Raw genomic sequence first — 115,343 nt, 5'->3', positions numbered from 1 at the left:
TGGGAGGGAATAATAAATTAATGCAAATTGTATTGGATGGGATTAAGTTACAACCTTGCAGTCCTTCTTTTATAGATGCAAGAGATGCGATTATAGCAGCGGATCAGGCAATTACCGGCGGCAAGGATTATTGCATGATTTGGGAAGTGTTTGCTTCCAGAGGTTTAGGTGTCAATGCATCAGCGGGAGATCGAAATAAAGGAAATGATCAAGTTGAAGATTATACTAGGCCGGCTTTTGGGGCTAATTGTTCTTTAGCTGTTACTGATTTTGATAATGCCAATGTAATGAGAGTTTTTCCAAATCCATCTATGGGAGATATTACGGTGCGAATTAATAACTTTATAGGAAATGTAGATGTTAAAGTGGTGGATAGTAATGGAAGACTCGTTTATAAAGCTTTTAAACAGGAGTTTAATAATGAAAAGACTTTTAATTTAAATCAACTTACTCCGGGGATTTATATTCTAGAAATTGAAGGAGAAGAACTGAGTTATAAAGAAAAAATTATTATCAATTAATAAAGTATATCCTAAAAAAATCCTGAAAAATTATTTCAGGATTTTTTTTAGAAAACATATTCGAGTCCAACACCAATTGCTTGTCTTATTTGTGTTTTTGGGCCTTCAGTTACTTGTATTCCGGCAATTTCTCTTTTTGATTTGATGTCGTCATCATAAATAACATGTGCTCCAATATTAGCTTTAACGTATTGATTCACCACAAGCTCCACTTGGAAGTCGCAATCTACATCTACATTCCCAAAACGATTTATATAATCAGAATATAAACTTAGACGATTTTCTAAATTGACATTTTTGAAAATTTCTTTTTTGTATTTATTGGTTATTAAAAAGCCAAGCTCCATTTTTGATTTTTCTCCTTCGGTGAGTAGATTTCCATCCAAGTCGTAGGTAGCTTTAGCAACACCAAAAGCACCTTGATTCGCCAGCCTTTGGTCTAAAACCAGAGTTGTTTTTAATGTAAATGGAGAAATGTAAAGTGTTCGTTTCTTTTCTTTATCGATATTTTCAGCGCCTACACCCATAAAAATATAAGCGGGAGCAAAAGGTTTGGAAATTGCTTTTTCAGTATTTGGATACGCATAACCATTAGCAAATTGCGTATTAAAATTAAATTTAGCGGAATGAAACCAGTTAGAAAGAGGGTTTATTCTATAGCCAAATGTAGAGTTAAATTGTATGGCATCTTCTGTTTTTCGTATATCAATGCCATCTTGTTTGTTTAAACCGTATTTAACGATCAACTCATTTGACCAGTTGTAATTACTTCCGGTATAATTTCTATGAAATTTTCCTTTAAATAATCCTGAAATCGAACTTGTTCCTCCTGCACTCCAGTTAACAAAGGCAACTTCAGAGATGTCAAAGCCTAAACTGTTTTTTTTACTCCAATAGGATAATGGAAGGTAGTGCGTTTTAGTTTGTATTTTTAATGCTACTGCCACCGGTTTATTTGTTATTGATAGCGTTGTTACAGGTTTAATTGTATCAGATAGCGGTGTGATTCTTACTTCTTGAGAAAAACAATTGAAAGATATTGTAAATGTAAGTAAAAGGAATGTGTAGGTTAATAATTTCATTTTTGACTAGTTGTATTTAAGGTTGCAAAATAATTCTTTTAATAACTCGAAAAAAGTATTTCAAGACTTTTAACGTCAATTTTGCAATATTGTTGTAATTCGGCTACAGTTCCATGTTCAATAAACTCATCCGGAATGCCTAGAGTCGTTATTTTTGAAGTATAATTGTTCTCAGAAGCAAACTCGAGAATTGCACTTCCAAAACCGCCTTTTACAGTGCTGTCTTCTATGGTAATTATAGTTGTAAATTTAGTAAAAATGGTTTGTAACGAATTTTTATCTAATGGTTTAACAAAAGAAAAATCGTAATGCGCAATAGTTTCTGGTGCGTTTATTTTGGCTATAGCCAAAGTGACATTATTGCCAATAGTTCCATTGGATAAAACGGCTACTTTCGAACCTTCTTTAATACAAATACTTTTTCCAATTTCAATTTTTTGATAGTTTCCAAGATGTTGCGTTTGCCAATCTGCAATAACACCGCGACCTCTCGGATAACGAATGGCGATAGGATGATTTAATCCCAATTGTGCTGTGTATAAAATGTTTTGCAATGCGATTTCATTCATTGGAGCATATACGATCATGTTGGGAATGCAACGCAGATATGCCAAATCAAAAACACCGTGATGAGTTGCGCCGTCTTCTCCCACTAAACCGGCTCTGTCTAAACAAAAAATCACAGGTAAGTTTTGTAAAGCGACATCATGAATTACCTGATCGTACCCTCTTTGTAAAAAAGTAGAGTAAATGTTACAAAAAACCACCATTCCTTGAGTTGCCATTCCTGCCGCTAAAGTCACCGCATGTTGTTCGGCGATTCCTACATCAAAAGCACGTTTTGGGAAAGCCTCCATCATGAATTTCAAGGAGCTTCCAGATGGCATTGCAGGTGTAATTCCAATAATTTTTTCATTCTTTCTGGCTAAATCCAATACGGTCAAGCCAAAAACATCCTGGTATTTTGGAGGTAAATTTTCTTCGGATTTGATGTGGATTTCTCCTGTTGTGGCGTCAAATTTTCCGGGAGCATGGTATTTTACCTGATCGTCTTCGGCTTGTTGTAATCCTTTGCCTTTGGTGGTAATGATATGAAGGAATTTAGGTCCTTTGATTTTTTGCAAACGTTTCAGTTCTTTGATAACGGCAAAAATATCATGACCATCTATTGGACCTGAATAATTAAAATTCAAGGATTTGATCATGTTATTTTGTTTCGGATTTTTTCCTTCTTTTACGGCAGTGAGGTATTGTTTTAAAGCGCCTACACTTGGATCAATCCCGATGGCGTTATCGTTGAGAATTACCAATAAATTAGCATTCGTAACTCCGGCGTGATTTAATCCTTCAAAAGCCATTCCCGAAGCGATGGAAGCGTCTCCAATCACCGCAATGTGTTGTTTGTTGAAATCGCCTTTCAAATTAGAAGCAATTGCCATTCCTAAAGCGGCTGAAATGGAAGTAGAGGAGTGGCCTACGCCAAAAGCATCGTAAATACTCTCACTTCTTTTTGGAAAACCGGAAATACCGCCAATTTGACGATTGGTATGAAAATTTTCTCTTCGGCCTGTCAGTATTTTATGTCCGTAGGCTTGATGGCCTACGTCCCAAATCAATAGGTCTTCAGGAGTATTGAATACATAATGCAAAGCTATTGTGAGTTCTACAACGCCCAAACTGGCGCCGAGATGCCCTTCTTTTACAGCTACAATATCGATAATAAAATCACGTAACTCTTGGGCGACTTGAGTAAGTTGCGCTTCGTCAAGCAGGCGTAAATCGGTTGGGTTATTTATGTTTGAAAGTAAATTATCTGACATGAAGCAAATGTACGAATTGAATTCTTATTTTTGTAACTATGATAAATCCTTTCACCGACGAATATTTTATGAAAAAGGCTTTGCATGAAGCCGAAATGGCTTTCGAAAAAGGCGAAATTCCTGTTGGCGCACTAATTGTCATCGATAATAAAGTGATTGCCCGAGGTCATAATCTTACTGAAATGCTCGTTGATGTGACTGCTCATGCCGAAATGCAGGCTATTACTGCCGCCGCAAATTTTCTTGGCGGAAAATATTTAATTGGTTGCACGCTTTATGTCACACTGGAACCTTGCCAGATGTGTGCCGGTGCTTTGTACTGGAGTCAGATTTCTAAAATTGTGTATGGTGCCAGCGATGAAAATCGTGGATTTGTGAAAATGGGAACACAATTGCATCCTAAAACAACTGTTGTGAAAGGAGTTTTGGCTAATGAAGCTTCGGAGTTGATGAAGCGGTTTTTTATCGAAAGAAGGAAGTAGTATAATTCTCGAATGCCCTAGCCCGGATAGCAACGACATCCTTTTTCTGGCTTCTTTAGTCAGGAAAAGATATAGTGGAGAGCTGGAAATAGCTCCTGAGAAAAAGGCATAAAAAAACCGCCAATCTTACGAAAGGCGGTTTTAATTTATTCTATAATAACATTTTCTTTTTTATCATAGAAATGATATTCTAAATACGTGTAAGCGTCACGAGGTATGATTTTCACCCACTTTTTATGTTCAAGAAACCATTTTGAACGTAATGATGGAAAACCTTTACTGAGGTATGCAGCCACAAACGGATGTACATTAAGCACAACGTCTTTGTGGGTTTTTAAAATTCTTTCTAAATCGGAAGCAATTTTATCAATGATTAGTATAGGAGCTTCAATCTCCGCATTTTCATTGTTTGGATCTTCCTCTCTAGTTTTAATATTTACTTCTGGTCTTACTCTTTGTCTTGTAATTTGAACTAATCCAAATTTGCTCGGAGGTAAGATCTTATGTTTCGCTTTATCGTCGCTCATTTCTTCTTTCAAGAAATCGAACAAAACTTTACGATTTTCAGGATTTGACATATCGATAAAATCAACTACGATGATTCCGCCCATATCACGAAGACGTAATTGTCTTGCGATTTCGGCAGCTGCAATCATATTCACTTCCATGGCGGTATCTTCCTGGTTGGTGGCCTTATTAGAACGGTTTCCGCTGTTTACGTCTATAACGTGCAAGGCTTCAGTGTGTTCGATAATAAGATAAGCCCCTTTACTCATGGATACTGTTTTTCCAAAAGAAGTTTTGATTTGTCTCTCTATGTTGTATTTCTCAAAAATAGGTGTGTCTTTTGATTGATAAAACTTAACAATTGATTGTTTGGATGGTGCAATTTCTTGCAAATAATCCTTTGTTTGGTTGTACAACTCTTCATCATCAATTTGAATACCGCTGAAGGTATCATTAAATACATCTCTTAATATCGAAGAGGCTCTGTTGAGTTCTCCTAATACTTTGGACGGATGATGAGCAGTTGGTAATTTTTTACACATTGCAGTCCATCTGCTGAGCAGGTTCTGCAAATCTTTTTCTAATTCGGCTGTATTTTTGCCTTCGGCTACTGTGCGAACAATAACACCAAATCCTTTTGGTTTGACGGATTGTACTAATCGTTTCAAGCGTTCCTTTTCTTTTTTGTCTTCTATTTTTTGTGAAATAGAAACGCGATCAGAAAACGGAACCAAAACTATAAATCTTCCGGCAAGAGAAAGCTCAGCGCTGATTCTTGGTCCTTTTGTAGATATAGGTTCTTTGACGACTTGTACTAAAACAGATTGATTGGCACTTAATACATCAGTAATAGTACCATCTTTATCTATTTCTTTTTCAAACTGAAAGGTTTTTAGGGAGAAATCTTTTAATTTACCTGCGCTTACAAGTTTTATGAATTTCAGTTGGGAAGATAAATTAGGACCTAAATCGTGATAATGTAAAAAAGCATCTTTTTCGAAGCCCACATTTACAAAAGCAGCATTCAATCCGGCAACTGGTTTCCTGATTTTGGCAATAAAAATATCACCTACCTGGAAGTTGCTTTTTTCTTCTTCTTTGTGTAATTCAATTAGTTTTCCATCTTTTAATAAGGCAAAATCTACGGCTTCAGAACTAGATCTAATGATTAATTCTTTATTCACACTGTAAATTTTTTATCTATTCGCCAAGGCGAACAAATGGATTAAACAATATTTTAACAGGTATTGAACCCGGGGAGATTTTAGATTTCTGAGTTTTGATTCTTGATTTTAGATTTTTAAAATCTGCAATCTTAAATCGGCATTCGACAATCTTAAATCTCAATTTCAATGAACGTTTAAAAAGAAAAAAGTAGTTTAAAACTACTTTTTCTTTTTGTGACGGTTAGCTCTCGCTCTTTTCTTGCGTTTGTGCGTTGCTACCTTATGTCTCTTTCTTTTTTTACCACTTGGCATATCTTGTAGATTTTATGATTAATTAATATTGTTATTTTGCTTCGTTATTTGTTTTCACTCCTTCTACAAAAACTTTTGCAGGTTTGAATGCAGGAATGTTGTGTGCAGGAATTTTTATTGTTGTATTCTTGGAAATATTTCTTCCTGTTTTCTCCGCTCTAGTTTTCACTATAAAACTTCCAAAACCTCTTAAATAAACATTGTCTCCAGTTTCTAATGAATTTTTTACTTCATTCATAAAAGTCTCTACAGTTGCCTGTACATCTCCTTTTTCAAGACCTAATTTTTCTGAAATTTTTGCTACGATATCTGCTTTCGTCATTTTCTTTCCTATTTATAATGTTGTACTATTTTTTTGAGTTTGCAAATATAGGAATTTAAAAAACAATTATTCAAGCTAATTGATTAAATTTTAATCACATAAACTTTTACTTTTGCTAACAAATAATTAAAACATGATTTTTTCTAACTCGCTAATACAATGGTATTTACAAAATAAACGCGATTTGCCTTGGCGAAATACTACTAATCCATACCCTATTTGGCTCTCTGAAATCATGTTACAACAGACGCGTGTTGCACAAGGAATGCCTTATTTTTTATCTTTTACAACCGCTTTTCCTACTGTTTTTGATTTGGCGAAAGCCAATGAAGAACAAGTTTTGAAACTTTGGCAGGGATTAGGATATTATTCCAGAGCTCGAAACTTACATAAAACAGCGCAGCATATCGCTTTTGATTTATCAGGAATCTTTCCGGGGAATTATAATGACTTATTGAAATTAAAAGGAGTGGGAGAATATACCGCAGCGGCAATTGCTTCTTTCTCTTATAATGAAGCCGTTCCCGTTGTTGATGGAAATGTGTTCCGGGTTTTATCGCGTTATTTTGATATGGATACGGATATTGCTCAGGCTTCCGCCAAAAAAGAATTCGCTGCTTTGGCTTTCGAACTCATGCCAAAAGACAATCCGGCAACTTTCAATCAAGCCATTATGGAGTTTGGCGCGTTGCAATGCGTTCCTAAAAGCCCGAATTGCGGCATTTGTGTTTTCAACGAAAGTTGTGCTGCTTTACAAAAAAACAAAGTCGATCAATTACCCGTAAAGTCCAAAAAACTAAAAGTCAGGAGCCGATACTTTAATTATTTGGTTCTTGAAGATGAAACTGGGAATACAATTATCCAAAAGAGAACAGATAAAGGAATTTGGCACAACTTATATGAATTCCCTTTGATAGAAACAGAAAAAGAAGAAGATTTTGATACTGTTGATGCTCTTATACAAAAGGATTTTAGCGACCGATATGAAATTTTGAGTATGTTAGAATACAACGAGAAAAGTATCATTCATAAATTGTCACACCAGCATTTGCATATCAAGTTTTGGAAAGTATCTGTAAAAGGAACAATTGAGAATGGAATTGATACTGAAACTTTGAGAACTTATCCTTTCCCAATTGTGATTCATAATTTTATAGAAAAGGATTTATAGAGTTTCTAAAAAAATGTATCTTTGATATAAATACCAAATCCTAACAATGAACGGAACATTAAATAAAGTTATGCTTATCGGTTTTCTTGGCGATGATATCAAAATGCATTATTTCGACGGAGGCAATTGTATCGGAAGATTTCAGTTGGCAACAAACGAAGTGTATATCAATAAAACCACTAATGAAAAAATCACTTCTACAGAGTGGCATAATCTGGTAGTACGCAATAAAGCGGCTGAACTTTGTGAAAAATACCTTTCTAAAGGAGATAAAATATATGTGGAAGGACGCATTAAGTCCCGTCAATGGCAGTCAGAGGATGGCAGTACAAAACACACCACCGAAATTCAGGTAACCGAATTTACTTTTCTTACAACAAAAAAAGACAGTGAAAACAACAAACAAATTCCTGCAGCTGATGTTGCGAAAAACACTAATTTTGACCCAGAAAATAATGTCTTGCCTATTAATGACTTGCCATTTTGATTGTTTAATTAATCTTAACTAATTTGGACCCAGAGCCCAGTTTATCTTTTGCTTACGCTAATGATGCTAATGTAGTATTTGGCTTTACAGGAATAGTCATTTTGTTGTTTTGTTCCGCTTTAATTTCAGGTGCTGAAGTAGCCTTGTTTTCGTTGTCACAAAAAGACATTGACGAAACGGTACAAGAAAATAACTCCAAAGGGAAAATTATTGCTGAACTTTTAGAAAAACCGAAAAAACTGGTAGCGACACTTCTTGTTGCTAATAATTTCATCAATATTTCCATAGTATTATTATTTTCGTTTGTTGGGGAAACTATTTTTTCGGCAGTAACAGCACCACTTTTAAAATTTATTCTGGAAGTACTGACGGCGACTTTTTTAATTTTATTATTCGGTCAGGTCTTGCCTAAAGTATATGCCAGTAGAAACAACACAAAATTTGCGAAGCTGATTGTTTATCCAATTGCTTTTCTGGATAAATTGCTTTCGCCAATAAGTTTACCCATGCGCGCTGCCACTATTTATTTGCATAACAAATTAGGTAAACAAAAAACAAATTTCTCTGTCGATCAATTGTCACAAGCCTTAGAACTAACCGCTTCGGATGAAACTTCTACAGAAGAGCAAAAAATTTTAGAAGGAATTGTAAGCTTTGGAAATACCGATACGAGACAAGTTATGAGTCCTCGAATCGATATTTTTGCTTTAGAAATAGACGAATCCTTTTCCGTTATTTGTCCCAAAATAATAGAAAAAGGATATTCCAGAATTCCGGTTTACCGAGACAATATAGACCAGATAGAAGGCGTTTTGTATGTCAAAGATTTGCTTCCGCATATTAATACAAACGAATTTGATTGGAAATCATTGTTGCGAGAGCCTTTCTTTGTTCCTGAAAATAAAAAATTGGACAATTTACTTAAAGATTTTCAGAGTATGAAAAGCCATTTGGCGATTGTAGTCGATGAATATGGAGGAACTTCCGGACTGGTTTCTTTGGAAGATGTTATTGAAGAAATTGTAGGAGATATCAGCGATGAATTTGACGACGAGAATATTAATTTTTCCCAAATTGACGATAGAAATTACCTTTTTGAAGGAAAAATAAACCTCAAGGATTTTTATAGGATAATTGATGTTGACGAAGAATTATTTGAAATCAAAAAAGGAGAAGCCGAAACGCTGGCCGGGTTTATTCTTGAAATTTTAGGAAATTTTCCAAAAAAAGATCAGAAAATTTCATTCGAAAACTGTCTGTTTACAGTAGAAGCAGTAGATATAAAACGGGTTAAACAAATAAAAGTAACGATTGAATAAGTAAAAATGTTTAAAAAAATAATCACTTTTTCGGCAATAATCACAATCTCATTTTTGAGTTTTAGTTGCAAAGATGATGTCCTGCCAAAACCATCAAGCTATCTGCGATTGGATTATCCGGAAGCCAAATATGTAAATTTCGAAAATGAATGTCCTTTTGCTTTCGAAATGAATTCGGATGCCATTATCAAAAAAGAGACTGATTGTGGATTCACGATTACGTATCCAAAAATGAAAGCAACCATTTATCTCACCTATAAACCAGTGACGAAAAATATTAATGTACTGTTGCGTGATGCGCAAAAATTGACTTATGAACACGTGATAAAAGCGGATGATATTCTGGAGCAACCGTATTTGAATTCAGACAAAAAAGTCTATGGGATGTTTTATCAGGTAGAAGGAAATGCGGCAACGAATTCACAGTTTTATGCTACAGACAGCACCAAACATTTTGTAACAGGCTCTGTTTATTTCTATGCAAAACCCAATTATGACTCCATTATGCCAGCGGCAAGTTATATCAAAAATGACATGCAGCGACTGATGGAAACCTTGAAGTGGAAATAATATTTTTATAAAAAAAGCATTCGCCAGTAACGAATGCTTTTTTTATAAAATGTAAAAGTCTGAATTACGACTTCATATTTGAAACTTTGTATGTTTTACCGTCAGCAGCGGCTTCGACAACTTTAGTCAATTTTTCTGGAGTTTGAACTGTTTTGTCAAAAGTTACGGTGGCTAATTTTGTGTCAAAATCTACCGTTGCTTTTTGAACGCCATCCAATCCGGTCAAATCTTCTTGAATCGTTTTGGCACATCCTACTGCGCATGTCATTCCTTCTACGGAGAAACTCGCTGTTTGAAGATTGGCAGCTACAATTTCTTTTTTAACTTTTGGAGCTTCTGTTGCTGCAGTTTCTTTTGAAACGATATCTACTGATTTTTCTTTACAGCCTAAAAATAAAACACTTGTAAGTACTAGCGTTACGATTGATTTTTTGAAATTCATTATGATGTAAATTTTAAAGATTAAAAGCGTGTTTCTGAACTGCAAAATTAATTAAAAAAAGGAGGACTAATTCATAAAATAATTACAATTTTGGGGTAAAATTATTTTTATGGAATCGAAGCAGTTAAGATGGGTGTACTTGATGGTTCTTGCCTTGGTTTGGGGAAGTTCATTTATATTAATAAAAAAAGGACTAATTGGTTTGACAGCTTTACAATTGGGATCGTTGCGAATCATTTTTGCAGCTGTTTTTTTATTGCTGATAGGATTTAAAAGTTTATCCAAAATTCCAGTGCACAAATGGAAGTTCATTGCCTTAACTTCTCTTTTTGGGACATTTATGCCAGCTTACCTGTTTGCGATAGCCCAGACCGAAATTGATAGTTCTGTGAGTTCTATTTTGAATTCTCTTACTCCTTTGAATACATTGATTTTAGGCGCTTTGGTTTTTGGATTGCAATTCAAAAGAAATCAAATTTTTGGAATTCTAATTGGTCTAATAGGAAGCGCCTTGTTGATTTTGAACGGGGCTATCCATCATCCGGAACAAAACTATTATTATGCTATTTTAGTTTTAATAGCTTCAATATGTTATGCAGTCAATGTGAATTTAATCAAAAAACACCTGCATGATTTGAGTCCGTTGAGTATTACTACCGGTAACTTTATGGTGTTGTTTTTTCCGGCCTTCATCATCTTGTTTTTCTCCGGTTTCTTCGAAGTGGTACACGATGTGAATGTGCAGGAATCGGTTTTGTTTATAGTGGTTCTTGGGGTTGTAGGAACGGGAATTGCGAATATCCTGTTCTTTAAACTCATCCAAATGTCCTCACCAGTTTTCGCTACCTCGGTAACGTATTTGATTCCTGTTGTTGCTTTTTGCTGGGGATTATTAGACAATGAAATGCTTACACCGGTTCAGTTTTTTGGTGCATTTATTGTTTTAATCGGCGTGTATTTGTCGGCTAAGAAGTAGTGTTCAGTGATCAGTATTCAGTGATCAGTGATCAGTTTGAAAAGGATAGATTTCAGTAGAGCAACAAATTTATTCAAAAACTTTATAATACCATGTAAACATAGAATTTACTGGATTCTGTTGTTGTGATTTCTCCTTCGTCGAAATGACTAACAGACACTGTTTTATTCCAGTAAAAAGAAAGTTTAAATAGCATAAAACAACAAAGGCTGCCTAAAAAGACAGCCTTTGTTTGTTAATTCAAGTTTTGATTATTGAAAATCAGCATCTGAAACACCTTCGTTGATTTTTACATCAGACATTTTTATATCCAATTCAAATCCTACATTTTGGATGATGTTAAAAGGAATTTTAACCCCTTTTACTTCTTTGTAATCCCCGTAATTGGTAGTTTGAGTGATGGTTTGACCACCTTGTACCATTGTTTTTGATTCGGATACTTTCAGTCCGGAAGTTACATCGTAATAGAATGTTGTTTTTCCATTTTTTACAGCATACGCATCTTTTCCACTGATTGTTTCGATACCGCTCAATACCAATCCTTCTTTTTTAGAAAGCAATAGCTCTTCGAAAGTTGTTGCGCTTGCTTTCATTTCAGTAAGATCATTCCCTTCAATGTTTTTACGTTGCCCTTGTTGCATGATGTAAGCTCCTTTTTCATTGATAACTTGTTTCATCAAACTCATGGTTCCCATCGCTAATTCAACCATTAATTTTCCTTTAGCATCTATCTTAGAAGTAAAACTTAAAGGAGAAGGTGCTTGAGGAATAGTTGTAGTTCCATTCATTACAATCGTTTTAACGGCAGAAGCTGCTTTTTCTCCACCAATAGCTTTGATGTAATTGTCAATAACGCTTTTGGCAGTTACGCCTGCAGGAATGTCTTTTTTGAAAACGGGTTTTTCCAATGGATTACCGTATTTGTCAAAATAAAACATTGGAATTTTTAGTTTTTCCAAAGCAGGAATCACTTCCGACCCTTTTCCGGCAATAATGATTCGTTTGTTGTCTAAAAGGAAATATTTGTTGGCTGCACGAAGTACATCATCTGCAGTCACTGCATTGATAGTTTTGATATAATTTTCATAAAAATCTTTTGGAAGATCTTCTGTCTCTATATTCAGGGCATATCGGGCAATTGATTGCGGTTTTTCTACCTGCATAACAAATCGTCCGATGTAACCGGCTTTAGTGTTGCTCAGCAATTCCTCGCTTACTTTCTCAGTACGTATTTTTTTAATTTCTTTGATGAATTCAACTACTGCGCTATCTGTAACTACGTTTCTTACCGCCGAAGTCGATCTTAATTTAGTCACGTATTTTCCGCTTCCTATTATGGAACTGGCACCGTAAGTCCATGCGTGTTTTTCTCTTAAATTCATATTAAGGTAACTATTGAAGTCACCGCCAAGAATGTACGTTGCGATTACAGCAGGGAAGAAATCAGGATCACTCATCTTTAAATTCAATGTATTCACTAATGAAATCTCCGATTGTACTGCATTAGGAACATCAACAAAATTGATTTGAGTAAACGGGACATTTTCCGGTCTTGCGTAGGTCAGTTTTGGTGTGCTTCTTTTTTGCCAAGATCCAAATAGTTGCTCTACAATTGGTTTTGCTTCTTTGTATTTGATGTCTCCAATGATCACCAGATAAGCGTTTTCGGGAACAAAATAATTAGCATAATTGGCTTGAATATCCGCAAGAGTTACGTTTTTAATCGTTTCTTCGGTCATGTATTCTCCTGAAGGGTGGTTTTTTCCAAAAGCAAGTGCATCGACAACTCTGTTTGCAATTGCAGGAACACTTTTTTCCTGAGATTTAAGTCCTTCCAGTAATTTCGCTTTCTCTTTCTCGAATTCTTCCTGAGTAAAGTTTGGGTGTAAAGCTCCGTAAGACATCAATTCCAATATTCGTTTAGAATATTTAGAAAGTGCGCTTGCATAAGCTCCTTGTGAATTAAAATTAAGATCAGCCCCTAGAAAATCAATCTCTTCGTTGAAAGCATCTTTTGCTAATTTTTTACTCCCGTTTCCTATCATGCTGCTCGTCAATTCATCAACTCCTTTTTTATTGCCTTCAGCATAAGGAGCGTTGTCCAGCGAAAGACTGAAGCTGACTTTAGGGAGTTTATGATTTTCAACAATCATTACCTTCAAACCATTTGACATAACAAAAGTTTGTGGTTTTTTGATGTTTACTACTGGTGAAGCTCCAGGTTTAGGTTGTGTACGATCTTGTGCCTGCATAATTCCTGTTACCAACAAAATGAATACTAATATATTTGTTTTTTTCATGATTTAGAATGTCTTAGTTTTTAGCCTGTTCTGTGGAAGGAATGTAATCCAAAAGTAATCTTTGGTTTGGATTCAAATATTTTTTTGCAACGTCTCTAATTTCTTCACGAGTGATAGAGTGTAAAAGTTCTATCTCGGTGTTAATTAAATTGATATCACCGTAAAGCATATAATAGGTTGCTAAATTTTCGGCAATTCCCTCTACATTTGAATTGGCATTCACAAAATTATTGTCAAACTTATTTTGTAATTTTTGAAAGTCTTTTTCAGAAATTAATTCGGTTTGAATTTTTACAATTTCTTCGTCAATTTCTTTCAGGACATCAGCAGCGGTATTTGTTCCCATTGGTAAGCCATACAAAATATACATTCCATAATCTTCCTGACTAAAACCAACAGCACCTATTTGTAAAGCCATTTTTTTCTCATCAACTATTTTTTTGTACAATTTAGAACTTTTACCATCACTTAAATAAGAAGAGATGAAATCCAAAACTCTGGCATCTCTTGTTTTCATTGAGGGTGTTCTGTACGAAGCAACTAACATTGGAATCTGGATGTTAGCATCCTGATACGTAGCTTTTAAAGTTTGAGTGATTGGTTCTTCAACAAAAATTTGTTTCGTTACAGCAGTTCCTTTTTTTATTGGTCCAAAATATTTCTGAATCCATTCTTTGGCTTGATTTTTTTCAAAATCACCGGCAACGACTAAAACAGCGTTGTTTGGAATGTAGAATTTTTTATTGAATGCTTGAAATTCTTCTAAGGTTGCGGCATCCAAATCCTTCATTGAACCAATGGTAGTCCAGCGATACGGATGATTTTTGAACATGTTTTCTTTTACAACCGTAAGAATGTTTCCATAAGGACGATTGTCAAAACTAGTTCTTTTCTCTTCTTTTACTACTTCATTTTGAGTATCAACACCAATTTGATTGATTACAGGATGCATTAATCTTTCGGATTCCATCCAAAGGGCTAATTCTAAATTATTAGAAGGAAATACTTCGTAATAGTACGTTCTGTCATCTGAAGTGTTAGCATTGTTTGTTCCTCCGTTTGAACTTACAATTTTCATCCATTCACCACGTTTGATGTTTTCAGTTCCTTCAAATAATAAATGTTCAAAGAAATGGGCAAAACCAGTTCGATCCGGTTTCTCATCTTTGGAACCCACATGATACATCACAGAAGTAACAACTACAGGCGCAGAAGGATCGTTGTGCAAAATGACATGCATGCCATTATCTAAATTGTATTCTTCGAAAACTACTTTTTGAGCCGAAGCTACTCCACCAAGCATGAGCGCTGTACTTAAGGCCATTATTGATTTTTTCATATGGATTAATAATTTTTTATTTTCTATAAGTAACGAAAAAGAGGGTATTGTTACATCAAAAATACTACAGAATGAAACTTTAACAACTGTTCATTTGTGTTTTTTCTCAATTGGCTTCAAAAGTATGATAAATCAGGGAGTTAGTGTTGGGGAATATTTTTTGTTTTACTAATTGCAGGTTAAATATTTAATTGTATATTTGCAACCTTAAAAATTATTAAAACAATTCAGTATGTATGCAATCGTAGAGATAGCAGGGCAACAGTTCAAAGTAAGCAAAGACTTAAAGGTTTATGTTCACCGTTTGACTAATGAAGAAGGTTCAAAAGTTTCTTTTGACAAAGTTCTTTTATTAGATGATAACGGAACTATCACTTTAGGCGCCCCAGCTATAGAAGGTGCTTCAGTAGAAGCTAAAGTGTTACAACACTTAAAAGGAGATAAAGTTATCGTTTTCAAAAAGAAAAGAAGAAAAGGATACAAAAAGAGAAATGGTCACAGACAATATCTTACTCAAATTGTAATTGAAGGTATTACTGGTGTTGGTGCTAAAAAAGCGGCTCCTAAAAAAGCAGCAGTTGAAGCAACTACAGAAGAAGTAGAAGCTCCTAAGAAAAAGGTAGCTAAAGCTAAAAAAGAAGATACACAAGAATAATAACAAAATATAAAACTAATACGTCATGGCTCACAAGAAAGGTGTCGGTAGTTCTAAGAATGGTAGAGAATCAGAATCAAAACGTTTAGGTGTTAAGATTTTTGGTGGTCAAGCTGCTATTGCTGGGAACATCATCGTAAGACAAAGAGGTTCAAAACATAATCCAGGTGCAAACGTTTACATCAGTAAAGATCATACACTACACGCAAGAGTAGATGGAGTTGTTTTCTTCCAAAAGAAAAGAGATAATAAATCATACGTTTCTATCCTTCCATTTGAAGTTGAAGCATAATTGATTTTCTCAATTATTCAAAACCCGTTTCGAAAGAAGCGGGTTTTTTGTTTTTCCTCACCCCAGCCCGAAGCTTCGGGACTCTCCAGGCGAAAAGGGAAATGAATTGGTTGAATGATTTTTAAAACCGTATGGTAGTTCGTTTGAGAGTCAATTATTGATTGTTCGTCACCGTAGGACACATCGTAGAGACGCACTGCAGTGCGTCTCTACCCGAAAAAACGTAAAATCTCTGCCAAACTGGGGATATTTCGTAAGCTCGGAATGATTATTTCCTTTTTTTATCCAATTCTATTTTTTTGTTTTTCGCTGTTTCTAACATAGTGTTTAAGTTTTCTCTGTTAAAGTATTGGCCTTTTGTAAAAACACTATAAATTCGGTTTACAGCTCTAATGTCAATCAAAGGATTTTCATCCAGAATTACCAAATCGGCTATTTTTCCTTTGTTTACAGAACCCATTGTATCTGACTTCTTTAAGAATTTTGCTCCGTTAATGGTGGCGGTTTTCAAAATGTCTTTGGGTTGCATACCGGCATTTTGAAACAATTCAAGTTCTTCTGTTAACGCTGCTGCCGGATAAACAAATGTGTTTAATGCCGCAGAATCACTTCCTGCCAATATAGTGACACCTGCTCTTTGCATCAATGGAACTTGTTGTGCGATACGTTTGTATTTGTCTTTTTTCTGTTGCTTTTGCTCAGCCGTTTCACCTGCCATTCGACCAATTCGCCATTGATAATTACCCGTAAAACGCTTGGTTAAATATTGAAGATATGCATCGTTTTGATGATTGTTTTCGTCTAAATAAGCCAATTGTTTGCCTCCTATTAATGTAGGGGTTACTGTCATTCCTTTTTTAGCCAGTTTTTTATAATTCGAAATGGCTTTCTCTTGATTGAAATTTTTATTGTACAGTTGTTCAGCCTGACCTCTTGTGATTTCTTTGGAATTGAGTTTTGAAATTATTTCCTTTTCATCACTTCCTAATCGTAAAACGTAGCTCGCATGTTCGATGCTGGAAAAGCCATTGTCAATTAAGGTTTCAATACTGACATTTATCGGAATATGACCGGAAACGAGGTAGCCTCTATTGTGGGCGGCAAGTACGCTTTTTGTAAACAAAGGAGCTTCAAGTGTGCTTTCGGTAATTTTAACAAAATCTACCTTGTAGCTGTCTAATTTATCAAGCATTGAATGGAGTTCAGCTTCATTGCTGATTTCTAAATCACCTTTCCATATTGAGTTTATTCCTTCTAGTTTTCTTCCGGCTGTAAAAATGGTTGGGCCAAGTAAACTGCCATTGTTTATTTGATCTCGCCAAGACAATACCTGTTCTCCCAAATCACTTGCGCAATCTCGAACAGTGGTAATGCCATACGCTAAATATACCGGAAATAAAGCCAGGTTATCTTCCACAAGATTTTCGCCTTCAATGTGGACATGATTGTCCCATAGACCGGGAATTACGTATTTATTACCAGCGTCTATTTGATTAGAAGCGGGTACGTTGTCATAATTTTTATTTTTTTTACTTATGGCAATTATTTTGTTGTTCTCTATTAAAATGTTTCTGTTTTTTAATATTTTACCGGAAAGGACATCAACAACGTTCGTGTTTTTTATCAGCCATTGGCTGTCTGTTTTTTGTTGGTTGTTTTGGCTGTGTAGTGTTATAGTAAAAATAAATACTAAACATAGGGCAAGAAGTTTCTTTGGCATTTTTAATTTTTTTTCAAAAGTAAAAAAAAACTGCAACTATTGTAGTCGTTTTTGTTTTATGGGTAAAGATTGCAAATTTGCACTATCGAACTGGAGACATAGCTGGGCAGTCGGGTCAAAGTCGGAGGCTTTGCACAACTGGAGAGATTTATAATGAAAAAGTGGTTTTTAAATTCTTTTATTTTGTGGTGGTTACCCGCCAAATGGTGTTGGTTTTGTCGTCCGTAAGTAGTAAATCACCATTGGGTATGACAATTACACCAACTGGTCTCCCGCGAACGATATCCTTTTCCGGATCTACAATGAAGCCAGTAAGGAAGTCTTCTGATTTGCCCGATGGTTTCCCGTCTTTAAAAGGGACGAAAATCATTTGATAACCTGATATTATTTTTCGATTCCAAGAGCCATGCTGTGCTATAAAGGCACCATTTCGGTACTTTTCAGGAAAAGAAGTTCCAGTATAAAAAGCCAGTCCAAGGGATGCTGTATGTGCACCTAAAGGAAAATCGGGGACCAAAGTTCTTTTTACTAATTCGGGTTTCATTTCTTTTACTCTTACATCTACATGTTGTCCAAAATAGGCGTAAGGCCAGCCATAAAAGCCATTTTCTTTAACGGAAGTCAGGTAGTCGGGAACGAGGTTGTCTCCCAATCCATCGCGTTCGTTTACTACTGTCCAAAGTGTTTTGGTTCCTGGCGCCCAACCCATTCCTACTGGATTACGGAGTCCTGCTGCAAAGACTCGCAATTCAGAACCGTCGGGATTTACTTCTAATATATTGGCGCGAAGTAACTCGTTTGCCATTCCTTTTTCGGCTATGTTTGACCCGGAACCCACCGCAATATAAATTTTTGAGTTGTCACTATTGGCAATAATATTTCTGGACCAGTGTCCGTTGTGCTTTCCTGCTGGAAGGTCGACTATCTTTTCTCCCTTGCCCGTTAATCTTGTTTGCCCTGCCTTATACGGATAGCGCAATATTGCATTGGTATTAGCTACATAAAACCAATTGTCTATCACTAACATACCGAAAGGTTGATTGAGTCCCTCGGTAAGAAAAGTTTCCCTCAAATCGGGAATGCCATCTTTATTGCTGTCTCGAAGTAAGGTAATAATATTAGCGCTGTGTTTTAAATTATTAGATCTCCATACGCCTTTCAGTGTGGCTCCAATTTGTTTGAGTAGGCTGTAATTGGAATTACTTTGAGCAACCAGCACATCCCCGTTTGGGGTTACATACATCCAACGCGGGTTTTTAAAACCATCCGCATATTTTGTTACCGTAAATCCCGGAGGTGCTATCGGTGTTTCACCGTCTTTCCATCCAATTACTTTAGAAAAATTGCCGTATGATTTGGTAGGAGCACCAAGTGAATCGGTTTTAATCGTGCTTTGTGCGATACAAAAAAATGGCAATATGAGTAAAAATATAAATAGATAATTTTTCATAATTATTTAATTTTTAAATACTTACGAAGTTACGAAAGAGTTTTGGTAATCTGGCATCGTTATTTAGACATAAAGTTATATAATTATTGTTTAATATAATTTAGATTATGCTTTAACTAATTTGAAACAATAAGCTGTGATGAAATTGATATCATATATTGCTTAAGAAGTCAGGAGACTTCGAAGAGCGGGAGTAATGGAGTTGTTTTCTTCCAAAAGAAAAGAGATAACAAATCATACGTTTCTATCCTTCCATTTGAAGTTGAAGCATAATTGATTTTCTCAATTATTTAAAAACCCGTTTCGAAAGAAACGGGTTTTTTTGTTTTTTGATAGGTTTTAAAAATTGTTTTCTTTGGGTTATGTTTTGTTTGTAATTACTCGTAAAACGGTTTATCTAGCGGAAGCAAGAGAGTCTTTATGCTTTTTAGATTTGGTTATTGTATTTTAATTTTTAATTTTATAAAATGGAAAATAAAAATATTGATATTCTAAATAGGCTTGAGGTTGCATTTTTAGAAAGGCTAAAGTCCGAAGCTGAATTTGTTTTGGAGGAAATGAACTTAACAGAAAGTATTACAACAAATAAAGCCTTTTCATTGTTTCAAATTTTGATTGTAATGTTAGTTTCCGTTATAGGATTTTTAACAAGTCAATTGACTTATATAGACTTTTATTCTTTTATAATTCAGGCCTGTTTAATATTTGGTATGTCTTTATGTATTTCAATAGGATTGTTATTAAAGATAATTTATCCCACTAAGACTAGACTAAAAGGTAGTATTCCTAGAAATATATTGCAATCCGATATTTTTGATGGTTCTAAATACGAAACAGAGAATTTTTTAAGTAACAAAATTATTTCTTTAGACAATGCAATTTTAAAAAATCAATCAAACCAAGAAAAACGAATCTTTTTTTTTAAAACTTCTATATGGAGTTTTTTAATTGGTTTAATTGTGATAATCTGTTTTGGAGTTTATACTATTTCCTAAGAATTTCGCCCTGATTTTCTGATCTTTCTTGAATTGTAGAAGTGTCTCTTTGTGGAGTAGATGGTCTTGAGCTTCCTGGCGATGTCTGTTCGGAGTTTTGACTGGAAGAATTATTATCGTCGTCTTGCATTAGATAGTCTTTTAATGAAAAAATGTTTTCCCAGCCGGTAGGATATCGTAATTGATTAATTCAAATATATAAAAAATACTGTAAATCATTAAGATAAGTTTGATTAGATTATTGACAATGTTTTCTTTCTTTTTGAGTAATAAAAAAACCCTCGCATCTCTGCAAGGGTTTCTATCGTAATTCGTAATTTTTAATTCGTAATTAAAAAAGACTAATATCTGTAATACTCTGGTTTGAATGGGCCTTCAACAGGAACACCGATGTAATCAGCCTGATCAACACGTAAAGTCTCCAATTCAACACCTAATTTAGCCAAGTGTAACATAGCCACTTTCTCATCCAAATGTTTTGGTAACATGTACACGTCATTGTTGTATGCCGCGCTGTTTTTCCACAATTCGATTTGAGCCAAAGTTTGGTTTGTAAATGAGTTACTCATTACAAAACTTGGGTGACCTGTAGCACAACCAAGGTTTACCAAACGACCTTCAGCCAAGATAAGAATGTCTTTTCCAGCAATAGTATATTTATCAACTTGTGGTTTGATCTCCACTTTTGATGCACCGTGGTTCGTGTTCAACCAAGCCATATCAATTTCGTTATCAAAATGCCCGATGTTACAAACAACAGTTTTGTCTTTCATTTTTTCGAAATGAGAACCCAAAACAATATCTTTATTTCCAGTTGTCGTGATGATAATATCAGCATTACCAACAACAGTATCTAATTTCTTTACTTCAAAACCGTCCATTGCAGCTTGTAAAGCACAAATTGGGTCAATTTCAGTAACGGTAACAATAGAACCAGCACCTCTAAAAGAAGCAGCAGTTCCTTTTCCTACGTCACCGTATCCACAAACGATTACTCTTTTTCCGGCTAGCATCAAGTCAGTTGCACGACGAACAGCATCAACAGCACTTTCTTTACAACCGTATTTGTTGTCAAATTTCGATTTAGTAACCGAGTCATTAACGTTTATTGCAGGCATTGGTAATGTTCCAGCTTTTACTCTTTCGTATAATCTGTGAACTCCAGTTGTAGTTTCTTCAGATAATCCTTTGATTCCAGCAACCAATTCCGGGTAACGATCAATAACCATATTAGTCAAATCTCCACCGTCATCAAGAATCATGTTCAATGGTTTTCTGTCTTCACCAAAGAATAATGTTTGCTCAATACACCAGTCAAAATCTACTTCGTTCAAACCTTTCCAAGCATAAACTTGAATTCCTGCAGCAGCAATTGCAGCAGCAGCTTGATCTTGAGTAGAGAAAATGTTACAAGAACTCCAAGTCACTTCAGCACCAAGAGCGATCAACGTTTCAATCAAAACCGCAGTCTGGATTGTCATGTGCAAACATCCTGCAATACGAGAACCAGCAAGTGGTTGTTCGTTTTTGTATTCAGCACGAAGCGCCATTAAACCTGGCATTTCAGCTTCTGCTAGTTCAATTTCTTTTCTTCCCCAAGCCGCTAGAGAAATGTCTTTTACTTTGAAAGCCACAAAAGGCATAGTTGTAGTACTCATTTATAGTATATTTGTAAGTGTAAAATTTTTTGCAAATTTACGTAATAACTTTAGAATTTTACTATTTTCTAAAAGATTTATGAATTGTTTAATTCGCTAATCTTTTGAACATTAACTAAATAATTTTTTTCAGGAGCTATTTCCCGTTATTCGCTATATCTTTTTACACGCAAAAAAGCGTGAAAAAAGGATGCCGCTGCTACCGGGGCTAAAAATCAAGATAACACGATGCCACTTTACAAAACGATACATGTCAATTCCACTACCCAAATCCTCGTTTGGAAAGTAACCGAATCTTTTCAAGAATTATTAGAACAAGTGGTTTTAAACGATACCAATCGTATCCGACTTGACGGAATGAAATCCGAAATGCACCAACGCGCCTTCCTGAGTGTTCGCAAATTATTACAGGAAACTGGTCACACGGATTTGGATTTATATTATGATGAAGTCGGGAAACCGCATCTCAACGGAGAGAGGCATATTTCTATAACCCATTCTCATAATTTTTCGGCAATTATCATTAGTGACGAAACCGTAGGAATCGATATCGAATTGCAAAGAGATAAAATCATCCGAATCGCAGATAAATTCTGTGACTCGGAGTTTCAATTTTTATCACCAAGCTTCGCGACTGAAAAAACACAAGAATACATTCGAAAATTGACCGTAATTTGGGGCGCCAAAGAAGCGATTTTTAAAATTAGAAACGAAAAAGGAATCAGTTTCAAAGATCATATTAAAGTCGATACTTTCGAATTAGAAAGTAAACAAACTATTGCTGAACTGCATTTTGATAATCTGGTAAAAGATTTTGATATTTATTTTGAAGAGATAGAAGAATTTACTTTAGTTTATGCCCTTGAAAAATAGTGGTCAGTGCTCAGTTTTTAGTGTTCAGCTACAATAATCAGTTAAATAATTCGTGTAAATCTGTAAAATCCGTGCCATCCGCGTGCCAAAAATGACAAACATTTATAACAACATTTTAAAAGCCAAAACCAATAACCAAAAATTACTGGCAATTCTCCTCGATCCCGACAAAATCGTCTGGGAAAATCTTGGGGATTTAATCTCGAAAATCAATCAATCGCCGGCAACTCATATTTTCATTGGCGGAAGCTTGGTAGAAAATAACATCTTAGACAGATTAATTATAGAAATAAAAAAAAACAGCACATTATCTATCGTTTTATTCCCGGGAAATCCATCCCAAATATCAAACAAAGCCGATGCGATTTTGTTTCTATCTTTAATCTCAGGAAGAAATCCCGATTATTTAATCGAACACCAAGTAAAAGCGGCACCCATTTTAAAGAAAACCCAACTCGAAATTATCTCCACTGGATATATTTTGATAGAAAGTAGCAATGAAACTGCGGTAGAACGCATTAGCAAAACCAAGCCTTTGGATAGGAATAATCTGGATTTGGCATTGGCAACAGCTCAAGCCGGCGAAATGTTAGGCAATAAGTTGATTTATCTCGAAGCGGGAAGTGGCGCAAAACAAGCTGTTCCGTTAGAAATGATTGAATTAGTTTCTCAGAATATTGAAATTCCATTACTTGTTGGCGGCGGAATTATAGATTTGCAAGGAATTCAAAACGCTTACCATGCCGGAGCCGATTTAGTAATTATAGGAACTGCTTTTGAAAACGATAATGATTTTTTTGACAAATAATTTAATTTTTTCTAATGATAGAATACTTTTTTTCTCAATATGCAGATTACCCAACATTAGATATCGTTCTGGAAATTGTGGCGGTCGTTTTTGGATTGGCAAGTGTTTGGTATGCTAAAAAAGATAACATTTTAGTGTTTCCCACAGGGATTGTAAGTACTTTAATATTTGTTTATTTGCTTTGGAAGTGGACTTTATGGGGCGATATGATGATTAATGGGTATTATTTTGTGATGAGTATTTATGGTTGGTACCATTGGACCAGAAAAAAAGATGACACGGTTGAGTTTCCAATTTCAAAAATTTCAAGTTCAGAAAAACGAATTGCGATAATTCTTTTTATATTTACGGTCGCTTTTGTGGTTTCGGTGTATCATTATTTCGGAAAATTCACCACATGGTATGCTTATGTTGATACATTTATCACAGGAATTTTCTTTGTAGGAATGTGGCTCATGGCCAAAAGGAAAGTAGAAAATTGGATACTTTGGATTATAGGAGATGTAATTTCAATTCCATTATATTTTTCAAAAGGATTTACTTTTACAAGTTTTCAATACGTAGTATTTACAATAGTTGCCATTTTTGGCTATTTAGAATGGAAGAAAATCTCAGACAGCTCTCAAACGGAGCTACAAAAATAATTAAAATAGCTTTATTTGGTCCCGAAAGTACCGGAAAAACCACATTAGCAAAACAACTTGCGGAATATTATAAAACCGAATGGGTTCCTGAATATGCACGCGATTATCTGCAAGAAAAATGGGATGCAAGCCAGCAAATTTGCGATGTTGACGACATGCTTCCTATTGCTTTAGGGCAAACCAAATTAGAAAATGAAAGCGCTTTAATTGCCAATAAATATCTTTTTTGTGATACTAATTTATTGGTAACCAAAGTTTTTTCGGAAATGTATTATGATTATTGTGATCCATTATTAGATCAAGCGGCTCGCAAACATGAATACGATTTGTTTTTTCTTACGGATATTGACGTTCCATGGGAAAAAGATGATTTAAGAGATCGTCCAGAAGAAAGAGAATCGGTATTTGCAATTTTCAAGCAATCCTTAATTGATAATAAAAAACCATTTGTAATTCTTTCAGGAGATAAAAAATTACGACTCAAGAAAGCAGTTGCTATTATCAATGATTTGTCAAAAGCTAAAGAAATGGGACTTTCTTCTCTTGATTTTGTTCAGATTTATGAAAAAGGTGTTCCGTTAAAAAACATTCAGGAACAGCTTAGCTTTTTTAGAAACGGAATAACAAGGAGTAATCTGGTTGGTCCGGCAACTTTATTTAATGGTATTTTAAAATTATCAGAAAATGATTTTCGTCAAAAAGCAGATTATTTTGATGAAAATAAATCCAGTTTTAAACTAGAGAAATTTGTTCCTGCATCTGGAGCGGCAAGTAGAATGTTCAAGTTTTTAATTGCTTTTTTGAAGGATTTTGATATTGAAAACGAAAGCATCAACGCCTACATAAACAGAAAAAAAGATACAGAATTATCTATTTTTATAGTTGGCATGGAGAAATTTCCTTTTTTTGAAGCAATTGATAAGCAACTTAAAGAGGAGTTTGCTGATTTTGATTCTTTAGACAGCAGTTATAAAAATTATTACTTTATAAAATTGCTTCTGGCTTCTGATTATTTTGATTTTTCCAATAAACCAAAAGCAATTCTACCTTTTCATAAATACAAAACACACATTGCGACTCCAGTTGAAGAGCATTTGAATGAATGTGTTCATTATGCAAATTCAAATATGCATTTTACGGTTTCTGAATCTCATCAAAAGCAATTTGAAAGTGTTATTGATAGCATTAAAAATAAAATAGAAAAGAAATCCGGCACTTCAATATATGTTGATTATTCGTATCAAAATAAGAGTACAGACACGATTACAGTAGATGTGGAAAACAACCCCTTTAGAGATGAAAATGGAGAGTTGTTTTTTAGACCTGGAGGCCATGGAGCTTTGATAGAAAATTTGAATAATCTCGATGCCGATATTATTTTTATAAAAAATATCGACAATGTTATTCAAAATAATATTCAAAAAATCGCTTTGTATAAAAAAGCATTGGCAGGAATTTTAATAGAATCACAACAGCAAGTGTTTAAGTATTTACATGCAATTGATGCTGAAGAAATTCAACAAGAGGAAAGTGAGGAAATTTTACTTTTTTTGGAGGAAAAATTAAACATTAAAATTCAGGACAGTTTTTACAAACTTAGTTTTGAAAATAAAATAACCGAAATCAAAGCTATTTTAAATAAACCTATCAGAGTTTGCGGAATGGTAAAAAACGAGGGTGAAGCCGGAGGTGGTCCTTTTTGGATAAAAGATAAAAAAGGTTCAATTTCGTTACAAATTGTTGAAAGCTCCCAAGTAGATTTGTTGGATGACAATCAAAGGGAAATACTGAATGCATCGACTCATTTCAATCCCGTGGATTTAGTTTGCGGAATCAAAAATTATAAAAAAGAGAAGTTTGACCTGACTCAGTTTGTAGATCATAATAGTGGTTTTATAGTAGAGAAAACTACTTCTGGAAGAGATATAAAAGCATATGAATTACCGGGGTTATGGAATGGTGCTATGGCAAACTGGATTACCGTATTTGTTCAAGTGCCTTTGATTACTTTTAATCCGGTAAAAACAGTAAATGATTTATTAAAACCAGCGCATCAGCCGTAATAATTTGGAAAACGAAAAAATCATATCTGAGTTAAGTTTTAAAGCCGTCCGCAGTAGTGGAGCCGGTGGTCAAAATGTAAATAAAGTTTCTTCAAAAGTGGTATTGACTTTTGATTTGAAAAATTCTCAGGCTTTAACCGAAGAAGAAAAGCTTTTGGTCGAAACCAAATTGTCTTCCAGACTGACCACTGATTCTGTTTTAATATTGAATTGTGATGAAGATCGAAGTCAGTTTAGAAACAAAGAACTAGTAACCAAACGATTTTTGGAACTCATCAAAAATGCATTAATTGTTCCTAAAATTCGAAAAGCCACAAAAATTCCAAAATCAGTTATCAAAAAAAGAATCAAGGATAAGAAAAATTTATCTGAGATAAAACAATCCCGTAGAAAACCCGATTATTAATTTATTGCAATTCATAATTCATAATTCACAATTTATAATTAGTTTTGTCCCGTCTCAAAGGGGTGCTCTAAATAACGAGCTGAGATTATACCCAAAGAACCTGGACAAGTAATGTTGTCAAGGGAAAAAATGACAAAAAATAGCGAGTAAGCTACTTTAATTCGTCATAGGAAACTATCATTTTTTAATTTAACAACAGAATAATTCCCCCTTTTATTCGTAATTTTTTTACGGATGAATACTATTTTAGTCCCAAAGTCTCAAAGTCTCAAAGTCCCAAAGTTCAAGAATCTGACATATTATATGTCTTCGGTCTTTCTTCTCTCATCTTTGGTCTCTTTTTCTCAGGTCAAAGACACCACTAAAGTAAACCAACTCGATGAAGTCTTGGTTTCGGCAGTTCGTGTCACTACAAAAACACCGGTCAGTTTTAGCAACTTGGACAAAAAGGAAATCAAATTCCGAAATTTAGGACAAGACATTCCTGTTTTGATGAATTATTTACCATCAGTTGTTACTACTTCTGATGCCGGAAATGGAGTAGGATATACTGGAATTCGTGTTCGTGGTAGCGATGCAACAAGAGTGAATGTTACTATCAACGGAATTCCGTACAATGATTCGGAGAGTCACGGAACGTATTGGGTAAACATGCCTGATTTTGCCTCATCGCTGGAGAGTTTACAATTGCAACGCGGTGTAGGAACTTCGACTAATGGAGCAGGCGCTTTCGGTGCCAGTTTAAATATGCTTACTGATAATTTTGCCAAAGAAAGCACGGGAGAAATCTCGAACTCTTTTGGAAGTTTCAATACTCGAAAACACACGGTAAAATTCAGTACAGGTTTAATGAACGATCATTTCGAAATTGCGGGACGATTGTCTGCTTTAAATTCGGATGGATATGTGGATCGAGGTGCATCTGATTTGAAATCCTATTTTCTTCAAGGAACATATGTAGGGAAAACAACATTAATCAAAGCCTTGGTTTTTGGAGGGAAAGAGAAAACATATCAGTCTTGGAACGGAATTGACGGTGAAACGCTGAACAATGACCGAACGTTTAATTCAGCAGGAGCTTTTACGGACGAACAAGGAAATGCTCGTTTTTATGACAATGAAACCGATAATTACCAGCAAGATCACTCTCAGCTGCATTGGAACGAAAAAATATCAGAAAACTGGAGTGCTAATTTAGCTTTGCATTACACGAAAGGGAAAGGATTCTATGAAAATTATAAAGAAGACGCTGATTTAGCTGATTATGGATTACAACCCGTTGGTGTAATAACAACAACGGACTTGATTCGTCAAAAATGGTTGGATAATGATTTTTACGGAACTACATTTTCTGCAAATTACAAGAAAGACAAACTGGATGTAATTTTTGGTGGAGGATGGAATAAGTATGAAGGGAGCCACTTCGGGAAAGTTATTTGGGCACGATTTGCTTCACAGAGTGAATTAGGAGATCGTTATTATGATGATTATGCCGTTAAAACCGATGGAACTGTTTTTGCCAAAGCCAATTACCAAATCACAAAGCAATTAAGTTTATTTGGAGATTTACAATACCGTACGGTTAATTATAAAGCCAATGGCGTTCAGCCAACAGCAGTGGATGATACGTTTAATTTCTTTAATCCAAAGACAGGATTGACCTATGACATCAATGCTCATAATGCTTTGTATTTTTCCTACGCCAGAGCTAACAGAGAACCAAACAGAACCGATTATGAAGGCGGAAATGTAAAGCCAGAAAAGTTGAATGACTTTGAATTGGGTTGGAGATATGTTGCGGAGAAAGTACAATTCAATTCGAATGTGTATTATATGGCCTATAAAGATCAATTGATTTTGACTGGAAATCTGGATGATGTAGGCGCCCCGATACGTTCCAATAGCGAGAAAAGTTACCGTTTAGGACTAGAAGTAGATGCTACAATAGCGTTGACAAGTCAATTGATTATCCGTCCTAATTTTACTTTGAGCGCTAATAAAAATACCGATTTAGCGGTAGAGGGTCAGGATTATGGGACTACGGATATCGCATATTCACCATCAATTATTGCAGGAAATATTCTGGTCTATACACCAGTGGAGAATCTTCATATTTCATGGTTGCAAAAGTTTGTCGGGGAGCAATACATGAATAATATTGAACTGCCAGCAGCAAAACTTGCCGATTACTTTGTGAATGATTTGAACGTTGCGTATGAGTTTAAACCAAAATCGGTTTTTAAATCGATTGTTTTGACGGGTTTAGTAAATAACTTTTTAGATAAAAAATATGTTTCTAATGGATACATGTATGATGTTTATCCGTATTATTATCCGCAAGCGGGAATTAATTTTCTTGTCGGATTGACATTGAAGTTTTAGAATATTACTTTAGTTATAATGTAAAAAATCCTGATGGTTTAACTATCAGGATTTTTTGGTTATAGCGATTGTTTGCTAAGAATTTTGATGCAAATTTATTTAAAAATCACTTCTATGTTTCTTATTTTTTATAAGAAAAACAGTCTATTTTGTTTGATGAAAAAATAAAATTCATTTTGATGGGATTAGCATTAACTGTAATGATGAAATTAAATCCATTGAATTTAAATGTTAAAATACAAAATAGTTACATACTTAATTGTAAAATAGAACTTGTTAAATTTTTATTAATTAAATAAGATAATTCTTTAAATTGTATTTTTTTTTTTTGATATTTACAATGGTTAACCAAAAACTAATTATAAATTTAAACCATTTAATTATGAAAAATTATTTAATATTTTTTATTGTTGTGTTTGTCTTTTATGGATGTGATAATCAAACTGAATCATCTTCTGTAAATTCTAATCATAATTTGGAAAAAGAAATAGTAGAATTAAAGAAAAAAACTACGATTTCAATTCTAAAAATGTCAAAGAATAAAAGCTTCAAAGAGTTTGTTTTAAAGGAGTGTCTTAAGCAAGAGCATGGTGATTATAATGTTTATTTGTCTAAAATTATTGAAGAATATGAAGATAAATCGGCATATAAAGATTTTGTAAATGAACTAAAGAACTATGTTGAGAAAGTTAAAATGGTAAATGGAGGTTTAGAGCCATTAATTTTTTATCCAAGAGCTGAAACAATTGAAGAGAAGTCTAATCAGAAACTTTCTAAAGTTGCAGAACAATTGGCGCAAATCATAAGTGTAGATGGCGATGTTTATAATCCGGAAACTTACAGCGCTCCGGGTTATGTTCTCGATAGTAATGGTGACCTTGCTTTTTTTGATAATATTACAGAAGAATATGCATGGGAAAATGATGTATGGGTGATTGGACTAGATGAAATGGGTGTAAATATGTCTTCGGCAGGAGATGATTTATTAACAGCTCAAACTTTTGTTAGTTCACCTCCGTCTAGGTTTGACGGACAGCCAGAATATGGAGGAATTATTCAAGTTACTGATTTGAATGAAATAGAGCCATGGATAGCTGGGAAATTAGAGTTTAGAATAATTATATTTGATTCAAAGGGGGTTAAAGTAAAAGATAAAGAATTTGATAAACGCAAAAGGAGTCATTTTAGGAATAATAAATGGTACGATTATGGATTTTTTGTTGCTGATTGGAATACTTCAACATTCGGAAATTGGATGACTGAAAAATGGATGGAAGTGGACGGTGGTAATTCTAATGCCTTTATTTATACTATTCCACCTGCTGTTCCAGGAGGTGTGTCAGTTTCTGTTACTGTGCCTAGTAAAGATAGAGATGATGATTTAGGACTAACAATAGTACAATTTACTGAGCCTATTTCTCAAGTTTATAATCTTTCTCATATAAACATTAAAAGAAAACACTTATAGATTATCTTTATTAACTAGGTTTTAAACTATTAAAAAATATCAATCACTATTACAATGAAAAATTTCAAACATATATTCATCATCATTTTGTTTTCTCTAGGCCTTGAAAGTTATTCACAAATCGCTGTAACGGGATATTCTAATTATGTTTTGGGAATAAACACAAGTAAAAGCAGGGCAATAAGTTTTGAACTAAAAATTTTCACTAATCATTATGTAGAAGATATGCCAATAGAGGGTAATGTGTTTTATAATTTTAAAACCAAAGAATACCACAGATTCTCCATTGGATTAGGGATTAATCTGAGTCCCTTTAGTAGTCCTGATCAAGTGAATTCATTTGTGATTCCAACCGTATTAGAAATTTTCCCAATAAAGGATTTTAAAAAAATAGCAATTATTTTTGAATTAGCACCTGAACTAAGGATTGAAGATGATGTTGCTATTAGAAGCCTTTTTGGTATTAGATATACGTTTGACAAAAAAAATAGTTCGAAATTTTAACTCAGGAATTTAACATTTCTCTCTTAAAATAAGAGCTTTTTCATCATTTCAAAAAATCCGAAAAGTTTAAATATGTTTCGGATTTTTTTTTTTACAAGTTTTGAAAGAAATTTAAAAAAAATGGCTGAGAGCTTACCACTAAATGAAATATTCCATAAAATGTATCATAATTTGAATGAGAATTCGAATTAATTAAATGCTTTTAAAGAAAATATAATGTAAACAAATTAAAGAAAATACAAGTAAACAAAATTGAATCTATGTTTAAAAAGTTTAATTATAAACTCGAAGAACCGTTCCGTTTACTTGAACTCTATATTGCTTCATTGGATATTGTAAAGTTCCCTGTCCGGTAAATAAACTGTATTCTTTACTGTCACATCCACAAACGGCATTTATCCCATTTATGGTCATGGTAGAACAGGAACTTATAGCTTGATTGGGACAAGCAGCGTCAAAAGCATTGTAACCGCTGCCGGTATTAAAAACAATAATGCCACGTGCGCCTACTCCGGGATAATAAATAGCATTGCTGGCATATTTAAGATTCGAATACGCCGGCAAATTCATATTAATATCTACCGTGAAAGTATAATTAGGGACAAATGGATTTGTGTTATCAAAACCTGAATCACTACACGAAAAAAAGAAAGGAATTATAACGGAAAGCAGCAGGTATTTTTTCATTTTAAAATAGTGTCAAAGTATTAGCGAAACAAATTTAATTTATTTAACTTTGAATTATATATGATTAACATATATTTATAGACAAAAAAAAATAATAGTATCTTTGTGGAAAGAAATCCCGTCCTGATGGGATTTTTTCTATTTATATAAATGATGAAGTTATGAGTACAGTATCGTATTACACCGCAGAAGGGTTAAAGAAATTAAGAGAAGAATTAGATTATTTAAAAAGCGTAATGCGTCCAAAAGCATCTGCAGATATAGCCGAAGCGAGAGATAAAGGCGACCTTTCTGAGAATGCCGAATACGATGCGGCTAAAGAGGCACAAGGAATGCTCGAAATGCGTATTGCTAAAATGGAAGAAGTACATTCTAACGCCAGGTTAATTGATGAATCTCATTTAGATCTTTCTAAAGTGTTGGTTTTGTCGAATGTGAAAATCAAGAATCAAGCTAATGGAATGGAGATGAAATACACGCTGGTAGCTGAAAGTGAAGCCGATTTGAAAACTGGAAAAATCTCTGTAACCTCACCAATTGGCAAAGGGTTACTAGGAAAATCAGTGGGCGAAGTTGCAGAAATCACAGTTCCTAATGGTGTGTTAAAATTTGAAATTTTAGAAATATCTCGTGACTAAGGTTAGTAATCAGTATTCAGTCGCAGTTTGCAGACGGAGTCTTGAAAACCTGAAATCTTAATTCCTAATAATTAAAAAAAATGAGCAGCATATTTACAAAAATCATAAACGGAGAAATCCCGTGTTACAAAATCGCAGAAGATGAAAATTTCCTGGCCTTTTTGGATGTAAATCCAAATGCAAAAGGACACACACTTTGTATTCCGAAACAAGAAATAAATAAGATTTTTGAGATGGAAGACGATTTGTATATCAGACTCATGCAGTTTTCTAAAAAAATAGCGGTTGCTCTTGAAAAAACGGTTCCGTGCAAAAGAATCGGGATGGCAGTTGTAGGGCTTGAAGTTCCCCATGCACACGTTCATTTAATTCCCTTGAATGAAATGGATGAAATGCGTTTTCAAAATAAAGTATCATTGTCCAAAGATGAATTTGAAGCTTTGGCAGAAAGTATTAAAACCAATTTATAATAGTTGCATAAATAAAATAAATTGGTATGGTTTTAGTTTAGAAAGGGAATAGGTGAAAACCCATTCCCTTTTGATTTTTTGAACATTATCTAATATGAAAAATGTTTTTTTAGTACTTTTTTTCTTTTTCTCACTTCTAAGTTTTGGCCAGGCTAATGCAGGCTATGCTTTGATCGACAAGAAGATGTCTAATATTTCCACAAGTTCCACTAATTCTACTGAGGCCATTGCCAATTATATAAATGCTAATTTTAAAACAGATACCGATAAAATTCGCGCTGTTTTTTACTGGACCGCATCCAATATAAGCTATGATATTGCAAATATGTATGCTGTAAATTTCAATGAAACAGTACAGGAAAAAATCGCAAAGACATTAAAAACTAAAAAAGGTGTTTGTATTCATTATGCTGTCGTTTTCAATGAGCTTTCACAAAAAATAGGAATCCAATCCTATATAATTGAAGGATATACTAAGCAAAACGGAAAAGTAGGTGACTTAGCTCACGCTTGGACAGCTGCAAAAATTGACAAAAAGTGGTATTTGTTTGACCCTACTTGGGGTTCAGGTTATGTCAATAATGGGAGATTTTCTAAAAAAATAAATAATTATTATTTTAAGGTTGATCCTGCTAAAATAATTGCTTCCCACATTCCATTTGATTATTTATGGCAATTTTCGAATTACCCTATTACCAATGGTGAGTTTTATGAAGGGAAAATTCAAATCAATAAAGCCAAGAAATACTTCGACTTTGAGAAAGAAATTTCCAAGCACAATAAGGAGTCAGAAGTTGATCAATTGTTTGCTTCAGCTGAACGAATAGAAAAAAATGGATTAAAAAACGCGATGATTCTGGAGCGTTACGAAGGAAAAAAGAAACAGTTGACCTATTTGCGACAAAATACCAATATCGAAAAATTGAATGCTATTGTGAATGAAATGAATGAGGCCGTTGTGTTATTGAATGATTTTATTCATTACAGAAACAATAAGTTTAACCCTGCTTTATCAGATGATGAAATTAGTAATATGATTGAAACACCAAGAGAACAACTGGCCAAATGTCAGAGCGATATTTACAGCGTTGGTTCAGTTGGCAGTGGAAACGCATCTAATGTAGCGTCGATTAAAAAATCGATAAGTAAAGCTTTGGTGCAAGCCGAAGAACACGCTTTGTTTGTGCAAAACTATTTGAGTAAGTCTAAAATAGTCAGAAAAACGATGTTTTTTAAAGTGTCTCGGTTTGGAGTTCGTTAAACTAAATTACTTTTTTTAAAACTGACTTGCATAGTTGTTCCTTTTCCAATTTCGGAATTTAACACTTTTATGGTTCCTTTATGGTATTCTTCCACGATTCTTTTGGTTAACGAAAGACCCAATCCCCAACCGCGTTTTTTAGTAGTAAATCCGGGTTCAAAGATGGTTTTGAATTGTTTTTTTTGAATACCACCTCCGGAATCGGAAACGTTTATTTTTACTGAATCACCTTCTTGCTCTATTTCCAGCGCTAATTGTCCTTTTCCTTTCATAGCATCAATGGCGTTTTTTACGAGATTTTCAATGGTCCAACTGTGTAAAGTAGGATTCAAAGAAACAATTATAGGAGATTTTGGCGCTTTAAACGAAAACTCAATTTGTTTCGAAAATCGGGATTGTAAATAGTCATAGGATTGAAAGGTTTCTGCTACGATGTCTTTGTTTTCTAATTTTGGTTCAGATCCTATTTTCGAAAAACGATCGGTTATGGTTTGTAAACGCTCAATGTCTTTTTCAATTTCGAAAGTGGTGCTTTCATCCACATTTTCGGATTTCAAGAGTTCGACCCAGCCAATCAATGAAGAAAGCGGCGTTCCTATCTGGTGTGCGGTTTCTTTTGCCATTCCCGCCCAAAGCTTGTTTTGAGTCGCCATTTTGGTGCTTCTGTAAAAATTGTAGACGAGCGCTCCAAAAAGCACAATGATTAACAATAAGGCAACAGGATAGTATTTTAGCTTGTTAAGTAATGAAGAATTTCCGTAATATAAATATTGAAATTTCCCAGGTACATATTCAATTATAATAGGGTCATTTTCACTTTTTAGATCGGATAAGAAATCTTTAGCTTTACTGTCATTCTTTACAATAGCATCGTCAATGTTTACGGTGTTTATGATGCTGTCATTTTCTGTAAGTATAATAGGAATAGAGGTGTTGTTACTGAAAATCTGAAGAGGAAGTTCCACATCCGTATTTTCTCCGGCATTTTTGAGTGTCTTTTGTGCATTTGCCCAAAGGTTCATTTTTAATCGTTCTTCATTTTTGAAGATTTGAAAAAACGTATAAGTGTTCCAGAGAATTAATAAAATGATTAAAAAGGAGGCAAAAATAATAACCCAACGAGTTGTATTTCTTCTTTCAGAAAACTGCATAAATATAATTTAGAGGTATAAATATAACGAAATAAATGCTTTTGTATTTTAGTTTTAGAGAAAGAATTTTTTTTGAAAAAATCAAGCCTTTATTTTATTCTAATTTGGGTTACTACTTCTTAAACTTAATTCATTTGTCTACTTTTGTATCTTTCAGCAATAAATTAAAAACGTATGATTACTATTGATCCTAAAAGTATTGAAACAGCAAAATTGCAAGGGTATTTGCAAAGTTCCGTTGGGCCTAGACCTATTGCCTTTGCCAGTACTATGGATGCTAAGGGAAATCCAAATTTATCTCCTTTTAGTTTCTTTAACGTGTTCAGTGCTAATCCTCCGATTCTGATATTTTCGCCAGCAAGACGCGTTCGTGATAATTCGATAAAACATACGTTAATCAATGCCGAAGCGACTCGTGAAGTAGTGATTAATGTAGTAAATTATAATATAGTTCAGCAAACTTCTCTGGCCAGTACGGAATATGCTGATGGAGTAGATGAGTTTATAAAATCTGGCTTGACTCCAATTGCTTCGGAGGTGGTAAAACCTTTTAGGGTAAAAGAATCCCCCGTTCAATTTGAATGTAAAGTCACTCAGATTATTCCATTGGGAACGGAAGGAGGAGCCGGGAATTTAGTACTTTGTGAAGTAGTGCGTATTCATATTGACGAATCTGTTTTAGACGAAAATGGAGCGATTGATCAACACAAAATTGACTTAGTTTCCAGATTAGGCGGCAACTGGTATTCCAGGTCGAATCAAGGTCTTTTTGAAGTCCCAAAGCCATTATCCACATTAGGAATTGGGGTAGATGTGATTCCAGATTTTATAAAAGAAAGTCCTGTTTTTGATGGGAATGATTTAGGAATGTTGGGTAATATTGAAGCCTTGCCTACAATGGAAGAAGTTAGTATATTTGTAAAAGAAAATTTCGCAGTAAAAGGAGTTTTAAGTTCCGATGATGCCGAAAAAGTGCATATGGAAGCTAAAAAATATTTAAATGCTAATGACGTGTTTTCAGCATGGAAGGTGCTTTTAGCGGAAAGAAAAAAATAGAGCAAAACAATTAAAACATAGAAGATGGAAGTTACAGGAAAAATTAAAATGATCGATCAAACTAAAGAAGTTGGATCTGGAGGTTTCAAAAAAAGAGATGTTGTTGTTACAACTGATGAGCAGTATCCACAACATATTCTAGTTCAGTTTGTTCAAGATAAATGTGACTTATTGAACGGTTTTCAAGTAGGAGAAGCTGTGAAAATTGATATTAATTTAAGAGGTAGAGAATGGACAAATCCTCAAGGGGAAACGGTTTATTTTAATACTATCCAAGGATGGAGAATAGGAAAATTGCAAGCTGAAGCTGCTTCGGCTGCGCAAATGCCCCCAATGCCGGCTACTGAAGCATTTGCACCAGCAACAAACTTAAACGAAGAAGAAGCAGACGATTTGCCTTTTTAATCATTTGAATTTCTATTGATATAGTAAAAACAAACCCGACAGGTATTCAAAACACTGTCGGGTTTTTATTTTATAAGAATGTATTATTTGTCAATTCCTTTATTTTTTCCTCCTGTTGTCCAAGCCAATGCTGATGGTATTCTTGCCGTTGGAGGTGACTTGTCTCCGGAACGATTGCAACTTGCTTATAAAAGCGGCATTTTTCCGTGGTTTGAAGATGGAGAACCAATTATGTGGTGGTCACCAAATCCCAGAATGGTTTTGTTTTTGGATGAATTGATTGTTTCAAAAAGTATGCGCAACATTCTCAATAGAAATATTTTCAAGGTTACGTTTAATCAGAATTTCAGGGACGTAATTTCAAACTGCCAAAACATAGAACGCGATGGTCAAAACGGCACTTGGATTACTAATGACATGATTGAAGCCTATTGTAAACTTCATGAATTAGGAATTGCAAAATCGGTTGAGGTTTGGCAAGATGAAGTTTTGGTTGGGGGTTTATATGGAATCGACTTGGGTCATGTGTTTTGTGGTGAAAGTATGTTTTCCAAAGTTTCTAATGCTTCCAAAGTGGCTTTTATTGCTTTGGTCAACCAATTAAAAAAGGCTAATTATAAACTGTTGGATTGCCAAGTTTATAATCCACATCTTGAAAGTTTAGGCTGTATGGAAATTGATAGAGAAGAATTTATGGAAATTTTGAAAAGCAAATAGTTCTAAAATTTCAATTTTGTAAAACGCCACTCTGAAGTATTAAAAAGTACCAATTCATTTTCTAAAGTTGGTAAATCCATAATCAGTTTCAGAGTTTCATGCGCCATCATTGTGCCAATAATCCCTGGAAGCGTACCCAATACTCCATTCAAATTGCAATTGGGGACATCTTTTGGATTCGGTGATTCTGGGAATAAGTCACGAAGATTTTTGCTTCCATTGTGATTGAAAACAGCCATTTGTCCTTCAAATTTCAAGATGCTGCCATAAATCAATGATTTTCCTAACGCTACACAAGTGTTATTTACAAGATAACGGGTTTCAAAATTATCGCAACCATCAACAATCACATCAAAATTTTGTATAATTTTTTCTGCGTTTTCTGCCCTTAATTTTTCTTCCAAAGCAATAATCTGAATCAACGGATTTAAAGTTTCTAAAACCGATTTTGCCGTAATTGCTTTTGATTGACCAACGTGTTTCTCCGTATATAAAATTTGGCGGTGCAGGTTGTGTAATTCTATTTTATCAAAATCAACAATTCCAATAGTTCCCACTCCTGCAGTTGTTAGATATTGTAAAATAGGACAACCCAGTCCACCTGCACCAATCACCAAAACTTTGGCTTTTTTGAGTTTTTCTTGTCCTGAATCACCTATTTCCGGTAACATCATCTGGCGGTTGTAACGTAAAAAATCTTGAATAATGCTCATTTTTTTAGTCTTAAAGTTGAAAGTCATAAAGTTAAAAGTCAAAAGAAGATAAAAAAAGTAAGTTGAGTTCTTTCGACATTAAGACTTTATGACATTTGACTGTATATTTTATCCCAATCCTTCCAAACGGGTTCGTATCCTTTATTTGCAATGATTTCTGCAATTTCGTGTGCCGAGCGCTCATCACTAATTTCAAATTGCTCCAAGGATTGCGGATCGACAACATAACCACCGGGATTGGTTTTTGAACCTGCACTCATGCTGGTAACTCCAATTGGGATTATATTATTTCTAAAAATTTCATTTTCACGGGTGGAAATAGAAATCTCTAAATCTTCATTCCAAAGGCGGTAGGCACAAATAAGTTGCGTTAAATCTTTGTCGTCCATAATAAAGTTAGGCTCGATGATTCCTTCTGCGGGACGCAATCTCGGGAAAGAGACGGAATATTTGGTTTGCCAATAGGTTTTTTGCAAATAATCTAAATGCAAAGCGTTAAAAAAACTATCGGTGCGCCAATCTTCCAATCCCAATAAAACACCCAATCCAATTTTATGAATACCCGCAGTTCCTATTCGATCAGGAGTTTCCAAACGAAAATCGAAATTTGATTTTTTACCTTTTGTGTGATACTTTTTATAAACCTCCTGATGATAGGTTTCCTGATATACCAAAACCGAAAAGACACCCGCTTTATGCAATTGCTTGTATTCTTCAGTAGATAGCGGTTGCACTTCGACTGAAATGGTAGAAAAATCATTTTTTATTTGGGCAATCGATTTTAGGAAATAATGAATGTTTACCGTGTAATTGGCTTCGCCTGTTACCAATAAAACATGATCAAATCCTGCTTTTTTCAAGGCCTCTACCTCTAATGTGATTTCGCTTTCGTTGAGGGTTTTTCGTTTGATTTTATTGTCTAAACTAAAACCACAATAGGTACAAATATTTTGACATTCGTTACTCAAATACAAAGGCGCATACATCTGAATGGTTTTTCCAAAGCGTTTTTTGGTCAGTTCGTGACTCATCTGTGCCATTTGTTCCAAATACGTTTGAGCAGCCGGAGAAATCAATGCAAGGAAATCATCCAGGTTCCGTTTGCTTTTGGCCAATGCCCGTTCTACCTCTTGAGTTGTGGTTTGGTATATTTTGGACTGAATGGTGTCCCAATCATAGTTTTCAAAAACCGATTTAAATGTTTTCATTTAATTAGATTATTAATTAAGGAACCCCTTCAATGTTTAAAACCCTGAAGGGATTGGGAATGTAGAGGTCTATTCATACAAAAAAGCCGTCAATGGACTCGAAGCTACCGCACGATTTACTTTTTGTGCCAGTTGCGCTTCGTAGGCTTTTCGGCCTGCAATAACAGCTTCTCTAAAAGCCTCTGCCATCAGTCTTGGGTTTCCGGCAACGGCAATGGCAGTATTTACCAAAACCGCATCGGCGCCCATTTCCATCGCTTTGGCTGCGTCAGAGGGTGCGCCAATTCCAGCATCAATAATCACGGGAACTTTACTCTGTTCAATTATTATTTCTAAAAAATCGATGGTTTTTAATCCTTTATTACTTCCAATAGGGGAGCCCAAAGGCATGACAGCGGCTGTTCCTGCATCTTCCAGTCGTTTACATAAAACAGGATCCGCATGTATGTAGGGCAAAACGATAAATCCTAATTTGGCTAATGCTTCCGTAGCTTTTAAGGTTTCGATTGCATCGGGCATTAAATATTTTGGATCAGGATGGATCTCCAGTTTTAGCCAATTAGTTTCCAACGCTTCGCGGGCTAATTGTGCTGCAAAAATGGCTTCTTTGGCATTTCGTGCTCCGGAGGTATTGGGTAATAAATTAATTTGTGGATGTTTCAGATGTGCTAAAATGGCATCCGTTTCAGTTTCTAAATCGACACGTTTTAGCGCTACAGTCACTAACTCGCTTCCCGAAGCTAAAATGGCTTCTTCCATCTGTTGATTGGAACCGAATTTTCCTGTGCCTAAAAACAAGCGGGATTGAAAGGTTTTGTCTCCTATTTTAAATGGTAACATATAAATTGTCGTTAATTTGCGTGATAAGTTGGGATGGTTTTTCGCTTTGTGTAATCAAACCAGAAACGGCAATGCCATAAATTCCGGTTTCCATTAAGCTTTTGACATTTTCCAGTGTGATGCCTCCAATGGCATAAATGGGAATTTGAATCTTTTTCATTTTCATTTTTTCGATAATCGTGCGGTAGCCTTCAAGTCCTAAAATCGGACTTAAATTTTGTTTGGTAGTTGTAAATTGAAATGGACCCAGACCAATATAATCACAATTTTCGGCTGTTTTTTGGAGCACATCATCAAAAGTATTTGCAGTTCCTCCAATGATTTTTGTTTTTCCTAAAAGTACTCGGGCTTCTGCAACATTCATATCACTCAAACCTAAATGGACTCCATCAGCATTCAATTGCTGTGCCAGATGGACATTGTCGTTGATGACAAAAACCGCTAAATATTCTTCGCATAAAAACTTCACGGCTTCCGCCAAAGCAAAAACTTCAAGAGCGTTTTGGTTTTTGAATCGCATTTGAATCCAATCACAACCATTGTCCAGTGCTTGATGGATATTATACAATTGTTCTTCGACTGTGTTTCCCTGTGAGATGTATTGTAATTTGTTATACATAATGGTATCCTAATTTGGTTTGGTTAGATTGTAAGTAGGTTTCTATATAATTTTTGGCATTAATACAGGCAGTTTTCAGATGCTGTTCCAAAGCTAAATTGGCTGTAATGGCTGATGATAATACACAGCCGGAACCGTGTTTTTCGAATGTTAAAGCTTCTTTTGGCGTAAGCCTGAAAATTTTATTTCCTGTATATAGATAATCAACACCAAATTCGTCTGGATTATGGCCACCTTTTAGTAAAACGGCGCAATATTCCGAAAGGATTTCTGCAATTGTTTCTGCATTAATTTCTTCCGAAGACAGTTGTAAAATCTCATTGTAATTGGGTGTTATCAAATCAATTTCCTTCAATATTTCAATCAAAAAAGCTTGATTTTTGATGTTTATAAAATCGAATTCGGTAGTGGATTTCAAAACGGTATCCCAGATGATTTTTGTTTTTGGCGAAAGCCTTTTTACGGTATAAACAATTTCTTTTAAATAGTCCAAAGAAGGAATAATGCCAATTTTTACTGCTTTGATACTATAGTTCTTGAATAGCATTTGTATGGAACGCAAAATAAAATTTAAGTCGGTCCATTGCATTTCGTAGAACACATTTTCGGTTTGAATAGTATTACCAGTATTCACAGCAAAACCATACACACGATGTTGTTCAAATGTTTTTACATCCGCTAAAATTCCTGCACCTCCCGAGGGATCGAAACCGGCTATTGTTAAAACGAATGGGCGATTTGTTGACATAGTTTGAAATTTTCTATTGGGTTGTTGCTGTTCCAAATGGTTCCTAAAAGGGCTGCTTTGTCGAAACCATATTTCAATGTTTGCTGAATGTTATCAGGGGAGATTCCGCCTAACGCCACTAGTTTTGTGGAGAAATTAGTTCTTTGTATTATCGCTTCGAAATGATTGGTTTTTGAAGCATAATTAGGTTTGGAAATACTATCGAAAACCGGACTTAAAAAAGCATATTCAAAAACATCATTCAAAGTATTAAAGTCTTCCATCGAATGAACCGAAGTTGATAGATGGAATCCCTTTTCTCTCAATTCATTAAAGATTTTATTTTCAGAAGACCTACTAGGTTTTGAAAACCTTGCAGGAGTATTTATCACTCCATTTCGCATTTTTTCAGTAAAATGAATTCGCTTGATTCCAAATTCTTCCGCCAAATGATGCTGACTATGTAAAACCAATCGACTTCTAAATTCCAATCCTATTTCCGATAAAAACGCTTTCATTTCCGCTTCCGAAAAATCAGGTTTACGAACATGAAACAACATCAATCCTTCCGCAAAAAGCGAATGAATATCGTTGATTTCGTTTGGAACGGAAATAGGATTTGAAATAATAATCATGGTTTAGGTAAACAGCATTTATTTTCGGTTTTGCAACTCATAACTCATAACTTTTTTAACTGTAAATCTCTTTCCCTTGTTCAATAAACTCTTGCGACTTCTCTTGCATGCCTTTTTCAGCTTCAGCAACATCTCTAATTTCTTGTGATATTTTCATAGAACAAAATTTTGGTCCACACATGGAACAAAAATGAGCTACTTTTGCTCCGTCGGCAGGCAATGTTTCATCGTGGAATTCACGGGCTGTATCAGGATCTAACGACAAGTTGAATTGGTCTTCCCAACGGAATTCAAAACGCGCTTTGCTCAACGCATTGTCACGATATTGTGATCCTGGATGACCTTTGGCTAAGTCGGCTGCATGTGCAGAAATCTTATACGTAATTACTCCGTCTTTAACGTCCTTTTTGTTGGGTAAACCAAGGTGTTCTTTTGGCGTAACATAACACAACATCGCGCATCCGTACCAACCAATCATTGCCGCACCAATGGCTGAGGTGATGTGGTCATAACCTGGTGCTATATCGGTAGTCAATGGGCCTAAAGTGTAAAAAGGAGCTTCATCACAATGTTCCAATTGTTTCTCCATGTTTTCCTTAATCATGTGCATCGGTACATGACCGGGACCTTCGATAAATACTTGGACATCGTGTTTCCAAGCTACTTTTGTCAGTTCACCAAGTGTTTCCAATTCGGCAAACTGGGCGGCATCATTCGCATCGGCAATAGAACCTGGGCGTAAGCCATCTCCTAAAGAAAAAGCAACATCATATTGCTTCATGATTTCGCAAATATCCTCAAAATGGGTGTAAAGGAAGTTTTCTTTGTGGTGAAACAAGCACCATTTTGCCATGATGGAACCACCACGGGAAACAATTCCGGTAACACGTTCCGCAGTTAAATGGATGTAACGCAATAAAACACCGGCATGAATGGTGAAATAGGAAACGCCTTGTTCCGCTTGTTCGATTAACGTATCCCGATACACTTCCCAAGTTAAATCTTCGGCAACACCATTTACTTTTTCCAAAGCTTGGTAAATAGGTACAGTCCCAATAGGCACGGGAGAATTTCGAATAATCCATTCTCTGGTTTCGTGAATATTTTTACCTGTAGATAAATCCATAATTGTATCAGCTCCCCAACGGCAGGCCCAAACAGCTTTTTCTACTTCTTCTTCGATAGTTGAGGTTACAGCGCTGTTCCCGATATTGGCATTAATTTTTACCAAGAAGTTGCGCCCCACAATCATCGGTTCGCTTTCGGGATGGTTAATATTATTTGGAATAATGGCGCGGCCTCTGGCTACTTCGCTGCGGACAAATTCAGGTGTGATCTTGGATTTTGGAGTGTTGGCTCCAAAACTGTTTCCGCCGTGTTGGCATTGCATCGCCTTGGTTTGTTCATTTATCAACTCCAAGCGTTGGTTTTCACGAATGGCAATGTATTCCATTTCGGGAGTGATAATTCCCTGTTTTGCATAATACAATTGGGATACATTGGCTCCTTTTTTGGCACGCATGGGTTTGTGTAAATATTCAAAACGCAATTTGTTTAGTTTTTCGTCATTCAAACGTTTTTTCCCATATTCAGAAGAGATTTCAGTCAATTCTTCGACATCATTGCGGTCCAGAATCCATTGTTCACGGATGCGTGGCAATCCTTTTCGAATGTCAATTTCGATATTTGGGTCGGTGAATGGACCGGAAGTATCGTAAACGGTTACAGGAGGATTTTTTTCTATTCGTCCGTTGGATAATTTAGTGTCTGCCAATGCAATTTCGCGCATCGCTACTTTTATGGGATGAATGGTTCCGTCTACGTAAATTTTTGTAGAATTTGGGAAAGGAGTTCTTGAGATTTTTTCTTCGTTATTCATTTGTTTGAATTTTATGATTTTAGGAGTGTTGTATTCTGCTAGGGATAGTAATGGAAAGCCCGTAAAGTTGAAGGCCAAATAAAACAAGGATTAGTGAAGCGACCGCAAGGAAGCTTTGACTAAGACTATGTTTTATAGGATTGCAACTGCGGACTTGAAATGGATAGCCCGCCCGAGCAGCCAAACTATCCTCCTTGGGTTGCAGAGATGATGAGAATATCGTCGGTTTCTTGTATAGGATAGGAATTCCAGTTGGATTTTGGAATAACGGTATTATTGATGGCTATGGCAATTCCGTTTTGTTTGATGGGAATTTCCAAGTCAAGAAGTGCCTGAACAGTAAGGCTGTCAGGGGCAAATTGTTTGGTTTGATTGTTGATTTTGAGCTCCATTCCTTTTTAAATTTAATTAATTTGTAGAGAGGCATGCAGTGCGTCTCTACTTTAGGAATGGCTACAGGAGTACATAAATGTACAAGGAAGTCATCTTACTTTTCCCTACGCTAGTATGAACTAGATCAGGTTCAGAGGGTAATTCTCAGCCTACAATTTTGTAGACACCCCTAAAGTGTGGAACAAAAATAGGATATTATTTAATACGGATTCTTGAATTTTGAAAAAAAAACAAAACTTTAAGAACTTGTTTTGTTATTGGTTTTTAAAAAGTCACTGTTTTTTTCCAGCAATCTGCTACGTGATCGTCAACCATTCCAGTGGCTTGCATGTGCGCATAAACCACTGTAGAACCTACGAATTTAAACCCGCGTTTTTTCAAATCTTTACTGATAGCATCAGAAAGTGGTGTGGTTGCAGGAACTTCTTTTAAGGATTGTCGGTTGTTTTGAATGGGTTTTCCATCGGTAAATCCCCAAATGTATTTTGAAAAACTACCAAATTCCTCTTGTACTTTCATAAAGGTTACGGCATTCGAAACGGCAGCGCGAACCTTTAATTGATTGCGGATGATTCCAGCGTCTTGAAGTAATTCCTGAATTTTATCTTCGGTATAAAGAGCCACCTTTTTATAGTCAAAATCATCAAAAGCTACTTTGAAGTTTTCTCTCTTTTTAAGGATTGTAATCCAACTTAGTCCTGCTTGGAAAGTTTCTAAGATTAAGAATTCAAATAATTTTTGATCCTCATAAACCGGAACTCCCCATTCTTCATCATGGTATTTCTCGTAAATATCAATACCAACACACCATTTACATCTTGTTTTTTCTTCCATGATTTATTCTGTTTCTTCTGATAAATATTTTTTTATAATGTAGTGTCCCAAGTAAATCAGGGGGGTCAATAAAATGGCTATTCCTAATTTGAATGTATAACCCGTCAAAGCGGAAGTTATAAAAGTATCAAAGTTAATTTTTCCGGGCAACCAAAAAGCAATTCCAAGTACAATAAAGGAATCGAATAATTGAGAAATTATAGTAGAACCCGTTGTTCTGAGCCATATTTTTTTATTTCCTGTTCGGTTTTTGAAATACCAAAAAATAGTTACATCAATCAATTGGGAGATTAAGAAGGCAATGATACTTCCGACAATAATCCACATACTTTGGCCAAAAACTGCAAAGAATTGGTCGTCATTTACCGGACTTATTCCTTTTGCAGCGGGGATGCTTATGGCTAAGAATAAAAGTATAAAAGCGTAAGCTATTAAGCCGGCAGTAATTAAAGACAATTTTTTTACTCCTTTTTCTCCAAAGTATTCATTGATTAAATCGGTTGTCAGGAAAACAATTGGCCAGGGCAAAATACCGATACTCATCACAAACGGACCTATTTGTATGAGTTTCCCGCCAATTAATTCAGCAGTTACAGCATTGGTAATGAAGATGCCTGCGAGTATAACAAATACGAGCTCTTTTTTGGTTTTAAACATAAATGATAATTAGTACTCAAATTTAGTATTTTAATTTGAAATTTATGTTTTATAAAACAGACAGTAGTTGATTAAAAAAAAATCCCATTCGAGTGAATGAGATTTTATATTTGTAATCAGAATTTAAAATAAATTTAGAATTCAGAAATTATTTTAGAATGATTATCCTAAAGCAGCTCTTTTGAAACCTGTAACGATAAGGTCTTTATCTAAAGATTTTACATAATTGGCAACGCTTAATTTGTTGTCTTTGATGTAATCTTGGTTTACTAAAGTGTTGTCTTTAAAGAAACGAGCTAATTTACCTTTAGCGATATTGTCTAACATTGCTTCAGCTTTTCCTTCTTGACGTAGGATGTCTTTAGCAATTTCGATTTCTTTAGCGATAGTTTCTGCATCAACACCTTCTTCGTTTAATGCAATTGGAGCCATAGCTGCAGCTTGCATAGATACGTTTCTTGAAACTTCATCAGCACCTTCAACATTTGCAGATAGCGCAACTAAAGTAGCGATTTTGTTTCCAGAGTGGATGTAAGATCCGATGAAAGCACCTTCTAATTTTTCGAAAGTTCTGATTTCTAATTTTTCACCGATAACTCCTGTTTGCTCGATTAATTTATCAGCAACAGTAATTCCGTTGAAATCAGCTGCTAAGAAATCTTCTTTAGTATTGAAATTCAATGCTAAATTAGCCATTTCAGTAGCCATTTTCACAAAATTTTCATTCATCCCTACGAAGTCAGTCTCACAGTTCAATGTGATAACAACTCCAGCAGTTTTGTCAGCATTTACAACAGCAATTGCAGCGCCTTCAGTAGATTCTCTATCTGAACGGTTAGCAGCTACTTTTTGTCCTTTTTTACGTAAGTTTTCGATAGCTAAATCAAAATCTCCGTCTGCTTCAACCAAGGCTTTTTTGCAGTCCATCATACCTGCACCAGTGATTGTTCTTAATTTATTTACGTCTGCAGCAGTAATTGTTGCCATGTTTTTTTAATTTAAAGATTAAAAAATAGAAAGATTAAAGGATTAAAAAATAGCTTTCGTAAATTGTAAATTCACGAATCTTTTAATCTTTTAATCTTTCAATTATTAAATGTTTATGTTTTATTCTTCAGTTGCAGTTGGAGCAGCAGCTTCTACAGCAGGAGCTACTTCTACAGCTTCAGCAGCAGGAGCAACAACTTCAGTGGTAGCAGGAGCAACAACTTCAGCAGTAGCTTCACCTTCTTTGTCAGAACCTCTGTCAGAAAGTCCTTCAACAATTGCAGCTGTAACTAAAGATAAAATTTTATCAATTGATTTAGAAGCATCATCATTTGCAGGAATTACATATTCTACTTCACGAGGATCAGAATTTGTATCAACCATTGCAAAAACTGGAATGTTTAATTTTTGAGCTTCTTTTATTGCGATATGTTCCGCTTTGATATCAACTACGAACAATGCAGCTGGTAGTCTAGACATGTCAGCGATTGAACCTAAATTTTTCTCTAATTTAGCACGAAGACGATCTACTTGCAAACGCTCCTTTTTAGAAAGAGTCATGAATGTACCATCTTTCTTCATTTTATCAATAGTAGCCATTTTTTTAACAGCTTTACGGATAGTTACGAAGTTAGTTAGCATTCCACCAGGCCATCTTTCAGTGATGTAAGGCATGTTTGCAGCTTTTGCTTTTTCAGCAACGATGTCTTTTGCTTGTTTTTTGGTAGCAACAAATAATATTTTTCTACCTGATGCAGCGATTTTTTTCAAAGCTTCATTAGCTTCTTCAATTTTTGCTGCAGTTTTATATAGATTGATAATGTGAATACCATTACGCTCCATATAAATGTAAGGAGCCATATTTGGATCCCATTTTCTAGTCATGTGTCCGAAGTGAACACCTGCTTCTAGTAATTCTTTTACTTCTACTTTGTTTGCCATTTTTGTTCTAGTTTACGTTCTGTTGATTAGCAATGAATAAATGGCGGTTTCCCGGCTTTATACATTTAGATGCTAAACTATTTCCTACCTCGGTAGGAGAGCAACAACAACTTTGTTTTTTAAATTCAATAATAAATGAACGATGTCTTGTCCCATTTGAACAAGACAGGTAATATTAACGTTTAGAGAATTGGAATCTCTTACGAGCTTTCTTCTGACCGAATTTCTTACGTTCAACCATTCTTGGATCTCTTGTTAATAAACCTTCTGGTTTCAAGATAGCTCTGTTTTCCGCATTTACTTCACACATAACGCGTGCCAATGCCATTCTTACAGCTTCTGCTTGACCAGTTGAACCACCACCGTAAACGTTAACTTTTACGTCAAAGTTGCTTACATTCTCTGTCATAGACATAGGTTGTAATACTTTGTACTGTAAAGTTGCAGTTGGGAAGTACGTTTCGAATGCTTTTTTGTTTACAGTGATTACTCCTGTTCCTTCTGAAACATAAACACGTGCAACAGCGGTTTTTCTTCTACCGATTTTGTGAATAACTCCCATTATTTAAGATCGTTAAGGTTAACTGTTCTAGGTTTTTGAGCGCCTTGTTTGTGCTCTGACCCTACAACAACATTTAGATTTCTAAAAAGTTCAGCGCCAATTTTGTTTTTTGGCAACATCCCTTTTATCGCTTTTTCTACTAGTAATGCAGGATTTTTTGATTGCAATACTTCGGCAGTTAAAGTTCTTTGCCCTCCAGGGTAACCAGTGTGACGGATGTAAGTTTTCTCTTTCATCTTGTTACCTGTAAGGTTAATTTTTTCTGAGTTGATAACGATTACGTTATCACCGCAGTCCACGTGTGGTGTGTAACTTGGCTTGTACTTGCCTCTCAAAATCATAGCGACTTTTGAAGCAAGACGACCTAAGTTGTGACCATCAGCATCTACAACAATCCACTCTTTTGTAACGGTGGCTTTGCTTGCTGATTGTGTCTTGTAGCTTAATGCGTCCATAATATATTTTTAATTAAACATTCCATCCCCAATAAAGGGGTTGCAAAAGTACAATTAATTATTTTAAATACAAATACCTGTAAAAGATAATTTTAACGAAATATCTATAGATTGATTTTTGGATAGAAACAGGGGATTAATTTTCATTAATAGGGTGATAAATAAAGTCGTACACAAAAAAACCATCTGAATTTTAGAATTCAAATGGTTTTGTTATTAAGTGCATTCAATTTTATACAATAAATATATTTGCTATTGCTACTGCTTGAGCTGTGGTTAGAGGTTCGTCATAAGATTCTGAACCTGCATCTGCTCCAAATAATGTAGCAGTATTATAGCCAGCTTGCAGTGTAACTTCTTCGCCATCATATACGGCTTGTGTTGCTGCTGGCATTCCTGCACCTCTTTGGTTTCCGGAAATCCAGCCTTTTAATCCTCTTAATCTTCTTACTTCTGAGGCATGTCGGGCTTCAACAGAGTGAATCTGTAATGCAGCTGTAAGTAAATCAGGAGTCGAAATTAAATTTCCGGCCTGTCCTTTATAGGCTCGTACCCCGGTGTCTTCAAAGGCTTGCGCCAAGGCAAGAAAGGTTGGGTAATTTGTAAACGGACTAAAGGCACCGCCAACGGTAAAATCAAATGTGGGTTTAGGCACGAAGTTTGCGCTTGCTGTTCCGCCTAATCCTGCGATTAGAAAAGTAACATGGCTGTTTTCGTGTTTGGAAATCTGTTCAAAAACTTTTCTATCCCGTCCTGCATTTTCAAGTAGCGGAATTACACCGGAATCTAAAGCCATTTGATAAAATTCTTTTTCAAGATATTCCAGAGTCAAGGCAAGCTGTAAAGCACCGATTGGTGTACTTGGTGTTGGTGGAATATCTGCTGCATAGGCAGAAGTTGATACTGATGCTAATCCGAATGGAATTGCTGCCAAAGCTAAATTTTTTCCCAATTGACTGAATTGACCTAAACTTTCTCTTCTGGAGCCCTTACTTTGCATTACACTTTCATCTGCAAGAGACTCTATAAATTTTAATATGTTCATAATTTCTAGATTTAAAAGTTTATGGTAAATACTGAGCAGTAAAATTTGTTGTGATAAATCCACCAGCTACAGGAAGTATTTGGGATGGATTACTTGCTACATCTAAGCCTGTTGTACCATTTACCACATCATCGCCGGCAAAATCTTTTGAATTTGGATTGATTAGGCTTCTGATAGCCGATGCATGTCTCGCTTCAACAGAAACTATTTTTCCTGCTAGTAGTAGGTAATCAGGACTTTTTATTAATTTCCCGGCGCCGTTATAAGCAGCTACTCCTGTGTCTTCCAGCGCTTTTGCAGTAGCTAAAACTTGCGTACGGTTGCTGAAATTTAAGGTTCCATAGTCAAAAGCTAAGGTAGGTAACAATTGAGTGTTTGGGTCTGGTAAAGCACCTGTTAAGGCTGTCTTGAAAAATTCTCTGTGAATTACTTCATGACGATACAAATCAGTAAGGACTGCCTGATCTTGCGCTGTGAAATTCGTTGTGAATCCAGAAGAGTTTACCACTTTAGTGTAAAAATCGGCTTCTAATTGTTCTAGTGCGTACGCATAGGTTAAGACACCAAAATCGCCACCACCTAAATCAAAAACCCCATTCCTTACTCCGGGAAACTGATTTGCTGGATTGTTCTCGTAATCGTCATTATTACAACCTGCTAATAACAAACTTGTGCCCACAAGTGTGAGCCCACTAATTTTCAGAAAGTTCCTTCTATTTGTGAAAGATGGATTTACTTCTTGAATCGAAACTACATTTTTCATAATTTAATTTCTTTAAAGGTTATTAATTATAAGTATACTAGGTATAAACGAGATTTTTAGGGGTTCGGTTTTAGATTTTTAATTTTTTTTGTTAATTATGTAAAAAAAACTTAATTCCTGAAATTTTCGGGCAGGGAAGGAGTGGTTTTTGGTTTGACTTCTTGAATCGAAACTGCATTTTTCATAATTTAAACATTCAAAAGGTTAATAGTTGTATGTTTTCTGATTAATGATTTAATATGTATATTTGCGATTGATAAAATTTATCACAAAAATAATAATAAAAATAAAATTTTAATTGCTGATTTTTAATTAATTATCTTTTAAAGGTACTTTAATTTTAGTGAATGTTATTATAAAATTATTGAAATAGTTTGTATAATTGCCATATAGTCTACCCGTTAATATTTTAAATTTATGAAAGCTAAAGCTACATTAAAACAAATCGCAAAAGAACTGAATGTTTCTGTCTCTACAGTTTCGAAAGCGCTGAACGATAGCCCGGAGATTAGCGATCAGACAAAGGTTAAAATTAAAGAATATGCTAAACTTAAAAATTATAAACCCAATGTAATTGGTCTGAACCTTAAAAATAGAAAGACAAAAACCATTGGTGTAATTATTCCCAATATTTTGAATTCTTTTTTTGCTAAAGTATTTAGCGGTATAGAAAAAATAGCGGATGAAAAAGGATATAATGTTATTATGTGTATCTCAAATGAATCATTAGAAAAAGAAGCACATACACTTGAAATGCTAAGTAATGGGACTATTGATGGATTTATTGTTTCCGTTTCTGAAGAAGCACAAAAAAATCATGAATACAATCATTTTAAGGAAATTATTAATGATGGTACACCTATAGTAATGTTTGATAGAATTGCCGATGGGGTGGAGTGTGATAAAGTTGTAGTCGATGATTTTGATTCGGCTTTAAATTCTACGCAACATTTAATAAATGTAGGATGCAAGAACATCGCTTTATTTTCTTCGGTAGATAATTTAAGTGTTGGTAAATTAAGAGCTGAAGGGTATCTTAAGGCATTGGAAAATAATAATATTCCAGTAAATACTAATATAATTCTTAGAACGGATTCTGAAAAAAATTTAAAGGATAAAATTGAAAGTATTTTTGATAACAATCCAATAGATGGAGTTTTTGCTCTGGAGGAAAATGATTCGGTGGCCGCATTGCGTATTGCTCTTAAAAAAGGGTATAAAGTTCCAGAAGAAATCTCTATCATTGGTTTTGCTGATGGAATTTTAGCTTCTAGAAGGTTATCTCCAAGTTTAACTACAGTAAGTCAGCACGGAATAGAAATAGGCGAAGTTGCTGCTAAATTGCTTATCGCAAGATTAGAATCCAAAGAAGAGCACATTCCTTATGAGACGGTGGTGATCAAAACAAAACTGAAAGAAAGAGAATCAACAAGGAAATTGTAGTTTTCTATAATAAGTCTAAAAAAAATCTCTAACCGTTTTAAATGATTAGAGATTTTTTTATGAGTATAATGGAAGATAATTCTAATGCGCTTCCAGCCAATCTTTTCCTGCTCCTAAATCAACATCCAAAGGAACATCTAACTTGAAAGCATGCTCCATTTCGTGTTTTATCATCGGTTTAATTTTTTCGAGTTCCGAATTGTGCACGTCAAACACAAGCTCATCATGAACCTGTAACAACATTTTACTTTTCCAGTTTTCAGACGTTAGTTTTTCATGAATGTTAATCATTGCAATTTTGATGATATCGGCAGCGCTTCCTTGAATTGGTGCGTTTACAGCATTTCGTTCTGCACCACCACGAACAATGGCGTTTTGAGAATTAATATCTTTCAAATAGCGACGACGCCCAAGGATTGTTTGCACATAACCATTGTCTCTTGCAAAATCAATTTGTTCCTGAATATAGGATTTTAATCTTGGATATGTTTTGTAATACGCTTCAATCAAAGCGGCACTTTCGCTTCTGGATAAAGAGGTTTGATTGCTCAGTCCAAAAGCTGAAACTCCGTAAATAATCCCAAAATTTACTGTTTTGGCATGGCTTCGTTGTTCACGAGTCACTTCTTCCAACGGAACATTAAATACTTTTGAAGCCGTAGATTTGTGAATGTCTTCGTGATTTTGGAATGCCTTAATCATGTTTTCTTCACCACTTAATGCTGCAATTACACGCAATTCTATTTGAGAATAATCGGCAGAAACCAAAGTATAGTTTTCATCTCGGGCTACAAATGCTTTTCTGATTTGTCGGCCGCGTTCGGTACGAATAGGGATGTTTTGTAAGTTGGGATTATTCGAACTCAAACGACCCGTTGCGGCAACGGTTTGCATGTAATCCGTGTGAATGCGGTTTGTAATTTTATCTACTTGGTTGGGTAATGCTTCAACATACGTATTTTGTAGTTTTACCAATTGGCGCCAGTCGAGTATGTCTTTCACTATTGGATTTTCGGAAGCTAGATAACTCAATATTTCCTCTCCGGTTGCATATTGTCCGGTTTTGGTCTTCTTTTGTTTGGCTCCGCCAATTTTCAATTTGTCAAATAAAACATCACCCAGTTGTTTCGGGGAAGCCAGATTAAATTTCTCGCCCGCAGTTTCATAAATGTTTGCTTCTAATATTTTAATATCGTCATCCAATGTTTTCGACAGTGATTTCAAGAAATCCACATCTACGCGGATTCCTTCTTTTTCCATGTCGGCCAATACTTTTACCAATGGAATTTCGATTTCTTCAAAAAGTTTCTTGGTTCCAGTTTTGTCTAATTCCAATGTGAATATTTCCTTGAGTTGCAAAGTGACATCGGCATCCTCAACAGCATATTCTTTTATTTCTTCCAATGCAACATCACGCATTGATTTCTGGTTTTTCCCTTTTTTACCAATTAAAGTTTCAATGGATTGAGGCGCATATTTTAAATACGTTTCTGATAAAATATCCATGTTATGACGCATATCCGGATTGATCAGATAATGCGCAATCATGGTATCGAATAACTTTCCTTTCACGGTAACATTGTAATTAGAAAGAATCTTTAAATCGTATTTTAAATTCTGTCCAATTTTTTCAATGCTTTCATTTTCGAAAAAAGGAATGAATTTTTCAACTAAAGTTTGTGCTTCTTCTTGATTTTCTGGAAACGGAACATAGAATCCTTTTCCTTTCTCATACGAAAATGAGATTCCAACCAATTCAGCATGCAAAGCGTCCAAACCTGTTGTTTCAGTATCAAAACAAACAGAAGCTTGGTTTTGTAAATTTTGCAATAGCAATCTTAGTCCTAAATCACCTTGAATTATTTGATAAGAATGTTCCGTGTTTTCTAGTGAATTATAATATTGATGAGGTGTCTCTTCTGACGATTCATCCGGTATGGTACTTCCAAAAAGGTCGAACTGTTCTTCGTTTTTCGGTTGTGGTTTTTTGTATAATTTGGCTTCGTCAACGGGATTGTTGTTGGCAGTTGCAGTACCCCCTTTTTTAAATATGGCATCAAATTGTTCTGCCATTCTTCTAAATTCTAATTCATTGAATAGCGCATCTGTTTTTTCTACATCGGGAGTTGATAATTCATAATCTGTTTCGTCAAAAATAACCGGACAATCCAGTAAAATAGTCGCCAAAGTTTTTGATAACAATCCTTTTTCCTTGTTGGCTTCAATGTTCTCTTTCATTTTTCCTTTTAGCTTGTCAGTATTCGCTAAAAGGTTTTCCATGGTTCCAAATTCTTTCAAAAGTTTCTTAGCCGTTACTTCGCCTACGCCAGGAAGTCCTGGGATGTTATCGGCAGCATCACCCATCATTCCTAGAAAGTCAATCACTTGGTCTGGTCGTTCGATTTCAAATTTTGCTAATACTTCCGGAATTCCCCAAATTTCTATTCCATTTCCCATTCGGGCGGGTTTGTACATGAATATATTCTCAGAAACGAGTTGTGCAAAATCCTTATCTGGGGTTACCATAAAGACTTTGTAGTTCTGTTTTTCTGCTTGTTTAGCAATAGTTCCAATTAAATCATCAGCTTCATATCCTTTTACTTCTATAATAGGAATATGCATGGCTTTCAGTAAATCTTGAATGTATGGAATCGCAATTTTAATAGCTTCGGGAGTGGCATCGCGATGGGCTTTGTATTCGGGAAATATATCATTTCTCAATTGACTTCCGCCATTATCAAAGGCAACGGCTAAATGGTCTGGTTTTTCTCTTTTAATTACATCCATCAATGAATTCATAAATCCCATAATGGCCGATGTGTCCATCCCTTTAGAGTTGATTCTTGGATTTTTTATGAAAGCATAATAGCCTCGAAAGATTAAGGCGTAGGCATCAAGAAGGAAAAGGCGTTTTTGTTGTGACATGATTGTGATTTTGTAAAGTTTTCAAAAGTACAAAACTTGCCAGATAAAGGAGTGAAGGATTGAAATATTTCTTATGATTCATACAAGTGTTCTTTTTTTTGGTTTTTTGAAAAATTCATTTAAAAATTTTAGTAATCAATTCTTTATTTGGAGAAAAATCACGAATAATGATTTGAAAGAAAATAGGTATTAATCTTTTAATTAAAGAGTATTGTAAAATATTAAATTATAAGAATATAAATATATTTTAATTAAAAAAACGCCTTTAAACGATTATTTAAGTATTTAAACGATATTTTGTGTAAATTTACATATGAAGTTTTGAGCCGGGAGAGGTTCTTTATATTTAATCTTTAATTCGTTATATTATGAAAAAAAATTATTTTTCAAAAAAGGTATTACATGCCTGTCTGTTATTTTTCATGATAATAACTACAAATGTGTTTGCTCAAGTAGGCATAGGAACTATCACACCCCATGCAAGTTCAGTATTGGATGTTTCATCAACAACCCAAGGAATGTTGACACCCAGAATGACAACTGTACAAAGAACTGCGATTGTCTCTCCAACCGATGGGTTAATAGTGTACGATACGGATTTAAAATCTTTTTATCATTACAATATAACTACAGCATTATGGAATAGACTGAGTAGCGAAGCTAATGGTAGATTGAAGTTTAAACGTATAAAATCTACTGATGTTCTAGCGACAGTTTTAGCTGCTGAGAAGGCCGCAGGAGGTAATACTAAGTATCTTTTGGACACAGGAACTTTATACGAAATTAACGGTCAAGTAGTCGTAGACTTACCTATTGAATTGAATAATGCTTATGTCGCTGGTTTAGATTCTGGGGAGGATAAATTAGTTAAAGCTAGTGGAGATCTTTTTACAGGTACAACTGGTGGATCGATTAGGGTATTAACTTTAGTTTCTGGAGGGAATGTTTTTAATCTTACGGGAAACGGAACATCAAGTTTGGTTTTTAGAGATTGCATTGTAGCCAATTCTGCAAATGTTGGTCTTGTCAAAAATTTTGATTTAGTGTTTGTAAGTATCGTTCAATATTTTGGTAATGCTAATGGAATTATTTATGAAGATGTAAATAGGTTATTGATTAGTAATGCGGGTTGGTTTGGGGGAAGTGCACCTCTCGCTAATTCAGGAACGTATGAAAAGTTAGTTGGTACATTTTCTTTAGTTACTAAACAAGGAGGTTTTAGTGAAGTTACGGGAACCAGTGTTGGTTTTGACGTGTCTTTAAATCCTATTATTACAGGAGATGCAGTTATGGAATCCGTCGTTTTTACAGGAGCGCTTTCGGGTGCAGGTGTGTATGTAAAAGCATATACAGTTGGTGGTTATGCAGGATATAATTTTAATAATAATTGGAGTGTACGTTGTCCTGGAATTCCAACTGAAATTGATGCTTCAGCTGCTGGAAATATTTATGATAATAACAATTTAAGCGCAACGACTACAACTGCTACAACAATAAATACAGGCTATAAAGTCGGAACGAATGTAACAAATAATGCTAATCTTTTTAGAGCAGCATCTACAGTAAGTGGACGTTTGAAGTATACAGGGAAAAAGCCAAGGTCTTTTCAAGTAATTACTTCGGTATCATTTCAAGTAGCGCCAGCGAATTTAGGATCAAATACAAATTATGTTTTCTATTTTGCTAAAATTGGTGCTAATGGTACAACTGTGACTCCTTTGCCGGAAACAGAAACTTTTATCGATACAAATAGTGGTTTCACCCAATCGTTTCCAATTTCAGGGAATGTATTTTTAAATAAAGATGAGTCCATAGAATTGCATTTAAAAAGGATATCAACTGGAACTACAACAAAATTAGATACTTATTCTTTTAATCTTTCTATAAAATAAAAAACATCAATTTATAATTTATTAAAAACCGCATTATTTTTTATATTAAATAATGCGGTTTTTTTTTTGTATTTCAAAGAATAGGTGCTTTTTTTAAATTTAATCAACCGTTAATTTTTAATTAATAAGAAGCCATTTTGATGAATTGTTTTGTTATTTTGTTTAAAATTTTTTTAAAATGATCTTTCGTATCGTATTCTTGTGCTTAATCCTTCTTATTATTGAGCTTTATACCTTTCAGGTATTAAAAACTTTAATAAAATCAAGGCCAGTTTTGTTTTCAATTCAGCTTATAAGCCTGGTAGTTTTAGTCTATATTGTCTATTCTTTGATGCAGTTTGACCGAAACTCAGGGCAAACCAAGCAACTGATGGTTATCATGGGGTTGCTGCTTATTGTTTATGTTCCAAAATTAATTCTGACATTGATATTAATGGGAGAAGACATCTTTAGATTAGGTGTTGGAGCTGTTAACCATTTTGTCAATTATGATAAAAATGCAGATTTTTTGAATTCAAGAAGGAAGTTTGTCAGTCAAATAGGATTGGGCCTAGCAGCAGTTCCTTTTTTATCTTTAATTTATGGTGTGACCATAGGAAAATACAATTATAAAGTAATTAAGCAACGCATTTTTTTTCCTGATTTACCCGATGCTTTTGATGGTTTTACGATCACTCAAATATCAGATGTTCACAGCGGAAGTTTTGATAATCCGGAGAAAATTAATTATGCAATTGATTTAGTCAACGAACAAAATTCAGATATGATTTTGTTTACCGGTGATATTGTCAATACGGATGCTAAAGAAATGCATCCTTGGATAGAAACCTTTAATAGAATTAAAAAACATGAATATGGAAAATATTCGGTTTTAGGGAATCACGATTATGGCGAATATATAACTTGGCCATCAGTGGCAGCGAAAGAAGATAATTTCAAAGCCATTAAAGATTTATATGGACAAATTGGTTTCAAATTAATGCTAAACGAACATACTTTTATTGAAAAAGGAGGCGCTCAAATCGCATTGGTTGGTGTCGAAAACTGGGGTCATAATTTCAAGCAGGCCGGAGATTTAAATAAAGCTTCAGGGCAGTTAAAGAAGGAAGATTTTAAGATTTTGATGAGTCATGATCCTTCGCATTGGGAGCATGTAGTGCAACATGATGATAAGCATTATCACCTCACGCTTTCGGGTCATACACACGGAATGCAGTTTGGAATCGAGATTCCAGGATATTTTAAATGGAGTTTGGCACAGTATGTTTACAAACAATGGGCTGGTTTATATGAAAACGTAGGAAGATACGTTTATGTCAATAGAGGTTTTGGTTTTCATGCCTATCCGGGCAGAGTAGGAATCATGCCAGAAATAACAGTCATTGAACTAAAAAAAGGTGTTAATGTGGCATAATACGTTAAAAATGCTACATTTGTAAAATAAATATCTCTTTTTAGTGAATTTAAAAAATTAAATTTTTGGTTTTATGTCAAAATTTGGAGAACTTATAAATGCTCAAGTGCCTGTGTTAATAGACTTTTACACAGAATGGAATGAGCCTTCAGTTTCAATGCATCCTGTAATTAGAGATGTAGCAGCCGCTCTTGGTGATAAAGCAAAAGTCATAAAGATTGATGTGGATAAAAATCAAGAATTAGCTGATGCTTTACGCATTAAAGGCTTGCCTACGTTGATGATTTACAAACAAGGTCAAATGATATGGAGACAGTCCGGAGAATTAGATGCGAACACTATTATTAGTATTGTTCAAGAACAATTGTAACGGATTTCAGTACAACACCTCACAATTAAAATTATTTTCTTTTAAGTAAGCTAATGTTTTAGGCAATACGTATTCTAAGTTTTTGAAGGCTTTTATACTATCGTGAAAAACAATAATGCTGCCAGGTTTTACATTTGGTAACACATTATCCAAACATTGTTCTTTTGATATTGTTGTGTCAAAATCAGCACTTAGGACGTCCCACATAATTATTTTGTAACCCAGCTTTCGGAGTTTTCTGGATTGAGATACTTTTAACTTGCCGTATGGCGGACGAAATATTTCAGATTTTAGATTGTTAGTACTATTTTTTTGAATAGCTGCTTCGCATTGTTTAGTGTTTTCAATATAGGCTTCAGTTGAAGTTTCCCAACCGTTCAAATGATTAAAAGTGTGATTTCCTATGGAATGACCGTCGCTAATTACCTTTTTGAATATTTCGGGGTTTTTATCAATATTATCTCCAATGCAAAAAAAAGTAGCTTTTACATTGTGCTTTTTTAATTCATTCAAAACCCATTCTGTAATTCCTGGAATAGGTCCATCGTCAAATGTGAGGTAGACTGAATTACTGCTTCCGGTATTGGAAACATCCCAAGTATAATTAGAGAATATTTTTTTTATAATCCAATTCGTCTTTATCCAGTAAAGTTTCATTTTTTAGTTTTAAAATTAAAAAAAAATAGCGACATTTTTCAATATCGCTACCTTTTCTAATCAGAATCTTTTTTGTTTGAAGTTATTCTTTTTCGCGTCCAAAGCGGTCAAACATTTTAATGTAAGTATTGAATACAATTCTATTTTTGTTATAGAAATCTAAATCGCCATTTTCTTTCATTACAGTTAAAAGACTTCTGTATCGCTCAATATCAGTGATGATAGGAATGGCAATACTAGTTTGCTCAGAAGATTTTAGATTGCCATAATAATTAAGGTTCTCTCTATACTTTAGGATTAATTTGTCCAACAATTGTTGTGCTTTTAATTTCTCGTCGATTTTATAATATCCGTCAGCAAAAGGTTCTACTAATGAATAATAGTCGAAATACTCCAAAGGCATTTTTGTCATAGCCAAATCGATAATGTTTTTTGCTTTGTCTTTTTGGCCTTCAATAATTAACTGATTCATTAATCTGGATAGGTTTGCTCTATAGGTTATGCTGTTTCTACGAGTTTCTGGGTCGTGATAGATAGTACTGCTTTCGCCATTACCCCAATCCCATTTCATTACTTTTGCATACATTTTATCAGAATCTATTTGTCCCATATTAAGAGGACTTGCGTCTTTTGGTAAAACTGTTCTTATTGGAACCAGTTTGTAAACCATTCCTTCTAATTGAAGGTATTCTTTCATCCAGATATAATCTTCATTATCAAATGCGCCACCGCTAAAATAGATTGGTCTTTTCCAATTGTTATTAGCAACAATGTCAAGCATCATCAATCTGTTTTTGTACAATGCATTTCCTTTGATGTCCAAATCAATGTAAGGGACAATAGAATCGTTGTGTTTAGGATTAACTACTTTGTTTTTTATAATTATATTTTTGTCAACAGGAATTCGAATCTTGTTAGTAGGGTAAAAATGGATTGTTTGTCCATTTTGCATGTCTACAGTTGATTTTGGGTTTTTGATAAAATTGATGAAGTCTTTTATATCCCAACGACTTTCAATTTTTGGAATGTGAGCTACATAATCCAGTTTGTCTCCCACATATTGATCGTGTGTAAATGAAATAGGCAAGGGATCTGATTCGTATGTTTTAGTTTTCATCTGATCGATATACCAATCCGTCATGAAAAGGCTCGTGTTCACAATTTTGATATCCGTTCTCACTTTTTCGATTTCTTGTGCGTACCAAAGCGGGAACGTGTCATTATCGCCAATAGTGAATAAAATTGCGTCTGGATCGCAGGATTCCAAATATGCTTTTGCCATTGCTACTGCAGTAGATTTACCAGAACGATCGTGATCATCCCAGTTTTGAGAAGCCATAAGAACTGGTGCTGCCAATAAACTGGCTGCTATGATAATAGGGCCTGCCAGTTTTGGAGTTAAATATTTCGTGACACTTTCGTACAATGCATAAACACCGAAGCCTATCCAAATGGCAAATACATAGAAGGAACCTACTAGAGCGTAATCCCTTTCTCTAGGTTCGAAAGGTCTTTCGTTTAAGTAGATTTTCAGCGCTATTCCCGTAAAAAGGAATAAGGCGAGTAATACATAGAAGCTTTTTAAATCCTTATTAGCGTGATACATTAAACCGATTAAGCCGAGAATAAATGGCAGAAAGAAATACACATTTCGACCTTTGTTATTCAATACATCCGAAGGTAGATTGTCTTGACTTCCTAAATGTAATTCATCTATGAATGTTATGCCGCTAAGCCAGTTGCCATCCAGATAGTCGTATTTCCCCTGAATATCATTTTGTCTGCCAACAAAATTCCACATCAAGTATCTCCAGTACATGTAACCAAACTGGTATTCAACCATGAACCCTAAATTGTCAGCAGTTGTAGGTTTTTCAACAATTAAATAATCACCATAACTTTTCAGGAACGTAACATAACCTTCGTTGTCAATTTGTTTTTGAGCGTAGGCTTGTCTGAATTCAGTAACTATTTTTTCGGTTTCGTTTTTTAATTGAGCAATCGCTTTGTTGTAATCTTCCTCGCTCAATTGACTCGGATCTATACCGTATTTGGCTAAATCATCCTCATATGGATAATCAGGATTTAATCTGAATTGAGGTGGATTTGTAAAATTCATGTAGTTTTCGATGTGATCACCGCTCCACATTCTTGGCAAAATAGTTTTTTGATTATTATCTGTGTTTTGCTCAGCATTTTTGAAATTATTCGTAATACTGTATTTTCCAGTTTTGTAATCTCTTTCGTAATTGGGAGCTTTGTCCAGATAAGGATTGTTTTTGTCTAAACCAGCGAAAGCTTCTGTGTATTGAGGTCCATAAAACAAAGGATTTATACCGTATTGTTCTCTATTGTAGTACGCAAGAACTTCAGCTGCATCCGATGGCTTGTTTTCGTTGATTACGGTATTTGCATTTGCTCTGATGGGCAACATCATCCATGTAGAGAAACCAATTAAAATAAATAATATACAAAGGATTATAGTATTGTAGAGTACGAAGCCTTTTTGTTTGGTGTATTTTAATCCAAAGTAAAAGAAAGCAATTAAGACTAATGCAACAAAAATAGTCCCCGAGTCAAACGGTAATCCTAAACTGTTGACCATGAAAATTTCGGTTTTACCAAAGAATCCCATAGTCATAGGGAGTAGTAATTTGAATATAAATAATAGAATGGCGATAACAACAACATTTGCAATGATGAAATTTTTGAGGGTAACTACTTTATAGTTTTTGAAAAAGTAAAGGAAACCTATCGCTGGAATTGTTAATAAAGCCATGAAATGGACTCCGAATGAAAGTCCAACAACAAGAGAAATGATTAATAGCCATCTGTTTCCTCTAGGTTTGTCCATGTCTTGTTCCCAGCGTAAACCCAGCCAAAATAACAAGGCAATAAATAAAGATGCCATGGCGTACACTTCGGCTTCTACGGCATTAAACCAAAAACTATCCGAAAAAGTGTAGGCTAAAGCTCCAACAAATGAACTTCCAAGAATAACAATATCATTGTTTTTATTTGTTTGCTCCGCCTGTTCGCCTTTTTGGCTCGGGTCAGAAAATCTTGAAATCAGTTTCTTTAAAATTATAGATGAAGACCAAAATAAAAATAAAATGGTAAATGCACTCGAGAATACAGACATCATATTCACCATTAAAGCAATTTTTGTGTCATCTGAAGCAAACATGGCGAAAAATGCACCAATCATCTGGTATAAAGGCGCTCCTGGAGGATGGCCTACTTCAAGTTTTGCTGCTGTGGCAATGTACTCGCCACAATCCCAAAAACTCATGGTGGGTTCAACAGTTAAAGTGTATGTTAATAATGCTATTCCAAATGTAAACCAACCAATAATTGTATTCCATTTATTGAAATTGAATGCTGCTTTATCCATGTACTAAAATTTAATTTAATTTTGAGTTACAAAGAAAATGTTTTTTTGTTTAACCTTGATAGCATTAACAATATTTTCTGGAAAAGTATTACATTTCAATAACACATTGATTGTAAAGGTTTTTTGTGATTTTTTGATGTTGTTTTGAATTTTTAATAATTTTTTTTTCATAAAAAGACGAAATAAATTTGTACAAACTAAAATTTATTTTAAATTTGCACTCGCTTAGCAGCAATGCTGGTCTATGGTGTAATGGTAACACAACTGTTTTTGGTGCAGTCGTTCAAGGTTCGAGTCCTTGTAGACCAACGTAAAACCTCTCATTTATTGAGAGGTTTTTTTATGCAATAAATCCAGCAGATTGTTTTTGGAGTTTAATTTACTGAAATGCCTGTGGATAAGCTGGGGGGAGTTGAGTTTGGACTGTTTTGATTTAATTAAATCTTGAAAGTTATTACTGGTTTGATCGTGTGGTTTACTAAGTCTTCACTAATGCTTCCATTGAAAAAATGAGCAAATCCAGTTCTTCCGTGTGTGCAAAGACCTATTAAATCAGCATCAATGCTATTGGAGAAATTGATAATTCCATTTTCTATATTAACGTCATTGTAAATGTGTGTAGAGTAGTTTTCGATATCAAAAGAGGCGGTAAATTTTTTCATTATTTCCTCGGACATTTTGGTAGTTTTAAAACTATTGGGAGTGCATATCATGACTAAGTATAAATTTGCATTAAATATTTTGGCAAATTCTATCATTTTTTTGAAAGGTTTTTTGGTTTCTTTCGAAAAATCAGAGGCAAATACAAAGTTGTTGAATTTAAAGTCATGAATGTTCTTTTTTATAACCAGTACCGGAATTTCTGAGAGTCGTACCACTTTTTCGGTATTGGATCCGATGAGTACTTCTTCGATGCCTGAAGTTCCATGGGAGCCCATTACAATTAAATCAATTTCATTTTTTCTGTTAAACGATAAAATGCCGCTAAAGGCTCTTTCGAATTGTACAGATGCATTTACTGAAATTCCGTTTAAATAGGGTTGTTCTTTGATTTTTTGGAGTGTTTCGTTTGCTTTTTTTATAAACAACATCACTTCGGGGATGCTGCTTCCGCCGGTTACTGCGTCATTCATCTGGTTAGGCAATTCTAATAAATGCAACAAAAAGATTTCGCAATTATTTTTTTTTGCAATTATGGCGGCCACTTTTAATGCGTGTTCTGCATGTTCGGAAAAATCGGTAGGGACTAAAATTCGTTTCATAACTATAAAGCGTTAAATTATGATGAAAAGTGCTATTTTAATACTACATTAAAGATAAGAAATTATTTTACAGCAATCGATTATTTTAGTTTATAAAAAAAAACACTATATTTGCACCGTTATTTATTAAAATCTAGATAATGAGGGGACTAAATGTCCCCTCTTTTTATAAAAAATATGACATTTAAAGAAAAAGTAAATACGTTGCTGACGGAAGGCTTATTAGAAAAGCCGTCAATCTTTTTGATAGACCTTGTTATCACTGATGCTTTCAAAGTTATAGTGACTTTGGATGGAGATAATGGAGTAGCTCTTCAGGATTGTATAGATGTAAGTAGATTCATAGATAGTAATTTGGACAGAGAGGAACAGGATTACTCTTTAGAAGTTGCTTCAGTAGGAGTTGGATCTCCGTTGAAATTAATAAGACAATACAAGAAAAATATAGGTCGAACATTGATTGTGAAGACTTCGGCTGAAATTATTGAAGCAGAATTAGTGGATGCTAATGATGATTTTGTAATTTTGTCTTGGAAAGCAAGAGAGCCAAAAAAGATAGGAAAAGGGAAAGAAACAGTTCAAAAAGAACTTAAATTGCCTTACGTAGATATAAAAGAAGCAATTGTTACAGTAACATTTTAATTAAAGAATTCGCATGGAAAATTTAGCATTAATCGATTCATTCTCAGAGTTTAAAGATGATAAACTTATTGATCGTGTAACGCTTATGGCAATTTTGGAAGATGTATTTAGAAATGCATTGAAGAAAAAATACGGTTCAGATGATAATTTCGATATCATTATAAATCCTGATAAAGGAGATATGGAGATATGGCAGAGAAGAGTGATCGTTGCGGATGAAGACTTAGATTTTGATCATCTTGAAATTACTTTGACTGAAGCTAGAAAAATAGAGCCTGATTTCGAAATTGGTGAAGAGGTTTCCGAAGAAGTGAAATTAATTGATTTAGGAAGAAGAGCAATTTTAGCTTTACGTCAGAATTTAATTTCTAAAATTCATGAACATGATAACACGAATCTTTACAAACAATTTAAAGATTTAATAGGTGATATCTATACTGCTGAGGTGCATCATGTGCGTCCAAGAGTAGTGATTTTGGTGGACGACGAAGGAAATGAAATTATTTTGCCAAAAGAAAAACAAATACCTTCTGACTTTTTCCGCAAGGGAGATAATGTTAGGGGAATAATAGAAAGCGTTGAATTAAAAGGAAATAAACCTCAAATTATTATGTCCAGAACTTCGGAGAAGTTTTTGGAAAAATTATTTGAACAAGAAATCCCTGAAGTATTTGACGGTTTGATTATGGTTAAAAAAGTGGTAAGAATACCAGGTGAAAAAGCAAAAGTAGCCGTAGATTCTTATGACGATAGAATTGATCCTGTAGGAGCTTGTGTGGGTATGAAAGGATCTCGTATTCATGGAATTGTTCGTGAATTAGGAAACGAAAATATCGACGTTATCAATTATACAAGTAACATTCAATTGTTTATCACAAGAGCATTAAGTCCTGCAAAAGTTTCTTCTATTAAGATAAATGAAGAGACAAAAAGAGCTGAAGTTTTCTTGAAGCTTGAAGAGGTTTCAAAAGCAATTGGTCGTGGTGGACACAACATTAAATTAGCAGGTTTATTAACTGGCTATGAATTAGACGTTATTCGCGAAGGTGATGTTGCTGGTGCAACTGCTGATGAGGATGATGTTGAATTAACTGAGTTTTCAGATGAAATTGAAGACTGGGTTATTGAAGAATTTGCAAAAATTGGTTTGGATACAGCAAAAAGTATCTTAAAACAAGATGTGGAAGATTTAGTAAGAAGAACAGACCTGGAAGAGGAAACTATTCTGGATGTAATGAGAATATTGAAAGAAGAATTTGACAGTTAGTCAGATGTATCTTCAACGATAAACATGCCACTTTACAATGAATTCTTGCTCGGTAGGTATCGAGTTGGGAGTAAAGTGAGGAATAACAAAAAAGGTAATAATAAAAAGGTTTTATGTCTGAAGAGAGAATTATTAGAATAAACAAAGTTTTAAGGGAATTGAATATTTCTTTAGAAAGAGCTGTGGATTATCTAAAAGATAAGGGGATTGCTATTGAAGCAAATCCAAACACAAAAATTTCTGATGATGTATACAATGTCTTGTGCGGTCAGTTTGCAGGTGACAAAGGGAATAAGGAGGCTTCAAAAGAAGTAGGGGAAGAGAAAAGAAAAGAAAAAGAAGCTTTGCGTTTAGAACGAGAAAAAGAAATCGAAGACAAACGTAAAATTGAGGAAGAGCGAGTAAAACAACAAGAAGTTATAAAAGCGAGAGCTGTTATAGCAGGTCCGGTACAAGTGGGTAAGATTGATCTTAATCCAAAAAAACCTTCAACCGTTCCGCCTGTAAAAGCTGTTGAAAAAGCAGAGGCTCCAGTAGCTAATGCATCTGAAGTAAAAGCTGTTTCAAAAGAAGTTTCACCTGAGAAACCGTTAACTGAAAAACCGTCAACTGAGAAACCTGTTTCAGACAAAAAAGAGGTAAAACCTATTGTTGGGATAAAAGAGGTTAAAACAGAGGCTGCTAAAGAAGTCGCTGCTGAACCAAAAGTGGTTGCAAAAACCGAGGAAGTTAAAGCGGATGAAGCGCCTGTTGATGAAACCATCACAACGCAATATCAAAAACTATCGGGAACTACTTTGACGGGACAGATAATTGATTTATCTCAATTCAACAAGCCGAAAAAGAAAAAAGAAGAACCAAAAATCACTCCGAATAAACCGGGTGCTCCAGGTTCGGCTGCAGCCAATGCAAATAAAAATAAGCGTAAAAGGATTGCTCCTAAACCGGGTGCTCCTAGACCGCCTGCAACACCGGGAGTTCCTGGTGCGCCAAATCCTAACAAGATTACGCCTAATGTAGGTGGAGGTGGATTCAATGCAAACAGAAGTGCAAGACCTGGTTTTGTAAAAGGAAACAGACCTGCAATTGTTGCAAAAGTGGAGCCTACTGAAGAAGAAGTTAAAAATCAAATTAGAGAGACTTTAGAGAAACTACAAGGTAAAGGTGGTAAATCTAAAGCGGCTAAATATAGAAGAGATAAAAGAGATACGCACCGTCAGAAATCTGATGATGAGCAAAGAGCTATTGACGAAGGAAGTAAAACCATTAAGGTTACTGAGTTTGTTACGGTAGGAGAAATTGCCATCATGATGGATGTGCCAATTACTAAAGTTATTGGTACGTGTATGTCACTTGGAATCATGGTTACCATGAATCAACGTCTTGATGCAGAAACATTGACTATCGTTGCTGATGAATTTGGTTATGAAGTTGAATTTATCACTGTGGATATCGAAGAAGCAATTCAGGTTGTTGAAGACAGAGAAGAAGATTTAGTTTTCAGAGCGCCAATTGTAACGGTAATGGGTCACGTCGATCACGGTAAAACATCGTTGCTGGATTACATTCGTAAAGAAAACGTAATTGCAGGGGAATCTGGAGGAATAACACAACATATTGGCGCCTACGGAGTAACTTTGGATAACGGACAAAAAATCGCATTCTTAGATACACCGGGTCACGAAGCGTTTACTGCGATGCGTGCGCGTGGTGCTCAAGTTACAGATATTGCCATTATTGTAATTGCTGCTGATGATGACATCATGCCGCAAACTAAAGAAGCAATTAGCCATGCTCAAGCAGCTGGAGTTCCTATCATATTTGCAATCAATAAAATTGATAAGCCAAATGCTAATCCTGAAAAAGTAAAAGAAAGATTAGCAGGTATGAATTTACTGGTAGAAGATTGGGGTGGAAAAATTCAATCACATGATATTTCTGCGAAAGTAGGAACAGGTGTTAAAGAATTATTAGAAAAAGTATTGTTAGAAGCGGAACTTTTAGATTTGAAAGCAAATCCAAATAAAGCGGCTTCTGGAACTGTTGTTGAAGCTTTCCTTGACAAAGGAAAAGGATATGTTTCTACGATATTAGTTCAAAACGGAACGTTGAAAATTGGAGATTATATGTTGGCCGGTAAGCATCATGGTAAAATTAAAGCCATGCATGATGAAAGAGGGAATATAGTAACTGTTGCGGGTCCTTCGACTCCAGTTTCAGTTCTTGGTCTTGATGGAGCAGCAACTGCGGGTGATAAGTTCAATATTTTTGAAGACGAAAAAGAAGCGAAACAAATTGCTTCAAAACGTTCTCAATTGATGCGTGAGCAATCCGTACGTACACAACGACATATTACATTGGATGAAATTGGACGTAGAATTGCATTGGGTCAATTTAAAGAATTGAACATTATCCTTAAAGGAGATGTGGATGGTTCTGTTGAAGCATTGTCTGATTCGTTCTCTAAATTATCTACTGAAGAAATTCAAATCAATATTATCCATAAAGGTGTTGGAGCAATTACTGAGACTGACGTAATGTTAGCTTCTGCTTCAGATGCAATTATCATTGGATTTAATGTTCGCCCTGCTGGAAATGCAAGACAATTAGCGGACAAAGAAGAAATTGATATCCGTTACTATTCTATTATTTACGCCGCTATCGATGACTTAAAAGATGCAATGGAAGGAATGTTAGCTCCTGAAATGAAAGAAGAAATTCTGGGTACAGCTGAGATTAGAGAGATATTCAAAATTTCGAAAGTAGGTTCAATTGCAGGTTGTATGGTAATGGACGGTAAAATTGTCCGAAGCGCTAAAATGAGAATCATTAGAGAAGGTGTAGTTGTCTTTACAGGAGAGCTTTTAGCACTGAAACGTTTCAAAGACGATGTCAAAGAAGTAGCTAAAGGATACGATTGTGGTATTCAAGTAAAAGGATACAATGATATTGAAGAAAGAGATGTTATTGAATCGTACCATGAGGTTGCTGTTAAAAAGAAATTGAAATAGAATTTCAAACAAATATTTATAAAAATCCCGATTCGTCGGGATTTTTTTGTTTTACATCCTTTTTTTATATAGTATTTTTGTGTTAAAAAAACATTGTCTTTGTTGAAAACGGACTATAAATTTGTGCTATTTTTACGTTGATATTTTCTTGTTAGCGGAAGTTGAAATTTATAGATAGAATATTTTAACATTAAAACAATTTATATAATGGCTTACGAAAAACCTATAAAAATTAGGGAGGCAATTGAATCCATTCAGGAACAAGAATTTATTCTTCCATCGATTCAGAGAGAATTTGTTTGGGGTCCAAATCAAATAGAATTGCTGTTTGATTCTATAATGCGAGATTATCCGATCAGTACTTTTTTGTTTTGGAAAGTTAAAGCTGAAAATTTGAACAAGTTTAAATTTTATCGTTTCATGTCGAATTATCATGAAAGAGACAAAAAGCACAATGACCCAGCAGAATTGAGTGGAACTAAAGACAGAATGGCAATTCTTGATGGACAACAAAGATTGACCTCATTATATATTGGTTTAAAAGGAAGTGATGCAAGAAAATTGTCAAAATATAACTGGAAAAGTGATCATGCTTTTCCTGAAAAGAGATTATATTTAAACTTGCTTAAGAATTCAGATGATACTGAAAAAGAATTTGACTTTCGTTTTTTAACAGATCGTGAAATTGAAATTTATAAAGAAAAGCATTCAATGGATTTTCATTGGTTCAAGGTTGGTGCTATTTTAGATTTTAATGATATGATGGATATTATGAATTATCTTATTAGTAACGGATTGACTGATACTTCTATTAGAACTACGGAACAATCAGTTTTTGCTTCTAAAACGTTAACTAAATTATATCAGGTAATTAATGAACAAGAATCTATTAATTTTTACCTTGAAAAAAGTGAACAATTAGATAAAGTACTTCACATTTTTATTAGAATAAATAGCGGTGGAACCAAGTTAAGCTATTCAGATTTATTGTTGTCAATAGCCACGGCTCAATGGAAGAAAAAGGATGCAAGAGTTATTATACATTCATTTGTTGATAAAATGAATGCTGTAGGAAAAAAGTTCAATTTTAACAAAGATCTCGTTCTTAAGTCTTGTTTGGTTTTAACAGATTTAAAAGACATTCGTTTTCGTGTAGATAATTTTACTACAGAAAACATGACGAAGATTGAAAATGAATGGGATGATATTTCAAAATCTCTTTTGCTTTCTGTGAAATTGATTAATCATTTTGGATTTTCGAGTCAAACTTTAACTGCTACAAATGCAATTATTCCAATTGCATATTTTATTAAAAAAAATAAAATTGGTGAGGAAATTTTGCATCATGCAAATCAGGAAAAAAATAGAAGCCTTATTAAAGAATGGTTAATGAGAGCTTTATTGAAGAAAATATTTGGTGGTACTCCTGATAGCTTGTATCCAATATATAGGACTATTATTTCTTCAAATTCAGGAATCTTCCCATTAGAACAATTAATTGAAAAATATAAAGGATCAAACAAATCTTTAGAGTTTCAAGAATCGAACATAGAGCATCTTTTGACAACTCAATATGGATCTTCATTTGCATTTATGGTTCTCGGATTGCTATATCCTTTAAATCATGATTATACTTTCCATCAAGATCATATTCATCCAAAATCTCTTTTTAATAATAAAACATTGGAAAAAATGGGTGTATTGTCTAGAGAAGTTAGAGATGAGTTTGTGAATAATTACAATTCATTACCAAACCTTCAATTGATTGAAGCTATTGCTAATCAACAAAAAAGTGCAAAAACATTGATTGAATGGTTAGAGCAAATGCATCCAACTGTGGAAAAGCAAAATAGTTATAAACTACTGCATTTTTTTCCAGAAAATGAAAGTTTGGAATTAATCCACTTTGTTAGCTTTTTTAATAAAAGAAAAGAACTTCTCAAAGAAAAATTAATGACTATTTTGAATGTCTCGAAAATGGTGGTTTCATTAGATGCCGAAGCGGAAGAAGAAGTTGAAGAATTAGAATTGCAAGATGAATAAATAGTCCCGTTCTCCTAAGTTTTCGCCGGGAATGCTGTGCAAACGTCTCAGACTTTGCGCCCGCAACGGTGTTTTAAAAACAAAAAAAGCAACTCTATCCGGGTTGCTTTTTTACTTGTTATTTATTCGTGATTTCTTTTGAATGTTTCAATTTAAAATGAAGATAAATTTTATTTGTTTGGCTTTATTAAATGTACATTGCTGTAGCTTTTTTTAATTTCGATAAGATTTCGTTCTGCTTCAATTCGTGTTTTGAAATTCCCTACCCAAACTTTGTAATTCGGAGTGAAGAATGTAATAGTGGCATCTATATCTCTGAACTCTTGCTTGAAATCATTCAATGTTTTTTTTGCTTTTTCGCTGTCTCCACTGAAAATTTGAATTTTATAATAGTCATTTACAGTGTTTGTGACATTTGTTTTTCTCTTTTCATTCAATAATTGTTCAAATTTAGAGTCTTGATTTACTCTGATATTTCCATCTTGAGCATGTGCATTGCAATAGGAAATAAATAAGGTAAGTGAGATAAGAAATGCTTTTCCAGAGGCTAAAATTCTCATAATGTGATTGTTTTTGTGCAAAAGTACTATTTAATGACTGATGGCAAATATTAAATGTTATTTAGAATTGATATAAATTGAAATTAAGACTATTTTAAGGTTTTGAGAATAGTTCTTAAGTCGTATTTTTGTCCCAGTTTTTAAATAAAGGATCAGTTTTTTATATTTCAATTAGAAAAAACTGTGCCAATTTTTAGTAGATAATCATTATACTATATGAAAAAGGTGGGTAACCATAATTCGATCTCAAGGAAATTATTTTTTAGCATAGCTTTAATGCTATCTTTTTCCTTTACTTCATTTGCTCAAGAAGCTACTCCTGCGGCTGATGCTGCGGCTCCGGATGCTTCAGCTACTTCGCAAAGTGCAGACCCGGTAAAGGGTAAAGAGCTTTTTAATTCAAACTGTGCGGCATGTCACAAACTTGATGCCAAATCAACAGGTCCTGCCCTTAGAGGGGTGGCTGCTAAATATGATGCTGCATGGCTTCATAAGTGGGTTCATAATAGTTCAGACCTAATTAAATCTGGCGATGCTCAGGCTGTTAAGGTTTTTGAAGAAAACAACAAATCAGTAATGACTGCTTTTCCTCAATTGACAGATGCTGATATTGATAATATCATCGCGTATACTTCAGAGCCTAAGGCGGAAGTGCCTAAAACTACAGGTGTTGAAGTTCCTGGTGGGCCAGCAGTAGATAACGGAATTTCAAACAATATTATATTAGGTGCTTTGGCGCTTGTTATGATTATTCTGGTTGTGATGTTGTTTTTGGTAAACAAGGTTTTATCTAAAGTTGCAAAAGCAAACGGTATTGTGGTAGCTCCTAAAGCTCCAACAACTCCTATATGGAAAGCATTTGCCAGAAACCAGTTTTTGGTTTTAGTTACGGCAATATTCTTGCTTTTAGCGAGTGGTTATTTTGTTTATGGGTTTTTAATGCAAGTTGGCGTAGATCAGAATTATCAGCCTATTCAGCCTATTCATTTCTCGCATAAAATTCATGCCGGAGACAATGAAGTTAACTGTAAATATTGTCACTCTGCTGCAAGAGTTAGTAAAAATGCTGGAATTCCTTCTTTGAATGTTTGTATGAACTGTCATAAGAATATTGCTGAAGTTGCAGAAACTACTGCTACTCCGGAATACAGCAAAGCATTCTATGATGAGCAAATCCAAAAGTTATATACTGCGGTTGGTTGGGATAAAACAACTCAAAGTTATACCGGAAAAACGCAGCCTGTAAAATGGGTTCGTATTCATAATTTACCTGACTTCGTTTATTTTAATCACTCTCAACACGTAACTGTTGCCGGAATTGAATGTCAAACGTGTCACGGTCCTGTTCAAGAGTATGAAATTCAAAAACAATTTGCTCCATTAACAATGGGTTGGTGTATAGATTGCCATAGAAAAACGGATGTTAAAATGGAAGGCAATCAATACTATACTAAAATTCATGAAGAACTTTCTAAGAAATACGGTGTAGACAAATTGACTGCAGCGCAAATGGGAGGTTTAGAATGTGGTAAATGCCATTATTAATCAAATTATTAAGATTTTAATATTTATATATGTCATCAAACAAAAAATACTGGAAAAGTGTTGAAGAACTAGACAAAAATAGTTCTATTGTTGAGGCGCTTAAAAATAACGAATTTGTTGAAGAAATTCCTACTGATGAATTTTTAGGAAATAATGACGCTTTGTCATCTTCGTCAACATCACGTCGTGATTTTTTAAAGTACGTTGGTTTTAGTACTGCAGCGGCTACGCTTGCAGCTTGCGAAGGTCCTGTGAACAAGTCAATACCTTATGTACTTCAGCCGGAGCAAATCATTCCTGGAGTAGCGGATTATTATGCAACTTCTGTTTTTGATGGATTTGATTTTGCTAATCTTTTGATAAAAACTCGTGAAGGGCGTCCTATTAAAATAGATAATAATACTATTGCGGGAGCTAAGTTTAGTGCTAATGCAAGAATTCATGCGTCTATTCTGTCTTTATATGACAGTATGCGTTTGAAAGAACCAAAAATTGAAGGTAAAAATTCAACTTGGTCTGCTGTTGATGCTAAAATTAAATCAAGTATAGCTGATGCTGCTGCAAAAGGTGGTCAAGTGGTACTTTTGACAAACACATTGGCCAGCCCGTCAACTGAAAAATTGATTGCGGAATTTATCGGTAAAAATCCAAATGCTAAACATGTTGTTTATGACGCTGTATCTGAATCTGAAGCATTAGATGCTTTCGAGACGGTTTATGGAGAAAGAGCTTTGGTTGATTACGATTTCTCTAAAGCATCACTTATAGTTTCTGTTGGAGCTGATTTCCTTGGAGATTGGCAAAGTGGAGGATTTGATTCAGGTTATGCTAAAGGGAGAATTCCTAAAGCAGGAAAGATGTCTCGTCATTTCCAATTAGAAGCAAACATGACTTTGTCTGGTGCTGCTGCTGATAAGCGTTTACCAATGTCTACGGCTAATCAAAAACAAGCATTAGTTCATATATATAATATTGTAACGGGTTCTTCTGTTGCTGTAAGTTTAGAAGATAAATTTAAAGCAGAAGTTACAAAAGCAGCTCAACAATTGAAAGCTGCTGGTTCAAAAGGAGTATTGGTATCCGGTATTCAAGATAAAAATGCTCAGTTGTTAGTTTTGGCTATCAACCAAGTGTTGGCAAGTGAAGCTTTCAGTACTTCTGGAGTTAGACAAATCAGAAAGGGATCTAATGCAAAAGTTGCTCAATTAATCAATGATATGAAAGCTGGAAGCGTTCATACTTTGATGATGAGTGGTGTTAATCCTGTTTATACTCTAGCGGATAGTGCTTCTTTTGTTGAAGGACTTAAAAAAGTAAAAACATCAGTGGCATTTTCTTTAAAAGAAGATGAAACTGCTTTAGTAAGTACTATTGCAGCTGCTGTTCCTCATTATTTAGAATCATGGAATGATGTAAGTATTACAAAAGGTACTTATGGAATTACTCAGCCTGCAATTCGCCCTCTTTTTACTACAAAACAATTTCAAGATGTCTTGTTGTCTTTAAATGGACTTACAGGTACATTCTACGATTATATTAAGGCTAATGCATCAACAATAATAGCTGGTTCTTCTTGGAACAAAGTTTTACATGATGGTGTTTATGTTGGAGTTATTCCAGCTGTATCTGCGGGTTCTGCTGATTATAGTGCCGCTGCAAATGCTTTGGCAAAATCAAAAGCTTCTCAAGGATTGGAACTTGTTTTATATACTAAAACAGGTATGGGAGATGGGCAACAAGCTAATAACCCTTGGTTGCAAGAGTTTCCGGATCCTATTACAAGAGTATCATGGGATAATTATGTTACTGTTTCGAATGCTGATGCTAAGAAATATGAACTTTCTAATGAAATTGTAGCAAATGGTGGTTTGAACGGAAGTTATGCAACTATTACTACTGCTGATGGTGTTAAATTAGAAAATGTTCCGGTAATAGTTCAGCCAGGTCAAGCTGTTGGAACTATTGGTTTAGCATTAGGGTACGGTCGTAAAGCGGCTTTGAAAGAAGAAATGATGGTGGGTTTAAATGCCTACTCTTTATATAAAGGTTTTAATAATGTACAGTCTGTAACATTGGCGAAAGCTGGAGGAGAACATGAGTTTGCTTGTGTTCAAGGTCAGAAAACATTAATGGGGAGAGGCGATATTATAAAAGAAACTTCTTTAGAGATATTTAATACAAAAGATGCTAAAGAGTGGAACGAACAACCAATGGTTTCATTGGATCACAAACTGGTTGAAGCAACTAAAGTAGATTTATGGGATTCTTTTGATCGTTCAACAGGTCACCATTTTAATCTTTCTATTGACTTGAACGCTTGTACCGGTTGTGGTGCTTGTGTAATTGCTTGTCATGCTGAAAACAACGTTCCTGTTGTTGGAAAATCAGAAGTTAGAAGAAGTCGTGATATGCACTGGTTGCGTATTGACAGATATTATTCTTCTGAAAGTACTTTTGAAGGAGATAATGAAAGAAAAGAAAATATCGCAGGTTTATCAAGTTCATTGTCTACATTTAATGAAATGGAAAAAGCGGGTGATAACCCACAAGTATCTTTTCAACCTGTAATGTGTCAACATTGTAATCATGCACCTTGTGAAACAGTTTGTCCAGTTGCTGCAACTTCACACTCTCGTCAAGGTCAAAACCATATGGCTTATAACAGATGTGTTGGAACGCGTTATTGCGCTAACAACTGTCCGTATAAAGTGCGTCGTTTTAACTGGTTCTTGTATAACAAAAACAGTGAATTTGATTATCATATGAATGACGATTTAGGGCGTATGGTATTGAACCCAGATGTTAATGTTCGTTCTCGTGGAGTTATGGAGAAATGTTCGATGTGTATTCAAATGACACAAGCGACAATTTTGAAAGCAAAAAGAGAAGGAAGAGCAATCGTTGATGGTGAATTCCAAACTGCATGTTCAAATGCATGTTCTACTGGAGCAATGATTTTTGGAGATGTAAATGATAAAGAAGCCGAAGTGACTAAATTAGCTGCTGACGAAAGAATGTATCATTTATTGGAGCATGTTGGAACAAAACCAAATGTGATCTATCACGTTAAAGTTAGAAATACCTAGTACAAAAAATAATTAATTAAGAATCAATATAAAGGATTATGTCGTCTCACTACGAAGCAACCATTAGAAAACCCTTAGTTATAGGTGATAAATCTTATCACGATGTAACTGTAGATGTAGCTGCGCCTGTTGAAGGTAAAGCAAACAAACATTGGTGGATTGTATTTTCAATCGCATTAATAGCCTTCCTTTGGGGATTGTGCTGTATAATTTACACCGTATCTACAGGTATTGGAACATGGGGATTAAATAAAACTGTAGGATGGGCTTGGGATATCACGAACTTTGTTTGGTGGGTTGGTATTGGTCACGCAGGAACACTTATTTCGGCGGTATTATTACTTTTCCGTCAACGTTGGAGAATGGCAATTAACCGTTCTGCAGAAGCAATGACAATTTTCTCGGTTATTCAAGCAGGTTTATTTCCGATCATTCACATGGGACGTCCATGGTTGGCATATTGGGTTTTACCAATTCCGAATCAATTTGGTTCTCTTTGGGTAAACTTTAACTCGCCATTACTTTGGGACGTATTTGCGATTTCAACGTATCTTTCAGTTTCATTAGTATTCTGGTGGACTGGTTTATTACCTGATTTTGCGATGTTACGTGATAGAGCTATTACTCCTTTTAATAAAAGAGTGTATTCTATATTAAGTTTTGGATGGAGCGGTAGAGCAAAAGACTGGCAACGTTTTGAAGAAGTATCTTTGGTACTTGCAGGTTTAGCTACTCCACTTGTACTTTCGGTACATACTATTGTATCGATGGACTTTGCTACATCCGTTATACCAGGATGGCACACTACAATTTTCCCTCCGTACTTTGTTGCTGGAGCGGTTTTCTCAGGATTTGCAATGGTAAATACGTTGCTTATCATTATGAGAAAAGTATCTAATCTAGAAGCTTACATAACAGTTCAGCACATTGAGTTGATGAATATCGTTATCATGATTACAGGTTCTATAGTGGGGGTTGCCTATATAACTGAATTATTTGTTGCATGGTATTCTGGTGTAGAGTACGAACAATATGCATTCTTAAACAGAGCTACCGGACCTTACTGGTGGGCATATTGGTCAATGATGACTTGTAATGTTTTTTCTCCACAATTCATGTGGTTCAAAAAATTAAGAACAAGTATCATGTTCTCGTTTATAATTTCGATAGTTGTAAATATTGGAATGTGGTTTGAGAGATTTGTAATTATAGTAACTTCGCTACATAGAGATTATTTACCATCTTCTTGGACAATGTTTTCACCTACATTTGTTGATATTGGAATTTTCATTGGAACAATAGGTTTCTTCTTTGTATTGTTCTTATTGTATTCAAGAACATTCCCTGTAATTGCACAAGCAGAGGTAAAAACAATTTTGAAAGGAACTGGAGATAATTACAAAAGAGAAAGAGAAGCAAATAAAGATTCACATCATGAGTAATAAAGTAATATACGCCATTTATAATGACGATGATATATTGATGGATGCGGTTAAAAAAACCAGAGCAGCTCATCATCATATTGAAGAAGTCTTTACTCCATTCCCGGTTCACGGTTTGGATAAAGCTATGGGAATTGCACCTACAAGATTAGCTATTTGTGCTTTTCTTTATGGTTGTGTTGGAATCTCAGTAGCAACAGGTATGATGAATTATATTATGATTCAAGATTGGCCACAAGATATTGGTGGAAAGCCAAGTTTTAGTTATATTGAAAACATGCCGGCTTTTGTTCCAATTATGTTTGAACTTACTGTATTTTTTGCAGCTCACTTAATGGTTATTACTTTTTATATGAGAAGTAAATTATGGCCTTTCAAAGAAGCAGAAAATCCAGATGTAAGAACTACAGATGACCATTTTTTAATGGAAGTTGCTGTAAATGATAATGAAGAAGAATTAATTTCTTTTTTCCAAAGCACGGGAGCTGTAGAAGTTAAAGTAATAGAAAAGCATTAATTATAGATATGAAAAGCGTATATAAAATAACACTTTTATTTGGCATAACTATTTTAGTTTCATCTTGCCATAATAATGCGGAACCAAACTATCAGTATTTTCCAAATATGTATGAGTCAGTAGGCTATGAAACTTATTCTGAATCAAATGCATTTAAAGACGGTAAAGAAGGTCAACTTCCAGCTGAAGGAACTATTAACAGAGGATTTGAGCCTTTTGAATATGAAAATTCTACCGCTGGGTATGAGTTAGCAAAAGCAAATCTTAAATCTCCTTTGGATTCTTTAAGCAGAGACTCTGATAAAGGAAAAGAACTTTTTGAAATCTATTGTACCAGTTGCCATGGTGCTTCTGGAAACGGTAAAGGAAAGCTTGTGGAAAGAGAAAAATTTCTGGGTGTACCAAGTTATGCAGATAGAGTTATCACTGAAGGAAGTATTTTTCATGTTATAACTTATGGTTTAAATTCAATGGGTTCACATGCTAACCAATTGAGTGCCCATGAACGTTGGTTAGTTACTGACTATGTTCTAAAACTAAAAAGCGAATTATAATTGTTGAACAAACTGATCGTAATAGATATGTATACATTTTCAAGTAAATTAAAAACTTTTTCTTTCATCTTAATGGCTGTAGGTCTTTTAGGAATTGGATATGGTTTTTTAACTGCACCTAAAGATATTCAAGAAGTTGAAAAGCTTCTTGCGGCCGAAAGTCATGGTGGTCATGGTGAAGCTAAACATGAAGCGACAGCTGCTGCTGAACCTTCGCATGAAGCTGTTGCTGCCCATAGCGAAGCTACAGAAGAGAAAAAAACAGAAGAATCTCATGAAGCTGTAGCTCCAACGGATGACACTACTAAAGTTGCTGATGCAACGCATGCTGAACCAGTTCACGCTGAAGCAGCTGTTAAAAAAGAGGGTCATGATGTTAGTGAAGAAGCGGAACATAAGGAGCATTTGAATCATGTTTTGCACCAACTACAAAACAAACCTTGGTCTGCTTTATACGTTGCTTGTATTTTCTTTATGTTTGTTTCTCTTGGGGTTTTAGTATTTTATGCAATTCAACAAGTAGCTCAGGCTGGATGGTCTCCAGTATTATTTAGAGTTATGCAGGGTATAACATCTTATTTACCTGTTGGTTCTGTTATCTTTTTTGTTATTCTAATATTGTGTGGTTTGCATTTTAATCACATTTTTATATGGTTAGATCCTGAAGTTGTTGCAAATGATAAACTGATAGCTAATAAAACTGGTTATTTAAATTTTCCTTTTTGGATTATTAGAGCCGCTATATTTTTGACTGGTTGGAGTTTATATCAGTATTTTTCAAGAAAAAACTGTTTAGCGCAAGACGAAGCAAATGATGACTCATTTTACAAGAAAAACTTCAATATTTCAGCAATGTTTTTAGTTTTTTTCATCGTGTCTGAGTCTATAATGTCTTGGGATTGGATAATGTCTATTGATCCTCACTGGTTTAGTACATTGTTTGGTTGGTACGTATTTTCTAGCTTCTTTGTTAGTGGAGTTACTACAATTGCTTTAATTAGTTTGTACCTAAAATCTAGAGGATATTTAGAACATGTAAATACAAGTCATATACACGATTTAGCAAAATTCATGTTCGGATTAAGTGTTTTCTGGACGTATTTATGGTTCTCACAATTCATGTTGATATGGTATGCAAATATTCCTGAAGAGGTAACGTATTTTATTACTAGAATTGAATTGTATAATCTTCCATTCTTTGGTGCTGTTGTAATGAATTTTTTATTCCCTTTATTAATATTAATTAATACAGATTTCAAAAGAATTACATGGGTACTAGTTATGGCAGGAATTGTTATACTAGCAGGTCATTATATTGATTTCTTTAATATGATTATGCCGGGAACTGTAGGAGACAGATGGTTTATTGGTGTACCAGAAATAGCATCGGTTCTTTTCTTCTTAGGGTTATTTATTTATGTTGTTTTTACAGCGTTAACTAAAGCTCCTTTGTTAGCAAAAAGAAATCCTTTCATAGGAGAAAGTAAACATTTTCATTATTAATATTTAAAGAAAAAAACAGATGACAAGTTTGTTGGTAATTATAGTTTTAGTTTTATTAGCTGTTGCTTTATGGCAATTGACTAAAATATTCGACCTGACGCAAGTTGGATCTAATTCAGATAGTTCAGAAATAGCTACAGATAACGACAATAACATTCAAGGTTATTTGATGTTTGGGTTTTTAGCTTTCATTTATATTTTTTCAATTTACGGATTGTTTAAATGGGGACCTCTTGTTCTTCATACACCAGCTTCAGCACATGGTGGTGAAGTAGATAATTTGATGAATATTACATGGGTTCTTATCTTTATAGTTCAGGCTATAACTCAAGTTTTGTTGCATTATTTTGCTTTCAAGTACAGAGGTAAAAAAGATCAAAAAGCACTTTATTTTGCAGATAATAATAAGTTAGAAGCTATTTGGAGTGTTATTCCGGCTGTAGTTTTGGCAGGATTGATTCTTTATGGTCTTTTTGCTTGGACAAATATTATGTTTGTTGATGAAGATGAGGATACAATAGTTATTGAATTGTATGCACAACAGTTTAACTGGAAAGCTAGATATTCAGGTAATGATAATGTATTAGGTAAAGCTAATGTTAGATTTATTGAAGGAGTAAACGCTGTAGGTGTTGATTTAGCTGATCCATATGCACAAGATGATATTGTTGTAACGGAACTGCATATTCCTAAAGGTAAAAAAATTCTTTTCAAAATGCGTTCTCAAGATGTTTTGCATTCAGCGTATATGCCTCACTTTAGAGCACAAATGAACTGTGTTCCCGGTATGGTTACACAATTTGCTTTTGAACCGATATACACTACAGCAGAATATAGAGAATTGCCATTTATGGTAGAAAAAGTGGCTAATATAAATGCTTTAAGATCTAAGAAAAGTATTGAATTAGTAGCTAAGGGCGAAACTGCTTTAGATCCTTACACGTTTGATTACTTATTACTTTGTAATAAAATTTGTGGAGCATCTCATTATAACATGCAAATGAAAATTATTGTAGATACACCTGAAGACTATAAAGCATGGTTGAAAGATAAAGCTACAATTGTTAGTGAAGTAAAAGCTGCTATGGCTGAACCTGCTGCTACTGATGGAACATCTGGTACAGATTCTACAAAAGCAAAAGATACTGCAGCAGTTGCCGTAACGGCCATGAAATAATTAATAAGAAAAATTTAAAGTAAACATATATGTCAGCAGAAGGTCACGATCACGCAATAGATCACGAACACGAACATCACCATAAAGACACTTTTATTACTAAATATATTTTTAGTATTGATCATAAAATGATTGCCAAACAATACCTAATTACGGGTATTATCATGGGAATTATTGGAGTAGGAATGTCTATGCTATTTAGAATGCAATTAGCATGGCCAGAAGAATCATTTAAAATTTTTAATATTTTACTTGGTGATAAATTTGCTCCTAACGGAGTAATGACAAATGATATTTATTTGGCTTTGGTTACCATACATGGAACTATAATGGTATTCTTTGTATTAACGGCCGCTTTAAGTGGAACTTTTAGTAACTTGTTAATACCACTTCAGATTGGTGCACGAGATATGGCATCTGGTTTTATGAATATGATATCATACTGGTTGTTTTTCTTGTCTAGTATAATCATGGTTAGTTCTCTTTTTGTTGAAGCCGGACCTGCATCTGCAGGATGGACTATTTATCCACCCTTGAGTGCATTGCCACAAGCTATCCCTGGTTCAGGTTTAGGGATGACATTATGGTTAGTTTCAATGGCTATCTTTATTGCATCTTCTTTAATGGGTTCTTTAAATTATGTTGTAACAGTAATTAATTTAAGAACAAAAGGTATGACTATGACTAGATTGCCTCTTACAATTTGGGCATTCTTTGTAACGGCAATTATTGGTATCGTTTCTTTTCCGGTTCTTTTATCTGCAGCATTATTGTTGATTTTTGATAGAAGTTTTGGAACTTCATTCTTCTTGTCTGATATTTATATAGCTGGAGAAGTTTTACATTATCAAGGAGGTTCACCAGTATTGTTCGAACATTTATTTTGGTTCTTAGGACACCCTGAGGTTTATATCGTTTTATTACCTGCTTTGGGTATTACTTCGGAAGTTATTGCAACAAATTCACGTAAACCAATTTTTGGTTACAGAGCGATGATTATGTCAATTTTGGCAATTGCTTTCTTATCAACAATTGTTTGGGGTCACCACATGTTTATCTCAGGTATGAATCCATTTTTGGGATCTGTATTTACCTTTACAACATTATTGATTGCTATCCCTTCAGCTGTAAAAGCGTTTAATTACATCACAACACTTTGGAAAGGAAATTTACAGTTGAATCCGGCTATGTTGTTTTCAATTGGTTTAGTTTCTACATTTATTACAGGTGGTTTGACAGGAATTATTCTTGGAGACAGTACACTTGATATTAATGTCCATGATACTTATTTTGTTGTAGCTCACTTTCACTTAGTAATGGGTATTTCTGCTCTTTACGGAATGTTTGCTGGTATTTACCACTGGTTTCCAAGAATGTTCGGAAGAATGTTAAACAAAAACCTTGGTTATGTACACTTTTGGGTAACTGCAATCTGTGCTTATGGAGTTTTCTTCCCAATGCACTTTATCGGATTAGCTGGTTTACCAAGACGTTACTATACAAACACAAACTTTCCATTATTTGATGATTTACAAAACGTAAACGTTTTGATTACAACATTTGCATTAATTGGTGGAGTTTTTCAATTGGTTTTCTTATATAACTTTTTTAGTAGTATTTTCTACGGTAAAAAATCTGTAATGAATCCATGGAAATCGAATACACTAGAATGGACAGCACCGGTTGAACACATGCACGGTAACTGGCCAGGTGAAATTCCTCATGTATATCGTTGGCCTTATGACTACAGTAATCCTGCACACGATGTGGATTTTGTACCTCAAAACGTTCCAATGAAAGAAGGTGAAGAAGTTTTACACCACTAAAAATATAAAGAAAAGCCTCGCGAAAGTAGAGGCTTTTTTTATGGCTTTTTGGTAGTACTCAGTCTTCGTAGTATTCTTTTGCTAAGTAATTTTTTTAATTTTTATGGCATTTAAAATTTATAATTTATAATTCAAAATTGCTTTGCTATCTTTGTTACATGAATGAAAATTTAGACCCAACATCAAACAGTTACAATTCGGAAGAACTTGATCTTGAAAAAAAATTAAGACCGCTTTCTTTTGATGATTTTGCGGGACAAGACCAAATATTAGAAAACTTGAAAGTTTTTGTCCAAGCTGCAAATCAACGAAATGAGGCACTTGATCACACGCTTTTTCATGGTCCTCCCGGTTTAGGAAAAACAACATTGGCTAATATTCTTGCTAATGAATTACAAGTTGGGATCAAAATTACTTCTGGTCCAGTTTTAGACAAACCCGGAGATTTAGCTGGTTTACTGACTAATCTTGAAGAAAGAGATGTGTTGTTTATTGATGAAATTCATCGTTTGAGTCCTATTGTTGAAGAATATTTATATTCTGCTATGGAGGATTTCAAAATTGATATCATGATTGAATCAGGACCAAATGCAAGAACAGTTCAAATCAATCTAAATCCGTTCACATTAATTGGAGCCACTACACGTTCCGGTTTATTGACAGCTCCTATGAGAGCTCGTTTTGGAATATCTTCCCGTTTACAATATTATACCACAGAGTTGCTGACCACAATCGTGGAAAGAAGTGCGACAATATTTAAAATGCCAATATCAATGGAAGCAGCCATAGAAATTGCAGGCAGAAGTAGGGGGACACCTCGTATCGCTAACGCCTTGTTGCGTCGAGTGCGTGATTTTGCCCAGATAAAAGGAAATGGAACGATTGATATAGAAATTGCCCGATATGCCTTAAAAGCGCTCAATGTTGATGCCCATGGTCTGGATGAAATGGACAATAAAATTCTAACCACAATTATCGATAAATTCAAAGGTGGACCAGTTGGGTTGACAACTTTGGCGACAGCCGTATCTGAAAGCAGCGAAACAATCGAGGAAGTCTATGAGCCGTTTTTGATTCAGGAAGGATTTATCATGAGAACGCCACGAGGCAGGGAAGTTACTGATAAAGCCTATAAGCATTTAGGGAAATTAAATACAAACATTCAAGGAGGTTTATTCTAATTTTTTTAGGAGCTATTTCCTGCTATCCGCTATATCCGCGCTGAAAAAGCGCGGGATGCCGCTGCTATCAGGGCTAGGGAATCCCATTTATTAACTTCTATTTTACTAAGCATTAACCATAAGGCTACATACACGCAATTTATCAAATCCGAAGCGCAACGTCTCGGCTTTTTATCTTGTGGTATATCCAAAGCTGGTTTCTTGGAACAAGAAGCACCACGTTTAGAAAACTGGTTGAAGAACAACAGAAACGGCCAAATGTCCTATATGGAAAATCATTTTGACAAGCGCCTAAATCCAACTTTATTGGTCAATGATGCTAAAAGTGTTGTGTCGCTGTTGCTAAATTATTATCCTGAAGAACTACAAAATCAGGATTCTTATAAAATTTCAAAATATGCTTACGGGCAGGATTATCATTTTGTAATTAAAGAAAAACTTAAAGAATTTTTATTCTCCATTCAATCAACAATCGGAGATGTTTCTGGACGTGCTTTTGTAGACTCTGCGCCAGTACTCGATAAAGCTTGGGCTGCCAAAAGTGGATTAGGCTGGATAGGGAAGAACAGCAATTTACTGACACAAAAAGTAGGTTCTTTTTACTTTATTGCGGAACTCATTATTGATTTGGATTTAGACTACGACAATCCTACAACCGATCATTGTGGAACCTGTACTGCCTGCATTGACGCTTGTCCTACGGAGGCAATAGTTGCTCCTTATGTGGTTGATGGCAGTAAGTGTATCTCCTATTTTACGATAGAGTTGAAAGAAAATATTCCTCAAGAGATGAAAGGCAAGTTTGATGACTGGGCTTTTGGATGCGATGTGTGTCAGGATGTTTGTCCTTGGAATAAGTTTTCAAAAGCACATAATGAACCTCTATTTAACCCCAATCCAGAATTACTTTCCATGTCGAAAAAGGATTGGATAGAAATTACCGAAGAAACATTTAAAGCAGTATTTAAAAATTCTTCACTTAAAAGAGCAAAGTTTCAAGGGGTAAAAAGGAATGTTAATTTTCTGGAGTAGCATCATATTTAAATAGTGTTTTAGACTAATGATTCTTTTTCAAAGAAGACTCTCTAACAATTATACTAGTATCTAATTCGATAGTTCTTGGTGTAAAAGGAATTCCTTCTTTATGACAATTCATTTCTTCCAGTAGTAACTTAAAAGATTCAATTCCCATTTCATGGCTTGGTTGGTCTACAGTACTTAATTTTGGGGTGAGGACTTGTGACATAAACCAATTACTGAAGCCAATTACTGCCACTTGATGTGGAACTTTTATTTGATTGTCGTTGAAATAAGATAAAACTCCTACAGCAACTAAATCTGTTATAGCAAAGATACCGTCTACATCAGGGTGTTCCTTTATGATTTGCTTTGCAAAATCTCTTCCTTCTTCAAAAGTCACGCTCTCACAAGTATAAACCAATTTTGTGTCAAAAAGAATGTTGTTTTTTTCTAATGCTTTTTTGTAGCCAATATAACGATCAATAGCATTCTGAGGGTTTAACGGGCCGCGAATGTGTGCGATTTTCTTGCAACCATTATCTATTAAATGTTGAGTGGCATTAAAGGCTGCTTTTTGGTCATCTATTATTATTTTTGAACATTTGGAAAGCTTTGCAATCTTGTCAAACATAACAAAAGGAATATTTCTATTGATTATATCCTTTATATGATCGTCGTTATTTGATTCATTGGATAGTGACATAATAATACCGTCCACTCTTTTGTTTATAAGCAATTCTACTTGTTTTTTTTCTAATGCAAGAGTTTCATTGGATTGTAAAATGATAACTAAATAGCCGTTTTTTTCAGCTTCATCGATAATGGCATTTACTACATTCGAAAAAAAATGGTGAACTACTTCAGGAATAATTAAACCGATTGTTTTGGACTCTTTAGTTCTTAAATTCACAGCAAAGCTATTGGGAGTGTAGTGTAATTTTTGGGCAAGGTGAATTACTGCCTGTTTAGTTTTTGCACTAACATCTGGATAATTTTTCAAAGCCTTAGATACAGTAGTTATTGAAATCCCTAATTTCGTTGCAATTTCTTTAAGAGTAATGTCTTTCATGAATGGAATTTCTACGTATTTAATTATGAAAAATAGTTTTCTCAGAAACGGTTTCTCTTTAAGACTTGATGAGTCTTTATTTTTAATTTATGTTCGTAAAAAAAGGCGATACTTTCATAAATTCTTTTACAAGATATTGATTTTTATCTTATTCCTATTTTTTTTTACCAAAAAAAACAAATTAATACAGATCAGTTAAATTAAACAAATTGAGGTTTAGTGTTTTATTAAATGATTAAAATTTTAAGTTGACTCTCTTACAATTATGCTTGTTTCTAATTCAATAGATTGAAAAACTACAGGTGAATTGTTCTTTTTTAAAGTAATTTCATCAAATAAAATAGAAGCGGATTTTCGTCCAATTTCAAATCCAGGTTGGTCAATTGTTGAAAGTTTAGGACTTATTACACTTGACATAAACCAATTGCTGAACCCAAAAACAGCAATTTGTTTTGGTATTGCAATACCCACTTCATTCAAATATTTAATAACTCCTATCGCAACTAAGTCAGTTACTGCAAAAATAGCATCGATTTCCGGATGTGTATCAACTACTTTTTTAGCATTTTCATAACCATCTTCAAAATCCATGTTGTTGTCACATACAAAAACCAAAGACGAATCATAGCTGATATTATGATCTTCTAATGCTTTTTTGTAACCTAAAAATCGGTCAATAGAATTTTGGGGTAAATAGGAACCTCTAAAATGTGCAATTTTTTTATATCCTTTTTTTATTAGATAAGAAACGGCATCATAAGCTGCTTTTTTATCATTTATAGTCACTTTTGAACAATTAACAAGCTTCGCAATTTTATCAAAAAGGACAAGAGGAGTATTGTGAGAAAGAATAGCTTTTAAATGTTCAAATTCGCCAGTCTCGTTTGATAAAGAGATTAAAATTCCATCGACTCTTTTATTTAATAAAAGATCAATTTGTTTTTTTTCAAGCTCCAATTTTTCATTTGACTGTAAAAGGATAACCATGTAGTCTCTTTTCTCGGCTTCTTCAAGAACTCCTTCAATTACATTCGAAAAAAAATTATGTATAACGGTAGGGATTATCAAACCAATTGTTTTGGACTCTTTAGTTCTTAAATTTACTGCAAAACTATTGGGGCTGTAATTCAGCTGATGCGCTAAATCGACAACCGCTTTCTTTGTTTTTTCACTCACATCTGAATACCCTTTCAACGCTTTTGAAACGGTGGTTATTGAGATTCCGAGTTGCAATGCAATTTCTTTTAGAGTGGGGTTATTCATGGTTTGATAACTGGTGGTAAAAGCTAATTAAACTGCTTCTTGAAAAACGAATTTACAATTTATTTATTGCAAATTCGTTTTTCAAGAAGCAGTTTAATTAGGAATCATCCATTTGATCTAATTTGTTGTTGTTTAATTATTATTTGAGCGCTATAATAATGGCTTCGTAAGGGAGCAAAGTGTTATTTTTTAATTTTTTAGTTCTAGCGTAGTTGTCTAAAATTATGATTGATTTGGCAGTGGAAATCCCAATGTTATACGTACTGATTTTGTCAGTAAAATTTAACAACACCAATAGTTTTTTGCCATCCAGTTCTCTTGTGTAAGCAAATACATTTGGATTTTCTTTGTCTAATAATGTGTATTTTCCATAAACAAGCGTTGGCTCTTTTTTACGTAATTGTACTAATTTTCTAAAATAATTTAAGACTGAATTTGGATCTTTTTCTTGTGCTTCAACAGTAATGGTGTCGTAATTTGGGTTTACTTTTAACCAGGGTGTTCCTGAGGTAAAACCTGCATTTTTAGCTCTATCCCATTGAAAAGGGGTTCTTCCGTTTTCTCTGGATGTTTGTTTCTGGCCTTCTAGAAAGGTTTTCAAATCACCACCTCTGTTTTTTAAACCAATGTATTTGTTGCGCGTATCCACATCAGTATAGTCCTCTATCGAATCGAATCGTATATTGTTCATTCCTAATTCATCTCCATAATAGTAATATGGAGTTCCTCGCATTGTCATTATAAAGGTAGAAAGCATCTTTGAAGAAATTTCTCGAAATTCAGGGGTGTCATTACCAAACTTGCTCACCATTCTTGGTTGATCGTGGTTGCCAAGGAAAATGGAAAGCCATCCTTTGTCCTTAAAGGCGGTATCATATCGAGAAAAAATATCTTTGTACTTTACAAGACCAAAATCATGTAGATGCTTACCAATATCAACACTTTCAAAATGGTAGGCCATGTTCAATTCTTTGCGCTCGAGATCTACAAAAAGTAAAGCATCTTCAGGAGAACTTCCGGCACCTTCGGCAACTGTCATGACATCATATTTGCTGAAAACTTCTTTGTTCATTTCTTGTAAATAGTTATGCAAGTTGGGGCCAACTCCATAGTATTTTATGATGTTTTTTTCATAGCCTTTGGGTAATTCTGGCCAAGTGGTATCTTTTGAAGCAAACTGAAAAGCGTCCATTCTAAAGCCATCAATGCCTTTGTCTAACCAAAATTTCATGATATCATAAACCTCATTTCTAACTTTTGGGTTTTCCCAATTTAAATCGGGTTGTTTCTGTGAAAAATAATGAAGGTAATAGGAATTCGTTTGTGCATCATATTTCCAAGCTTCGCTATTCACATCAAAAAAGCTCCATCTATACGGTGGTTTTCCTTTTTCGGCTGGCCACCAATGGTAATAATCTCTGTATTTATTGTCTCTGGAACTTCTGGATTGTTTGAACCATTCGTGCTCATCACTACTGTGATTCACCACTAAATCCATGATGAGTTTAATTTTTCGTTTGTGCATCTCTTCTAACAAAAGATCAAAATCTGCCATTGTTCCAAAATCTTTCATTATTTCACGATAATCGCTGATGTCATAACCGTTATCATCATTCGGTGACGTGTAAATGGGATTGAGCCAAACCGCATCTATCCCTAAACTTTTTACATAATCAAGTTTAGAAATGATCCCTTTTAAATCTCCAACTCCATCGCCATCACTATCTTTGAAACTTCTAGGATATATTTGATAAACAATGGCTTCTTTCCACCAATTTTTTTCTTTTGGAGAATTTTTTTTCTGAGCTAGTATGGGTTTGCTTGAAAAACAACCCAAAAGAAGGAGCAGTCCAAATGATGTAATTTTTGTGAATTTCAGTTTCATAAATTTAAATGATTAGGGTATTAACCTTAGGAATTTTTTTTATGGGATTCATAAATGCAAGAATTGTTTTGTCTGTTATTTTGGGGTTAGCACCTTCATTTTTTGCTACAATTGCACCCAAAGCGCACGCAAATTCTATTGCATATTGTGGTTCATCATTGTTTAACAATTTACTCAGCAACCCCGCCAAAAAGGAATCTCCGGAACCTACAGTATCTACAATATCAATTTTATAACCGCTGTTGTAGTACATTTTTCCATCGTAATAGAGTACGGCTCCATGGCTTCCTTTGGTTACACAGATGTGTTTTGTATTCGTATGCTCAGCGATAAAAAGTATATTTTGTTCTAATGAATGATACGGTGAGTTCAGAAAAGCACTTATTTCATATAATTCCTCATCATTAAATTTTATGAAATCGGATTGTAGCATTAATCTAATAAGGACTTCTTTGGTGTAAAATGGGGCTCGTAAATTGACGTCGAATATTTTATATTTTGCGTAATTGATTAATTCCAATAAAGTGTTGAATGAAATTAAATCTCTGCAAGCAAGACTTCCATAAACGAAAGCATCTGCTTTTTTTACTATATTCTCGATTTCCGGATTGCATTCTATTTTATCCCAAGCTACAGGAGCATTTATGGTATAGGATGCCGACCCTTTTTCATTTAATGCAACGATAACTTCACCTGTAGAGTAAGCAGGGTCAATTTGAATGGTGTTAGTAGGGATTCCATTTTTTTTGATAAAGTGCAATAATTCAGAGCCAATTTCATCAGAGCCAATCCGACTTATTATTTGAGCATGTACTCCTAACGAAGCCAATCGAAGTGCAACATTCAAGGGGGCTCCGCCAATTTTTTTATGGGTTGGAAAAACATCATACAACACTTCTCCAAAACATACAACACTGGGGTTTTTGATATTATTCATGGTTAAGCATTTTATGTTCTAGCTCTTCTAGGGATAATCCTTTGGTTTCGGGCATCATAAACAAAACGAATACCAATTGTAACACCATCATAAAGGCAAAGAAGGCAAATATTGGCCACGGATTTACTTTGAATAAATCAATAACGACTGGTCCGGCTAACGTAATTAAAGCCGCGAAAATCCAGTGGATTCCTGTCCCAAAAGATTGGCCATTGGCACGAACATTATTTGGGAATATTTCAGAGATGAAAACCCAAATTACAGCGCCTTGACCAATGGCATGAGAGGCTATAAAGAGTAATATGGATACCATTAAAACAATAGCGCCTAAATTAGTGTAAAAGGCTAAAGCAACCATTCCTAAGCTAGCAATGTATCCAATAGAACCTATTATCATCAGCTGTTTTCTTCCCAGAACATCTATTAATCGCATGCCAATAATAGTGAATATTAAATTTGTTAATCCAATCAAAATAGAATTTAATAAAGATTCTTTCGAGGCTAATCCTGCCATTTCTAAAATTTCGGGGGCATAATATAAGATAAAATTGATTCCTGATAATTGATTGAAAAACGCCAATAAAAACGCCAGAATTACAGGCCATTTATATTTATTTGAAAAAATAGTTTCTTTCACAGTGCCATCAACAACATCTTTTTTTATTTCATTGAAATTCTCTAAAGCTTCTTCTTTGGAGTAAATCATTTCCAGAACCTTTAACCCAGCCGCATCATCTCTCTTTTTTAGGAGTAACCAACGCGGACTGTCTGGAATTTGCAATACGATAATACTGTAGATCAATGCAGGTAAAGCAACAATTCCAATCATCCAGCGCCAGTCGTTTGTGCCGCCAAAACCTTCGAATAAATAATTAGAAAAGAACGCAATTAAGATTCCAAATACAATATTAAATTGAAAAAGAGCCACCAGTTTTCCTCTGTTTTTTGCACTGGAAATTTCCGAAATATAAATAGGAGCCGCTACCGACGAAGCACCCACGCCAATCCCCCCAATAAAACGGAAGAATGAAAATGTATATGGATCAGGTGCAAGTGCTGAACCCAAGGCCGAAACTAAAAATAAGATTCCAATCCAAAAAAGTGTCTTTTTTCGGCCTAACTTATCACAGGGAATCCCACCGAATAATGCACCAAAAACCGTTCCCCATAATGCCATTGACATGATGAAAATTCCATGAAATAATGGCGTGGTGTGCCATAATTCTTTGATGGGTAGGTTCGCTCCGGATATTACTACGGTGTCAAAGCCAAATAAAAATCCCGCGACTGCAACGGTAAGTGACCAATTTCGGACGTTATTCATGTTTTTGGTTATTTTGGTTAGTTTTTAACTTGTGTAAAAAGAAATTAGTTTTTCCAAATTCCTTTTATTTTCCTTATTGTAAAATTTTTAATTTCTTGTTCTTCATCGGATTGAATCCTTAATTGCGTGTAGGGCGTTGTGGGGAAAATTTGTTCGGTGAAAGTATATATCCCTCCGTTCAGGAAAATTTCAACAGAAGACCAATCTAAAGTAATTTGGTAATCCATAGTTTCGGAGTTATTATTTAGCATCGCGGTTTTATGAATTTCTTTTCCGAAATTTTTCTCGAAATTCACGATTCCCGAATGGCGTCTGTCAATAGAAAATATTTTTGATTCAGCTTCATAATCTATTACTAAAGAATCCTTTGTTTCGTTAGAAAAAACCAGTTTTAAATTTTTTTTCGCCGCTTTAAATCGTATTTCTGATTGATTTAGATGAGGGTAGTCAAAGGAGATTTTTTGATTTGCTTTTATAGCTATTAAATCTTTGGAATAGGCAGTGACTAATTGTTTTTTGAACTGTTCTACAGGAGTACTTTTTAGTACATAGTTTTCATTAGTTTTTATTAGTGAAAGTTCTCTGGGTAGTGTCATGGCACTCCTCCAGTTTTTGGTTGGGGTATTTCTGGCATACAGCCAATTACTCATCCAGCCTACGAAAATTCGTTTTCCATTTGGTGTGTTGTTATACGTAACGCCGGCATAATTATCAGCTCCGTAATCAACCCATTTAACTTCTTTTTGAGACGTTTTGAAATTTTTACCATCAAAATCACCAATGAAATATTGGGTTCCAGAACCGCCATTAGGTGCGCCTGGATTTATGCTAATTAATAAAACCCATTTTTCCTCATTGGAGCCTGCAACTTTTAATTTAAAAATATCGGGGCATTCCCAAACCCCACCGTGAGCACCTAGGTTTTGTCCAAAGTCACTTTCGAATTTCCAATCAATTAAATTTTGTGAAGTGTAAAACTGGGCATGATCGCCGGCCACTAAAACCAGATTCCAACGATTAGTTTCAGTATTCCAAAATGCTTTGGGGTCTCTGAAATCTTTCTGGTCAGCATTTTCTATGATTGGATTTCCGCTATATTTTAACCAAGTTTCGCCATTATCTAAACTATACGCTAATCCTTGAGTTTGATAATTTTTTTTGCCCGCTTTTTCACCTTCCATATCATGATAGGTAAAGATGGCAATCATCGGTGGATTTTCTTTTGTTCCCAGACCCGAAGTATTATGTAGATCTACAACGGCACTTCCGGAAAATATCATCCCTAATTTATCTGGAAATAAAGCAATTTTTTTAGTTGTCCAATGGATTAAATCAGTGCTTGTGGCATGTCCCCAATGCATCGGTCCCCACACAATATCATCTGGAAAATATTGGTAAAACAGATGATAGACTCCTTTATAATATACCATTCCGTTTGGATCATTCATCCATTTTTTTTCAGGTGAAAAATGAAATTGTGGACGAAAGGGTTCTTTATATTTTTTTGATGAATCAAAGACTATTTTTTCAGAAGAATGAATTGTAATGACATCATTGCTTTGTCCTTTTTTACAAGAAAATAAGGATGTAGCAGTCCCCAAGAGGAGTAAAATCAATAAAATAGTAGATGTGAACTTCATTTAAAAAAGGATTTATTTTTATAGATGCTGTATAAAAATAGGATTCTTTTTTTTAATTATTTAGTTTGAAATTATCTAAAACGTTTTCGATAAGTCGAAAACGTTTTCGATTTGTATTGCGTAGACTATATGGAACTATTTAATATTTTAACAAATAAATTATATATGTTTGATGCTATTATTAAAAAAATACAATTATGATTTCAACATTTAAAAGTTTGTTTTTCATGCTTTTGGCAAGTCCAATTGTTATAGGTCAAGCCAAATCAGATGAATGGCATTTATTCGCGAATTCTAGAGAAAATTATTTTGGCGTGGCTATGGCAAATGGTCAAATAGGTATAGTTACGGATGATACCCCTCTTAAAACCAAAGAAATTATTCTAAATGGGGTTTATGACGGTAGTCCTGAAAATGGAATCAGTAGGATTGTTCGAGGAATCGAATTTTTGAACCTGCATTTGAATATTAATAATCAGGAAATCAAATCCGATAATATTGATAATTGGAGCCAAGTGGTTTCGATGAAAGAGGGGACAAGTACCACTTCATTTTCATTTAAAGATTTGGCGACGATCCATTACACAATTTTGGCTAACAGAGCAGTTCCTTTTTCAGCGATGGCAATTGTCGAAATTATACCAAATAAAGATATCGAAATTACTGCCAATAATTATATGATTGTTCCAGATGAATTGAAAGACGCTAAAAGTCAGTTCCGTGTTTTAAAAGACAATCAATACTTAATGCCGGTTTTTGGAACAACTGCTAAAACGTTAACCGGGAAATATACTGTCGCGGCTTCGACAACTTTTCTTTTTGATGGTGAAAGTGAGACTTTAAAACAAACTGGTAACGAGGTTGGGTTTACTAAAAAATTGCTAAAAGGAAAAAAATATCGATTTGCTGTTGCAGGAGGAATTTGCACTTCAAAAGATGTTACGGATCCTTTGAATGAATCCGAAAGACAACCTATATACGCACTTCAGGAGGGAATTGATAAATTATTGAGTAGACACAAACAGGCTTGGGCTGAATTATGGAAAACAGGTGATATTCAAATTGAAGGCGATCTGGATGCACAACAACGCGTGCGTTTTGCTTTGTACAATTTGTACTCCTACATTCGTCCTGATACCAGACAGAGTATTGCACCGATGGGATTGTCTTCGCAAGGATACAACGGACATATTTTTTGGGATACGGAACTTTGGATGTATCCCACGCTTTTAGCATTGCAACCAGACATGGCAAAATCGTGTTTAGATTACCGTTCTGACCGTTTGCCAAAAGCGAAACAAAAAGCATTTATTTACGGCTACAAAGGGGCAATGTATCCTTGGGAGTCTGATGATACCGGTGAAGAGGCCACCCCAACTTGGGCATTGACAGGAATTTTTGAACAACACATTACCGCTGATGTTTCGATAGCTTTCTGGAATTATTACGCGTATACGCAGGATAAATCTTGGTTAAAAAAAGAATGGTCCGTACTGAAAGAAACTGCTGATTTCTGGATAAGTCGTGTAGTGAAAAATCAAGATGGGAGTTATTCTATTTTAAATGTAGTAGGAGCTGATGAATATGCGCAACATATAGATGACAATGCTTTTACAAATGCCTCCGCTATAGAATCACTGAAAAACACAATAAAGGCAGCGACAATTTTGAATGAACCGATTGATCCCAAATGGAAAGATGTTTCAGAAAAATTGACAATTCATGTCGAAAAAGGAATTACCCAAAATTACAAAGGATATCAAGGGCAAGTTATTAAGCAAGCAGATGTTAACTTATTGGCGTATCCTTTGCATGTCATCACAAATAAAGATCAAATAAAAAGAGATTTGGAATACTATGCCGAAAAAATTGATAAAAAAGATGGGCCGGCAATGGCCTCAGGAGTTTTGTCAGTTTTGTATGCTCGATTAGGAGATAAGGAAAAAGCCTATAATTATTTTGTCAAATCCTATTTGCCAAATAGTCGTCCTCCTTTCGGGGTGTTTTCAGAATCTGCGAACAGTAACAATCCCTATTTTGCAACAGGAGCTGGTGCAATGCTTCAAGCTGTTATCTATGGCTTCGGAGGTGTGGAGCAAACAGATTTGGGATTGAAATATAATAAAGGGCTTTTGCCAAAGCAATGGAAATCTTTAAAAATAATTGGATTGGGAATGGATAATAAAACAATCACAATAGAATAAAGGTATAAAGCCAATATTGTATACCACGAATGCACTTGTTAATCTTTTCTTAAGGACTAGAATAAGTGTATTTGTGGTTTTTTTTATGGTGCTAACTCAAAATTCTTCGTGCAACCTTTTTAGTATAAAATCAGTATTAGAAATGAATAGCCTGAAAAGGCCTGAATTTCAATAAAATAAGATGTGGAAGTAGGACAGTCAGGATTTTTCAATTAAAAACTATTTAGCAAATAAGTATAAAAAGGGCTTTTGTATTAAAGAATCTGCAACAATTTTCGTCTCAAGGCTGTTTTTATGACAGATGTTTAGATTTTAAATTTAGTAAATCAAGTAATATTACGATAATGTGTTTATTTTAACGCTTTTTTTTGAATTTTATATAATTTTAATATTAATATTTTGAAGTTTTAATTTTAAAATCGAAAACGTTTTCGGTTTAACGAAAACGTTATAGTTTGTAATTTTCTTAATTTTGTCATAAAATTAGTTTTATGTTTACGAGATATTTTAAAACAAACCATTAAAACAAACCATTAAAACAAATTATTAACCAACTTATTTATTACGTATGAAAAATAGTCTACTAAAAGGCTTGATGGTGTTTCTAACGATGCTATGTACTAGTCTGACCTACTCGCAAGATGTGTCCGGTACAGTGTCTGATTCTAGCGGTCCGCTTCCAGGGGCTTCTGTATTAGTTAAAGGAACAACAAACGGAGCGCAAACTGATTTCGATGGAAAATTTACTATCAAGAATGTTGGCTCAAACGCAGTTTTAGTTTTTAGTTACATCGGTCTTAAAAGCCAAGAAGTAAATGTAGCTGGAAAAAGTACAATTAATGTGGAATTAAAAGAAGATTCGGCTGAATTGAAAGAAGTAGTTGTTATTGGTTACGGTTCTGTAAGAAAGAAAGACGCAACTGGAGCAGTAGATCAAATTGGCGCAAAAGATTTTGATAATGTGTCTTCGCCATCACCTGCTCAATTATTAAGAGGTAAGGTTGCTGGTGTTCAGGTTACACAATCAAGTGGAGAGCCTGGTGCTGGTGTAGCAATTAGAGTTCGTGGAAACTCATCTATTCGTTCCGGGAATGGTCCGCTTATAGTTATTGATGGAGTGCCATTGGATGGAGGAAATGTTTCTGCTGGTGGGGATAACCTACTGGGTGCTTCATCTGCAAAAAATCCATTAAACTTTGTGAATCAAAATGATATCGAAAGTATTAGTGTTTTAAAAGATGCATCTTCTACCGCTATTTATGGTTCTCGTGGTGCAAATGGGGTTATTGTAATCACTACCAAAAAAGGAAAATCTAAGGAGCCTCAATTGACTTACAGTACATCAGTGCAATTCAGTAAAATGTCAGGTAAGTTTAATGTTATGAGCGCAAATGAGTTTGTAGCAGCTGGTGGAGATGACAAGGGTTCAAGAGATTATAATTGGAAAGATGCAGTTCTACGAAGTGGATTTGCAATGAACCATGATTTGTCTTTTAGCAAAACAACTGAAAATTCAAACACAAGAATCTCTTTTGGAGCTTCTAACACAGATGGTATTGTAAAAAACACGGGATTGGATAAATATTCTGCATCTTTTTACAATTCTAACGATTTCTTTGGTGGGGCTTTAAAAGTAGAATCAAGAGTTATATATGCTTCTTTGAAAGATGAAACTACTATTTTATCTAATGACGCCGGTTTTATTGGAAATATAATAGGTACTGCTTTATATTGGAACCCTACATTGCCTATTTATAAAGCCAATGGCTCGTATAATTCAATAAGTAATACTTATTTAAATCCAGTAGAATTATTGAATTCTTACAAAGATTATACCAACACCAATAAATTGTTAGGGAGTATCAATACGACTTGGAAAATCAATAGTAAATTGAAATACCAATTCTTATTTGGTATAGAAAGTTCAACTTCGACTAGAAAAAGTCAATTGTTGCCAACAATGCGTATTTTAGATGTTGCTACTGCAGCTGTTCCTGGCTCTACAGATGTAAAGTATGGTCAAGCTAATATTGCTAGTCAAAATAAGTTTAACAAAACTTTTGAACATACGTTGAATTACAACAATGATTTTAGTGATAATTTTAACTTAGATGCATTAGTTGGTTATTCTTATTATGACTACACTGCTGATGGAAGTGGTGCTAGAGGAAAAGGATATGATAATGCACAAACTAATCTTATTGATAATATTGAAGGTGGTTTGCAAAACGAATTTAGAGTTTCTTCTTATAGAAATAGAGTAGAATTACAATCTTATTTTGGTAGAATCAATGCTACTTTATTTAAGAAATTAATCTTAACTGGTACTTTACGTTCTGATGGATCTACTAAGTTAGGACTCAACAATAAATATGATTACTTCCCTTCTGTAGGTATCGCTTACAAAGTTGTTGAAGGTAAGGAAGGATTGGTAAATGATTTTAAAGTTAGAGGAAATTACGGTATTACTGGAAATCAAGAATTTTCACCAAACTCTGCAATTGCTAGAGCATCATACGGTAACAACGGAACTTTAGGTGTTGATAGTAATGCTAATGCTGATTTGAAATGGGAAACTACTAAATCATATGGTGTTGGAGCAGACTTTGAGTTATTGAATAATAGATTGACAGGTTCGTTAGATTATTTTCAAAGAGATACCAAAGATTTAATTTTCCCAGTTCCTGCTGCTGCCACTCAACCAGGTCCGCCATCACCACGTTTCAAAAACTTGCCAGGTAATCTAATCAACAAGGGAATTGAAGTTTCATTGAATTATAAGGTTATTGATACTGAAGATTTAACTTGGGATATCTCAGGAAATGCATCTTTCTTAGAGAATAAGATGACAAATTTTGCTGGGTTTGTTTCTACAGGGGGATTAAACGGTCAAGGATTGTCCGGTGCTTATGCACAGGTAATTACGAATGATAAACCAATTTATTCATATTATATGTATGAATGGAGAGGATATGATGCTAATGGAAATTCTATATATGCTGATGCGGCAGGTAATGATACTGGTCTAGGAACAGCTGCTAAATCAATATTAGAGAAACAACCATTGCCAAAAGTTAATGTTGGTCTTTCGACGAACCTTACTTTCAAAGGTTTTGATGCCAGTGCTTCTTTTTATGGTGCATTTGGTCATTATATCTATAATAACACAACGAATGCTTATTTCTTCAAAGGTGCTTTACTTGGGGGTAGAAACGTAACTAAGGAAGCTGCAGCATCTGCGCAAGCACAAGGTGATCCAAATTCACCTTCAACTAAATACTTAGAAAAAGGTGATTTCTTCAGATTGGGGAATTTAACTTTAGGATATACTTTTACAGGAAATGCATTAGAGAGATTTAAAATAAAATCAGCTCGTTTGTATGTAAACGGTTCTAATTTATTTGTAATTACAAATTATTCAGGATCAGATCCTGAGGTTGATACTGATAAATCATTGAATGGTGTGCCATCTGCGGGTATGGAATATTTATCGTATCCAAGAGAGAAAAGTGTAGCTGTTGGACTTAACGTAACATTTTAATTAAAAAACAATGAAAAATAATAATATTATTAAGAGCATCTTATTCGTTGGTACAATTGTACTAGCAGTAAGTTGTACCAATCTAGAGGAGGAAGTATTAGATGGTGTAGTTATTGGTAATTCAGCAGGTGGAACCGTTAACAGTGCATCTCTATTGACAAAAGCTTACGAAGGTTTAAGAGAATTCCAAGGTCAAGGTCAAATGTTTGCTTTAGATGAGATGTCTACGGATGCTTTAGTGGGGCCTACTCGTGGAGGTGACTGGGATGACAATGCAACATGGAGGCAAATCCATACACATACATGGGCGCCAGATCACAATGAAGTTAGAGGTGCGTGGAACTCTTTATTATCAAATGTTTATAATTGTAATTTAGTTGTAGAAAACGGTACGGCTTCAGAGGTTGTTCAAGCGCGTTTTTTAAGAGCGTTTTACTATTATAATGTAGTTGATTTGTTTGGTCAGGCACCATATAGAGAAGCTGGTTCTTCATTAGAAGCAGATCCAAAAGTATGGACAAGACAAGAAGCAACTACTTTTGTTATAAGTGAGTTAGAAGCTATTGTTGGTGCTTTACCAGCTCGTGTAGCTGGTGATGCAAGTATCGCAAACAAAGATGCTGCTAATTTCTTATTGGCTAAAATGTACTTAAACAAAGGAGTCTTTAATGCAGCAAATCCAGCAGGACCTTATGTTTTTGACGCTGCTGATATGACTAAAGTAGTAACTTATGTTAATGCAATAAATAGTTCTTTGGCAACAGATTATTGGGATAATTTTAAACCGGATAACAATACCTCTCCTGAAATATTGTTTTCCTCTAAGAATTTAAGAGGTGGACAGGGTGGAGGTATTCAGTCAAGATGGAGGATGAGTATGCATTACAATCAAACTCCTGATGGATGGAATGGTTTTGCTACTGTAGCTGAATATTATAATAAGTTTAATCCTAATGACAGACGTATTAAAAATTCTGATCCAGCAATTATTACGTCTTTTGGTAACAATGTAGGATTTCAAATTGGTCAAATGTACAAACCAGGTGGTGTAACTCCATTGCAAGATAGAAATGCTCATCCATTAGTATTTACTGCTGCTTTAACATTAATTACAAGTGGTGCTACTTTAGAGACTGCAGGAATTAGAAGTCAAAAATATATTCCGGATGCTGCTAATTTAGGTACTCCAGAAAACGATTATGAATTCATGCGTTATTCGGATGCGTTATTAATGAAAGCTGAAGCAATTCTAAGAGGAGGAACTGGAACCAATGATGTTGTAAAACTTGGACTGTTAGTTTCTAGAACTAATGTACCAGGGACTATTCCAACTACATTAGAGGCTATTTATCTTGATAGAGGTAAAGAATTATGGTATGAAGGTTGGAGAAGAAATGATATGATTCGGTTCGGTAAATTCTTGGCTGCAAGAGAACTGAAACCTTACGTTTCTGATAACAGATATGTACTGTTCCCTATTCCAGCAGACGCATTATTTAATGCTAATTTGAAACAAAATCCTGGTTACTAAGATTTATTTACTATTAATTATTTTTTGAGTTAGTTATAAAGAGGGTATTTAGTACCCTCTTTATTTTTTTATACAAGTCTGTTTTTATTTGGGTACCATTTATTGACGAATAAATATATTTTTAAATGGCTAATAGTTAAAACTTATAAACCTTTTCTTACTCGTCTTAATTAGTAGTTTAATTTTTTTTTTTAACGTACTTCTATTCGCTTTATTGGTTTATTTATTTTTTTATACAGTGAATATTACATAAATTGGCATCCTCTAATTACCTAATCAAATAGTATTTTAAATATGTTTAACCGTATTATTTTGTTTTTCCTTTTTCTCTTTTTTTTCACTAATTGTTCCAAAGAAAACCTAGAAAATAAAGATGGTTTATTCTCCAAATTAGACCCTTCAAATACCGGAATTGATTTTGTAAATGAAGTCAAGAATGGTACGGATATGAATATATTCAAATACAGAAATTTTTATAATGGCGGAGGTGTTGCAATTGGGGATGTTAACAATGACGGGCTTTCTGATGTATATTTTACTTCAAATCTTGGAGCCAACAAACTGTACTTAAATAAGGGGAATTTTAAATTCGAAGATATTTCTAAAAAAGCGGGTATCGAAGGAAACAAATCATGGTCAACGGGTGTTGTAATGGTGGATATAAATGGGGATGGATTACTCGATATTTATGTTTGTAACGCAGGGAATAATATTAACTCAACAAGAAAAAGCCAACTTTTTATTAATAACGGTAACTTGACATTTACAGATAAAGCGGAACAATACAATCTTGCGGATACTGGTATCACGACACACGCCGCTTTTTTTGATTATGATAAAGATGGTGATTTAGATTGTTACATACTTAACAATAGTTTTATTCCGGTTAGTAGCCTGAACTATTCTAACAAAAGAACATTAAGAGATAAAGATTGGGATGTCCCTGATATTCTAAAAGGTGGTGGTGATAAACTACTGCGTAATGATAACGGAAAATTTAGCGATGTAAGCCAAGAAGCCGGTATTTATGGAAGTCTTATAGGGTTTGGACTTGGAGTAACTGTTGGAGATGTAAATGGTGATTTATATCCAGACATTTATATTTCAAATGACTTTTACGAAAGAGATTATTTATATATAAATAATAAAAATGGCACTTTTACCGAACAAATTCAAGGATGGGCATCACATATCAGTCAATCTTCTATGGGGGCTGATATGGCCGACATAAATAACGACGGGAAGGCAGATATATTTGTAACGGATATGTTACCGGAGCACGATGAACGTTTGAAAACTACCACAAATTTTGAAAACTATGATTTATATCTTAGAAAAATAAATTTAGATTTTTTCAATCAATACATGCAAAATACTTTACAGCTTAATAATGGGAATAATCAATTTCTTGAAATAGCAAATTATGCGGGCGTGGCTAAAACGGATTGGAGTTGGGGCGCTTTGATGTTTGATATGGATAATGACGGTTATAAAGATATTTATGTGTGTAATGGAATTTATAACGATTTGACTAATCAAGACTTTGTTGATTTTTTTGCGAATGAATTTATGCAAAAAATGATTGTTACGGGCAAAAAGGAAGAAATAGAAACGATTATTAATAAAATGCCAAGTACACCAATACCAAATTATGCTTTTAAAAACAACAAAAATCTAACCTTTACTAATGAAGCCCAAAAGTGGGGATTGGATACACCCAGTTTTTCAAATGGTGCCGCTTATGGGGATTTAGATAATGATGGGGATTTAGATCTGATTGTCAATAATGTCAATATGGAAGCCTTTGTGTATCGCAACAATTCTGAGAAAAATAAGAATAACCATTATGTAAAAGTAAAATTAAAAGGAGACAACCAGAATAAATTTGGAGTAGGAAGTGTTGTTCAATTATTTTCAGGTAAAGAAATTTTAAGACAAGAGTTAATTCCTTCTAGAGGTTTTCAATCTTCAATTGATTATGTGATGACTTTTGGAATTGGAATTAAAAAAATAGATTCTTTGCAGGTAATTTGGCCAAACGGTAAATTTCAAACGATTAAAAAAATAAAAAATAACTCTACGCTCAATTTAAATATTGCAGACGCAAAATCAAATTTTGCACCAAAAAAAGAGAAATCTAAAGTATTATTTTCTGAAAATAAAAATCAATTTTCAGCACACAAAGAAAATGATTACATCGATTTTGATTATGAAGGTCTGATCTCTAAAGAACTCTCACAAGAAGGCCCATCACTGGCTGTTGCAGATATTAACGGTGACGGGAATGAGGATGTTTTTATAGGTGGAGCCAAAGGGCAAAGTGGGAAAATCTATTTGAATAATGGAAACGAAAATTATACAAGTACCAGTCAAAAAGATTTAGACAGCGATGCCAGTTATGAAGATACTGCGGCTCATTTTTTTGATGCTGATAACGATGGAGACCAAGATTTACTAGTTGGTTCTGGTGGAAACGAAAAAGCAGACCAGTCCAATTATAAGAATCGTTTGTATTTGAATAACGGAAAAGGTGGTTTTGTCAAAAGCAAAATCAATATTCCAACGACCAACAATAGCGTTTCGGTAATTGCTTCAAATGATTTTGATGCGGATGGAGATAGTGATGTGTTCATCGGAAGCCGAAGCGTACCCGGTGTTTATGGAATTAATCCAAAACAATTATTATTAGAAAATGATGGTAAAGGAAATTTCACTAATGTAACCGATAAGAAAGCGTTCAAATTGAATGAAGTAGGGATGATTACGGATGCTGTTTGGGAAGATATTGATAATGACGGTAAAAAAGACTTGATCGTTGTGGGGGATTGGATGGCGCCAAGAATATTCAAAAATACAGGCAGACGTTTAGCGGATTATAAATCTAATCTTACGGATTATAAAGGTTTTTGGAATGCAATCAGCTGTGTGGATTTGAATAATGATGGCAAAAAAGATTTAGTGCTTGGAAACAAAGGAACTAACACTCCATATAAAGCATCAAGTACTAATCCGATGCGATTGTTTATAAATGATTTTGATAATAACGGTACTATTGAGCAAATCGCAACCCGTTCTATAGCTAATAAAGACATCCCAATTCATTTAAAACAGGAATTAGCCAAACAGATTCCTTCTATCAAGAAGAAAAATTTGAGTTATGCAGATTATTCTAAAAAATCATTTCAGGATTTGTTTGCTCAAGATGTAGTTGGTAATTCCATACAAAAAACGGTTACTATTCAGGAGAGTGTAGTTGCTTTTAATAAAGGAAATGGAAAATTTGATGTGAAAGTATTACCAAAAGAAGTTCAGTTTTCGGGTGTAAACACGATTTGCCCATTAGATGTGAATAAAGATGGGATTTTGGATCTGATTTTGGGTGGAAATCAATATGAATTCAAACCACAATTTTCAAGATTAGATGCTAATTATGGAAGTGTCCTTTTAGGTTCCAGAAAAGGTGTTTTTTCATGGCTGCCTTACAATAAATCAGGATTTTTTATCAAAGGCGAGGTCAAACATGTTAAAACAATAAAAAATAAGAACAACACAATTTCCATAATAGCGGTTGTAAATGACGATACTCCTAAAATATTTAAAAGCCATGAATAATTTTTTTAGAATAGGGCTGGCTTCATTGCTAATTGTTAGTTGTTCCAAGAAACAAGATCAATTATTTGAAAAACTATCTTCGGAAAAAAGTAATATTACTTTCAATAATCAGCTGGATCCCTCCAAGAATATCTCTATTTTAGATTATCTCTACTATTATAACGGAGGTGGTGTTGCGTTAGGAGATATCAATAATGATGGTTTGGTAGATATTTATTTTACTTCTAATCAAGGAAAAAATAAATTATACTTAAATAAAGGGAAAAATAAATTTGAAGACATTTCAGTAAAAGCAGGTGTAGAGAGTCAAAGTGATTGGAATACAGGAACCGTAATGGCTGATGTAAATGGAGATGGGTATTTAGATATTTATGTTTGTGCCGTAGTTGGGATTAACGGTTTTGAAGGTCAAAATGAATTGTTTATTAATAATAAGGACAATACGTTTTCCGAAAGCGCGGCTGAATATGGATTAGATCTTGATAACTACAGTTCTTCAGCAGCTTTCTTAGATTATGATTTGGATGGGGATTTAGATATGTATTTATTGAATCATGCGGTTCACTCTGAAGCATCTTTTGGTAATGCCGATGTCAGAAATAAAAGAAGCTATGAGTGTGGGGATAAGTTATTCCAAAATGATAATGGAAAATTTGTTGATGTAAGTGAAAAGGCTGGAATTTTTGGCGGTGCCAATGGCTATGGTTTAGGATTGGCAGTTTCTGATTTTAATTTAGATGGCTATCCTGATATTTATGTTGGGAATGATTTTCATGAAGATGATTATTACTATCTGAACAACGGCGATGGTACTTTTACAGAAAGTTTAAAACACTATTTTGGGCATACCAGTAGATTCTCAATGGGTGTTGATGTTGCGGATGTCAATCATGACGGATTTCCTGATATTATGACTTTGGATATGCTACCTGAAGACGAAAAAGTTTTGAAATCCTCATTGGGGGATGACAACGTGCAAATGTTGAAATTCCGAACCGAAAAATTAGGGTATCATTACCAGTACACCAGAAATATGTTGCAATTGAACCAAGGCGGAAATCATTTTACAGAAGTTGCTTTGTTGAGTGGTGTTGCAGCTACTGATTGGAGTTGGAGTACTTTATTTGGCGATTATGATCAAGATGGCGAGCAGGATATATTCGTTTCTAACGGAATTCCAAAACGTCCCAATGATTTGGATTACGTTAAATATTATTCAAACGATCAAATAAAGACCAAAATTAGTACAACTAAATTGTTGGATAAAGAAGCGTTGAAGAAAATGCCAAAAGGCAATGTGTCTAATTATGTTTTTCAAGGTTCTAAAGATTTAATGTTTAAAAACAGATCGAACGATTGGATTGAAAATGACTCTATAATTTCTAACGGAAGCGGGTATGCTGATATTGATAATGATGGAGATTTAGACGTAATTACGAATAATTTAAATAGTGTAGCATCAGTTTATATAAACACAACGGATAAAACTTCTAATTATTTAAAATTGAAATTAAAGTTTACTGGGAAGAATACTTTTGGTATTGGAACCAAGATAATTTCGTATTCTAAAGGCAAAAAACAATTTAAAGAACTACAAACTACCAGAGGATTTCAATCTTCGTCGGAGCCTGTTATACATTTTGGCTACGGAAAAATACGTAAAATAGATTCGTTAGTGGTTATTTGGCCGGACAAAACCTATCAAACATTGAAGAATGTGACTACCAACCAAACATTGACAATCAAACCAGATAGCAGCAGAAAGCTTTTTGATTACAATAAATTACACCCTGTAGTTATGCCTGTTTTCAAAAAGGTACCTACTAATTTAGGAATTGATTTTAAACACCAAGAAAATGATTTTATCGATTTTACAGCTCAAAAATTAATTCCTTATCAACGTTCTGATAGAGGTCCTGCAACTGCGATAGGGGATTTGAACGGAGATGGGAAAGAAGATATTTTCTTTGGTGGTGCTAAAGGGAAAGCCTCTCAAATTTATATTCAAAATGCTAACGGTTTTTCTAAAAAAACGTATGAATCAATAGAAAAAGATTCTGTTTTTGAAGATGTATCAGCTGTAATTGGAGATTTTAATTTCGATAAAATAAATGATTTGTTTGTTGTTTCGGGTAATGGCGAAAATGCTCAAAATTTGCAAGACCGTTTGTATATTGGCAACCAATTAATAAATTCTAATTTTCCGGTATTACGCCAAAATGCATCAGTTGTAAAGACTTTTGATTATGATAACGATGGAGATTTAGACTTTTTTATTGGCAATAATTCTGAATATAATCGCTTTGGTAGTTCGCCGGATTGTTATTTGTTAAATAATAATAAAGGAACATTTACTATTGTACAGAATAAAACATTTGAAGCAATAGGAATGGTTACGGATGCTGTTTTTTCTGATTTTAATAAAGACGGAAAAATAGATTTAATTGTGGTTGGGGAATGGATGAAGCCTACTTTTTTTGCGAATATTAATGGTAAGTTTAAGGAAGTTACAGCTGCCATTTTGCCCGAAAAATTAAATGGTTTATATCAATCAATTATTTCCTTTGATATTGATACTGATGGTGATCAAGACTATTTGGTTGGTAATTGGGGATTGAATTCAAAATTCAAAGCTTCACAGGAGTTTCCGATGAAAATGTACTATGATGATTTTGATAAAAATGAAACTTTTGAAACTATTGTAGCAATAGAGAAAAAAGGGAATTATTACACCACATTGGGACTGGACGAATTAGCAGAACAATTCAGTGGAATGGTAAAAAAGAAATTCCACACTTACAAATCATTTGCTGGAAAAACACTGGAAGAGATTTTTGATCCAAAGATGCTCGAAAAAGCAAAATTATATGAAGTGCACAATTTGAAATCGGGGTATTTAAGAAATGACAAAGGAAAATTCACTTTTGTGCCTTTTTCAAATAAAATGCAAGTGGCACCAATTACGAGTTTTGTGAAATCTAATTTTGATTCAGATTCGAAAGAGGAAGTTTTTGCAGCAGGAAATTATTTTGGGGTTTCTCCTTATCACAGTAGATTTGACGGTTTCTCCGGAGCTTTAATTAAAAATGAAAAAACAATATTTTTAGGAAATCAAATTGGGATTAATTTGACCCAAAAGGCAGTCAGACACTTAAATGTTATTAATTTCAAGGGTAAAAAATATTTGTTGATTACCATAAATAATAAAGAAGCGGAGTTGTATGAAATGCCCTCAATAAAGCAATAATAGATTAAAAATAACATACAAATTAATTAAAAATGAAAACGAAAATTATAAGTATTGCGCTGATTTGCCTTCTTTTTATTTCGTGTAATAAGAATAAGTCTATCGTAGTTACTACAGATGATTATCATGCGGCAATAGATAATGTGACTCAAATTATGATTCATGATATTTTTTCGCCACCCGTTGCCAGTAGAATTTTTGTCTATCCAAATATAGCGGCTTATGAAGTTATGGCACAAAACAGCAAAATCTATGTGAGTCTTCAAAAGCAATTGAATGGATTGGATTCTATACCAAAGTTAGATCCTAAAATAGGCGTAAATCAACCAGTAGCAGCGCTGATTGCGCATATGGAATTAAGCAAACAATTGGTTTTTTCAGAAGAAATAGTGGAGACGTTTAGAGATAGTTTGTATCAAAAATGGAGCGATGAAAATGAAGAAGAGTTTGAGGTTTCTAAAGAATACGGACTAAAGGTGGCTGAGCGAATCAAGAAATGGATGGGAAAAGACAATTACAAACAAACCCGAACCATGTCTAAATTTTCTGTGCATGCCAGTGAACCTGGAAGATGGCAGCCTACTCCGCCAGCCTATATGGATGCCATAGAACCGCATTGGGGCGAAATCAGAACGATGGTTCTTGACTCGGCATCACAGTTTAAACCCATACCGGCATTCCCTTTTTCTTTAGATAAAAAATCACCTTTTTTTAAAGAAGTACAAGAAGTGTATGATATCAGTAAAGAGATGGTTAAAAAAGGAGATAATTCAGAGGAAATTAAAATTGCTCAATTTTGGGATTGTAATCCGTATGTTTCCGTAAGTCAGGGGCACATGATGTTTGCAAAAAAGAAGATTACCCCTGGAGGGCACTGGATGGGAATTGTGAAAATTGCAAGCAAAAAATCGAAAGCAGATTTTGCTAAAACAGTTTTTGCTTATACCAAAACTTCAATAGGGATTTTTGAAGGATTTATCAGCTGTTGGGATGAAAAGTTTAAGAGCAATGTGGTGCGTCCGGAAACAGTAATCAATCAGAATATTGATGAAAACTGGAAACCTTTGTTGCAGACGCCTCCTTTTCCCGAATACACAAGTGGGCATTCCGTGGTTTCAATGTGCTCTTCTTCTATTTTGACATCTGTTTTTGGTGATAATTTTGCCTACACCGATGATACTGAATTGCAATTTGGATTGCCAAAAAGGAAATTTGCCTCTTTTGATGCTGCCGCCAAAGAAGCGGCGATGAGCCGTCTTTATGGAGGAATTCATTATAAAGCCGCAATTGTAAACGGGATTACGCTTGGCGAGAATATAGGAGATTTTATTGTTGTAAAATTAAAGATGATTAAAAAGTAATGACAGTCAAAAAAAAAATTATAATAGGTTTCAGTGCTTTTTTAGCGTTGCTTTTAGTTTGGTACCTGTTCATAAAGGAAACAGATTATTGTATATCGTTTAAAGTAAAAACAGCCACAGGAACCGTTTTCCAGGGAATTCAGGAATGGACAGCGGCTCAATTGTTAAAAGATAAAGAACATTATGTCATTTTGGAAAAGAGAAACTTTGACTTTATCAAACAAGAGATGAAAAAAGGAAATGTTCAAATGGAATATACTTGGAGCATTAAATCAACTAATGACTCAGTGACAACTGTTAGCGTTGGAATCAGAGATCTGAATCGCAGTTTGTACAATAAACTAACGGTACCATTTTTTAATACTGAATTTAAACAAGAACAAATCAGAAAAATAACTGATTTTAAGCAAGGATTAAGCGATCATTTGAAAAATTTTAAAGTCAAAATTGATGGGAAAGGTTCTTCAGAAGAAACATTTGTAGCATACATCAATTTAAAAAGTGTTTTACAGGAAAAAGCACAACATATGATTGCAAATGATGCGAGCATTACCGGATTTCTATTGAAAAACAAAATAGAAATTATTGGAAAACCGTATGTAGAAATTACAAAATGGGATTTAGATAAAGAGACCATCGATTTTAATTATTGTTTTCCAATTGATAAAAACACAAAAGTTATTGAAAATGAAGTTGTGAAATTCAAGAAATTATCAGCCATCAAAGGATTGAAAGCTACTTATTACGGGAATTTCAGAACTTCTGACAGAGCTTGGTTTGCGTTGTTGGATTATGCCAAGAAGAAGGATTATAAATTAGAGAATAAACCATTAGAACATTTTCTTTCAAATCCTTTTAATGGAGGAGAAGAGCTACAATGGGAAACTAAAATAATCATCCCTTTTGCTTCAGAATAAAAAGATGTTTTTTTTTGCAGTTTTAAATTTATCGAAAACGTTTTCGGGTCTTCCGAAAACGTTTTTGTTTATATTCTGTATACAATTGGTAATATTAAAATTAATTTTAGAAATAATTAACGAATTAACCACCCAGAATGAGCTTAAAAGTAAAATTAAAATTTTGGCAGATAATCAATATGAATGTTGGTTTTTTTGGGATACAGTATAGCTTCGGCTTACAGCAAAGTGCCGTAAATCCTATTTATGATTTTTTGCATGCAAGTCCAGATCAAATTCCTATATTAAATCTTGCAGGACCCTTAACTGGATTGTTAATTCAACCCATAATTGGAGCGATGAGTGATAAAACTTGGCATCCAAGATGGGGAAAGCGTAAACCTTACTTTTTTATTGGAGCAATAGTTTGTAGTATTGCTTTATTTCTGTTCCCATTTAGTAGTTCATTATGGATGGCTGCAGGTTTGCTTTGGATTTTAGATGTTGGTAACAATACCGCTATGGAACCATATCGTGCTTTTATTGCTGACACGCTAGACGAAGAACAGCAGCCAATAGGTTTTCAGGCTCAAAGTTTTTTTACTGGTTTTGGACAGTTTCTGGCCTATATTTCTCTTTTTCTATTTCCACTTGTTTTTGTGGGTTATACAGGAGCATTACCAACTTGGATTTATGCTTCGTTTTTTTTAGGCGCAGTTCTTTCGGTAACTTCCATTTGGTGGAGTATGAAAAAAACAACAGAAATTCCACCAACTGAAGCAGAATTAGCAATTTTAAAAGCGGAACCATTAAATGTTTTTTCTCCTTTTATAGATATTTATAGAGCGGTTTTAGAAATGCCAACGGTTATGTGGCAACTATTTTTGGTCTATTTGTTTCAATGGTATGCCATGATGTGTTATTGGCAAAACAATTCAAAAAGTATTGCTTTGTCCGTTTGGAATGTAACGCCAAAGAATACAGTAGGATATGAAAAAGCAGTGGAATGGAATGGGTTGATTGGTGCATTTGGATTTATTGTTACTTTTTCAATAGCCTTCTATTTGGCCAAATTAGCCAAAAAGCATGGTGCTAAGATGATTCATTTCGTCTGTCTGTTATTAGGAGCGGTTTCTCTTTTATGTTTTCCAATGGTGCAAAATCAATATGTATTTTTTGCAGTAATTATTGGTTACGGAATTGCCTGGGCAAGTATGATGGGAATTCCTTACTTGATGGTTGTTGCTGTTATTTCAAAAGAGCGCTATGGCGTCTACATGGGTATTATCAATATGATGATTGTGATCCCAATGATTATTCAAAACCTGTCATTTGGTTATATTTTAAAAAACTTCTTACATAATGACCCTCGATTAGCAATAAGTTTTGCAGGAGTACTGTTAGTGATTGCTGCTTTCTGCACCTTATTAATTAAAATAAAAAAGACAAAATTAAGTGAATAATACAATAAATAATAATATGGATGAAATAGACATCCTTTGTGTTGGTGAAGTTCTTGTAGATTTTATTGGACATCAAGAAGGAGTACTTATTAATGAAACTAGAGATTATCATAGGTATTTAGGAGGTTCACCTACTAATGTTGCTATGAATTCAACGCGATTGGGTTTGAATACTATTATGGTTGCAACTGTAGGAGACGATGGTTTTGGGTCCTATATTACGGAACGATTAACGAGTGTGGGAGTGAATACAAACCATCTTAAGGTTCTGGAGAATAAATCTACTAGTGTGATTTTTGTTTCAAGATCCGAGGGTACCCCGGATTTTATTCCGTATCGTTCAGCAGATTGTTGTATTGATGAAGAACAAATTTCAAGGGAAATACTATCTCGTACAAAGATATTTCATACCACCTGTTTCGCATTAAGTAAAAATCCTGCACAGAAAACCATCTTAAAGAAAGCACAAGAAGCACACGATTTAGGATGTAAGCTAAGTATCGATCTTAACTATGCAAGAAAACTTTGGAAAAGTCAAAAGAAGGCTTTTAAAGTAATCAAAACCTATTGTCAATTCAATCCGTTAATAAAAATTAGTGAAGATGATATGCTGCGTCTTTTTGAGAAGGAACTACCTCATGAAGAGATATTTGATTTTTTTCACCATCAAGGAGTAGATACTGTTTGCTTAACTTTAGGTAGCAAAGGAGTGAAATTATCTCAAAAAGGGAAAGAAGTAATACAAATGCCAGCAATAAAAATTGACAAAGTTATGGACTCCACTGGTGCAGGTGATGCTTTTTGGTCTGGATTTTTATTTGCTTATATAAAAGGAAAATCAATTAATGAATGTTTGGATATCGCTTTAAAATTAGCCGCTTTAAAACTGCAAAATGTGGGGCGATTACCGGATAGCATCAATATCCTTTCTAAACTTTTATAAAATATGATGCAACAAAATAATACAAAAATCAGTAATGGCGTAATGCTCAATATTTATCCAGATAGTGTTGGAGAAAAATTTAGTGATACCATAGCTATGCTTAAAATGGGTGAGTTTAAAGATGTATTTTCTTTACTATACGTTTTGCCTACTTTTTTTAATAGTGATTTAGATAGAGGTTTTTCTATTATTGATTATGATATAAATAAGGATTTAATTGACACAAAAGATTTAAAGGACTTGGATGAGCTCCAGATAAAACTGAAATTTGATATTGTGTTAAATCATCTTTCTGTAGCTTCTCCTCAGTTCAAAGACATGCTGCAACACGGTAATGAATCTAAATTTAAAGATTTTTTTATCAATTGGAATGAGTTCTGGGAGGGAAACGGGGTAAAAAATCAAGATGGAATTGTAATTCCAGAACCAGAGTTTCTCAATAAATTGTTCATGAGAAAGTCGGGTTTGCCTATCTTGAAAGTGCGTTTTCCGGATGGCACAGAACAGCCTTATTGGAATACTTTTTATCAGCAAATCACCTACAATCCGATTGCTGCAGCAGATTTAAAAAATGTAAAAGGACTGACAGAAAAGCAAAGCCTATTTATTGTTGCCGTAATTAACACAGCAATTAATGATAATCAAGATTTCACGACCATTGATTTTGAAAATTGTACTCCTTTAAAATCAGAAATTTTACAAATTGTAGAACAAAAGCGTTCCTATTTAGGACAAATGGATGTCAATGCTGAATCGCCTTTAGTATGGGATTTTTATGAGGAGACACTAAAGAAGTTAAATGGTTATGGTTGTAATATCCTTCGATTAGATGCTTTTGCCTATTTGCATAAACAAGTAGGGGAATCCAATTTTTTTAATAAACCGGGGACTTGGGAATATTTAGAGCGTATCAAGAAAATAGCACAACAAAATAATTTGATGCTATTGCCAGAAATTCATGCAGAATATGGTTTGCATTTACATGATGAGGTAGCCAATGAAGGATATTATATCTATGACTTTTTCTTGCCGGGTTTAACGATACATACTATCGAAAATAAAACCAGTAAAGCCTTGTTGAGTTGGGCTAAGGAAATTATTGCTAAAGGATATAAAACTGTAAACATGCTTGGTTGCCATGATGGAATACCTGTTCTGGATTTGAAAGGCAAAGAGGTAAATGGCGTTTATAATAAAGGATTGTTAGAAGATACCGAGATTGAAAGTATCATGAATAAAATCATGGAACGTGGTGGTCGTGTAAAGAATCTTTACGATCCTTCAGGGAATAAAATTTCTTATTATCAAATAAATGCTACCTTTTTTAGTGCACTAGGTGAAGATGAACAAAAGTTGCTTTTAGCAAGAGTCATTCAAATGTTTATGCCAGGAATACCGCAGGTTTGGTATTTAGATATTTTTGCAGGTAAAAACAATTATGAGGCTGCAGATAGTGGAGGTAGTGCCGGACATAAAGAAATTAATCGTACCACATTGACAATGTCTGATATTGAGCGGGGGCTCAAAACGGAAGTTGTAAATAAGCAGCTAGAAATTATGCACTTAAGAAATACTTCAAATGCTTTTTCAGGTCATGTAGAAATAAATGATGCCGTTGACGCTATTATAGATATTAAATGGGTAAATGGCACTACAGTTGCGCACCTAAAGGCAAACCTTGAAACCAATCGTTTTACAATTGACCATTCGGTAAACGGTATAACAACCACTATGAGTTTTTAAATTTCATACTGTAATCAAGAAATTAGGGGTGTCAAAATATCAAAATAAAGATAGTGACTCTGGAAGGGGTTTAAAATCGGAATTGTCCAAATGATTAAAAAAATAAAATATGAAAAAAAATGCTGTCAAAATTGCGATGTATCTCAATTATTTTGTGTTTGCAATATTATTAAATAGTGTTGGGATTGTTATACTAAAATCGCAAGCAAATTATGGGGTGGATGAAGTGCAAGCCAGTATTCTAGAAGCATTCAAGGATATGCCTATTGCGATAGTTTCCTTTTTGATAGCGTCATTTTTGCCAAGAATAGGATATAAAAGAGCCATGCTTATTGGATTAGCATTGGTGTCAATAGCTTGTGTAAACATGTATTTTGGTAATTCGTTTGATACCGCAAAATTGCTTTTTGCTACAGTTGGTGTTTCTTTTGCTTTAATAAAAGTCTCCGTTTATTCCCTAATTGGAACAGTTACAAAAAATGAGCAGGAACACAATAGTTTGATGAGTAGTATTGAAGGTGTTTTTATGATAGGAATTGCGTTGGCTTACTTTTTATTTCCCGCTTTCAATTCAGAAACAAATCCTGATTCTTGGTTAAATGTATATTGGCTGTTAGCTGGAATTTCAGTAGTGTCATTTGGTTTTTTGTTTTTTACCAAATTCGAAAACCAAACCGAAATTCCCGGAGTTGACTTAGCGGATGATTTTAAAGAAATGTTTAAATTATTGGCTAAACTGCTAACAATAATTTTCGTAATCAGTGCTTTCTTTTTTGTTATGATTGAACAGGGAATTATGTCTTGGTTGCCTACTTTCAATAGTAAAGTGTTACATCTTCCGGAGAATATCAGCATAATGATGGCGAGTATTTTGGCTATCTCATTGGCCGTTGGCCGACTTCTAGCCGGGGTGATTACTAAAAGAATCAATTGGATTTGGGTACTCAGTTTTTGTATCGTAGCGGCTATGCTTATTGTAATTTTTGTGCTTCCTAAAACGGTTGGATTGGATGTAAAAAAAATCAATTCGCTTGGCGATATTCCACTAATAGGATTTGCTTTCCCGTTAGTTGGACTTTTTATTGCACCCATTTACCCGCTATTAAATTCAGTAGTTTTGAGTGCTTTGCCAAAAAAATCACACAGTTCCATGACCGGTTTAATTGTTGTTTTTTCTGCTCTTGGGGGAACATTGGGTTCTAGAGTTATGGGCTATTTGTTTAAAAATGAAGGTCCTGAAACTGCATTTTATTACACATTAATTCCAATGTCATTATTGCTTGTTTCTTTCTATATTCTAAAAAAACTAACTTCAAAAAAATGAAACTCTTACTCAATATAGACAAAGTATTCCATGAATTATTACTTCAGGAAGATACAGATAAAGATAAAAAAATCACTAAAGATGATAATGGGCTTAAAAAGTTTGTTTTAGTTGATGAAAATACAAAAAGAGAAATTGTTATTGAGGGAACGTATCATTTGTCAAATTTACTTCAGGAATTGGCTTTGTTAAAAGAAAATAAAGTCGCTAAAGGGGAGGTAGATTTGAGCCGTATTCAAGAGAATCCAGTT

Annotated in this window: 94 protein-coding genes, 1 tRNA gene and 1 riboswitch (2 of these 96 cut by a window edge); of the genes, 55 read left to right on the top strand and 40 right to left on the bottom strand. The window is 34.4% G+C overall.

Going from position 1 to position 115,343, the window contains the following annotated elements; genetic code table 11:
• A protein-coding gene (locus tag E0H99_RS00735; RefSeq protein WP_131990346.1) for a T9SS-dependent M36 family metallopeptidase crosses the window boundary here: on the top strand, positions 1 to 521 show its end. It extends 2,143 nt beyond the left edge of the window; 521 of the gene's 2,664 nt are visible here — the last part of the coding sequence; its start codon lies off the left edge, out of view; the stop codon is at positions 519 to 521.
• Positions 522 to 568: 47 nt separating this feature from the next.
• Here E0H99_RS00735 and E0H99_RS00730 read toward each other — a convergent pair whose 3' ends face one another.
• Positions 569 to 1,603, bottom strand: coding sequence for a DUF3078 domain-containing protein (locus tag E0H99_RS00730; RefSeq protein ID WP_131990345.1), 1,035 nt, complete (start codon positions 1,601 to 1,603; stop codon positions 569 to 571).
• 38 nt (positions 1,604 to 1,641) lie between these two features.
• A complete protein-coding gene (locus E0H99_RS00725; protein WP_131990344.1) occupies positions 1,642 to 3,423 on the bottom strand; it encodes a 1-deoxy-D-xylulose-5-phosphate synthase in 1,782 nt (593 codons plus the stop codon).
• 38 nt (positions 3,424 to 3,461) lie between these two features.
• Between E0H99_RS00725 and E0H99_RS00720 the strand changes: the two genes are divergently transcribed.
• Positions 3,462 to 3,905: a nucleoside deaminase gene (locus E0H99_RS00720; protein ID WP_131990343.1), complete on the top strand. Its 444-nt coding sequence runs from the start codon at positions 3,462 to 3,464 to the stop codon at positions 3,903 to 3,905.
• Positions 3,906 to 4,051: 146 nt separating this feature from the next.
• On the opposite strand, the gene E0H99_RS00715 is transcribed toward E0H99_RS00720, so the two are convergent.
• Both E0H99_RS00715 and E0H99_RS00710 read right to left on the bottom strand, forming a co-directional pair.
• Complete coding sequence (locus E0H99_RS00715) at positions 4,052 to 5,596, bottom strand: ribonuclease E/G (protein ID WP_131990342.1); 1,545 nt, start codon at positions 5,594 to 5,596, stop codon at positions 4,052 to 4,054.
• 325 nt (positions 5,597 to 5,921) lie between these two features.
• Entirely contained in the window at positions 5,922 to 6,212 is a 291-nt protein-coding gene (locus E0H99_RS00710; protein ID WP_066080765.1) for an HU family DNA-binding protein, read from the bottom strand.
• Positions 6,213 to 6,345: 133 nt separating this feature from the next.
• Between E0H99_RS00710 and mutY the strand changes: the two genes are divergently transcribed.
• From mutY to gldD, 4 genes are read left to right on the top strand one after another with little or no spacing between them, the layout of a single operon-like run.
• Complete coding sequence (mutY, locus tag E0H99_RS00705; RefSeq protein WP_131990341.1) at positions 6,346 to 7,383, top strand: A/G-specific adenine glycosylase; 1,038 nt, start codon at positions 6,346 to 6,348, stop codon at positions 7,381 to 7,383.
• 46 nt (positions 7,384 to 7,429) lie between these two features.
• Positions 7,430 to 7,870, top strand: a complete 441-nt coding sequence (locus E0H99_RS00700) for a single-stranded DNA-binding protein (RefSeq protein ID WP_131990340.1) — start codon at positions 7,430 to 7,432, stop codon at positions 7,868 to 7,870.
• A gap of 23 nt (positions 7,871 to 7,893) precedes the next feature.
• The gene (locus E0H99_RS00695) at positions 7,894 to 9,189 is read left to right on the top strand and encodes a gliding motility-associated protein GldE (RefSeq protein WP_131990339.1); all 1,296 of its coding nucleotides are present in this window, start codon (positions 7,894 to 7,896) and stop codon (positions 9,187 to 9,189) included.
• Between the two features lie 6 nt (positions 9,190 to 9,195).
• Positions 9,196 to 9,759, top strand: coding sequence for a gliding motility lipoprotein GldD (gene gldD, locus E0H99_RS00690; RefSeq protein WP_131990338.1), 564 nt, complete (start codon positions 9,196 to 9,198; stop codon positions 9,757 to 9,759).
• 64 nt (positions 9,760 to 9,823) lie between these two features.
• On the opposite strand, the gene E0H99_RS00685 is transcribed toward gldD, so the two are convergent.
• On the bottom strand, positions 9,824 to 10,201 hold the full coding sequence (locus tag E0H99_RS00685) for a heavy-metal-associated domain-containing protein (RefSeq protein WP_131990337.1): 378 nt from the start codon (positions 10,199 to 10,201) through the stop codon (positions 9,824 to 9,826).
• A 109-nt stretch (positions 10,202 to 10,310) separates the two neighbouring features.
• Between E0H99_RS00685 and E0H99_RS00680 the strand changes: the two genes are divergently transcribed.
• On the top strand, positions 10,311 to 11,177 hold the full coding sequence (locus E0H99_RS00680) for a DMT family transporter (RefSeq protein WP_131990336.1): 867 nt from the start codon (positions 10,311 to 10,313) through the stop codon (positions 11,175 to 11,177).
• 251 nt (positions 11,178 to 11,428) lie between these two features.
• Here E0H99_RS00680 and E0H99_RS00675 read toward each other — a convergent pair whose 3' ends face one another.
• Together E0H99_RS00675 and E0H99_RS00670 are read right to left on the bottom strand one after the other, a co-directional pair.
• Positions 11,429 to 13,477: a M16 family metallopeptidase gene (locus tag E0H99_RS00675; RefSeq protein WP_240723419.1), complete on the bottom strand. Its 2,049-nt coding sequence runs from the start codon at positions 13,475 to 13,477 to the stop codon at positions 11,429 to 11,431.
• Between the two features lie 13 nt (positions 13,478 to 13,490).
• Positions 13,491 to 14,816, bottom strand: coding sequence for a M16 family metallopeptidase (locus E0H99_RS00670; protein ID WP_131990335.1), 1,326 nt, complete (start codon positions 14,814 to 14,816; stop codon positions 13,491 to 13,493).
• 232 nt (positions 14,817 to 15,048) lie between these two features.
• Here E0H99_RS00670 and rplU point away from each other — a divergent pair, with 232 nt between their 5' ends.
• Together rplU and rpmA are read left to right on the top strand one after the other, a co-directional pair.
• Positions 15,049 to 15,471, top strand: coding sequence for a 50S ribosomal protein L21 (gene rplU / locus E0H99_RS00665; RefSeq protein WP_131990334.1), 423 nt, complete (start codon positions 15,049 to 15,051; stop codon positions 15,469 to 15,471).
• A gap of 25 nt (positions 15,472 to 15,496) precedes the next feature.
• Complete coding sequence (gene rpmA, locus E0H99_RS00660) at positions 15,497 to 15,763, top strand: 50S ribosomal protein L27 (RefSeq protein WP_086453627.1); 267 nt, start codon at positions 15,497 to 15,499, stop codon at positions 15,761 to 15,763.
• Between the two features lie 268 nt (positions 15,764 to 16,031).
• Here rpmA and E0H99_RS00655 read toward each other — a convergent pair whose 3' ends face one another.
• Together E0H99_RS00655 and E0H99_RS00650 are read right to left on the bottom strand one after the other, a co-directional pair.
• Positions 16,032 to 17,483, bottom strand: coding sequence for an amidohydrolase family protein (locus E0H99_RS00655; protein ID WP_131990333.1), 1,452 nt, complete (start codon positions 17,481 to 17,483; stop codon positions 16,032 to 16,034).
• A 178-nt stretch (positions 17,484 to 17,661) separates the two neighbouring features.
• Positions 17,662 to 18,933, bottom strand: coding sequence for a PQQ-dependent sugar dehydrogenase (locus tag E0H99_RS00650; protein WP_131990332.1), 1,272 nt, complete (start codon positions 18,931 to 18,933; stop codon positions 17,662 to 17,664).
• Between the two features lie 467 nt (positions 18,934 to 19,400).
• Between E0H99_RS00650 and E0H99_RS00640 the strand changes: the two genes are divergently transcribed.
• Entirely contained in the window at positions 19,401 to 19,928 is a 528-nt protein-coding gene (locus E0H99_RS00640) for a hypothetical protein (protein ID WP_131990331.1), read from the top strand.
• Here E0H99_RS00640 and E0H99_RS17125 read toward each other — a convergent pair.
• Together E0H99_RS17125 and ahcY are read right to left on the bottom strand one after the other, a co-directional pair.
• Entirely contained in the window at positions 19,918 to 20,058 is a 141-nt protein-coding gene (locus tag E0H99_RS17125; protein ID WP_165930241.1) for a hypothetical protein, read from the bottom strand. The two genes, E0H99_RS00640 and E0H99_RS17125, sit on opposite strands and share 11 nt — an antisense overlap.
• A 211-nt stretch (positions 20,059 to 20,269) precedes the next feature.
• A complete protein-coding gene (gene ahcY / locus E0H99_RS00635; protein ID WP_131990330.1) occupies positions 20,270 to 21,586 on the bottom strand; it encodes an adenosylhomocysteinase in 1,317 nt (438 codons plus the stop codon).
• A gap of 228 nt (positions 21,587 to 21,814) precedes the next feature.
• On the opposite strand from ahcY, the gene E0H99_RS00630 reads away from it, so the two are divergent.
• The 8 genes from E0H99_RS00630 (at position 21,815) to E0H99_RS00595 (ending at position 30,734) form a co-directional block, all read left to right on the top strand.
• Positions 21,815 to 22,459, top strand: a complete 645-nt coding sequence (locus tag E0H99_RS00630) for a 4'-phosphopantetheinyl transferase family protein (RefSeq protein WP_131990329.1) — start codon at positions 21,815 to 21,817, stop codon at positions 22,457 to 22,459.
• Positions 22,460 to 22,550: 91 nt separating this feature from the next.
• A complete protein-coding gene (locus E0H99_RS00625; RefSeq protein WP_131990328.1) occupies positions 22,551 to 23,267 on the top strand; it encodes a geranylgeranylglyceryl/heptaprenylglyceryl phosphate synthase in 717 nt (238 codons plus the stop codon).
• A gap of 14 nt (positions 23,268 to 23,281) precedes the next feature.
• On the top strand, positions 23,282 to 23,911 hold the full coding sequence (gene pnuC / locus E0H99_RS00620) for a nicotinamide riboside transporter PnuC (RefSeq protein WP_131990327.1): 630 nt from the start codon (positions 23,282 to 23,284) through the stop codon (positions 23,909 to 23,911).
• Positions 23,866 to 25,974, top strand: a complete 2,109-nt coding sequence (locus tag E0H99_RS00615) for a DUF4301 family protein (RefSeq protein WP_131990326.1) — start codon at positions 23,866 to 23,868, stop codon at positions 25,972 to 25,974. Before pnuC ends, E0H99_RS00615 begins: the two co-directional genes overlap by 46 nt.
• 4 nt (positions 25,975 to 25,978) lie before the next feature.
• Positions 25,979 to 26,380 (top strand): alternative ribosome rescue aminoacyl-tRNA hydrolase ArfB, encoded by a 402-nt coding sequence (gene arfB, locus E0H99_RS00610; RefSeq protein ID WP_131990325.1) that lies wholly within the window; start codon positions 25,979 to 25,981, stop codon positions 26,378 to 26,380.
• Positions 26,381 to 26,614: 234 nt separating this feature from the next.
• A complete protein-coding gene (locus E0H99_RS00605) occupies positions 26,615 to 28,762 on the top strand; it encodes a TonB-dependent receptor (RefSeq protein ID WP_131990324.1) in 2,148 nt (715 codons plus the stop codon).
• A 382-nt stretch (positions 28,763 to 29,144) separates the two neighbouring features.
• On the top strand, positions 29,145 to 30,230 hold the full coding sequence (locus E0H99_RS00600) for a hypothetical protein (RefSeq protein WP_131990323.1): 1,086 nt from the start codon (positions 29,145 to 29,147) through the stop codon (positions 30,228 to 30,230).
• A gap of 54 nt (positions 30,231 to 30,284) precedes the next feature.
• Complete coding sequence (locus tag E0H99_RS00595; RefSeq protein ID WP_131990322.1) at positions 30,285 to 30,734, top strand: hypothetical protein; 450 nt, start codon at positions 30,285 to 30,287, stop codon at positions 30,732 to 30,734.
• 273 nt (positions 30,735 to 31,007) lie between these two features.
• On the opposite strand, the gene E0H99_RS00590 is transcribed toward E0H99_RS00595, so the two are convergent.
• Positions 31,008 to 31,421 carry a hypothetical protein gene (locus E0H99_RS00590; RefSeq protein WP_131990321.1) on the bottom strand — a complete coding sequence of 138 codons (414 nt, stop codon included), beginning with the start codon at positions 31,419 to 31,421 and terminating at the stop codon, positions 31,008 to 31,010.
• A 161-nt stretch (positions 31,422 to 31,582) separates the two neighbouring features.
• Between E0H99_RS00590 and greA the strand changes: the two genes are divergently transcribed.
• The 3 genes from greA to E0H99_RS00575 all read left to right on the top strand — a co-directional run bounded on the left by greA (position 31,583) and on the right by E0H99_RS00575 (position 33,790).
• On the top strand, positions 31,583 to 32,059 hold the full coding sequence (gene greA / locus E0H99_RS00585) for a transcription elongation factor GreA (RefSeq protein ID WP_131914926.1): 477 nt from the start codon (positions 31,583 to 31,585) through the stop codon (positions 32,057 to 32,059).
• A gap of 80 nt (positions 32,060 to 32,139) precedes the next feature.
• Positions 32,140 to 32,529: an HIT family protein gene (locus E0H99_RS00580; RefSeq protein ID WP_131990320.1), complete on the top strand. Its 390-nt coding sequence runs from the start codon at positions 32,140 to 32,142 to the stop codon at positions 32,527 to 32,529.
• Positions 32,530 to 32,623: 94 nt separating this feature from the next.
• Positions 32,624 to 33,790: a transglutaminase domain-containing protein gene (locus E0H99_RS00575; protein ID WP_131990319.1), complete on the top strand. Its 1,167-nt coding sequence runs from the start codon at positions 32,624 to 32,626 to the stop codon at positions 33,788 to 33,790.
• Here the strand turns inward: E0H99_RS00575 and E0H99_RS00570 are convergent.
• On the bottom strand, positions 33,787 to 34,941 hold the full coding sequence (locus tag E0H99_RS00570; protein WP_131990318.1) for a sensor histidine kinase: 1,155 nt from the start codon (positions 34,939 to 34,941) through the stop codon (positions 33,787 to 33,789). The genes E0H99_RS00575 and E0H99_RS00570 overlap by 4 nt on opposite strands.
• Positions 34,942 to 35,115: 174 nt before the next feature.
• Between E0H99_RS00570 and E0H99_RS00565 the strand changes: the two genes are divergently transcribed.
• From E0H99_RS00565 to aat, 3 genes are all read left to right on the top strand, one after another.
• A complete protein-coding gene (locus E0H99_RS00565) occupies positions 35,116 to 35,997 on the top strand; it encodes a flavin reductase family protein (protein ID WP_131990317.1) in 882 nt (293 codons plus the stop codon).
• A 24-nt stretch (positions 35,998 to 36,021) separates the two neighbouring features.
• Positions 36,022 to 36,402, top strand: a complete 381-nt coding sequence (locus E0H99_RS00560) for a DUF3127 domain-containing protein (protein WP_131990316.1) — start codon at positions 36,022 to 36,024, stop codon at positions 36,400 to 36,402.
• A 78-nt stretch (positions 36,403 to 36,480) separates the two neighbouring features.
• Positions 36,481 to 37,119 (top strand): leucyl/phenylalanyl-tRNA--protein transferase, encoded by a 639-nt coding sequence (aat, locus tag E0H99_RS00555; RefSeq protein ID WP_131990315.1) that lies wholly within the window; start codon positions 36,481 to 36,483, stop codon positions 37,117 to 37,119.
• 2 nt (positions 37,120 to 37,121) lie between these two features.
• On the opposite strand, the gene E0H99_RS00550 is transcribed toward aat, so the two are convergent.
• The 16 genes from E0H99_RS00550 to E0H99_RS00475 form a co-directional block, all read right to left on the bottom strand.
• Complete coding sequence (locus E0H99_RS00550) at positions 37,122 to 37,832, bottom strand: HesA/MoeB/ThiF family protein (RefSeq protein WP_131990314.1); 711 nt, start codon at positions 37,830 to 37,832, stop codon at positions 37,122 to 37,124.
• Between the two features lie 86 nt (positions 37,833 to 37,918).
• Positions 37,919 to 39,040 carry a 2-iminoacetate synthase ThiH gene (gene thiH / locus E0H99_RS00545; protein ID WP_131990313.1) on the bottom strand — a complete coding sequence of 374 codons (1,122 nt, stop codon included), beginning with the start codon at positions 39,038 to 39,040 and terminating at the stop codon, positions 37,919 to 37,921.
• Positions 39,041 to 39,109: 69 nt separating this feature from the next.
• On the bottom strand, positions 39,110 to 39,880 hold the full coding sequence (locus E0H99_RS00540; RefSeq protein ID WP_131990312.1) for a thiazole synthase: 771 nt from the start codon (positions 39,878 to 39,880) through the stop codon (positions 39,110 to 39,112).
• Positions 39,867 to 40,499, bottom strand: coding sequence for a thiamine phosphate synthase (locus E0H99_RS00535; protein WP_131990311.1), 633 nt, complete (start codon positions 40,497 to 40,499; stop codon positions 39,867 to 39,869). Before E0H99_RS00535 ends, E0H99_RS00540 begins: the two co-directional genes overlap by 14 nt.
• Positions 40,492 to 41,247 (bottom strand): hydroxymethylpyrimidine/phosphomethylpyrimidine kinase, encoded by a 756-nt coding sequence (locus E0H99_RS00530; RefSeq protein WP_131990310.1) that lies wholly within the window; start codon positions 41,245 to 41,247, stop codon positions 40,492 to 40,494. Before E0H99_RS00530 ends, E0H99_RS00535 begins: the two co-directional genes overlap by 8 nt.
• Positions 41,220 to 41,861: a thiamine phosphate synthase gene (locus E0H99_RS00525; RefSeq protein WP_131990309.1), complete on the bottom strand. Its 642-nt coding sequence runs from the start codon at positions 41,859 to 41,861 to the stop codon at positions 41,220 to 41,222. Before E0H99_RS00525 ends, E0H99_RS00530 begins: the two co-directional genes overlap by 28 nt.
• Positions 41,862 to 41,916: 55 nt before the next feature.
• Complete coding sequence (thiC, locus tag E0H99_RS00520; protein ID WP_131990308.1) at positions 41,917 to 43,740, bottom strand: phosphomethylpyrimidine synthase ThiC; 1,824 nt, start codon at positions 43,738 to 43,740, stop codon at positions 41,917 to 41,919.
• Positions 43,741 to 43,925: 185 nt separating this feature from the next.
• Positions 43,926 to 44,132, bottom strand: coding sequence for a sulfur carrier protein ThiS (thiS, locus tag E0H99_RS00515; protein ID WP_131990307.1), 207 nt, complete (start codon positions 44,130 to 44,132; stop codon positions 43,926 to 43,928).
• Positions 44,133 to 44,217: 85 nt separating this feature from the next.
• A riboswitch (TPP riboswitch) is annotated at positions 44,218 to 44,314 on the bottom strand.
• Positions 44,315 to 44,397: 83 nt separating this feature from the next.
• Positions 44,398 to 44,967 (bottom strand): DNA-3-methyladenine glycosylase I, encoded by a 570-nt coding sequence (locus E0H99_RS00510; protein WP_131990306.1) that lies wholly within the window; start codon positions 44,965 to 44,967, stop codon positions 44,398 to 44,400.
• 3 nt (positions 44,968 to 44,970) lie between these two features.
• Positions 44,971 to 45,624 (bottom strand): queuosine precursor transporter, encoded by a 654-nt coding sequence (locus E0H99_RS00505; protein WP_131990305.1) that lies wholly within the window; start codon positions 45,622 to 45,624, stop codon positions 44,971 to 44,973.
• A 162-nt stretch (positions 45,625 to 45,786) separates the two neighbouring features.
• Positions 45,787 to 46,611 (bottom strand): translation elongation factor Ts, encoded by an 825-nt coding sequence (gene tsf / locus E0H99_RS00500; protein WP_131990304.1) that lies wholly within the window; start codon positions 46,609 to 46,611, stop codon positions 45,787 to 45,789.
• A 120-nt stretch (positions 46,612 to 46,731) separates the two neighbouring features.
• Complete coding sequence (rpsB, locus tag E0H99_RS00495; RefSeq protein WP_131990303.1) at positions 46,732 to 47,553, bottom strand: 30S ribosomal protein S2; 822 nt, start codon at positions 47,551 to 47,553, stop codon at positions 46,732 to 46,734.
• Between the two features lie 175 nt (positions 47,554 to 47,728).
• Positions 47,729 to 48,115: a 30S ribosomal protein S9 gene (rpsI, locus tag E0H99_RS00490; RefSeq protein WP_066080508.1), complete on the bottom strand. Its 387-nt coding sequence runs from the start codon at positions 48,113 to 48,115 to the stop codon at positions 47,729 to 47,731.
• Positions 48,115 to 48,570: a 50S ribosomal protein L13 gene (gene rplM / locus E0H99_RS00485; RefSeq protein ID WP_131990302.1), complete on the bottom strand. Its 456-nt coding sequence runs from the start codon at positions 48,568 to 48,570 to the stop codon at positions 48,115 to 48,117. Before rplM ends, rpsI begins: the two co-directional genes overlap by 1 nt.
• 232 nt (positions 48,571 to 48,802) lie before the next feature.
• Positions 48,803 to 49,615, bottom strand: coding sequence for a ferritin-like domain-containing protein (locus tag E0H99_RS00480; protein WP_131990301.1), 813 nt, complete (start codon positions 49,613 to 49,615; stop codon positions 48,803 to 48,805).
• Positions 49,616 to 49,634: 19 nt separating this feature from the next.
• The gene (locus tag E0H99_RS00475; RefSeq protein WP_131990300.1) at positions 49,635 to 50,378 is read right to left on the bottom strand and encodes a ferritin-like domain-containing protein; all 744 of its coding nucleotides are present in this window, start codon (positions 50,376 to 50,378) and stop codon (positions 49,635 to 49,637) included.
• Positions 50,379 to 50,795: 417 nt separating this feature from the next.
• On the opposite strand from E0H99_RS00475, the gene E0H99_RS00470 reads away from it, so the two are divergent.
• Positions 50,796 to 51,821 carry a LacI family DNA-binding transcriptional regulator gene (locus E0H99_RS00470; RefSeq protein ID WP_131990299.1) on the top strand — a complete coding sequence of 342 codons (1,026 nt, stop codon included), beginning with the start codon at positions 50,796 to 50,798 and terminating at the stop codon, positions 51,819 to 51,821.
• 81 nt (positions 51,822 to 51,902) lie between these two features.
• Here the strand turns inward: E0H99_RS00470 and polA are convergent, their stop codons facing one another.
• On the bottom strand, positions 51,903 to 54,746 hold the full coding sequence (polA, locus tag E0H99_RS00465; RefSeq protein ID WP_131990298.1) for a DNA polymerase I: 2,844 nt from the start codon (positions 54,744 to 54,746) through the stop codon (positions 51,903 to 51,905).
• Positions 54,747 to 55,114: 368 nt separating this feature from the next.
• Here polA and E0H99_RS00460 point away from each other — a divergent pair, with 368 nt between their 5' ends.
• The 3 genes from E0H99_RS00460 to E0H99_RS00450 all read left to right on the top strand — a co-directional run bounded on the left by E0H99_RS00460 (position 55,115) and on the right by E0H99_RS00450 (position 58,422).
• A complete protein-coding gene (locus tag E0H99_RS00460; RefSeq protein ID WP_131990297.1) occupies positions 55,115 to 56,638 on the top strand; it encodes a hypothetical protein in 1,524 nt (507 codons plus the stop codon).
• 178 nt (positions 56,639 to 56,816) lie between these two features.
• A complete protein-coding gene (locus E0H99_RS00455) occupies positions 56,817 to 58,052 on the top strand; it encodes a metallophosphoesterase (protein ID WP_131990296.1) in 1,236 nt (411 codons plus the stop codon).
• Positions 58,053 to 58,125: 73 nt separating this feature from the next.
• Positions 58,126 to 58,422 (top strand): thioredoxin family protein, encoded by a 297-nt coding sequence (locus E0H99_RS00450; RefSeq protein WP_099714276.1) that lies wholly within the window; start codon positions 58,126 to 58,128, stop codon positions 58,420 to 58,422.
• Positions 58,423 to 58,428: 6 nt separating this feature from the next.
• On the opposite strand, the gene E0H99_RS00445 is transcribed toward E0H99_RS00450, so the two are convergent.
• Together E0H99_RS00445 and E0H99_RS00440 are read right to left on the bottom strand one after the other, a co-directional pair.
• Positions 58,429 to 59,079 (bottom strand): polysaccharide deacetylase family protein, encoded by a 651-nt coding sequence (locus E0H99_RS00445; protein WP_131990295.1) that lies wholly within the window; start codon positions 59,077 to 59,079, stop codon positions 58,429 to 58,431.
• Between the two features lie 82 nt (positions 59,080 to 59,161).
• On the bottom strand, positions 59,162 to 62,473 hold the full coding sequence (locus E0H99_RS00440) for a DUF2723 domain-containing protein (protein ID WP_131990294.1): 3,312 nt from the start codon (positions 62,471 to 62,473) through the stop codon (positions 59,162 to 59,164).
• A gap of 238 nt (positions 62,474 to 62,711) precedes the next feature.
• On the opposite strand from E0H99_RS00440, the gene E0H99_RS00435 reads away from it, so the two are divergent.
• Positions 62,712 to 62,782: transfer RNA gene (locus E0H99_RS00435), tRNA-Gln, on the top strand.
• A 128-nt stretch (positions 62,783 to 62,910) separates the two neighbouring features.
• Here E0H99_RS00435 and E0H99_RS00430 read toward each other — a convergent pair.
• Positions 62,911 to 63,735: a universal stress protein gene (locus tag E0H99_RS00430; RefSeq protein ID WP_131990293.1), complete on the bottom strand. Its 825-nt coding sequence runs from the start codon at positions 63,733 to 63,735 to the stop codon at positions 62,911 to 62,913.
• A gap of 177 nt (positions 63,736 to 63,912) precedes the next feature.
• Between E0H99_RS00430 and rimP the strand changes: the two genes are divergently transcribed.
• The 4 genes from rimP (at position 63,913) to E0H99_RS00410 (ending at position 70,698) form a co-directional block, all read left to right on the top strand.
• Positions 63,913 to 64,377 carry a ribosome assembly cofactor RimP gene (gene rimP / locus E0H99_RS00425; protein WP_131990292.1) on the top strand — a complete coding sequence of 155 codons (465 nt, stop codon included), beginning with the start codon at positions 63,913 to 63,915 and terminating at the stop codon, positions 64,375 to 64,377.
• 13 nt (positions 64,378 to 64,390) lie between these two features.
• Positions 64,391 to 65,644, top strand: coding sequence for a transcription termination factor NusA (gene nusA, locus E0H99_RS00420; protein ID WP_039108733.1), 1,254 nt, complete (start codon positions 64,391 to 64,393; stop codon positions 65,642 to 65,644).
• A gap of 113 nt (positions 65,645 to 65,757) precedes the next feature.
• Positions 65,758 to 68,655, top strand: a complete 2,898-nt coding sequence (gene infB, locus E0H99_RS00415; protein WP_131990291.1) for a translation initiation factor IF-2 — start codon at positions 65,758 to 65,760, stop codon at positions 68,653 to 68,655.
• A 207-nt stretch (positions 68,656 to 68,862) separates the two neighbouring features.
• Complete coding sequence (locus E0H99_RS00410; RefSeq protein WP_131990290.1) at positions 68,863 to 70,698, top strand: DUF262 domain-containing protein; 1,836 nt, start codon at positions 68,863 to 68,865, stop codon at positions 70,696 to 70,698.
• A gap of 170 nt (positions 70,699 to 70,868) precedes the next feature.
• Here E0H99_RS00410 and E0H99_RS00405 read toward each other — a convergent pair whose 3' ends face one another.
• On the bottom strand, positions 70,869 to 71,258 hold the full coding sequence (locus E0H99_RS00405; protein ID WP_131990289.1) for an SPOR domain-containing protein: 390 nt from the start codon (positions 71,256 to 71,258) through the stop codon (positions 70,869 to 70,871).
• Between the two features lie 216 nt (positions 71,259 to 71,474).
• Between E0H99_RS00405 and E0H99_RS00400 the strand changes: the two genes are divergently transcribed.
• From E0H99_RS00400 to queG, 10 genes are all read left to right on the top strand, one after another.
• On the top strand, positions 71,475 to 72,803 hold the full coding sequence (locus tag E0H99_RS00400) for a c-type cytochrome (protein ID WP_131990288.1): 1,329 nt from the start codon (positions 71,475 to 71,477) through the stop codon (positions 72,801 to 72,803).
• Positions 72,804 to 72,832: 29 nt separating this feature from the next.
• Positions 72,833 to 75,889 (top strand): TAT-variant-translocated molybdopterin oxidoreductase, encoded by a 3,057-nt coding sequence (locus tag E0H99_RS00395; protein ID WP_131990287.1) that lies wholly within the window; start codon positions 72,833 to 72,835, stop codon positions 75,887 to 75,889.
• 38 nt (positions 75,890 to 75,927) lie between these two features.
• Positions 75,928 to 77,331 carry an NrfD/PsrC family molybdoenzyme membrane anchor subunit gene (gene nrfD / locus E0H99_RS00390; RefSeq protein WP_131990286.1) on the top strand — a complete coding sequence of 468 codons (1,404 nt, stop codon included), beginning with the start codon at positions 75,928 to 75,930 and terminating at the stop codon, positions 77,329 to 77,331.
• Positions 77,324 to 77,848 (top strand): DUF3341 domain-containing protein, encoded by a 525-nt coding sequence (locus E0H99_RS00385; RefSeq protein ID WP_131990285.1) that lies wholly within the window; start codon positions 77,324 to 77,326, stop codon positions 77,846 to 77,848. The genes nrfD and E0H99_RS00385 overlap by 8 nt, the downstream gene beginning before the upstream one ends.
• An 8-nt stretch (positions 77,849 to 77,856) precedes the next feature.
• On the top strand, positions 77,857 to 78,402 hold the full coding sequence (locus E0H99_RS00380) for a c-type cytochrome (protein ID WP_131990284.1): 546 nt from the start codon (positions 77,857 to 77,859) through the stop codon (positions 78,400 to 78,402).
• Between the two features lie 27 nt (positions 78,403 to 78,429).
• Positions 78,430 to 79,905 carry a quinol:cytochrome C oxidoreductase gene (locus E0H99_RS00375; RefSeq protein ID WP_131990283.1) on the top strand — a complete coding sequence of 492 codons (1,476 nt, stop codon included), beginning with the start codon at positions 78,430 to 78,432 and terminating at the stop codon, positions 79,903 to 79,905.
• Between the two features lie 19 nt (positions 79,906 to 79,924).
• Positions 79,925 to 81,082: a cytochrome c oxidase subunit II gene (locus E0H99_RS00370; RefSeq protein ID WP_131990282.1), complete on the top strand. Its 1,158-nt coding sequence runs from the start codon at positions 79,925 to 79,927 to the stop codon at positions 81,080 to 81,082.
• A 29-nt stretch (positions 81,083 to 81,111) separates the two neighbouring features.
• A complete protein-coding gene (locus tag E0H99_RS00365) occupies positions 81,112 to 82,908 on the top strand; it encodes a cbb3-type cytochrome c oxidase subunit I (RefSeq protein ID WP_131990281.1) in 1,797 nt (598 codons plus the stop codon).
• 158 nt (positions 82,909 to 83,066) lie between these two features.
• On the top strand, positions 83,067 to 84,089 hold the full coding sequence (gene ruvB, locus E0H99_RS00360) for a Holliday junction branch migration DNA helicase RuvB (RefSeq protein WP_099714294.1): 1,023 nt from the start codon (positions 83,067 to 83,069) through the stop codon (positions 84,087 to 84,089).
• A 111-nt stretch (positions 84,090 to 84,200) separates the two neighbouring features.
• Complete coding sequence (gene queG, locus E0H99_RS00355; RefSeq protein WP_131990280.1) at positions 84,201 to 85,121, top strand: tRNA epoxyqueuosine(34) reductase QueG; 921 nt, start codon at positions 84,201 to 84,203, stop codon at positions 85,119 to 85,121.
• A gap of 25 nt (positions 85,122 to 85,146) precedes the next feature.
• On the opposite strand, the gene E0H99_RS00350 is transcribed toward queG, so the two are convergent.
• The 6 genes from E0H99_RS00350 to E0H99_RS00325 form a co-directional block, all read right to left on the bottom strand.
• Complete coding sequence (locus E0H99_RS00350; RefSeq protein ID WP_131990279.1) at positions 85,147 to 86,178, bottom strand: LacI family DNA-binding transcriptional regulator; 1,032 nt, start codon at positions 86,176 to 86,178, stop codon at positions 85,147 to 85,149.
• A 243-nt stretch (positions 86,179 to 86,421) separates the two neighbouring features.
• Complete coding sequence (locus E0H99_RS00345) at positions 86,422 to 87,441, bottom strand: LacI family DNA-binding transcriptional regulator (RefSeq protein WP_131990278.1); 1,020 nt, start codon at positions 87,439 to 87,441, stop codon at positions 86,422 to 86,424.
• A 139-nt stretch (positions 87,442 to 87,580) separates the two neighbouring features.
• Complete coding sequence (locus E0H99_RS00340) at positions 87,581 to 89,326, bottom strand: glycoside hydrolase family 13 protein (RefSeq protein ID WP_131990277.1); 1,746 nt, start codon at positions 89,324 to 89,326, stop codon at positions 87,581 to 87,583.
• Between the two features lie 4 nt (positions 89,327 to 89,330).
• Positions 89,331 to 90,263, bottom strand: coding sequence for a carbohydrate kinase family protein (locus E0H99_RS00335; RefSeq protein WP_131990276.1), 933 nt, complete (start codon positions 90,261 to 90,263; stop codon positions 89,331 to 89,333).
• A complete protein-coding gene (locus E0H99_RS00330; protein ID WP_131990275.1) occupies positions 90,256 to 91,587 on the bottom strand; it encodes a sugar porter family MFS transporter in 1,332 nt (443 codons plus the stop codon). Before E0H99_RS00330 ends, E0H99_RS00335 begins: the two co-directional genes overlap by 8 nt.
• 44 nt (positions 91,588 to 91,631) lie before the next feature.
• The gene (locus E0H99_RS00325; RefSeq protein ID WP_131990274.1) at positions 91,632 to 93,227 is read right to left on the bottom strand and encodes a glycoside hydrolase family 32 protein; all 1,596 of its coding nucleotides are present in this window, start codon (positions 93,225 to 93,227) and stop codon (positions 91,632 to 91,634) included.
• Between the two features lie 197 nt (positions 93,228 to 93,424).
• On the opposite strand from E0H99_RS00325, the gene E0H99_RS00320 reads away from it, so the two are divergent.
• From E0H99_RS00320 to E0H99_RS00265, 12 genes are all read left to right on the top strand, one after another.
• A complete protein-coding gene (locus E0H99_RS00320; protein ID WP_165930171.1) occupies positions 93,425 to 95,431 on the top strand; it encodes a glycoside hydrolase family 65 protein in 2,007 nt (668 codons plus the stop codon).
• Between the two features lie 568 nt (positions 95,432 to 95,999).
• Positions 96,000 to 98,972 carry a SusC/RagA family TonB-linked outer membrane protein gene (locus E0H99_RS00315; protein ID WP_240723418.1) on the top strand — a complete coding sequence of 991 codons (2,973 nt, stop codon included), beginning with the start codon at positions 96,000 to 96,002 and terminating at the stop codon, positions 98,970 to 98,972.
• A gap of 10 nt (positions 98,973 to 98,982) precedes the next feature.
• Complete coding sequence (locus E0H99_RS00310; protein ID WP_131990273.1) at positions 98,983 to 100,503, top strand: RagB/SusD family nutrient uptake outer membrane protein; 1,521 nt, start codon at positions 98,983 to 98,985, stop codon at positions 100,501 to 100,503.
• Between the two features lie 294 nt (positions 100,504 to 100,797).
• Positions 100,798 to 104,115: a VCBS repeat-containing protein gene (locus tag E0H99_RS00305; RefSeq protein WP_131990272.1), complete on the top strand. Its 3,318-nt coding sequence runs from the start codon at positions 100,798 to 100,800 to the stop codon at positions 104,113 to 104,115.
• The gene (locus E0H99_RS00300; protein ID WP_131990271.1) at positions 104,108 to 107,362 is read left to right on the top strand and encodes a VCBS repeat-containing protein; all 3,255 of its coding nucleotides are present in this window, start codon (positions 104,108 to 104,110) and stop codon (positions 107,360 to 107,362) included. The genes E0H99_RS00305 and E0H99_RS00300 overlap by 8 nt, the downstream gene beginning before the upstream one ends.
• Positions 107,363 to 107,394: 32 nt before the next feature.
• Positions 107,395 to 108,723, top strand: coding sequence for a vanadium-dependent haloperoxidase (locus E0H99_RS00295; RefSeq protein WP_131990270.1), 1,329 nt, complete (start codon positions 107,395 to 107,397; stop codon positions 108,721 to 108,723).
• Complete coding sequence (locus tag E0H99_RS00290) at positions 108,723 to 109,640, top strand: hypothetical protein (protein ID WP_131990269.1); 918 nt, start codon at positions 108,723 to 108,725, stop codon at positions 109,638 to 109,640. Before E0H99_RS00295 ends, E0H99_RS00290 begins: the two co-directional genes overlap by 1 nt.
• Positions 109,641 to 109,777: 137 nt before the next feature.
• On the top strand, positions 109,778 to 111,082 hold the full coding sequence (locus E0H99_RS00285) for an MFS transporter (RefSeq protein ID WP_131990268.1): 1,305 nt from the start codon (positions 109,778 to 109,780) through the stop codon (positions 111,080 to 111,082).
• A 16-nt stretch (positions 111,083 to 111,098) separates the two neighbouring features.
• Positions 111,099 to 112,025 carry a carbohydrate kinase family protein gene (locus E0H99_RS00280; RefSeq protein ID WP_131991579.1) on the top strand — a complete coding sequence of 309 codons (927 nt, stop codon included), beginning with the start codon at positions 111,099 to 111,101 and terminating at the stop codon, positions 112,023 to 112,025.
• Positions 112,026 to 112,028: 3 nt separating this feature from the next.
• On the top strand, positions 112,029 to 113,768 hold the full coding sequence (locus E0H99_RS00275; protein WP_131990267.1) for a glycosidase: 1,740 nt from the start codon (positions 112,029 to 112,031) through the stop codon (positions 113,766 to 113,768).
• Between the two features lie 109 nt (positions 113,769 to 113,877).
• Positions 113,878 to 115,092 carry an MFS transporter gene (locus E0H99_RS00270; RefSeq protein ID WP_131990266.1) on the top strand — a complete coding sequence of 405 codons (1,215 nt, stop codon included), beginning with the start codon at positions 113,878 to 113,880 and terminating at the stop codon, positions 115,090 to 115,092.
• Positions 115,089 to 115,343: the beginning of a trehalase family glycosidase gene (locus E0H99_RS00265; RefSeq protein ID WP_131990265.1), read on the top strand. The gene runs 1,611 nt beyond the window's last position; only the first 255 of its 1,866 coding nucleotides appear in the window; the start codon lies at positions 115,089 to 115,091; the stop codon falls past the right edge of the window. The genes E0H99_RS00270 and E0H99_RS00265 overlap by 4 nt, the downstream gene beginning before the upstream one ends.

The organism is Flavobacterium sp. GT3P67, from assembly GCF_004349155.1.
Taxonomy (GTDB): Bacteria; Bacteroidota; Bacteroidia; order Flavobacteriales; family Flavobacteriaceae; genus Flavobacterium; species Flavobacterium ranwuense.
The sequence above is the reverse complement of the archived record's forward strand: the minus strand, read 5'-3'. Positions and strand labels throughout refer to the sequence as shown.

Excerpts from the sequence above, each read along its gene's own strand:
- E0H99_RS00730 (WP_131990345.1), bottom strand. The coding sequence starts at position 1,603 with ATGAAATTATTAACCTACACATTCCTTTTACTTACATTTACAATATCT.
- E0H99_RS00725 (WP_131990344.1), bottom strand. The coding sequence starts at position 3,423 with ATGTCAGATAATTTACTTTCAAACATAAATAACCCAACCGATTTACGC.
- E0H99_RS00720 (WP_131990343.1), top strand. The coding sequence starts at position 3,462 with ATGATAAATCCTTTCACCGACGAATATTTTATGAAAAAGGCTTTGCAT.
- E0H99_RS00710 (WP_066080765.1), bottom strand. The coding sequence starts at position 6,212 with ATGACGAAAGCAGATATCGTAGCAAAAATTTCAGAAAAATTAGGTCTT.
- mutY (WP_131990341.1), top strand. The coding sequence starts at position 6,346 with ATGATTTTTTCTAACTCGCTAATACAATGGTATTTACAAAATAAACGC.
- E0H99_RS00700 (WP_131990340.1), top strand. The coding sequence starts at position 7,430 with ATGAACGGAACATTAAATAAAGTTATGCTTATCGGTTTTCTTGGCGAT.
- gldD (WP_131990338.1), top strand. The coding sequence starts at position 9,196 with ATGTTTAAAAAAATAATCACTTTTTCGGCAATAATCACAATCTCATTT.
- E0H99_RS00685 (WP_131990337.1), bottom strand. The coding sequence starts at position 10,201 with ATGAATTTCAAAAAATCAATCGTAACGCTAGTACTTACAAGTGTTTTA.
- E0H99_RS00680 (WP_131990336.1), top strand. The coding sequence starts at position 10,311 with ATGGAATCGAAGCAGTTAAGATGGGTGTACTTGATGGTTCTTGCCTTG.
- E0H99_RS00675 (WP_240723419.1), bottom strand. The coding sequence starts at position 13,477 with ATGAAAAAAACAAATATATTAGTATTCATTTTGTTGGTAACAGGAATT.
- E0H99_RS00670 (WP_131990335.1), bottom strand. The coding sequence starts at position 14,816 with ATGAAAAAATCAATAATGGCCTTAAGTACAGCGCTCATGCTTGGTGGA.
- rplU (WP_131990334.1), top strand. The coding sequence starts at position 15,049 with ATGTATGCAATCGTAGAGATAGCAGGGCAACAGTTCAAAGTAAGCAAA.
- rpmA (WP_086453627.1), top strand. The coding sequence starts at position 15,497 with ATGGCTCACAAGAAAGGTGTCGGTAGTTCTAAGAATGGTAGAGAATCA.
- E0H99_RS00655 (WP_131990333.1), bottom strand. The coding sequence starts at position 17,483 with ATGCCAAAGAAACTTCTTGCCCTATGTTTAGTATTTATTTTTACTATA.
- E0H99_RS00650 (WP_131990332.1), bottom strand. The coding sequence starts at position 18,933 with ATGAAAAATTATCTATTTATATTTTTACTCATATTGCCATTTTTTTGT.
- E0H99_RS00640 (WP_131990331.1), top strand. The coding sequence starts at position 19,401 with ATGGAAAATAAAAATATTGATATTCTAAATAGGCTTGAGGTTGCATTT.
- E0H99_RS17125 (WP_165930241.1), bottom strand. The coding sequence starts at position 20,058 with ATGCAAGACGACGATAATAATTCTTCCAGTCAAAACTCCGAACAGACA.
- ahcY (WP_131990330.1), bottom strand. The coding sequence starts at position 21,586 with ATGAGTACTACAACTATGCCTTTTGTGGCTTTCAAAGTAAAAGACATT.
- E0H99_RS00630 (WP_131990329.1), top strand. The coding sequence starts at position 21,815 with ATGCCACTTTACAAAACGATACATGTCAATTCCACTACCCAAATCCTC.
- E0H99_RS00625 (WP_131990328.1), top strand. The coding sequence starts at position 22,551 with ATGACAAACATTTATAACAACATTTTAAAAGCCAAAACCAATAACCAA.
- pnuC (WP_131990327.1), top strand. The coding sequence starts at position 23,282 with ATGATAGAATACTTTTTTTCTCAATATGCAGATTACCCAACATTAGAT.
- E0H99_RS00615 (WP_131990326.1), top strand. The coding sequence starts at position 23,866 with ATGGAAGAAAATCTCAGACAGCTCTCAAACGGAGCTACAAAAATAATT.
- E0H99_RS00605 (WP_131990324.1), top strand. The coding sequence starts at position 26,615 with ATGAATACTATTTTAGTCCCAAAGTCTCAAAGTCTCAAAGTCCCAAAG.
- E0H99_RS00600 (WP_131990323.1), top strand. The coding sequence starts at position 29,145 with ATGAAAAATTATTTAATATTTTTTATTGTTGTGTTTGTCTTTTATGGA.
- E0H99_RS00595 (WP_131990322.1), top strand. The coding sequence starts at position 30,285 with ATGAAAAATTTCAAACATATATTCATCATCATTTTGTTTTCTCTAGGC.
- E0H99_RS00590 (WP_131990321.1), bottom strand. The coding sequence starts at position 31,421 with ATGAAAAAATACCTGCTGCTTTCCGTTATAATTCCTTTCTTTTTTTCG.
- greA (WP_131914926.1), top strand. The coding sequence starts at position 31,583 with ATGAGTACAGTATCGTATTACACCGCAGAAGGGTTAAAGAAATTAAGA.
- E0H99_RS00580 (WP_131990320.1), top strand. The coding sequence starts at position 32,140 with ATGAGCAGCATATTTACAAAAATCATAAACGGAGAAATCCCGTGTTAC.
- E0H99_RS00575 (WP_131990319.1), top strand. The coding sequence starts at position 32,624 with ATGAAAAATGTTTTTTTAGTACTTTTTTTCTTTTTCTCACTTCTAAGT.
- E0H99_RS00570 (WP_131990318.1), bottom strand. The coding sequence starts at position 34,941 with ATGCAGTTTTCTGAAAGAAGAAATACAACTCGTTGGGTTATTATTTTT.
- E0H99_RS00565 (WP_131990317.1), top strand. The coding sequence starts at position 35,116 with ATGATTACTATTGATCCTAAAAGTATTGAAACAGCAAAATTGCAAGGG.
- E0H99_RS00560 (WP_131990316.1), top strand. The coding sequence starts at position 36,022 with ATGGAAGTTACAGGAAAAATTAAAATGATCGATCAAACTAAAGAAGTT.
- aat (WP_131990315.1), top strand. The coding sequence starts at position 36,481 with ATGTATTATTTGTCAATTCCTTTATTTTTTCCTCCTGTTGTCCAAGCC.
- E0H99_RS00550 (WP_131990314.1), bottom strand. The coding sequence starts at position 37,832 with ATGAGCATTATTCAAGATTTTTTACGTTACAACCGCCAGATGATGTTA.
- thiH (WP_131990313.1), bottom strand. The coding sequence starts at position 39,040 with ATGAAAACATTTAAATCGGTTTTTGAAAACTATGATTGGGACACCATT.
- E0H99_RS00540 (WP_131990312.1), bottom strand. The coding sequence starts at position 39,880 with ATGTTACCATTTAAAATAGGAGACAAAACCTTTCAATCCCGCTTGTTT.
- E0H99_RS00535 (WP_131990311.1), bottom strand. The coding sequence starts at position 40,499 with ATGTATAACAAATTACAATACATCTCACAGGGAAACACAGTCGAAGAA.
- E0H99_RS00530 (WP_131990310.1), bottom strand. The coding sequence starts at position 41,247 with ATGTCAACAAATCGCCCATTCGTTTTAACAATAGCCGGTTTCGATCCC.
- E0H99_RS00525 (WP_131990309.1), bottom strand. The coding sequence starts at position 41,861 with ATGATTATTATTTCAAATCCTATTTCCGTTCCAAACGAAATCAACGAT.
- thiC (WP_131990308.1), bottom strand. The coding sequence starts at position 43,740 with ATGAATAACGAAGAAAAAATCTCAAGAACTCCTTTCCCAAATTCTACA.
- thiS (WP_131990307.1), bottom strand. The coding sequence starts at position 44,132 with ATGGAGCTCAAAATCAACAATCAAACCAAACAATTTGCCCCTGACAGC.
- E0H99_RS00510 (WP_131990306.1), bottom strand. The coding sequence starts at position 44,967 with ATGGAAGAAAAAACAAGATGTAAATGGTGTGTTGGTATTGATATTTAC.
- E0H99_RS00505 (WP_131990305.1), bottom strand. The coding sequence starts at position 45,624 with ATGTTTAAAACCAAAAAAGAGCTCGTATTTGTTATACTCGCAGGCATC.
- tsf (WP_131990304.1), bottom strand. The coding sequence starts at position 46,611 with ATGGCAACAATTACTGCTGCAGACGTAAATAAATTAAGAACAATCACT.
- rpsB (WP_131990303.1), bottom strand. The coding sequence starts at position 47,553 with ATGGCAAACAAAGTAGAAGTAAAAGAATTACTAGAAGCAGGTGTTCAC.
- rpsI (WP_066080508.1), bottom strand. The coding sequence starts at position 48,115 with ATGGGAGTTATTCACAAAATCGGTAGAAGAAAAACCGCTGTTGCACGT.
- rplM (WP_131990302.1), bottom strand. The coding sequence starts at position 48,570 with ATGGACGCATTAAGCTACAAGACACAATCAGCAAGCAAAGCCACCGTT.
- E0H99_RS00480 (WP_131990301.1), bottom strand. The coding sequence starts at position 49,615 with ATGAACATATTAAAATTTATAGAGTCTCTTGCAGATGAAAGTGTAATG.
- E0H99_RS00475 (WP_131990300.1), bottom strand. The coding sequence starts at position 50,378 with ATGAAAAATGTAGTTTCGATTCAAGAAGTAAATCCATCTTTCACAAAT.
- E0H99_RS00470 (WP_131990299.1), top strand. The coding sequence starts at position 50,796 with ATGAAAGCTAAAGCTACATTAAAACAAATCGCAAAAGAACTGAATGTT.
- polA (WP_131990298.1), bottom strand. The coding sequence starts at position 54,746 with ATGTCACAACAAAAACGCCTTTTCCTTCTTGATGCCTACGCCTTAATC.
- E0H99_RS00460 (WP_131990297.1), top strand. The coding sequence starts at position 55,115 with ATGAAAAAAAATTATTTTTCAAAAAAGGTATTACATGCCTGTCTGTTA.
- E0H99_RS00455 (WP_131990296.1), top strand. The coding sequence starts at position 56,817 with ATGATCTTTCGTATCGTATTCTTGTGCTTAATCCTTCTTATTATTGAG.
- E0H99_RS00450 (WP_099714276.1), top strand. The coding sequence starts at position 58,126 with ATGTCAAAATTTGGAGAACTTATAAATGCTCAAGTGCCTGTGTTAATA.
- E0H99_RS00445 (WP_131990295.1), bottom strand. The coding sequence starts at position 59,079 with ATGAAACTTTACTGGATAAAGACGAATTGGATTATAAAAAAAATATTC.
- E0H99_RS00440 (WP_131990294.1), bottom strand. The coding sequence starts at position 62,473 with ATGGATAAAGCAGCATTCAATTTCAATAAATGGAATACAATTATTGGT.
- E0H99_RS00430 (WP_131990293.1), bottom strand. The coding sequence starts at position 63,735 with ATGAAACGAATTTTAGTCCCTACCGATTTTTCCGAACATGCAGAACAC.
- rimP (WP_131990292.1), top strand. The coding sequence starts at position 63,913 with ATGACATTTAAAGAAAAAGTAAATACGTTGCTGACGGAAGGCTTATTA.
- nusA (WP_039108733.1), top strand. The coding sequence starts at position 64,391 with ATGGAAAATTTAGCATTAATCGATTCATTCTCAGAGTTTAAAGATGAT.
- infB (WP_131990291.1), top strand. The coding sequence starts at position 65,758 with ATGTCTGAAGAGAGAATTATTAGAATAAACAAAGTTTTAAGGGAATTG.
- E0H99_RS00410 (WP_131990290.1), top strand. The coding sequence starts at position 68,863 with ATGGCTTACGAAAAACCTATAAAAATTAGGGAGGCAATTGAATCCATT.
- E0H99_RS00405 (WP_131990289.1), bottom strand. The coding sequence starts at position 71,258 with ATGAGAATTTTAGCCTCTGGAAAAGCATTTCTTATCTCACTTACCTTA.
- E0H99_RS00400 (WP_131990288.1), top strand. The coding sequence starts at position 71,475 with ATGAAAAAGGTGGGTAACCATAATTCGATCTCAAGGAAATTATTTTTT.
- E0H99_RS00395 (WP_131990287.1), top strand. The coding sequence starts at position 72,833 with ATGTCATCAAACAAAAAATACTGGAAAAGTGTTGAAGAACTAGACAAA.
- nrfD (WP_131990286.1), top strand. The coding sequence starts at position 75,928 with ATGTCGTCTCACTACGAAGCAACCATTAGAAAACCCTTAGTTATAGGT.
- E0H99_RS00385 (WP_131990285.1), top strand. The coding sequence starts at position 77,324 with ATGAGTAATAAAGTAATATACGCCATTTATAATGACGATGATATATTG.
- E0H99_RS00380 (WP_131990284.1), top strand. The coding sequence starts at position 77,857 with ATGAAAAGCGTATATAAAATAACACTTTTATTTGGCATAACTATTTTA.
- E0H99_RS00375 (WP_131990283.1), top strand. The coding sequence starts at position 78,430 with ATGTATACATTTTCAAGTAAATTAAAAACTTTTTCTTTCATCTTAATG.
- E0H99_RS00370 (WP_131990282.1), top strand. The coding sequence starts at position 79,925 with ATGACAAGTTTGTTGGTAATTATAGTTTTAGTTTTATTAGCTGTTGCT.
- E0H99_RS00365 (WP_131990281.1), top strand. The coding sequence starts at position 81,112 with ATGTCAGCAGAAGGTCACGATCACGCAATAGATCACGAACACGAACAT.
- ruvB (WP_099714294.1), top strand. The coding sequence starts at position 83,067 with ATGAATGAAAATTTAGACCCAACATCAAACAGTTACAATTCGGAAGAA.
- E0H99_RS00350 (WP_131990279.1), bottom strand. The coding sequence starts at position 86,178 with ATGAAAGACATTACTCTTAAAGAAATTGCAACGAAATTAGGGATTTCA.
- E0H99_RS00345 (WP_131990278.1), bottom strand. The coding sequence starts at position 87,441 with ATGAATAACCCCACTCTAAAAGAAATTGCATTGCAACTCGGAATCTCA.
- E0H99_RS00340 (WP_131990277.1), bottom strand. The coding sequence starts at position 89,326 with ATGAAACTGAAATTCACAAAAATTACATCATTTGGACTGCTCCTTCTT.
- E0H99_RS00335 (WP_131990276.1), bottom strand. The coding sequence starts at position 90,263 with ATGAATAATATCAAAAACCCCAGTGTTGTATGTTTTGGAGAAGTGTTG.
- E0H99_RS00330 (WP_131990275.1), bottom strand. The coding sequence starts at position 91,587 with ATGAATAACGTCCGAAATTGGTCACTTACCGTTGCAGTCGCGGGATTT.
- E0H99_RS00325 (WP_131990274.1), bottom strand. The coding sequence starts at position 93,227 with ATGAAGTTCACATCTACTATTTTATTGATTTTACTCCTCTTGGGGACT.
- E0H99_RS00320 (WP_165930171.1), top strand. The coding sequence starts at position 93,425 with ATGATTTCAACATTTAAAAGTTTGTTTTTCATGCTTTTGGCAAGTCCA.
- E0H99_RS00315 (WP_240723418.1), top strand. The coding sequence starts at position 96,000 with ATGAAAAATAGTCTACTAAAAGGCTTGATGGTGTTTCTAACGATGCTA.
- E0H99_RS00310 (WP_131990273.1), top strand. The coding sequence starts at position 98,983 with ATGAAAAATAATAATATTATTAAGAGCATCTTATTCGTTGGTACAATT.
- E0H99_RS00305 (WP_131990272.1), top strand. The coding sequence starts at position 100,798 with ATGTTTAACCGTATTATTTTGTTTTTCCTTTTTCTCTTTTTTTTCACT.
- E0H99_RS00300 (WP_131990271.1), top strand. The coding sequence starts at position 104,108 with ATGAATAATTTTTTTAGAATAGGGCTGGCTTCATTGCTAATTGTTAGT.
- E0H99_RS00295 (WP_131990270.1), top strand. The coding sequence starts at position 107,395 with ATGAAAACGAAAATTATAAGTATTGCGCTGATTTGCCTTCTTTTTATT.
- E0H99_RS00290 (WP_131990269.1), top strand. The coding sequence starts at position 108,723 with ATGACAGTCAAAAAAAAAATTATAATAGGTTTCAGTGCTTTTTTAGCG.
- E0H99_RS00285 (WP_131990268.1), top strand. The coding sequence starts at position 109,778 with ATGAGCTTAAAAGTAAAATTAAAATTTTGGCAGATAATCAATATGAAT.
- E0H99_RS00280 (WP_131991579.1), top strand. The coding sequence starts at position 111,099 with ATGGATGAAATAGACATCCTTTGTGTTGGTGAAGTTCTTGTAGATTTT.
- E0H99_RS00275 (WP_131990267.1), top strand. The coding sequence starts at position 112,029 with ATGATGCAACAAAATAATACAAAAATCAGTAATGGCGTAATGCTCAAT.
- E0H99_RS00270 (WP_131990266.1), top strand. The coding sequence starts at position 113,878 with ATGAAAAAAAATGCTGTCAAAATTGCGATGTATCTCAATTATTTTGTG.